Annotated in this window: 79 protein-coding genes, 1 tRNA gene and 1 pseudogene; 54 read left to right on the top strand and 27 right to left on the bottom strand. The window is 64.6% G+C overall.

Annotation, left to right across the window (positions count from 1 at the left end; translation table 11 throughout):
- From A5906_RS44985 to A5906_RS25895, 7 genes are all read left to right on the top strand, one after another.
- Positions 1-505 (top strand): FAD-linked oxidase C-terminal domain-containing protein (locus A5906_RS44985; RefSeq protein ID WP_283807729.1); only part of this gene is annotated, 505 nt, incomplete at its 5' end.
- 2 nt (positions 506-507) lie between these two features.
- A complete protein-coding gene (locus A5906_RS25920; protein WP_080138079.1) occupies positions 508-1608 on the top strand; it encodes a four-carbon acid sugar kinase family protein in 1101 nt (366 codons plus the stop codon).
- A complete protein-coding gene (pdxA, locus tag A5906_RS25915; RefSeq protein ID WP_080138078.1) occupies positions 1605-2642 on the top strand; it encodes a 4-hydroxythreonine-4-phosphate dehydrogenase PdxA in 1038 nt (345 codons plus the stop codon). Before A5906_RS25920 ends, pdxA begins: the two co-directional genes overlap by 4 nt.
- 10 nt (positions 2643-2652) lie before the next feature.
- Positions 2653-3783, top strand: a complete 1131-nt coding sequence (locus A5906_RS25910; RefSeq protein WP_245326894.1) for an iron-containing alcohol dehydrogenase — start codon at positions 2653-2655, stop codon at positions 3781-3783.
- Positions 3784-3839: 56 nt separating this feature from the next.
- Entirely contained in the window at positions 3840-4811 is a 972-nt protein-coding gene (locus tag A5906_RS25905) for a Bug family tripartite tricarboxylate transporter substrate binding protein (protein WP_080138076.1), read from the top strand.
- Between the two features lie 205 nt (positions 4812-5016).
- Positions 5017-5090 (top strand) — tRNA-Gln (locus A5906_RS25900).
- Positions 5091-5569: 479 nt separating this feature from the next.
- Positions 5570-6547, top strand: a complete 978-nt coding sequence (locus A5906_RS25895) for an RES family NAD+ phosphorylase (RefSeq protein WP_136615482.1) — start codon at positions 5570-5572, stop codon at positions 6545-6547.
- A 67-nt stretch (positions 6548-6614) separates the two neighbouring features.
- On the opposite strand, the gene A5906_RS25890 is transcribed toward A5906_RS25895, so the two are convergent.
- The 3 genes and pseudogenes from A5906_RS25890 to A5906_RS46415 form a co-directional block, all read right to left on the bottom strand.
- Positions 6615-7313 (bottom strand): hypothetical protein, encoded by a 699-nt coding sequence (locus A5906_RS25890; protein ID WP_080138074.1) that lies wholly within the window; start codon positions 7311-7313, stop codon positions 6615-6617.
- Between the two features lie 8 nt (positions 7314-7321).
- Positions 7322-7684: a hypothetical protein gene (locus tag A5906_RS25885; protein ID WP_080138073.1), complete on the bottom strand. Its 363-nt coding sequence runs from the start codon at positions 7682-7684 to the stop codon at positions 7322-7324.
- Positions 7685-7693: 9 nt separating this feature from the next.
- A pseudogene (locus A5906_RS46415) lies at positions 7694-7852 on the bottom strand (DUF6538 domain-containing protein); the annotation flags it as partial.
- 304 nt (positions 7853-8156) lie between these two features.
- Between A5906_RS46415 and A5906_RS25880 the strand changes: the two are divergent.
- The 6 genes from A5906_RS25880 to A5906_RS25855 all read left to right on the top strand — a co-directional run bounded on the left by A5906_RS25880 (position 8157) and on the right by A5906_RS25855 (position 13481).
- Positions 8157-8519, top strand: a complete 363-nt coding sequence (locus tag A5906_RS25880) for a DUF1428 domain-containing protein (protein ID WP_080138072.1) — start codon at positions 8157-8159, stop codon at positions 8517-8519.
- A gap of 334 nt (positions 8520-8853) precedes the next feature.
- Positions 8854-10107: an ABC transporter substrate-binding protein gene (locus A5906_RS25875; RefSeq protein WP_080138071.1), complete on the top strand. Its 1254-nt coding sequence runs from the start codon at positions 8854-8856 to the stop codon at positions 10105-10107.
- Positions 10108-10173: 66 nt separating this feature from the next.
- Positions 10174-11037 carry a branched-chain amino acid ABC transporter permease gene (locus tag A5906_RS25870; RefSeq protein ID WP_080138070.1) on the top strand — a complete coding sequence of 288 codons (864 nt, stop codon included), beginning with the start codon at positions 10174-10176 and terminating at the stop codon, positions 11035-11037.
- Complete coding sequence (locus A5906_RS25865; RefSeq protein WP_080138069.1) at positions 11037-12008, top strand: branched-chain amino acid ABC transporter permease; 972 nt, start codon at positions 11037-11039, stop codon at positions 12006-12008. Before A5906_RS25870 ends, A5906_RS25865 begins: the two co-directional genes overlap by 1 nt.
- A complete protein-coding gene (locus A5906_RS25860; RefSeq protein ID WP_080138068.1) occupies positions 11998-12765 on the top strand; it encodes an ABC transporter ATP-binding protein in 768 nt (255 codons plus the stop codon). The genes A5906_RS25865 and A5906_RS25860 overlap by 11 nt, the downstream gene beginning before the upstream one ends.
- A complete protein-coding gene (locus A5906_RS25855) occupies positions 12762-13481 on the top strand; it encodes an ABC transporter ATP-binding protein (RefSeq protein ID WP_080138067.1) in 720 nt (239 codons plus the stop codon). The genes A5906_RS25860 and A5906_RS25855 overlap by 4 nt, the downstream gene beginning before the upstream one ends.
- A 252-nt stretch (positions 13482-13733) precedes the next feature.
- Here A5906_RS25855 and A5906_RS25850 read toward each other — a convergent pair whose 3' ends face one another.
- The 3 genes from A5906_RS25850 to A5906_RS25840 all read right to left on the bottom strand — a co-directional run bounded on the left by A5906_RS25850 (position 13734) and on the right by A5906_RS25840 (position 18683).
- Positions 13734-14303, bottom strand: a complete 570-nt coding sequence (locus A5906_RS25850) for an invasion associated locus B family protein (protein WP_080138066.1) — start codon at positions 14301-14303, stop codon at positions 13734-13736.
- Positions 14304-14367: 64 nt separating this feature from the next.
- The gene (locus tag A5906_RS25845; protein ID WP_080138065.1) at positions 14368-17514 is read right to left on the bottom strand and encodes a multidrug efflux RND transporter permease subunit; all 3147 of its coding nucleotides are present in this window, start codon (positions 17512-17514) and stop codon (positions 14368-14370) included.
- Positions 17511-18683: an efflux RND transporter periplasmic adaptor subunit gene (locus A5906_RS25840; RefSeq protein WP_080138064.1), complete on the bottom strand. Its 1173-nt coding sequence runs from the start codon at positions 18681-18683 to the stop codon at positions 17511-17513. Before A5906_RS25840 ends, A5906_RS25845 begins: the two co-directional genes overlap by 4 nt.
- A 389-nt stretch (positions 18684-19072) precedes the next feature.
- On the opposite strand from A5906_RS25840, the gene A5906_RS25835 reads away from it, so the two are divergent.
- The 6 genes from A5906_RS25835 to A5906_RS25810 all read left to right on the top strand — a co-directional run bounded on the left by A5906_RS25835 (position 19073) and on the right by A5906_RS25810 (position 25091).
- Positions 19073-19312, top strand: coding sequence for a hypothetical protein (locus A5906_RS25835; RefSeq protein WP_080138063.1), 240 nt, complete (start codon positions 19073-19075; stop codon positions 19310-19312).
- Between the two features lie 227 nt (positions 19313-19539).
- The gene (locus A5906_RS25830) at positions 19540-22077 is read left to right on the top strand and encodes a TonB-dependent receptor (protein WP_080138062.1); all 2538 of its coding nucleotides are present in this window, start codon (positions 19540-19542) and stop codon (positions 22075-22077) included.
- A 19-nt stretch (positions 22078-22096) separates the two neighbouring features.
- Entirely contained in the window at positions 22097-22786 is a 690-nt protein-coding gene (locus tag A5906_RS25825) for a Fe2+-dependent dioxygenase (protein ID WP_080138061.1), read from the top strand.
- Positions 22783-23769 (top strand): tonB-system energizer ExbB, encoded by a 987-nt coding sequence (gene exbB / locus A5906_RS25820; RefSeq protein WP_080138060.1) that lies wholly within the window; start codon positions 22783-22785, stop codon positions 23767-23769. Before A5906_RS25825 ends, exbB begins: the two co-directional genes overlap by 4 nt.
- A 3-nt stretch (positions 23770-23772) precedes the next feature.
- A complete protein-coding gene (gene exbD, locus A5906_RS25815) occupies positions 23773-24237 on the top strand; it encodes a TonB system transport protein ExbD (RefSeq protein ID WP_080138059.1) in 465 nt (154 codons plus the stop codon).
- Positions 24238-24257: 20 nt separating this feature from the next.
- On the top strand, positions 24258-25091 hold the full coding sequence (locus A5906_RS25810; RefSeq protein ID WP_080138273.1) for an energy transducer TonB: 834 nt from the start codon (positions 24258-24260) through the stop codon (positions 25089-25091).
- Here A5906_RS25810 and A5906_RS25805 read toward each other — a convergent pair.
- The 3 genes from A5906_RS25805 to A5906_RS25795 form a co-directional block, all read right to left on the bottom strand.
- Complete coding sequence (locus tag A5906_RS25805) at positions 25079-25501, bottom strand: hypothetical protein (protein ID WP_136615505.1); 423 nt, start codon at positions 25499-25501, stop codon at positions 25079-25081. The two genes, A5906_RS25810 and A5906_RS25805, sit on opposite strands and share 13 nt — an antisense overlap.
- A 63-nt stretch (positions 25502-25564) precedes the next feature.
- Entirely contained in the window at positions 25565-26245 is a 681-nt protein-coding gene (locus A5906_RS25800) for a site-2 protease family protein (protein ID WP_080138057.1), read from the bottom strand.
- Between the two features lie 92 nt (positions 26246-26337).
- Positions 26338-27180 (bottom strand): LysR family transcriptional regulator, encoded by an 843-nt coding sequence (locus A5906_RS25795; protein ID WP_080138056.1) that lies wholly within the window; start codon positions 27178-27180, stop codon positions 26338-26340.
- A gap of 90 nt (positions 27181-27270) precedes the next feature.
- Here A5906_RS25795 and A5906_RS25790 point away from each other — a divergent pair, with 90 nt between their 5' ends.
- Entirely contained in the window at positions 27271-28203 is a 933-nt protein-coding gene (locus A5906_RS25790; protein ID WP_080138272.1) for a DMT family transporter, read from the top strand.
- On the opposite strand, the gene A5906_RS25785 is transcribed toward A5906_RS25790, so the two are convergent.
- From A5906_RS25785 to gntR, 5 genes are all read right to left on the bottom strand, one after another.
- Positions 28182-28574: a GFA family protein gene (locus A5906_RS25785; RefSeq protein ID WP_080138055.1), complete on the bottom strand. Its 393-nt coding sequence runs from the start codon at positions 28572-28574 to the stop codon at positions 28182-28184. The genes A5906_RS25790 and A5906_RS25785 overlap by 22 nt on opposite strands.
- 236 nt (positions 28575-28810) lie before the next feature.
- Positions 28811-29557: an SDR family NAD(P)-dependent oxidoreductase gene (locus A5906_RS25780; RefSeq protein WP_080138054.1), complete on the bottom strand. Its 747-nt coding sequence runs from the start codon at positions 29555-29557 to the stop codon at positions 28811-28813.
- A 17-nt stretch (positions 29558-29574) separates the two neighbouring features.
- Complete coding sequence (locus A5906_RS25775) at positions 29575-30306, bottom strand: SDR family oxidoreductase (RefSeq protein ID WP_080138271.1); 732 nt, start codon at positions 30304-30306, stop codon at positions 29575-29577.
- Between the two features lie 131 nt (positions 30307-30437).
- Positions 30438-32267 (bottom strand): IlvD/Edd family dehydratase, encoded by a 1830-nt coding sequence (locus A5906_RS25770; RefSeq protein WP_080138053.1) that lies wholly within the window; start codon positions 32265-32267, stop codon positions 30438-30440.
- A 135-nt stretch (positions 32268-32402) separates the two neighbouring features.
- Positions 32403-33503 carry an HTH-type transcriptional regulator GntR gene (gntR, locus tag A5906_RS25765; RefSeq protein WP_080138052.1) on the bottom strand — a complete coding sequence of 367 codons (1101 nt, stop codon included), beginning with the start codon at positions 33501-33503 and terminating at the stop codon, positions 32403-32405.
- 203 nt (positions 33504-33706) lie between these two features.
- On the opposite strand from gntR, the gene A5906_RS25760 reads away from it, so the two are divergent.
- The 14 genes from A5906_RS25760 to A5906_RS25695 all read left to right on the top strand — a co-directional run bounded on the left by A5906_RS25760 (position 33707) and on the right by A5906_RS25695 (position 46630).
- Entirely contained in the window at positions 33707-34774 is a 1068-nt protein-coding gene (locus A5906_RS25760) for an ABC transporter ATP-binding protein (RefSeq protein ID WP_080138051.1), read from the top strand.
- Positions 34775-34826: 52 nt separating this feature from the next.
- Positions 34827-36146 (top strand): ABC transporter substrate-binding protein, encoded by a 1320-nt coding sequence (locus tag A5906_RS25755; protein WP_080138050.1) that lies wholly within the window; start codon positions 34827-34829, stop codon positions 36144-36146.
- Between the two features lie 100 nt (positions 36147-36246).
- On the top strand, positions 36247-37164 hold the full coding sequence (locus A5906_RS25750) for a carbohydrate ABC transporter permease (RefSeq protein ID WP_181411695.1): 918 nt from the start codon (positions 36247-36249) through the stop codon (positions 37162-37164).
- Positions 37157-38083, top strand: coding sequence for a carbohydrate ABC transporter permease (locus A5906_RS25745; RefSeq protein WP_080138048.1), 927 nt, complete (start codon positions 37157-37159; stop codon positions 38081-38083). The genes A5906_RS25750 and A5906_RS25745 overlap by 8 nt, the downstream gene beginning before the upstream one ends.
- Positions 38084-38149: 66 nt before the next feature.
- Positions 38150-39136 (top strand): D-erythronate dehydrogenase, encoded by a 987-nt coding sequence (gene denD, locus A5906_RS25740; RefSeq protein WP_080138047.1) that lies wholly within the window; start codon positions 38150-38152, stop codon positions 39134-39136.
- A 29-nt stretch (positions 39137-39165) separates the two neighbouring features.
- A complete protein-coding gene (locus A5906_RS25735; protein ID WP_080138270.1) occupies positions 39166-40128 on the top strand; it encodes a sugar kinase in 963 nt (320 codons plus the stop codon).
- A 10-nt stretch (positions 40129-40138) separates the two neighbouring features.
- Complete coding sequence (gene eda / locus A5906_RS25730; protein WP_080138046.1) at positions 40139-40789, top strand: bifunctional 4-hydroxy-2-oxoglutarate aldolase/2-dehydro-3-deoxy-phosphogluconate aldolase; 651 nt, start codon at positions 40139-40141, stop codon at positions 40787-40789.
- Positions 40790-40849: 60 nt separating this feature from the next.
- Positions 40850-42019 (top strand): acetyl-CoA acetyltransferase, encoded by a 1170-nt coding sequence (locus A5906_RS25725; protein WP_080138045.1) that lies wholly within the window; start codon positions 40850-40852, stop codon positions 42017-42019.
- Between the two features lie 123 nt (positions 42020-42142).
- Entirely contained in the window at positions 42143-42349 is a 207-nt protein-coding gene (locus tag A5906_RS25720) for a hypothetical protein (protein WP_080138044.1), read from the top strand.
- 126 nt (positions 42350-42475) lie between these two features.
- Positions 42476-43675 (top strand): CaiB/BaiF CoA transferase family protein, encoded by a 1200-nt coding sequence (locus tag A5906_RS25715; RefSeq protein ID WP_080138043.1) that lies wholly within the window; start codon positions 42476-42478, stop codon positions 43673-43675.
- Between the two features lie 126 nt (positions 43676-43801).
- On the top strand, positions 43802-44938 hold the full coding sequence (locus A5906_RS25710) for a thiolase family protein (protein ID WP_080138042.1): 1137 nt from the start codon (positions 43802-43804) through the stop codon (positions 44936-44938).
- Positions 44935-45321 carry a Zn-ribbon domain-containing OB-fold protein gene (locus A5906_RS25705; protein WP_080138041.1) on the top strand — a complete coding sequence of 129 codons (387 nt, stop codon included), beginning with the start codon at positions 44935-44937 and terminating at the stop codon, positions 45319-45321. Before A5906_RS25710 ends, A5906_RS25705 begins: the two co-directional genes overlap by 4 nt.
- Positions 45322-45772: 451 nt before the next feature.
- Entirely contained in the window at positions 45773-46300 is a 528-nt protein-coding gene (locus A5906_RS25700) for a carboxymuconolactone decarboxylase family protein (protein ID WP_080138040.1), read from the top strand.
- A 27-nt stretch (positions 46301-46327) separates the two neighbouring features.
- A complete protein-coding gene (locus tag A5906_RS25695) occupies positions 46328-46630 on the top strand; it encodes a nucleoside triphosphate pyrophosphohydrolase family protein (RefSeq protein WP_080138269.1) in 303 nt (100 codons plus the stop codon).
- Positions 46631-46644: 14 nt separating this feature from the next.
- Here the strand turns inward: A5906_RS25695 and glsA are convergent, their stop codons facing one another.
- The 4 genes from glsA to A5906_RS25675 all read right to left on the bottom strand — a co-directional run bounded on the left by glsA (position 46645) and on the right by A5906_RS25675 (position 52173).
- Positions 46645-48489, bottom strand: a complete 1845-nt coding sequence (gene glsA, locus A5906_RS25690; protein WP_080138039.1) for a glutaminase A — start codon at positions 48487-48489, stop codon at positions 46645-46647.
- Positions 48490-48510: 21 nt separating this feature from the next.
- Positions 48511-50583, bottom strand: a complete 2073-nt coding sequence (locus A5906_RS25685) for a TRAP transporter permease (protein ID WP_080138038.1) — start codon at positions 50581-50583, stop codon at positions 48511-48513.
- A gap of 37 nt (positions 50584-50620) precedes the next feature.
- Positions 50621-51787: a TAXI family TRAP transporter solute-binding subunit gene (locus A5906_RS25680; RefSeq protein WP_080138037.1), complete on the bottom strand. Its 1167-nt coding sequence runs from the start codon at positions 51785-51787 to the stop codon at positions 50621-50623.
- Between the two features lie 164 nt (positions 51788-51951).
- Positions 51952-52173, bottom strand: coding sequence for an acyl-CoA carboxylase biotin carboxyl carrier protein subunit (locus A5906_RS25675; RefSeq protein ID WP_080138036.1), 222 nt, complete (start codon positions 52171-52173; stop codon positions 51952-51954).
- Between the two features lie 94 nt (positions 52174-52267).
- On the opposite strand from A5906_RS25675, the gene A5906_RS25670 reads away from it, so the two are divergent.
- The 5 genes from A5906_RS25670 (at position 52268) to A5906_RS25650 (ending at position 57848) form a co-directional block, all read left to right on the top strand.
- Positions 52268-53242 carry an IclR family transcriptional regulator gene (locus A5906_RS25670; protein WP_080138035.1) on the top strand — a complete coding sequence of 325 codons (975 nt, stop codon included), beginning with the start codon at positions 52268-52270 and terminating at the stop codon, positions 53240-53242.
- Complete coding sequence (locus tag A5906_RS25665) at positions 53172-54731, top strand: acyl-CoA carboxylase subunit beta (protein ID WP_080138034.1); 1560 nt, start codon at positions 53172-53174, stop codon at positions 54729-54731. Before A5906_RS25670 ends, A5906_RS25665 begins: the two co-directional genes overlap by 71 nt.
- Positions 54732-55199: 468 nt before the next feature.
- Complete coding sequence (locus A5906_RS25660; protein ID WP_080138033.1) at positions 55200-56609, top strand: TadE/TadG family type IV pilus assembly protein; 1410 nt, start codon at positions 55200-55202, stop codon at positions 56607-56609.
- Positions 56610-56619: 10 nt separating this feature from the next.
- Positions 56620-57180, top strand: coding sequence for a TadE/TadG family type IV pilus assembly protein (locus tag A5906_RS25655; RefSeq protein WP_080138032.1), 561 nt, complete (start codon positions 56620-56622; stop codon positions 57178-57180).
- Positions 57180-57848 (top strand): TadE/TadG family type IV pilus assembly protein, encoded by a 669-nt coding sequence (locus tag A5906_RS25650; RefSeq protein WP_080138031.1) that lies wholly within the window; start codon positions 57180-57182, stop codon positions 57846-57848. Before A5906_RS25655 ends, A5906_RS25650 begins: the two co-directional genes overlap by 1 nt.
- A gap of 217 nt (positions 57849-58065) precedes the next feature.
- Here A5906_RS25650 and A5906_RS25645 read toward each other — a convergent pair whose 3' ends face one another.
- Positions 58066-59241, bottom strand: coding sequence for a patatin-like phospholipase family protein (locus A5906_RS25645; RefSeq protein WP_080138030.1), 1176 nt, complete (start codon positions 59239-59241; stop codon positions 58066-58068).
- 228 nt (positions 59242-59469) lie between these two features.
- Between A5906_RS25645 and A5906_RS25640 the strand changes: the two genes are divergently transcribed.
- The 3 genes from A5906_RS25640 (at position 59470) to A5906_RS25630 (ending at position 62804) form a co-directional block, all read left to right on the top strand.
- Positions 59470-60252 (top strand): acetoacetate decarboxylase, encoded by a 783-nt coding sequence (locus A5906_RS25640; protein WP_080138029.1) that lies wholly within the window; start codon positions 59470-59472, stop codon positions 60250-60252.
- 109 nt (positions 60253-60361) lie between these two features.
- Positions 60362-61378 (top strand): transporter, encoded by a 1017-nt coding sequence (locus A5906_RS25635; RefSeq protein ID WP_080138028.1) that lies wholly within the window; start codon positions 60362-60364, stop codon positions 61376-61378.
- A 22-nt stretch (positions 61379-61400) separates the two neighbouring features.
- Positions 61401-62804 carry a carbohydrate porin gene (locus tag A5906_RS25630; RefSeq protein ID WP_080138027.1) on the top strand — a complete coding sequence of 468 codons (1404 nt, stop codon included), beginning with the start codon at positions 61401-61403 and terminating at the stop codon, positions 62802-62804.
- On the opposite strand, the gene A5906_RS25625 is transcribed toward A5906_RS25630, so the two are convergent.
- From A5906_RS25625 to A5906_RS25615, 3 genes are all read right to left on the bottom strand, one after another.
- Complete coding sequence (locus A5906_RS25625) at positions 62801-64096, bottom strand: MFS transporter (RefSeq protein ID WP_080138026.1); 1296 nt, start codon at positions 64094-64096, stop codon at positions 62801-62803. The two genes, A5906_RS25630 and A5906_RS25625, sit on opposite strands and share 4 nt — an antisense overlap.
- Positions 64097-64205: 109 nt before the next feature.
- Positions 64206-65402 carry an acetyl-CoA C-acyltransferase gene (locus A5906_RS25620; RefSeq protein ID WP_080138025.1) on the bottom strand — a complete coding sequence of 399 codons (1197 nt, stop codon included), beginning with the start codon at positions 65400-65402 and terminating at the stop codon, positions 64206-64208.
- A gap of 317 nt (positions 65403-65719) precedes the next feature.
- Positions 65720-66490: an enoyl-CoA hydratase gene (locus tag A5906_RS25615; protein ID WP_080138024.1), complete on the bottom strand. Its 771-nt coding sequence runs from the start codon at positions 66488-66490 to the stop codon at positions 65720-65722.
- Between the two features lie 159 nt (positions 66491-66649).
- On the opposite strand from A5906_RS25615, the gene A5906_RS25610 reads away from it, so the two are divergent.
- Positions 66650-67177 carry a PaaI family thioesterase gene (locus tag A5906_RS25610; RefSeq protein WP_080138023.1) on the top strand — a complete coding sequence of 176 codons (528 nt, stop codon included), beginning with the start codon at positions 66650-66652 and terminating at the stop codon, positions 67175-67177.
- A gap of 70 nt (positions 67178-67247) precedes the next feature.
- The gene (locus tag A5906_RS25605; protein ID WP_080138022.1) at positions 67248-67868 is read left to right on the top strand and encodes a TetR/AcrR family transcriptional regulator; all 621 of its coding nucleotides are present in this window, start codon (positions 67248-67250) and stop codon (positions 67866-67868) included.
- Between the two features lie 129 nt (positions 67869-67997).
- On the opposite strand, the gene A5906_RS25600 is transcribed toward A5906_RS25605, so the two are convergent.
- A complete protein-coding gene (locus A5906_RS25600) occupies positions 67998-68912 on the bottom strand; it encodes a LysR family transcriptional regulator (RefSeq protein ID WP_080138021.1) in 915 nt (304 codons plus the stop codon).
- A 102-nt stretch (positions 68913-69014) separates the two neighbouring features.
- Between A5906_RS25600 and A5906_RS25595 the strand changes: the two genes are divergently transcribed.
- The 8 genes from A5906_RS25595 to A5906_RS25560 all read left to right on the top strand — a co-directional run bounded on the left by A5906_RS25595 (position 69015) and on the right by A5906_RS25560 (position 78745).
- Complete coding sequence (locus A5906_RS25595) at positions 69015-70511, top strand: CoA-acylating methylmalonate-semialdehyde dehydrogenase (protein WP_080138020.1); 1497 nt, start codon at positions 69015-69017, stop codon at positions 70509-70511.
- Positions 70512-70632: 121 nt separating this feature from the next.
- Positions 70633-71778 carry an isobutyryl-CoA dehydrogenase gene (locus A5906_RS25590; RefSeq protein ID WP_080138019.1) on the top strand — a complete coding sequence of 382 codons (1146 nt, stop codon included), beginning with the start codon at positions 70633-70635 and terminating at the stop codon, positions 71776-71778.
- The gene (locus A5906_RS25585; protein WP_080138018.1) at positions 71775-72842 is read left to right on the top strand and encodes an enoyl-CoA hydratase/isomerase family protein; all 1068 of its coding nucleotides are present in this window, start codon (positions 71775-71777) and stop codon (positions 72840-72842) included. Before A5906_RS25590 ends, A5906_RS25585 begins: the two co-directional genes overlap by 4 nt.
- Positions 72752-73756, top strand: a complete 1005-nt coding sequence (mmsB, locus tag A5906_RS25580; RefSeq protein ID WP_283807732.1) for a 3-hydroxyisobutyrate dehydrogenase — start codon at positions 72752-72754, stop codon at positions 73754-73756. Before A5906_RS25585 ends, mmsB begins: the two co-directional genes overlap by 91 nt.
- A 130-nt stretch (positions 73757-73886) precedes the next feature.
- Positions 73887-75605, top strand: a complete 1719-nt coding sequence (locus tag A5906_RS25575) for an AMP-binding protein (protein ID WP_080138016.1) — start codon at positions 73887-73889, stop codon at positions 75603-75605.
- 131 nt (positions 75606-75736) lie between these two features.
- Positions 75737-76216, top strand: a complete 480-nt coding sequence (locus A5906_RS25570) for a MaoC family dehydratase (protein ID WP_080138015.1) — start codon at positions 75737-75739, stop codon at positions 76214-76216.
- 229 nt (positions 76217-76445) lie between these two features.
- Entirely contained in the window at positions 76446-77363 is a 918-nt protein-coding gene (locus tag A5906_RS25565; protein WP_080138014.1) for an SDR family NAD(P)-dependent oxidoreductase, read from the top strand.
- A 152-nt stretch (positions 77364-77515) separates the two neighbouring features.
- Positions 77516-78745 (top strand): BaiN/RdsA family NAD(P)/FAD-dependent oxidoreductase, encoded by a 1230-nt coding sequence (locus A5906_RS25560; RefSeq protein ID WP_080138013.1) that lies wholly within the window; start codon positions 77516-77518, stop codon positions 78743-78745.
- Between the two features lie 110 nt (positions 78746-78855).
- Here the strand turns inward: A5906_RS25560 and A5906_RS25555 are convergent, their stop codons facing one another.
- The 3 genes from A5906_RS25555 to A5906_RS25545 all read right to left on the bottom strand — a co-directional run bounded on the left by A5906_RS25555 (position 78856) and on the right by A5906_RS25545 (position 82317).
- On the bottom strand, positions 78856-79935 hold the full coding sequence (locus tag A5906_RS25555) for a D-TA family PLP-dependent enzyme (protein ID WP_080138012.1): 1080 nt from the start codon (positions 79933-79935) through the stop codon (positions 78856-78858).
- A gap of 64 nt (positions 79936-79999) precedes the next feature.
- Positions 80000-81811: an ABC-F family ATP-binding cassette domain-containing protein gene (locus A5906_RS25550; protein ID WP_080138011.1), complete on the bottom strand. Its 1812-nt coding sequence runs from the start codon at positions 81809-81811 to the stop codon at positions 80000-80002.
- 2 nt (positions 81812-81813) lie between these two features.
- Positions 81814-82317 (bottom strand): YaiI/YqxD family protein, encoded by a 504-nt coding sequence (locus A5906_RS25545; RefSeq protein ID WP_080138010.1) that lies wholly within the window; start codon positions 82315-82317, stop codon positions 81814-81816.
- A gap of 107 nt (positions 82318-82424) precedes the next feature.
- Between A5906_RS25545 and A5906_RS25540 the strand changes: the two genes are divergently transcribed.
- Positions 82425-83225: a hotdog family protein gene (locus tag A5906_RS25540; RefSeq protein WP_080138009.1), complete on the top strand. Its 801-nt coding sequence runs from the start codon at positions 82425-82427 to the stop codon at positions 83223-83225.
- Between the two features lie 170 nt (positions 83226-83395).
- Here the strand turns inward: A5906_RS25540 and A5906_RS25535 are convergent, their stop codons facing one another.
- A complete protein-coding gene (locus A5906_RS25535; RefSeq protein ID WP_080138268.1) occupies positions 83396-85768 on the bottom strand; it encodes a xanthine dehydrogenase family protein molybdopterin-binding subunit in 2373 nt (790 codons plus the stop codon).
- Between the two features lie 215 nt (positions 85769-85983).
- Here A5906_RS25535 and A5906_RS25530 point away from each other — a divergent pair.
- Positions 85984-86495 (top strand): Ppx/GppA phosphatase family protein (locus A5906_RS25530; RefSeq protein ID WP_430642416.1); only part of this gene is annotated, 512 nt, incomplete at its 3' end.

Here is an 86495-nt window from a genome sequence, read left to right as displayed (position 1 = left end):
GGGGCTGGCCGAGGACGCCATCTTGGCCTCCAATCTGGCGCAGGCGAAGGCGATCTGGGCCGTGAGGCACAGCGTCTCCGAAGGCAACAAGCGCAGCGGCTATGTGGTGTCGCATGACAGCGTGGTGCCGCTGGAGCGTCAGGCGGCGTTCGTCAACAATGTCCAGGCACGGATCAAGGCGGCCGTCCCGCATGCCAACGTCGTGATGCACGGTCATATCGGGGATGGTAATATCCACGTCGTGGCCCTGATCGATCGGGTGCATTGCCAGGACGGGGATGCGACGGCGAGGCTGGTGGCTGAGATCAACGAAATCGTCGATGACGAGACCGCGGCGCAGGGCGGGGCGATCAGTGCCGAGCACGGCATCGGCATCACCAACCGCGGCAGGCTTGCGCGGGTCGCCGATCCGCTCGATATCGAGCTGATGCGCGACATCCAGCGATTGCTCGATCCGAACGGGTTGATGAATCCCGGCAAGATCTTTGGCGCGGGAGCGAGATGACAATGACGAGCGTCCGGCTGCTTGCTGATGACCTGACCGGTGCGCTCGACACCGCCGCGGAGTTCGTCGGCCTGTGCGGACCGTTCGACGTCACCTGGGCCGGCACGTCTGTGCCGCAAGCCGCCCCGAGCCTCGCGATCGACAGCGGTACCCGCGAGCGCTCGAAGGAGGACAGCATCGAAATCGTCGGACGGCTGGCGCCGCAGCTCTGCGGAGCGACGATCGCCTACAAGAAGGTCGACAGCCTCCTGCGCGGGGCGTGGGCGGCCGAGCTCGGCGCCTGCCTGCGCAGCGGCCCCTGGGCATCCTGCGTGGTCGCGCCCGCTTTCGATTATCAGGGACGTCGCACCGCGGGCGGCCAGCAATTCGCGCGCACGGTGCAAGGCGAGTGGCATCGTGTCGGCGACAATCTCCTGGCGCAATTGCAGCTCGAGGGTATCGAGGCCCGACAGGGCAGCCCTGATTCGCTTTCGCGAGGCGGCGTTCTGGTCTTCGATGCCGAAAGCGACATCGATCTCGACCGTGTCGTCGAGATGGGGCGGCGCATGCCGGGTCCCGTGCTGTGGTGCGGCAGCGGCGGACTGGCTGGCGCGCTCGCGCGCAGCCATCGTGCCGACGCGCCGGGCCAGTTGAAGCTGCCGGTGCTGGGGCTGTTCGGCTCCGACCAGCCCGCCACCGCCTCTCAGCTGGCTGCATGCGGCGCGGCGACGATTGCGCTTGCGGAAGGCGAGGGCGCAGCGCGCGTCCAGCGCAAGCTGGCCGATGACCGCGTGGCCATGGTCAAATTCTCTCTCGCCGAGGGCCTCGCGCGTGCGGAAGCGGCGCGGCGGATCGCACATGAAATGACGGCGCTGATTGCGGCGCTCGATCCGCCTGGCACGTTGATCGTCGCCGGTGGCGAGACCCTGAAGGCCGCCTGTGTCGCCCTTGGCGCGCACGCGCTGCAGGCGACGGGCCGCATCGTGCCGGGATTGCCGCGTTCGATCCTGCAAGGCGGGCGCTGGGCCGGCGTCGAGGTTGTTTCGAAGTCCGGAGCGTTCGGCAACAGCGAGCTGTGGCGCGACCTGCTCCGGGACAATCACCTGCTCAGGAGTCCGATATGACCTCTCGTCATCTTGCCATCACCATGGGCGATCCGGCCGGGATCGGGCCGGAGATCATCGTCAAGGCCTGTGTCGGATTGAAGGACCGGATCGCAAAGGGCGATCTACGCCTGCTCGTCATCGGCAGCGGCGCGGCGCTGGAAGGCGCGAGACAAGCGCTCGGCGCCGATGTTACGATTCCGGAGGTCGCGGCCGACGATCGCGAATGGCCCAATCTCTGCTACCTGCAGGCCGACGCCGAGGGCGACCCGATCAAGCCGGGCGTGCTCAGCGCTGATGGCGGCCGCTTCGCCTACAAGGCGATCGAACAGGGCGTGCGCCTCACTCAAGCCGGCCGCACCGCGGCGATCGTCACCGCGCCGCTCAACAAGGAAGCGCTGAACAAGGCCGGCTATCATTTCCCCGGCCATACCGAGATGCTGGCGCATCTCACCGGCGTGCGCGGCTCGGTGATGCTGCTCGCCCATGGCAACATGCGCGTCAGCCATGTCTCGACCCATGTTGCGCTGGAGGACGTGCCGAAGCGCCTGACGCCGGAGCGCCTGCGCTTGGTGATCGACCTCACCAACGACGCGCTGCGCCGGCTCGGCATCGCCAGGCCCAAGATCGCCATCGCCGCGCTCAATCCGCATGCGGGTGAGGGCGGCCTGTTCGGTCGGCAGGATATCGACGTATCTGCGCCGACGATCGCAAAAGCGGTCGCCGACGGTCTCGACGTCGTTGGTCCGGTGCCGGGTGATACCATCTTCGTCAAGCTGCGCGCCGGCCAGTTCGATGCCGCGGTCGCGATGTATCACGACCAGGGACACATCCCCGTCAAGCTGCTCGGCTTCCAGGTCGATCCCGCGACCGGTCGCTGGCAGGAGCTCTCCGGCGTCAACATCACGCTGGGCCTGCCGATCATCCGTACCTCCGTCGATCACGGCACCGCCTTCGACATCGCCGGCAAGGGCATCGCCAACGAGCACAGCCTGATCGAGGCCATCGACTATGCCGAGCGGCTCGCCGCCGGCGCCTCCGCATCGAAGTCATGAGATCGAGCCTATGACCAACGCCTTCACGCCCATCGAAATCCAACGTCCCACCATCCTGGAGTTCGGTAACGGCACGATCACCGCCGCAGCGCGTTTCGCCGAGCGGATCGGCGCCAGGCGGCCGCTGGTGATCTCGGACGCGTTCAATGCTGCCCGCGTCGACATGCTGGCGCTGCCGGGCGCCGTCAAATTGTTCGGCGACGTCAAGCCCGAGCCGGACCTACCGAATCTCGAAAAGGCCGTGGCCATGGCGAAGGAGGCCAGGCCCGACCTCGTCGTCGGCTTCGGCGGTGGCAGCGCGATGGATCTCGCCAAGCTGGTCGCGGTGATGTGTACCTCTGACGTCTCCTTTGCCGACATCGTCGGGCCGGAGAAGGTCGCCGGCCGCAGCGTGGCGCTGATGCAGATTCCGACCACGTCGGGCACCGGCAGCGAGGCCGGAACACGCGCGCTGGTCACCGATCCCGCCAGCCAGAACAAGCAGGCGGTGCAGAGCCGCTTCATGCTCGCCGACATCGCCATCGTCGATCCTGACCTGACGATGACTGTGCCGAAGGACGTGACGGCGGCGACCGGTGTTGACGCGCTGGCGCATTGCGTCGAGGCCTACACCAGCCGCAAGGCGCACCCGACCATCGATCTCTACGCGCTCGAAGGCGCGCGGCTGGTCGGACGCTATCTCAAGCGCGCGGTGGCCGATGGCAGCGACCGTGAGGCGCGCGCCGGTCTTTCCCTGGCCTCGCTCTATGGCGGCTATTGCCTGGGACCGGTGAACACCACAGCAGGCCACGCGGTGGCCTATCCGCTCGGCACGCGCCACCATGTCGCGCATGGGCTCGCCTGTGCGGTGATCTTCCCGCACACGCTGGCATTCAACATGCCTGCGGTGGAAATGAAGACGATCGCCGTGCTGGATGCGCTGGGGCTGCCCGAGCAACGCGATCCGAAGCTCGCGTTCGAGGCGACCTGCGCATTCTGCAAGGATCTCGGCATCGAGATGCGGCTGTCCGCACTTGGCGTCCCCAAGAACGACCTCGGCGTGATGGCCGATGAGGCGCACGCCATCCGCCGCCTGCTCGACAACAATCCGCGCGATTTGAGCCGGGATGCGATCCTGAACATGTACGAGGTCGCGTTCTAGTTGCTCGCTGCCGCGCGCGGCCAATCAACAACACAGTGAAGGTAGAGGAAACTTCGATGAGATCGATTTGGCTTGGTCTTGTGTCGGCAGTGCTGCTGGCGGCGTCGCCGGTGCAGGCGCAGGACGCTTATCCGTCCAAGCAGGTGACAGTGATCGTGCCCTTCGCCGCCGGCGGCACCGCCGACATTTTCGCGCGCATGGTCTCGAACCATCTGCAGGTGAAGCTAGGCAAGCCCTTCGTGGTGGAGAATGTCGGCGGCGCCGGCTCGATCCTCGGCGTGACGCGGCTGGCGAAATCTGCGGCCGACGGCATCACGCTCGGGCTTGCCAGCACCTCCGCGCTCGCGATCAATCCCTCGCTCTACGGCCCGAAGCTGAGTTACCAGCCGGACAAGGATCTGGTGCCGGTCGCCCAGATCAGCGTCGTGCCCAACGTGCTCGTGGTGAACCCCAACAAGATCAAGGCGCGCACCGTGCCGGAGCTGATCGCATATCTGAAGGCGAACCCGGACAAGATCTCGTTCGGCTCCGCCGGCGTCGGCACCTCGCAGCATCTCGCGGGCGAGCTGTTTCAGCAGATGACCGGCACCAGGATGGTGCATGTGCCCTACAAGGGCTCGAGCCAGATGCTGACGGACCTGCTCAGCGGCCAGATCGATCTCGCCTTCGACAACGTGCCGCTGCTGCTGCCGCAGGTGAAGACCGGCCAGCTCGCGATGCTGGCGACCGCAACGCCCAAGCGCGCCGACTTCGATCCGCAGGTCCCCGCGGTTGCCGAATTCCTGCCGGGCTTCGAGGCCGTCGCCTGGCACGGTTTCTTCGTGCCGGCGGGCACACCGAAGCCGATCGTCGAAAAGCTCTCGGCCGAAATCCGAGCCTTCATGCAGCAGCCTGAGACGGTGCTGAAGATGGCCGAGCTTGGCGCGACCGCGGTGGCCGTGGATTCGGAGCCGTTCGCGGCCTACATCGCCGCCGAGACGGCGCGCTGGAAGAAGGTGATCGAGGCCGCGAACATCAAGCTGGACTAGGGGCGAGGGCGTTCTTCCCAAGGCTCGTTCCAAGGCTCGTCCTTAGGCCTTTGGCTGTCGCACTTGATCAGTGGATCGCAGCGCTTGCCAGCCTAGGTTCGAGCGGGTAGAACGCTGCCACGCCTGAGCCGTGATTTGCGCCAAACGCGCTTCCGGCCGCAGTCGGACAAATCAGTAGGCTATTGAATTTGTTCGACTATTCCGTTGGGGAATGGTGTAACGGTAGCACAACAGACTCTGACTCTGTTTGTCTTGGTTCGAATCCAGGTTCCCCAGCCACACTCGGCAACCCAATCAACCGCTTGATTCGAACAGGCTTTTCGCCGCAGACGATGGACCGTCAACTCCATCTTGGACCACGTTTGTGGATCATGCAACGTACCCTTCTGCATGCCAAAATTGCCGCTACCAAAGGAGGTTGCGGCAATAGCACGAGGGAATGAGAGTTACTCGAGGATCGAGACGCTGCTAGGCTTGGCGCTACGGTTGCGACTCACAGACCGCTAAGAGACGTGAGGTGAGTGGGGCACAGCGCGGCCAGAATGAACGTTGTCCGGATAGGCGATCTCGATCGCCGAGAGAACTAGCGGATGGCGATCCGAGCGCAAGGCACTCGCGGCAGTGGCATAGAATGCGTTCGCAGCGTCGCCAAGCGCTTAGACGATGCGAGTATAGAGAACCAAACCGTACGACGTCCAACTTGAGATCGACGCCTGCCTACGTGAAGCGGCAGCAAAACCAAAACTTAGGGACGAACTGTGCGGAGCAAATTTTTCTCAGCCAATACGATGGAAGAACGGCAAGATATTTTCGAAGAGTACTTCAACCGAGATTTGGAATCCTACTTTACTTCAGGCATTTCGTGTTGCGAGCACTGCTACGATGACTTTTGCCGCGAATGGCCCGGCACCGCGGCGCGTGACGAACGCTTTCTCAGATCTGGCATTGAAGTGAGCCTTTTTCTAAGCCAGAGCCGGATTGCGGAGGCCTTCTACCCCGAAGAAATCGAATGCTTTGCCAAAGAACTTAGATGCCCGAACTGCTATGCCGTGCTTGACGGAGTGTTTTACATTTTCGAGCACCCGTTCAAGGTGAACGAATTTCATCTCAACTCAATAGCCGATCTCGCACACACCTCGCCATTTCTTCTTCTAAGCCATCCATTCGCTGCGAAGGTCTTCGAGGTGATCACGCGCAAAGCCGTTATCGCAGAAACGCTGCCGTCCAAGTCGATTTGGTATCGTGGGCGGATGGCCCGTGATCTTCCGGCCTCGTCAACGCTAACTGATTTTGGTCCACCGCCCGCCGCGCGGGTTGCCGAAGGTCGCTACAACCATGCTGGTCATTCGATGCTCTACCTAGCAGATTCCCCCACCACTGTTCGGGGGGAAATGCGTACATCCGAGCCTATATGCGTCGCTCAGATTGAGCTCGAATTCTCATGTAAGGTACTGGACCTGATGATCTCCGACGATGTCGGAGACGGCGATGATGAGGTTATTCAGTGCCTTGCGCGCTCCGCTCTATGCGCGGCCCCGCGAAAATCGGAAGGATGGGATAGGCCCGAATACGTATTCACAAGGTTTGTTGCCGATTGCGCTCGCCACGCAGGGTTCGGAGCCATCAAATACGGGTCAGTGCAGTGCAGCGAAGGCGTAAATGTTGTCGTCTTGGAGCCGCCGATTGAATTTGCGTCGGCGGCTCGTCTCATTCAGATCGTTAGAATGTCGGGCTAGTTCTTTCGAGCGCGTCTGCGTTTCGCTTGGCCACCACTATCCCGTTTCGCTTTGAGGCAGCGGCTGGTCACCGACGCGGTTCAGGTGCATAAGCCATCTTTTCCAGGGCCTTGTTTGCCTCGCGACGGCCCAGGTAGGTGCCAAGCATCTCACCTTTGTCGCTGACGTCTTCGACGCGGTGCAGTGTCCAGCGTTTGTCCTTACCCTGCACGATGCGAAAAGCGCGACCATTGCGGCGACAATAGAGAGCTTCGGATTTCTCGATCTTCGTCCACCCACAATCGGCGCCGGATGAGAATCGCTGCTCCAACTTGGCGCGTTCGTCTGCTTTCAATCGACGCCAATTCTCCTCTCGCTCGCGCCTCAATCGATCTTCCTCGCGTTCAATGTGTTCCTGAAGCGCTCCGATGATCGCTCGCATTTCGGTGCCCTGTATTTCCTCTGATCGATACAAGGCGAGACAGCCTTCCTTGAGCTCATCATTCGGATAAGTCGTATATGGCTCCTCCCAGATCGCACGAAGTCGTTGTTCGACGTCTGTTTTCGTCAAAGATGGACCGGGCAATGTATTCAGAAGCGCTCGGAGATGCTCGATCGGGATCCAGCACGGAGCTGCGGCCTTGACAACCTCTTCCCGAGATCTGTCCCATTTCTTCCAAATTGAGCTAGCCCCATCCAGCGCCTGCACGATTTCTCGTGCCAGCTTGTGAATGCTGTTCGGGTCTCGCAGATGCCGCAGCGACGGGCTCTTTACATACTCGAACAATCTGCTGGTTAGCCCCGTAGGATGGTGCGTTCGAACAGACGTCCCGCAACGGTGGCGGGATCCACTGACACGCCAATATTGCGCGCCGCGCTTTCGACAATGGGACGATACCGGTCCATTGCCGCGTCGCCCCTCAGGGCGCGGCCGATCGCCGCCTTCTCACGGTCGGCAAACCGGTCCGACAAGCGCCGAAACAGGCCGTCGAGCTCGCGCGCGTCATCCTGTCCCATCCGTTCAATTTCAGGCTGATCGAAATATTCGATACCGGTCGTTGCCGGCCGAACTTCGTGGCGCCAGACGCAATCGTCGATCCAGCCGCGAACCAGGCCCTCCAGCTCGGCCCGGGTCGGTAACTTTTCGGAGGTGGTCATGGCCTCAATACGCAGAACTAGGTTGAGCGCCCGCCGACGCGCGACCCTAAAATCGGTGGTCTTTAGGCTGCGAATAAGCTCACCTGAGAAACCGAAACCCGCAAGGCGGCGGGGGAATTTCCACCGAAAAAACCAGGTGTGACCGCGGCGTCGGAGGTATCTCGGCATGGGGGCGCGGACTCGGAGTGGACCATAGCGGTGGACCACCGTCTGCCGGCGCCAAAGGCGCCCGAGCCAAGCCATTGATCAGATTCATCTATTTCCGAGTCTGGCTGGGACTCCAGGTTCCCCAGCCAGTTCCGGGCACTTTTCTGAAGACTGATATCGCCGGCTCCGGCTCCGGACCATGAATTGGAAGCCGGCGTGACGCATGGTTGCTCGCGACGGTTTGCCTCAGTGGAAATGGCGGCTTCGGCGCCGGCCCGCCGCACGCTCGGTCGTCCTTGGGACACACAACCCAAGGAGATCCCTGATGGCCTATGTCGATGGTTTCGTACTGGCGGTGCCGAAGGACAAGATCGAGGCCTACAAGGCCCTGGCGCGAACGGCCTGCGCGGTCTGGATGGAGCATGGCGCGCTCGACTATGTCGAGTGCATCGGCGACGACGTGCCTTACGGCGAGCTGACGTCATTTCCGCGCGCGGTGATGGCGAAGGAGGAGGAGATCGTGGTGTTCTCCTGGATCGTCTATCGCGACCGCGAGACGCGCGACGCCGTGAACAAGAAGGTGATGGCGGACCCGCGGCTCAAGCCCGACGACATGCCGTTCGACGGCAAGCGCATGATCTATGGCGGCTTCACCACACTGCTGAGCGCGAGCGGCGTCATGAGTTGAGCGAGGTGGAGCAGGCAGACCCCTAGCCCGGATCAGCGAAGCGACATGCGGGGATGCGGCCGCTGTTGTCCCGGGTGTCGCTTCGCTCACCCGGGCTACATGTTCTTGCACCGGCAATCCTCGTTGGAGTTGTTATCCTGACACCAAGCGACGTCAGATTGAGTTGGCGTATTCGCTGCTCCCTATGCAGCATCGTCGCAGGCCGTTTCACCTTGCCGGTCTCCGGTCGGCATGCCATCCTCCCGCAGCCAGGCATAATCAAACGGAGGCGGGCGTTTCGCCCAGGCTCTCCAAAAAATCTTGGTTGGGGAAACCCTTTGGGAGGTCTTATTTCATGACATTGAAGCACGTCACCGGGCTGCTTTGCGCGGCCGCGATGTCCCTTGCGCTCACGGCTGGTGCGCAGGCGCAGGACAAGGTCGTCAAGATCGGCGTGATCATGCCGATGTCCGGCGGCACCGCCTCGATCGGCGCGCATGCCAAGGCGGCGCTGGATGTCGCAACCGACATCATCAACAATGCCCATCCCGAGCTCGGCAATTTCCCGCTGGCGAAGAACGCCGGACTTGCCGGCCTTGGCGGCGCCAGGGTCGAGGTGATCATCGCCGACAACCAGGGCAACCCCGCAACGGGCCAGAACCAGGCGCTGCGCCTGATCACGGAAGAGAAGGTCGCGGCCGTGTTCGGCTCCTATCAGTCCGGCGTGACGCTGACCTCGAGCGCCATCGCCGAGAAGTACGGCGTCCCATTCCTGAACTCGGAGTCGGTCGCCGCCAACCTGACCGAGCGCGGCTTCAAATGGTTCTTCCGCACCACCCCGATCGCCACCGACTTCGCCAAGATCTATGTCGACTTCCTCGCCGACATCAAGGCGCAGGGCGCCAAGACCGACAGCATCGCGGTGGTCCACGACAACACCGAATACGGCACCTCGGTCGCGAACACGATTTCAGGCACCTTCAAGGAGAGGGGCCAGCCGATCGCGCTCGACGTCGCCTATCCCGTCAACGCGACCGACGTGCAGGGCCAGGTGCTCCAGCTCAAGGACAAGAAGCCCGACGTCGTCATCATGATCAGCTACACCTCGGACGCGATCCTGTTCGCCAAGACCATGCAGTCGCTCGACTACAAGCCGGCCGTGCTGCTGGCCGACGATGCCGGCTACTCCGATCCGTCCTTCACCAAGGCGGTCGGCAAGATCTCGCAAGGCGTCTTCAACCGCTCGTCCTGGGTCGTGGGTCCGGCCGGCTCGCCGTCCGCCATCATCGCGGACATGTACAAGAAGAAGAGCGGCGAGGAGATGGACGACACGGTCGCCCGCCAGATGCAGGGCTTCTTCGTGCTGGCCGATGCGATCGATCGTGCCGGCTCGACCGAGCCCGCCAAGATCCAGGCCGCGCTGAAGGCGACGGACCTCAAGCCCGAGCAGCTCATGATCGGCTACAAGGGCGTGAAGTTCGACGACAAGGGCCAGAACATCCTGGCCTCGGGCGCCATCATCCAGCTCCAGGATGGCGAGAATTACGTCTCGGTGTGGCCGAAGGCGAATGCCGAGAAAGCTCCCGTGCTGCCCTACAAGGGCTGGTGACATTGCCTGAAGGCGGGGCACGCGCCCCACTTTTCTCAAACTGATTTGATCAGAGCAGCGCGGCTCATGTCCTTCGTCCTCGTGCAGGTGATCGTCGGCGGGCTTCTGCTTGGCGCCGTCTACGCCCTGTTTTCCTCCGGCCTCACGCTGGTCTGGGGCATGATGAACATCGTCAATTTCGCGCATGGCGACTTCGTCATGCTCGGCATGTATGTCGCCTATGTCGTCTACACGCTGATGGGGGGAGGGCCGATCCTCGGCGCGCCGCTGGCGACGCTGGTGCTCGCCACCCTCGGCGTCGTGGTCTATTTCGCCCTGATCCGCGGCATCATGAAAGGGCCGATGCTGGCGCAGATCCTCGGCACCTTCGGCCTCGCGCTGCTGCTGCGCTATTCCGTGTTCTGGTGGTTCGGCGCCAACTTCCTGTCGATGCCGCCGAACATCGTGGGCGGCACCTATGCCTTTGCCGGCCTGCGGATCGAGGCCTCGCGGCTGCTCGCCGGTGTCGTCGCGCTCCTGGTGACGCTTGGCCTGCATCTGTTGCTGACGCGCACCTCGCTGGGCTCGAAAATGCTGGCGGTGGCGGAGGATCAGACCGCGGCCCAGCTGATGGGCATCCGGCCCGACACCATGCAGGCGATCGCCTGGGCGATTGCGGCGGGCGCCACGGGCCTCGCCGGCGCGCTGATCGCGAACTTCTTCTACATCGTGCCGACCGTCGGCGAGACCCTTGGCATCGTCGCCTTCGTCACGGTGTCGCTCGGCGGCTTCGGGAGCGTGCCTGGGGCGCTGGTTGCGGGCCTTCTGATCGGCGTCATCGAGTCGCTGTCGGGCTATCTGATCGGCGCGATCTACAAGGACATCGTCGTCTACGTCCTGTTCCTGTTCTTCCTCTGGTTCAGGCCACAGGGCCTGATGGGGAAGATGTGATGCGGCGCTGGATCTGGCTCTCGGTCGTCGTAGCCTTCGCGATCGCCTATCCGCTGCTGTTGTCCTCGCCGTTCCAGCAGCGCCTCGGCGCGCTGGTGCTGCTCTATGCGATTGCCGCCTCGGCTTGGAACATCGTCGGCGGCTATGCCGGGCAGGTGTCCGTCGGGCACGTCGTGTTCTTCGGCTGCGGCGCCTATGCGGCGATGGGCGCTTACGCCAAGTTCGGCCTGTCGCCGCTGTTCGGCATTCCCGGCGGCATCGTGCTGGCGGTCGGCCTCGCCGCGATCGTCGGCGTGCCGACGCTGCGGCTGTCCGGGCATTATTTCAGCATGGCGACGATCGCGGTCGCCGAAACGATGCGGCTGATCGTAACCAACACCGAATGGCTTGGCGCAGCCGTCGGTCTCTCAGGTCCGACCGTGCCGCGCAACATCTTCGATCTCTCGTTCCTGTCGGCGCTGCCGTATTACTATCTCTTCCTCGCCATCCTCTCGATCACGCTTGCGATCACCTGGTGGATGACCAACAGCCGGATGGGTTTCTACCTGCGCGCGATCAAGGATTCAGAGCGCGCCGCGCGCTCGCTCGGCGCGCCCGCCAGCCGCACGAAACTCTACGCCTACATGCTGAGCGCGGCGCTGACCAGCGTTGCCGGCGCGCTCTATGCAATGATGTTCGGCTTCGTCGATCCCGAGTCCGGGCTCGGCATCCTGATCTCGGTGAAGATCCTGATCATGGCGGCGCTGGGTGGGGCAGGGTTGCTGTTCGGGCCGCTTGTCGGCGCTGCGATCCTGGTGCCGCTGGAGGAAATCTCCAACAGCTGGCTCGGCGGCAAGGGCGCAGGCCTTACCTTCGTGGTCTATGGCGCGATCATCGTGCTGATTGCGCGCTTCCAGCCCGGCGGCCTGCTCAGCCTGCTCACCCGCCGCAGTCGGTCCAAGGTTGATACGGGAGCCGGCTATGCTCCTTGAGGCACGTGGAATCACAAAGGCGTTCGGCAGCTTCAAGGCGGTGGACGACGCCTCCGTGACCCTCGAGCAGGGCGATATTCTCGGCCTGATCGGCCCGAATGGCGCTGGAAAATCCACCTTCTTCAACTGCCTCACCGGCGACCTTAAGGCCACCTCCGGGCGCGTGCTGTTCGAGGCGACTGACATCACCGACTTCACGCCGGAGCAGCGTGCCGGGCTCGGGCTCGCGCGCACCTTCCAGGTGCCGCAGACCTTCGAGGGCATGACGGTGCTGGAGAACGTCATGATTGGCGCTTTCCTGCGCACCGCGCATCGCAAGGAGGCGGAGACCAGGGCGCGAGCCGTGCTGGAGCGCGTCGGCATGAGCCGCCTTGCGGAGGCGCCGGCGCGCTCGCTCGGCACCCCCGGCCGCAAGCGGCTGGAGATCGCACGCGCGCTTGCGACCGAGCCGAAGGTGCTGCTGCTCGACGAGGCCATGGCCGGCCTCAACGCACATGAGGTGAGGCTCGCAATTGATCTCGTCCGCGACATCCATCGCTCCGGCATCACGCTCGTCATCGTCGAGCACATCATGGAAGTGATCATGTCGCTGGCAAGCCGCGTGATGGTGTTCCACCAGGGCAAGGAGATTGCGCGCGGCTCGCCGCAGGAGGTGACATCCAATCCGGCGGTGATCGCGGCCTATCTCGGCACGCGTGCCGCGAAGGCGGCTGCCGGCCACACGCCGGTCGAACTGATGGGCGGGCCGGACCCATGAGCGGGGCGCTGCTCAGGATCGAGCACCTCGAGGTGCGCTATGGCGACCTCATCGGCGTCTCCGATGTCTCGCTGGAGGTGCCGGAAGGGAGCGTCGTTGCGCTGCTCGGCTCCAATGGCGGCGGCAAGACTACGACGCTGAATGCGATCGCCGGTCTCATTCCCGTGCATTCCGGATCGATCAGTTTTCGCGACGAGGAGATCGCGGGACAGAAGGCTTTTGCGATCGTGCGCAAGGGCCTCGCGCTGTCGCCGGAGGGCTGGCGGCTGTTCGTGCAGCAGAGCGTCGAGAACAACCTCATGCTCGGCGCAACGCCGCTGCACGACAAGTCGCGTCAGGCGACGCTGCTGGAGCGCGTCTACGAGATCTTCCCGCGCTTGAAAGAGCGCCGCAACCAGCGCGCCGGCACCATGTCCGGCGGCGAGCGGCAGATGCTCGCGGTCGGTCGCGCGCTGATGAGCGACCCGAAGCTGCTGATGCTCGACGAGCCCTCGCTCGGCCTCGCGCCGGCGGTGGTCGAATCCATGTACGAGACCTTCGGTCGCCTGCATCGCGAGGGCCTGACCATCCTGCTCGCCGAGCAGTCGATCGAGCTGGCACTGGAAGTCTCGGACTTCGCCACCGTGCTCCAGGTCGGCAAGAGCGTGCTGTCGGGCACAGCGGCCGCGCTCGCCGAGGACCCGCAGGTGCAGAAAGCCTATCTCGGCGTGGACTGACTGAGCTACGCCTGGAGCAGCAACAATGGGCAGCCGGCGAGCGGAATTTCCATCTCTTTCGACCGAAGCAAGGGGCGTCGCCGTATCCGCGCCGTCATTGCGAGCGTAGCGAAGCAATCCAGACTGCCTCCGCGGAAAGATTGCTGGATTGCTTCGCGAAGCCCGTCATCGGACCGCGCTTTGCGCGGACCCGTTGGCTCGCAATGACGAGATGAGAGAAGCGTGTACTCCAGCGGGAAACGGGAGCAGCCCTTACTTGATCTTGTCGTAGGCCGCCGCGAAGTCGCCGAGCGGCACCGGGATTGCGATCGTCTCCTTGGCCATGTTCTGGAAGGAGACCTTCAACTGCTTGCCTGCCTTCAAAGCGCTCAGCAGGTCCGCCGCGATCGGCGTCGAGGCGTAGCACCCGCGGCTCTCGCAGGTCTGGATCTGCAGATCGACCGTCTTGCCCTCGTCGACCTGGAGCTTGGCGCCGACGGGCAGGTTGAGGCCGAGCGGCAATTGCAGCAGCGCAATGGGCGTACGGGTGTCGGGCGCGATGCGGATGTTGATCAGGACGACGGTCTGGCCGGTCTTGGTCAGCACCGCGTTCTGCTCCATCGCGCATTCGAGCGGCGCCTCGCGGCTGGCGCTGGTGCAGCGGACGATCCAGCCGGGCTGTCCGGGAGCGCCGTCAGCCTGCGGCTGCGTCGGGGCAGGCGTCGGCTGTGCCGCGGGAGCGGGAGGAGCCCCATTCTTCTTGGCGCCCTGCTGGGCCTGCGCGGCGCCCGCCGACAACAGGAGGGCCGCGGCGAGGGCGGCAAGTCTGGATTGCATGGGCATGGCGAAACCGCGTTGGCGTGAACCAGGGGTCTCGCTGTAGCGTCGCGGGAGCCGCGACGCAAGCTTACTCGGCGGCTTGCTTGACGCTGCCGTGCTCTGGCGTCTCGTGGCCTTCGCCGTCACCCGTGCGGCCCCAGCCCGAGAACCAGTTGTTGAGCTCATCGAGATAGAGATAGACGACCGGCGTGGTGAACAGCGTCAGGGCCTGGCTGACGATCAGGCCGCCGACCATGGCGTAGCCGAGCGGCTGGCGGATCTCGGCGCCGGTGCCGTGGCCGAGCATCAGGGGCACGCCGCCGAGCAGGGCCGCCATCGTCGTCATCATGATCGGGCGGAAGCGCAGCAGCGCGGCCTGACGGATCGATTCCGCCGGCGTCTTGTGCTCGTCGCGTTCGGCGGCGATCGCGAAGTCGACCATCATGATGCCGTTCTTCTTCACGATGCCGATCAGAAGGATGATGCCGATCAGCGCGATCAGGCTGAAGTCGAACCCGGCCGCCATCAGGATCGCGAGCGCGCCGACGCCGGCCGAGGGCAGGGTCGATAGAATCGTGATCGGGTGGATGTAGCTCTCGTAGAGAATGCCGAGGATCAGATAGACCACGACGAGGGCCGCGAGGATCAGCAGCGGCACGGTGCCGAGCGACTGCTGGAACGCCTGCGCGGTGCCCTGGAAGCTTGAATTCAGCGTCGGCGGCGCGCCGAGCTCGGCCATCGCCTTCTGCACGGCCTCGGTGGCCTGGCCGAGCGCGACGCCCTGCGCGAGGTTGAAGCTGATCGTGATCGCCGGGAACTGGCCCTGGTGGCTGATCGAGAGCGGGCGGACCGGATCGGTGGACCAGGTCGCGAAGGTCGACAGCGGCACCTGGTCGCCGGTCAGCGGCGATTTCAGGTAGAGCTTGTTCAGGCTGTCGAGATTGCCCTGCAGCTCCGGCAGGATCTCGAGGATCACCTTGTAGGTGTTGAGCTGGGTGAAATACTGCGTGACCTGCCGCTGTCCGAAGGCGTCATACAGCGTGTCGTCGATCAGCTGCGGCTGGATGCCGTAGCGCGAGGCGGTGTCGCGGTTGATCTTGAGCTGGACCGTGGTGCCCTGGGTCTGCTGGTCGGTGGCGACGTCGCGCAGCTCCGGCAGCGTCTGCATCTTGGCGAGGATCTTCGGCGCCCAGTCGTTGAGCTCGGCGAGGTCGGCGTCCTGCAAGGTGAATTCGAACTGCGTGCGGGTTGGACGTCCGCCGAGCCGGACGTCCTGGGCCGCCTGCATGTAGAGGCGGGCGCCGGACACCTTCTCGAGCTTGGGACGCAGCCGCGCGATGATCTGCTGCGCGGAGGCCTCGCGGTCGTTGCGCGGCTTCAGCGTGATGAACATGTTGCCGTTGTTGCCGGCGCGGCCGCTGCCGCCGATGTTCATCGCGATCGTGGCGACGTCGGGGTCTTCCATCACGATCTTGCCGAGCTCGACCTGGCGGCGCTGCATCTCCTTGAACGAGATGTCCTGCGAGGCCTCCGAGGTCGCGGTGATCAGGCCGACGTCCTGCTGCGGGAAGAAGCCCTTCGGGATCAGGACGAACAGGTAGATCGACAGTCCGAGCGTGGCGAAAAAGATCGCGAGCGTGGTGCGCCGCCAGGCCAGGGCATGGTCGAGGCCATATTCGTAGCCGCGCAGCATCGCATCGAAGGCGCGCTCGCTCCACTGGTAGAAGCGGCCGTGGCGCACCTCGCCGTGGGCGCGCAGGAAGCGCGAGGCCATCATCGGCGTCAGGGTCAGCGACACGAACATCGAGACGAAAATGGTCATCGCCAGCACGACGGCGAATTCGCGGAACAGGCGGCCGATGATGCCGCCCATCAGCAGCAGCGGGATCAGCACCGCGACCAGCGAGATGCTGATCGACACGATCGTGAAGCCGATCTCCTTGGAGCCGCGGAAGGCCGCCGCCATCGGCGATTCGCCTTCCTCGATATAGCGCGTGATGTTCTCCAGCATCACGATGGCGTCGTCGACGACGAAGCCGACCGCGATGGTCAGCGCCATCAGCGACAGATTGTCGAGCGAATAGCCGACGACCCACATCAGGGCGCACGCGCCAAGCAGCGCCAGCGGAACCGTGATGGTGGGGATGACCGTGGCCCAGAAGCTGCGCAGGAAGATGAAGATGACCATGACCACGAGGGCGATGGTCAGGAGCAGCGTGAACTGGACGTCCTCGACCGCGGCGCGGATGGTCGTGGTGCGGTCGCTGATGAGCTCGATCTTGATCGCGGGCGGGATCGCCGCCACGAGGCGGGGCAGGGTCGCCTTGATCCTGTCGACGGTCTCGATGACGTTGGCGCCCGGCTGCTTGAAGATCACCAGGAATACGCCGCGCTTGCCGTTGGCCCAAGCCGCCTGCTTGGCGTCCTCGGCGCCGCTGACCGCCTGCCCAATGTCGCGGATCCGCAGGGGACCGCCGTTGCGATAGGCGATGATGACGTCGTTCCAGTCCTTGGACTGGGTCAGCTGGTCGTTGGCGTAGATCGTGTAGGCGCGCTTCTCGCCGTCGATATTGCCCTTGGGGCTGTCGACCGTGGTGATCGCGATCTGGCTGCGCACGTCCTCCATCGACAGACCCTTGGCGACGAGCTTCGCCGGATCGACCTGGATGCGGATGGAAGGTTTCTGCTGGCCGCCGATGAACACCTGTGCGACGCCGGAGAGCTGGCTGATCTGCTGGGCGAGCTGGGCGTCGACCGCGTCGCTGACGCTGGTCAGGGGCAGCGTCTCGGAGGTTGCCGACAGCAGCAGGATCGGCGCGTCGGCCGGGTTGACCTTGCGGTAGGTTGGCGGCGAGGGCAGGTTCTTCGGCAGCTGGCCGCTGGCCGCGTTGATGGCGCCCTGCACGTCGTTGGCGGCGCCGTCGATGCTGCGGTTGAGGTCGAACTGGATGGTGATCGAGGCGGTGCCGAGATAACTCGTCGAGGTCATCTGGGCGATGCCGGGGATCTGGGCGAACTGGCGCTCCAGCGGCTGGGCCACCGACGAGGCCATCGTCTCGGGGCTGCCGCCCGGCAAATTGGCGGTGATCTGGATAGTCGGGAAGTCAACCTGCGGCAGCGGCGCGACCGGCAGCAGCGGATAGGCGACGAGACCGACGAAGAGGATGCCGGCCATCAGCAGCGAAGTGCCGATGGGATAACGGATGAAAGGTGCCGAAATCCCGCCCTCGGTCATTCCTGTCGCACCTTGTTCTGGGCCGGGTCCGAACTCGCCACCGCCGTCGAGACGAGGCTTCCGGGCTGCACCTTGAATTGACCGCCGGTGATCACCTGCTGCCCGGGCGTGAGGCCTTCATCGACGACCGAACGTCCGTCGATGCCGTAGCTGACCTTGATCTTGCGCACTTCGGCCTTGTTGTCCTGATTGACGGTGTAGGCATACAGGCCGTTGGTCGAATGCTGGACCGCATCATCCGGAACCACGGTCGCATCCTTCAGCGTCCGCACCAGAAGGCGCGTCGAGACCGACTGTCCCGGCCACAACGTGTGGTCCTTGTTGTCGAACACCGCCTTGAGCCGAATAGTCCCGCTCGTGGTGTCGACCTGGTTGTTGATGACCGCGAGCTTGCCCTCGGCCAGCGTCTTCTTGCCGTCGGTGGTGAAGGCGATGACCTTGAGCGCGCCGGCCTTCTGGCCTTCGCTGATATAGGGAAGCTGGTCTTCCGGCGCCGTGAAGATCACCGAGATCGGCTCGACCTGCGTGATGGTGACGATGCCGGTCTGGGTCGAGGCGTTGACGATGTTGCCGACATCGACCTGGCGCAGGCCAGCGATGCCGGTGATCGGCGCCTTGACCTGGGTGTAGTCCAGCTGGGTCTGGGCATTGGCGATTGCGGCTTCGTCGGCGGCGATCTGGGCGGTGAGCTGGGCAACGGTGGAGCGCTGGGTATCGACCCGCTGTGCGGTCGCGAATTCGCCGAGCTTCATGGCACGCTGGAGCTCGAGATTGGCATTGGCCAGATTGGCCTCGTCCTGCGCCTTTTTGGCCTTGGCCTGGTCAAGCGCGGCTTGATAGGGGCGGGGATCGATCGAGGCCAGAAGCTCGCCCTCCCTGGTGATCTGGCCCTCGGCGAAGGCGATCTTGTCGATTTGGCCGTCCACTCGGCTGCGGACCTGGACGGTGTTGAAGCCCTGAACCGTGCCAAGACCGGTCAGATAGACCGGGAAGTCGACCTTCTGCACCGGCGCCACGCTCACGGGGATGGCGGGCGCGCGAGGCGGACCTTTCTGGGCTGTCTGGGATTTTCCGGGGTCCGGCGAGCCGTATTTCTGCCAACCATAGTAACCCGCGGAGGCCACGGCCGCGAGGATCAGAATCCAGAGGATCGGCCGTGTTTTTTTCATATCGGCTCGTGTCGGCTCTTGTGCCCTAAATTACGAATTTTGGGGCAATCATTGAGTTCCAGCGCGTTTGTATAATACACGCCAAGTTCCAGTGTAAACAGCACTATCGGCTGAGAAATCTAAACAATTGGAAAGCTTTGCACTGCCTGGGCAACTCGCTGGCGCGCCGGTGTGCAGTGCTGCATTTTCCCGCTTTGGGCGATCGGCGCGTAAAAATAAGGCAGTGCTCGCAGAGGCTGTGGCGGCGCGCGGCGCGACTGGCGAAACACACCGGTCAGCCCCCGGGAACGTGCGCTTTGCAAGAACGGTTCTAAATCGCTCCGGTCCCGTTTCGGTTGTCAGGAAAATCGGCATCGTCCATATCGGCGCCGCCACACATGGAGCGCAGGATGGACGAATTGAACGGCAAGCTGATCGCGTGCCAGATTTTGATCACGGGATTGATCGCGCGCGTCGCCAACGAGCAGCGCGATCCCTTGCGCTTCCTCACCGACTTCCGCGATGAGATCAAGGCCGTGGTCAATGGCGTCAACATCGCCGGCATGGAGAGCACCGATCGTGTGCGGGCCGTCGCGCAGAAAACCGTCGACGAATTGTTCTCGCTGATGAAGCCGCCGAGCAGCGAGTGATGCAGTGAGCATGATCGCCGATTTCGCGGTATTTTTCGTGCGCGTTTTAGAACGAGTCCAATCTATCTTTAGAACCGTTTCAAACTGAAATTTAGAATCGTTTTGATCTGGACTTATTCAAGGGTTCTCGCGGCTTGCGCGCATTGACCCACTATTTTGCCGCCGATACCAACAGCCCAATCGCTCGTCGACGTGAGTGAGCGAACAAGAAGATGGGGCGTGGTGTAATGGGGCAGGTGGTCGCACCGAAGTCGTTGCGTTCGGTGGCAGCATTCAATCCGGTGGACGAAAAGTTTTCGGGCATTTCCGGCAAGAAGGTCTCGGCCGTGGCGAGCCTGATTGCGGCGGCATCGGTGTCGAGCGGCGCAGAGGCGCAGCAGTCGAACCTGCCGCCGGTGACGGTCGACGCACCCGTTCAGCGTCCGCGCCCGGTCGCTTCGAGGCCTACGCCGGATCAGGTCCGCGCCCGCAACGCGCTTCGCCGCGCCGCGCAGCGGCAGCAGGCCCAGCAAGCTGTTCCGGCGGCGCCCTCCGGCCCGGCCGACGCCAATCCTTATGCCGACCCGGCCGCGCCCTACAAGGTCGACCACGTTCAGGCCGGCGGCAAGTTTCCGGAGAAGCTCGTCGATACGCCGAAGTCGATCACGGTTCTCAGCAAGGAAGTGCTCGAGGACAAGAACGCCACGACGCTGAAGCAGGCGATCCTCAGCACGGCCGGCGTGACGCTCGGCTCGGGCGAGGGCGGCAATGCCTTCGGCGACCGCTTCTTCATCCGCGGCTTCGACGCGCGCAACGACATCTTCATCGACGGCGTGCGCGATGCCGGCGTCAGTGTGCGCGAGAACTTCTTCACCGAGCAGGTCGAGATCCTGCGCGGTCCCGGCTCGACCTTCTCCGGCCGTGGTGTCGCCGGTGGTGCGATCAACATCGTCACCAAGCAGGCGACGACGGCAAAGAGCTTCTACAACATGGACACCACGTTTGGCACCGACCAGACCAAGCGTGTCACGCTCGATGTCAACCAGGTGATCGACCCGACACTCGCCGTTCGTGCCGGCGGTCTGTTCCAGGACGCCAATGTCGCTGGCCGCGACTACGTCACTGACAACCGCAACGGCGCCTTCGTCGCCACGAGCTGGAAGCCGACCGATACGGTCAAGGTCACCGGCAACTACATCCACACTGAGCTGACCGGCCGTCCGGATTTTGGCGTGCCGTACTATCGGCCGAGCACGACGTCGACCGCCGGCGGTCCGTTCCCGGACTTCGGCGTCAACCGCAACAACTGGTATGGTTTCGTCAACCGCGACTTCTTCCGGACCGGCCAGGACATCGGCACGATCAACGCGGAAGTTCAGATCACGCCCGATCTGATGGTCAGCAACAAATTCCGCGCCTCGCGTTCGACCCAGAACTACATCGGGACGCTGCCGGAATCGCCCTCGCTGAAGGACCCGCTCTCGGCGTCGACGTTGACGTCCAACCCGCAGAGCCGTTTCCAGATCACCGATGTGCTCGCCAACCAGACCGAGGCGACCTACAAGTTCCAGGACGGGGCCGGGTTCAGGCATACCGCGCTGGCGGGTATCGAGGTCGATCGTGAGCGATCGTCGATCGACAGATATCTTGGGCTCACCTCGGAGGCGACCGGCATTCCCTCGAGCCCGTCCGGCTCGCCGAACAACACCAGCGTCTTCTTCCCCCAGAACACGTATCTGCCCTTCGGTATCCCGTCGCTGTCGGGCCTGCCGACCAAGATCAGCATCGACACCGTCAGCGGCTACGTGATGGACAGCGCGAACTATCGCGATCTGGTGATCCTCAACGGCGGTTTCCGCTACGACGACTACAGCATCAAGTCGACCGGCTATGCCGCGAACGGCGCGTTCGGGCAGCAGTCGGCGGAATTCCTGATCCCCAACTTCAACCTCGGCCTGACCTTGAAGCCGGCGCCGAACGGCAGCGTCTATGTGGCTTATGCGACCTCGGCGAATCCGGTCGGCGCTGAGTTCGACGGGACCAGCACCGCCTATGGCGGCCTCAATCCGACCCTTCCTGGCGGCAATACGCAGATATTCGGCCCCGAGAAGAACAAGGCCATCGAACTCGGCACCAAGTGGGAGCTTTTCGATCGTCATCTGCTGCTGACCGCAGCGTTATTCCAGACGACGAAAGAGAATGCACGCGAGTCGCAGAACGTTGGCAGTGCGACTGCGGCCGCCCCCCTGGGATGCGTCTATCCGACCGGGACGACGGGCAACATATCCTGCATCACCGCCGGTGCCGCCTACCGCATCCGCGGCATCGATCTCGGCGTCGGCGGCAAGATCACCGACAAATGGAGCGTGTTCGGCGGGCTCGTGCTGATGGAGTCGGAGGTCACGAAGTCGCTGGCGCCATCGGCCAACACGACCCTGTATCCGACCAATGTCGGCCGTCCGCTCGCCAACATCGCCCACCAGTCGTTCAGCCTGCTGACGAAATATCAGCTCACCGATGTCTGGGAACTGGGCGGGCAGGCGGTCTACCGTTCGAAGATCTACGGCGGCACTTTGCTCGCGGCCAACCAGGGCACATCGCTTCCGAGCTATTGGCGGTTCGACGTGTTCGCGGAAGCCAAGATCAACAAGAACTGGCAGGTCAAGCTGTTCGTGAACAACATCTTCGACAAGCGCTACTACGACGCGCTGTACCAAAGCGCTGCGCCCTTCGTGCTGGAAGCACCGGGCCGTGCCGCCTATGTGGTGCTCTCGGCGCGCTACTGATGGAGCAAGAACCAGTTTCATGCTGACATGCATCGAAAACGTTCTCAGCAAAAATGATGTGGCGGATTTCCGCCGCATCATGGACGCCAGCGAATGGGAGGACGGCCGTTCCACCGCGGGCGCGCAGTCGGCGATGGTCAAGCGCAACGAGCAACTGCCGCCGGACAGCGAGGTCGCGCGCAAGCTCGGCAACCGCATCATCTCGGCGCTGACGTCAGACCCGCGCTTCATCGCGGCGGCAGTTCCGCTCCAGATTTTCCCGCCGCTGTTCAACCGCTATGCGGCAGATAGCGGCCACCATTTCGGCCTGCATGTCGACAATGCGATCCGCGGCGACCGTCTGACCGGCCTTCGCATCCGCACAGACCTGTCGGTTACGCTGTTCCTCGCCGAGCCGGAAGAGTACGACGGTGGCGAACTTGTGATCGAGGACAGCTACGGTTCGCACGAAGTCAAGTTGCCAGCCGGCGACTGCGTGCTCTATCCCTCGACCAGCCTCCATCTCGTCACGCCGGTGACAAGGGGGACACGGGTTGCGTCTTTCTTCTGGCTTCAGAGCATGATACGGGACGATCAAGCTCGGAGCATGATCTTTGACCTCGACACCGCGATACAGGCGCTGGTGGAACGGCTCGGGCGTGACGATCCCGAAACGGTCAAATTGACGGGTATCTATCACAATCTCATTCGCTACTGGGCCGAAGTATGAAGAGCACAACCTTCCAAGCCAGCCTCGCCGCAGCCGTCCTTCTGGCGGCTGCCTGGCTCGCACCGCCTGTTTCTGCCCAGACACAAACCCAGCCGGCCGCACCGGCCCAGTCGAAGGCTCAGCCGGTCGCGCCCGCTCCGGCGGCGGCACCTTCGGCAACGGCACCTTCGGCAACGGCGCCTGCGGCTGCGCCCGTGACCGCCCCGGCGCCTGTGGCTCCCTCAGGCGCCGCGGCTCCTGCGGCCGCCGCACCGGCGGCTGCGAAGTCCGAGGCCATATCGACGGCCCCCGCCATGAAGGAATTGTCGCCCTGGGTGATGTTCATGTCGGCGGACGTCATCGTGAAGGCGGTGATGATCGGGCTCGCCTTTGCCTCGCTGATGACCTGGACGGTGCTGATCGCGAAGTCGATCGAGCTGTCGGTCGCCTCGGCCAAACTTCGCTCGGCGCTGAAGAAGATCGCGGAGGCGCGCTCGCTCGCCGAAGCCCAGATGGCGCTCGGCGCGAAGGAGGGCATCCTGCCGTCGTTCCTGGCGGCGGCCCTGCGCGAGGCGCGGATGTCGGCCGGCCTGTCCAGCGACGCCGGCATCAAGGAGCGCGCAGCCTCGAGCTTCCAGGAGATCGTGCGTGCGGAGGCGCGGCGCATCCGCATCGGCATGGGCGTGCTCGCGACCATCGGCTCGACGTCGCCCTTCGTCGGCCTGTTCGGCACGGTCTGGGGCATCATGAACAGCTTCATCGGCATCTCGAAGTCGCAGACGACCAACCTCGCTGTGGTTGCGCCCGGCATCGCCGAGGCGCTGCTCGCCACCGCGATCGGCCTCGTCGCCGCCATTCCCGCCGTCATCATCTACAATCACTTCTCGCGCGTGACGAAGAGCTATCTCGAGCTGGTCAACCGTGCCTCGGGCGCGGCGGCGCGGCTGCTCTCGCGCGACCTCGACCGCAGCCACGGCAGCGTGCATTCGCGCGCGGCGGAGTGAACCATGGCCGTCTCGCTCGCAGACAATGATGATGACGACGATTTCTCGGAAACGCATGACATCAATGTCACGCCGTTCATCGACGTCATCCTGGTGCTGCTGATCATCTTCATGGTTGCAGCGCCGCTCTCGACGGTCGATCTGCCGATCGATTTGCCGACCTCGAGCGCGACGCCGCAGAAGAAGCCGGACAAGCCGACCTATCTCAGCATCAAGCGCGATCTGACGCTTGCGATCGGCGAGGACTCCGTCCACCGGGCCGATCTGATCGCCACCCTCGATTCAATGTCCGACATGAGCAAGGACAAGTACGTCTTCCTGCGCGCCGATCGCTCAGTGCCTTATGGTGAATTGATGGGCGTCATGGAGCTGTTGCGCTCCGGCGGCTACTCACGGGTCAAGCTGGTTGCGCTGGAAGGTCCGGCCGGGCAGGCGGGAGCGCCTGCCGCAGGTGCTGCGCAGCCATAGGGATCGCCATGGGGATCGCCATGTCCAGCGCCGAGCACGAACCCAGACCATCACGGAAGCTGTGGATCCTGGCCGCGATCGCTGCGGTCGCGCTCCATGTGGGTGGGGCCGCGCTCGCGCTCGCAAACCTGAAGGCTGATGACGGTGACGAAGGGCTGGGAGCTGCGGGTGCGGAGTTCGCCGTCGAGATGACGTCGCCGCCGGCCCGAGAATCCGATATGCCGCCCGGGCCGACTGATGCCGACGAGCAGGAGGAGCGCCCGGCGCTGCCCGAGCAAAAGGCTGAGGTCAAGGAAACGGATCTTCCTCAGGATCGGCCGCAACAGGTCGAGGAGGCCGACCGGATCGTCACCGAAAACAAGCCGAAGAAGGAGCAGGAGGACGATCCCAAGCAGGCTGTCGTTGAAACGCCGGCCATGGAAGCATCGCAGAAGTCGGTTGCCATGGAGCGGCAGACCTTCGAGGACGCCACGCGCGAGGCCGAGAAGGCGATGGCGCCCGTGCTCGGCATCGGCAAGGACCTCCTGAAGCTGACCGCCGACTGGAACCGGAAGATCAGCGCGCATCTTTCGGCGCATAAGGTCAATCCGGAGGGCAAGGAGCCCAATAACCAGACGGCAAAGGTGAGCTTCGCGCTGAACCGGCGAGGCAACGTGCTGTCGGTCGATGTGGTGCAGTCGTCCGGGGACTCAGCCTACGATGCGGCCGCGATCTCCATGGTGCACAAATCGGATCCGTTCCCGACGCCGCCGGCCGCCCTGACCGAGGATCGGTTCGAACGTACCGTCGACATCGTGTTCAAGCCGCCGGACGAGAAGAAAAAGAAGAAGTCGGCTCAGGCTCAGCGCCAGTAATACCGGATCCCGACATAGACCACGACGAGGCAGGCGAAGATCAGCGCCACCGGCAGCGGCCGTTTCTGGGCTCCGGCGGCTGTGCCAGCCCCGAAAAAGCTGGTGGTCTTCGTCTTCGGTGCCGGGCGTCGGAAAGCGGTAACATTGTCCGCCGCCGGCTTGGCCTGGCGCGGGCGGACATCGGGCGGGGTTCCCCCGCCACCCATCTCGGCATAGTAGGCTCTGTAGATCGCGACGATGGTGGCCTCGGTCGCCTCGCCCTCGCTCGTCTGCGCCAGCAGGTTCTGATAGCTCGCCAGGAACTCCTGGGCCTCCGGAGGCAGTGCGGACGCCCCATTGAGCTTGGCCATCATCTTCCAGGTGGCGAAATCGGCGCGGGCACGGGTGTCCGCGCGTCGCGCGATCAGCATATCGGCAGCTTTGACCAAGTCGGCCTCTGGCCCTTCGGCGTGTCTTCGGAGTGGTCTGTTCAACTACGCATTGCCGGTCAGGAAGAGAACAGCCTGAATCACATAACCGGTCAACGTTCGCAGTATTGCTGAAATAACATCAAGATTTAGACCGAACTGCGAGCCCGCCAGCGGCAGCAGGATCAACAGCCCGATCAGGATCAGCATACCGAACGGCTCGAGTCGGGCCAGTGGCAGAGCGAGGGGGCGCGGCAGCAGCCCGACCGCGACGCGCCCGCCGTCGAGGGGCGGGATCGGCATCATGTTGAAGACGGCCAGGATCGCATTGATGAGCAGCGCATTCTTGAGGTTGTCGAAGATCCACTGCGCCGACCCCGCTGGCGCCAAGGGCAGGGCGTGCAGGGCAAGAGCCGCCGCCAGCGCCAGCAGGATGTTGGTTGCGGGCCCGGCCAGCGCCACCCAGACCATGTCGAGCCTGGGGTTATTGAGCTTGCGGAAATTCACCGGCACCGGCTTGGCATAGCCGAACAGGAACGGCGAATGCGCAAACAGCAGCATCGCTGGCAGGATCAGGGTGCCGAAGGGATCGATGTGCTTGATAGGATTGAAGCTGACGCGGCCAAGCTGCCAGGCCGTGTTGTCGCCGAGCCGGTGGGCCACGAAAGCGTGCGCAGCCTCGTGGAAGGTGATGGCGAGTACCAGCGGCAGCACCCACACCGAAAGGTCATAAAGGGAAATGTTCACGGCTCGTCCGTCCCGGTTTGCTCGCGGCCTTGCAGCCGTCCCAGCCAAACCGGTCGTGCAGCAACGCGTCAGGCCAGGATATGGGGCGCCGGTTACGTAATCCCAAGCTGTAAATGATCCGCCAGCAGGCTGCCTGCACGCGACAGGTTGCGTGCGCGGTGGAGGCGGATGTCCGCCCCCGGCAGCGGCGGCAGGCCGTCCGACAGGATATGCAGGCGAGGCGGCAGGGTGCGGGCCTTCACGACCGTCATCGCAAGCCCCTGCGCCGCGATGGCTTCTACCGCCGCAAGCGTGCAGCTGACGAAGGCGAGCCGCCATGGCAGGCCGGCGGCATCGAGGGCGTCCGCGGCCCATTGTCGGAACAGGCAGCCGGGCGGATAGAGCGCAACGGGCAACGGGTCGTGCGGCCGGACCGAATATGACGTTGCGGCGGCCCAGACCGCCTGCTCGCGCCGCAACAACTCGCCATCGCGGTGTCCTTCCGGGTGCATGGCGATGACCAGATCATAGGCCTCGCCGAGCCGTGCCGGCATCGTTGCCGTCAGCCCCGTCTCCATTTCAACCCGGATCTCCGGATGGCTTTTGGCGAATTGCGCCAGCAATGGCGGAATGACGATGGTGCCGTAGTCGTCCATCACGCCGAGGCGGACCACCGCTGCGCGCTTGCGCGTGCGGAGTGCATCGACGGCCTCTGCATTGAGGTCGAGCAGCCGCTTCGCATAGACGAGGAGTTCATCGCCTGCTGCGGTCAGCGCGATGCCGGCCCTGGCGCGCTGAAACAGTTTTGTGCCGAGCCGCTCTTCCAGGCGTCTGATCTGGACGCTGACCGCCGATTGGGTCCGGTTGAGCGTCGTGGCGGCGCGCGTGAAGGAGCGATGCTCGGCGACGGCGGCAAACGCCTTCAGGAGATCAGGATCGAGAACAGGTGGGCTCATGACGAAAGCTTATCCTGGCATGACGGAAATTCCATTCCCTGTTTCGGCGCGCCTCCTATGCTGCTTGCAAAGGCATCAACGGGGGAAAGCGTGGGCGAGATTCTTGGCGTTCTGGCTGCTATGCTGTCGAGCGCGCTGGGTGGGACTTCGATCGGCGCCACGCGCTATCTCGTCGGCAGCATCGATCCGCTGGCGATTGGCTCGTTCCGGTTCGGCATCGGCTTCGTCTTACTGCTGCCGCTGACGCTGCTGCGCGGCGATCGCTGGCCGGAGCGAGGCGACTGGGCCACCGCCGCCGCACTCGGCATTCTGTTCTTCGCGTTGTTCCCGATCCTGTTCAACGCGTCGCTGATCTTCACGACGGCCGCGCGCGGTGCGCTTGCCCTGTCAACGCTTCCTTTGTTGTCGCTCGTGATCGGTGCCGCGCTCGGCGCCGAAGCCCTGACCTGGCGCAAGTCGATCGGTGTCGTGATTGCGACGTGCGGCGTTGCGCTCGCGCTGCTCTCCGACCTCACCACGGCACCGTCAGGCGCCTGGCGCGGCGATCTCCTGATGATGGCGGCTGCGCTGTGCATGGCGCTCTACGGCATCTGGTCGAGGCCACTGATCCGGCGCTCCGGCCCGATCGCCTTCACCACGATGAGCATGGCGGCGGGGGCGGTCTGCCTGATCCTGCTCTCCTATGTCCACGGCAGCTTTTCACCGGTCGCAGGCTTCGGCACCCCGCAATGGCTGGCGGCCCTCTATCTCGGTGCCTTCGGCGCGGCGCTGACTTTCTATCTCTGGGCCTTCGCACTGGAGCGTACGACGCCCACGCGGGTCGCGATCTCGGTGACCGTTAATCCGATCACCGCGTCGCTGGTTGGCGCCTGGCTTTTGAACGAGCCGCTGCGCTGGAATCTGGCGGCCGGCATCGTCGCGGTATTTGCCGGGATCTGGATCGCGATGACGAGCGGACGCACTGAGCCGGCAAGTGCGCCTGCATCAGGTCAGGCCCGAGGTCAGGCCGGGATCGTCCCCTGATATTGCACCAGATCGTCATCGATCTTCACCCAGGCGAGCTTCTCGCTGACCCAGATGTGCTCGGTCGGCGCGAAGGCGTTGCGATCATCGAAGGTCGCGAGCGCCACGCCGGCCAGCGTGCCGTTGCGGCGCCAGGCGAACAGCCGTGTGCCGCACTGCTTGCAGAACACGCGGTCGATGTTCTCCGATGACGCGTAACGCCCGGTCTCGCCCTCGACGGTGAGCGCGCGCTGGTCGAACTGCGCGCGCGCGAAGTAGGGCGATCCCATCGCCTTCTGGCAGGTGCGGCAATGGCAGACGCGAACATTGAGCGGCTCGCCCTCGGCCTTGAACCGCACCGCGCCGCACAGGCATCCTCCTTCCCGGATCATGGTTCAAGCCACCCGCAATTCGCCGACCTGGCGCGCCATGGTCCAGTTGAGATTGTCGAGATCGCCATCCATGTCGGAATTCCCGCGTCTGGTGTTGCCCGCAATCCTCATGTCGGTCACCCGCGCAGCGCGCCAGCACCTCGCTGCGGACATGCTCGGCATAGGGCCGCCCGCTGCAACCTTCACGAAATCCCGACGACCGAATTGCATGATCCGGCCCCCCGGCGGCGAGTGCTTCAGTAGGTCGCCCGTCCACCGGAAATATCAAACACCGCGCCGGTGGAGAAGGCACAATCTTCGGATGCAAGCCAGCTCACCATCGCGGCGAGCTCTTCCACCAGCACGAAGCGCGCTTTCGGGATTTTTGACAGCATGAAGTCGATATGCTGCTGCGTCATCTGGTCGAAGATCGCGGTTTTGGCAGCCGCCGGCGTCACCGCGTTGACGAGAATGTCGTGTGCGGCGAGCTCCTTGCCGAGCGACTTCGTCAGCGCGATCAGGCCGGCCTTGGACGCCGAATAATGCGCAGCGTTCGGGTTGCCTTCCTTGCCGGCGATCGAGGCGATGTTCACGATGCGTCCGTATTTCTGCTTGAGCATTTCGGGCACGATCGCCTTGCAGACGATGAAGGGGCCGTCGAGGTTGATGCGCAGGACCTTGCGCCATTCCTCGAGGTCGGTCTCCCAGACCGGCTTGTTGATGCCGGCAATGCCGGCATTGTTGACCAGGATGTCGATCTTGCCGAAGGCTTTGAGCGTCGCATCGCGCGCCTGCTCGACGGCTGCGGTGTCGGTGACGTCGACCTTGAAGACTTTCGTCTCGCCGCCGATCTCTTTTGCGGATTTCTCGGCCAGCGCGGCGTCAAAATCCCAGATCGCGACCTTGGCGCCGGAGGCGACGAATCGTTCGGTGATGGCGCGGCCAAAGCCCTGCGCGCCGCCGGTGACGACAGCGACGCGGCCGTCAAGGTCGATCTTGTTCATGCCGGGGCCCTCTGGCGTCAGAGCATGTAGCCGCCGTCGACGACGAGGTCGACGCCGGTGGTGAAGGCGCTCTCGTCGCTGCCGAGATAGACCGCCATGGATGCGATCTCCTCGGCGGTGCCGAGCCGGCCCATCTTCTGGCGGGAGATGAACATCTCCTTGCCCTGCGGTCCCTGCGCCGCGGCGCGGTCGAGCATCGAAGGCGTCTCGACGGTGCCGGGGCAGATCGAGTTGCAGCGGATGCCCTTGGTGATGAAGTCGAGCGCGACCGCGCGCGACAGCAGCGACACCGCTGCCTTCGACGAGCTGTAGACGTAGCGGTTCGCCGGCGGCCTCAGGGCCGCGCAGGACGAGATGTTCACGATGCTGCCGCCGCCGCCCGCGATCATGTCGGGCAGGAAGGCCTTGATGGTCCGGTGCATCGACTTGACATTGAGGTCGAACGAGAAATCAAAATCCTCTTCGGAGCATTCCAGGATGGTGCCGTGGTGCACGAAGCCGGCCGCGTTGAGCAGGATGTCGATCTTGCCAATGCGCTTGGCAAAGGCATTGACGTCGGCGGTATTGCGGACGTCGAGCTTTGCGACCTCGGCGATGCCTTCCTTGATCAGGCCGGCGATGCCGGCCTCGTTGATGTCGGTGGCAATGACGGTTGCGCCTTCACGCGCGAATGCGATGGCGCAAGCGCGCCCAATGCCTGCTGCCGCAGCCGTGACGACGGCGCGCTTGCCCTTGAGGCGGTCTGCCATTTTCTTCTCCCTCGTGTTCATTCGAATGCCAAGCCCACGTCATTGCGAGGAGCCTTGCGACGAGGCAATCCAGGGTCTCTCCGCGGAGGCAGACTGGATTGTTCGCTTCGCTCGCGATGACGGTGCGGCCGCTAGTGATTATCCCGCGCCACACCAAAGGTGCCGGCGACGTTCTGGTAGCGCGTGGCGAGCTCCATGCAGGCGCCGGTCGATTGCTGGCCGACGGTGTTGCGGTAGATCTCCTGCCACGGCGTCTGGTTCGGCGGATGCTTGAAGCCGCCGCTGGCCTTGAGCTCGGCGTGGCGCTTCTTCAGCTCCTCGTCCGAGATCAGGATGTTGGCGCTGCCCTTGTTGAGGTCGATGCGGACCTTGTCGCCGGTCTTGAGGATCGCGAGGCCGCCATTGGCGGCGGCTTCCGGCGAGGCGTTCAGGATCGAGGGCGAGCCCGAGGTGCCGGACTGGCGGCCGTCGCCGATGCAGGGCAGGGACAGGATGCCGCGTTTGATCAGCGCCGCCGGCGGCTGCATGTTCACGACCTCGGCGCCGCCGGGGTAGCCGATCGGCCCGGTGCCGCGGATGAACAGCACGCAGCGCTCGTCGATGTCGAGCGCGGGATCGTCGATCCGCTCGTGGTAGTCCTCCGGCCCCTCGAACACGATGGCGCGGCCCTCGAAGGCGTTCAGATCCTTGGGGTTGCTGAGATAGCGATCGCGGAATTCCTTGGAGATCACGCTGGTCTTCATGATCGCGGAATCGAACAGGTTGCCTTTCAGCACCAGGAAGCCGGCATCCTTCACCAGCGGCTTGTCATAGGCCCGGATCACGTCGTTGTCGGGCTTGGGCGCGTCCTTGCAGTTCTCGCCGATGCCGCGGCCGTTGACCGTGATCGCATCCTCATGGATGCGCTTGTGCTTCATCAATTCGCGCACCACGGCCGGCACGCCGCCGGCGCGGTGGAATTCCTCGCCGAGATAGAAGCCGGCCGGCTGCATGTTGACCAGCAGCGGCACGTCGTGGCCGACCTTCTGCCAGTCGTCGATCGACAGCTCGACGCCGATGTGGCGGGCCAGCGCATTGATGTGGATGGGCGCATTGGTCGAGCCGCCGATCGCCGAGTTGATCACGATGCAGTTCTCGAACGCCTTGCGGGTCAGGATATCCGAGGGCTTCAGATCTTCCCAGACCATCTCGACGATGCGCTTGCCGGTCTCGTAGGCGATCTGGCCGCGCTCGCGATAGGGGGCGGGGATCGCCGCGCAGCCCGGCAGCGAGAAGCCGAGCGCTTCGGCAAGGCCATTCATGGTCGAGGCGGTGCCCATGGTGTTGCAATGGCCGACCGAGGGCGCCGAGGAGGCCACGATCTCCATGAACTCTTCGTAGTCGATCTCGCCGGCGGCCAGCCTCTCGCGCGACTTCCAGACGATGGTGCCGGAGCCGGTGCGCTCGCCGTCGTGCCAGCCGTTCAGCATCGGGCCGCCCGACAGCACGATCGCCGGCAGGTTCACGGTCGCCGCCGCCATCATGCAGGCGGGCGTCGTCTTGTCGCAGCCGGTGGTCAGCACCACGCCGTCGAGCGGATAGCCGTAGAGGATCTCGACCAGGCCGAGATAAGCGAGGTTGCGGTCGAGCGCGGCGGTCGGGCGCTTGCCGGTCTCCTGGATGGGGTGGGTCGGGAATTCCATCGCGATGCCGCCGGCCTCGCGAATGCCTTCGCGGACGCGGTGGGCGAGCTCGATATGGTGGCGGTTGCAGGGGGAGAGGTCGTTGCCGGTCTGGGCGATGCCGATGATCGGCTTGCCGGACTGCAGCTCGGCGCGGGTGAGTCCGTAGTTCAGATAGCGCTCCATATAGAGCGCGGTCATGCCCGGATTATGCGGGTTGTTGAACCATTCCTGCGAGCGGAGATGGCGGCGGGTGCCGTTGCCGGCGGGTGCATGCCCATTGGTTGGCTTTTTTGTCATTGGTTTCTCCTGCAATGCAAACGCACTGGCGTTGGTCACCGGCGTGGATACTGGGCTGTCGGCTTGTGCGATGCCCAACGGCGTGAGCAATGGTCTGCCTGCCCGCTGGCGGGTCGTTTCCTCACGAGCGCGATACTAGTCATGGCTACTTGGTAACGCTACCATTTTGTTCGCCGTGCCCCCGCCCGACACGGCTGGCCTGTTATCCGACGGCCGCGACGACGAGCTTTGCCGTTCGATCACCTTGAAGCCGAGATCGAGCACCGGCAGCTCCGGGCGCCGTCCCTCGATCGCCTCGATCAGCATGGCGGCGGCCGTCTTGCCCATCTCATAGCGGTTGGTGCGGACGCTGGTGAGGGTGGGGACGGCGGAGGCCATGAATTCGAGATCGTTGAAGCCGACGATCGCGATCTGCTCGGGCACGCCGATCTCGCGGCGGCGACACTCGAACAGCACGCCGAGCGCGAGGTCGTCATTGGCGCAGAACACCGCGTCGAGGTCGGGCTCGCGCGCCAGCAGATCGGTGAACAGGGCGCCGCCGAGCGTCACCGAGGTCGGCGTCGCCGTCGTCACGACGAGGCGCTGCTCGAACAGGCCGGCGTCCTTCATGGCCGAGACATATCCGTCCAGCCGCCGCTGCACCCTCGGATCCATGCGCGCGCCGACGAAGCCGATCTTGCGGCGGCCTTGCGCGAACAGATGTGCGACTGCCGCGCGCGCTGCATCATAGTGGGAAAAGCCGATCATCATGTCGACCGGATTGGGGCCGATCTCCATGATCTGCACGATCGGGCAGTCGGCCGCCTCCAGCATCGCGCGCGATTCCGCGGTCTGGTCGATGCCGGTGACGATCAGCCCGGCCGGCTTCTGCGCCAGGAACAGGCGCAGCAGCTTCTCCTCCTGAAGGATACTGTAACGTGTGTTGGACAATTGGATCGAGTAACGGCTGCCTTCGGAGGCGTCATAGATGCCGCGCAGCACGTCGGAGAACACGTTGTTGGTGAGCGACGGAATCAAGACACCGATCACCTCGGTGCGCTGCGAGGCGAGGGCGCGTGCCGCAAGGTTCGGCACATAGCCGAGCTCCTTGGCCGCGCTTTCGACCCGCGTCCGCTTGGCCACCGACAGCGCCTCCGGATTGCGGAAGAAACGGGACGCAGTAATCGGGCTCACGCCGGCAAGCTCGGCGACTTCCGCCAGCCGGATCTTGCCTGACTTGGTGCGTTTTCGACCCATTTGCTGCTCATAGCATAGCCATTGTCGCAAACAAAGGATCGTTGACAGCGCTACCAGCAACGACTAACCAAAGACAAATTGCCAAAGCCGCGCAAACTGCCGACAATGTCGCCTGTTAGGGTGGACTTCGTTCGGCGAAGTTCAGAAAAACAAGACGGTGGCGGCGCGAGGGTTGCGCTGCCCGAGTCGGAGGAGGGAGCTAGATGTCGTCTGTGCAAATCCGCGACGTGCGGAAATCGTTCGGCAATTTTGAAGTCCTGCACGGCGTCACGATTCCGATCGAGGACGGCCAGTTCGTCGTCCTGGTTGGCCCCTCCGGCTGCGGCAAGTCGACGCTTCTGCGCATGCTCGCCGGTCTCGAGAACATCACCTCCGGCACGATCTCGATCGGCGACCGCGTCGTCAACAATGTCCAGCCCAAGGAGCGGGACATTGCGATGGTGTTCCAGAACTACGCGCTCTATCCGCACATGACGGTCGCCGACAACATGGGCTTCTCGCTGAAGCTGCGGAACGCGAGCTCCGACGAGATCAACAAGCGCGTCAAGCGCGCCGCCGAGATCCTCGCACTGTCGCCGCTGCTCGATCGCTATCCGCGCCAGCTCTCCGGCGGTCAGCGCCAGCGCGTCGCCATGGGCCGCGCCATCGTGCGCGATCCGCAGGTGTTCCTGTTCGACGAGCCCTTGTCGAACCTCGACGCCAAGCTGCGCGTCGCCATGCGCACCGAGATCAAGGAGCTGCACCAGCGGCTGAAGACCACCACCGTCTACGTCACCCACGACCAGATCGAGGCCATGACAATGGCCGACAAGATCGTCGTCATGCATGACGGCATCGTCGAGCAGATGGGCACGCCGCTCGAGCTCTACGACAAGCCCGACAACCAGTTCGTCGCCGGCTTCATCGGCTCGCCCGCGATGAACTTCCTCAAGGGCCATGTGCGCCTCAACGGCGTTGCGACCTTCGAGGGACCGAACGGCGTCAAGCTGCCGCTCAAGAGCGCGCCGGCGGGCTCCGACGGCCGGCCTGCGGTTTACGGCGTGCGGCCCGAGCATTTCACCATCGCCGATGACGGCGCCGAGGCGGAGATCATCGTGGTCGAGCCGACCGGCTCGGAGACGCAGGTGTTCGCCAAGGTCGGCGGCGAGCAGGTTGTTGCGGTCTTCCGCGAGCGCCACCAGTTCAACCCGGGCGACAAGGTCCGGCTGAAGCCCGATCCGTCGCTGGTGCATCTGTTCGACGATGCGACGGGCAAGCGCATGAACGCCTAGCGCATAAGACGACAAAGCATAAGACAACAAAAAGCATCACAGGGAGGACGACATGCAAGACTTTACCCGCCGGGCTCTGCTTCAAGGCGGAACGGCTCTGGCTGCGACCGGCATGCTGACGGGGCCGGCTCTGTTCGACTTCGCCAGGGCCTGGGCGCAGAGCGCGCCGTGGAAGGCCGAGCCGGGCGCCAAGCTGACCGTGATGCGGTGGAAGCGCTTCGTGCCGGCGGAAGACGATGCGTTCAACGCGATGGTGGCGGCGTTCAAGGCCGCGACCGGCACCGAGATGAACGTGTTCAGCGAGTCCTTCGAGGACGTGCAGCCGAAGGCCTCGGTTGCGGCCAACACCGGCTCCGGTCTCGATCTCGCCTGGGGTCTGCACACGCTGCCGCAGCTCTTCCCCACCAAAGTGCTGAAGATGAACGACGTCGCCGACTATCTCGGCAAGAAATACGGCGGCTGGACCGACGCGGCCGCCAAGACCTGCAAGCTCGGCGACGACTGGCTCGGCATTCCCGTTGCGACCAACGGCGGCTACATGACCTACCGCAAGTCGGCGCTCGACAAGGCCGGCTTCAAGGAATTCCCGAAGGACTTCCCGGGCTTCCTCGAAATGTGCAAGGCCCTCAAGGCGAACAACACGCCGGCCGGCTTCGCGCTCGGCCACGCCTCGGGCGACGGCAATTCCTGGCTGCACTGGGTGCTGTGGGGCCACGGCGCCTACACGGTCGACCAGAACGACAAGATCATCCTCAATTCGCCGGAGACGGCGAAGGCGCTGGAATATTGCAAGGCGCTGTACGAGAGCTTCATTCCGGGCACCCCGTCCTGGAACGACTCCTCCAACAACAAGGCGTACCTCGCCGGCGAGCTCTATTGCACGGCGAACGGCATCTCGATCTACGTCGCCGCCAAGACCGATGCGACCAAGAAGGAGCTCGCCGAGGACACCTATCATGCGCTCTGGCCGGTCGGCCCGGTCGGCAAGCCGACCGAGCTGCAGCTTGCGCTGCCGATCCTCGCCTTCAACTTCACCAAATATCCGAACGCGGCAAAGGCCTTCGTCGCCTTCATGCTGGAGAAGGAGAACTACGAGAAGTGGCTGGACGGCGCCCAGGGCTATCTGACGCAGACCCTGAACGCCTACGAATCGGCGCCGATCTGGACCGCCGATCCCAAGAACTACGTGTTCTCGCAGGCCTCCAAGCGTACGCTGCCGGCGTCCGGCATCGGCACGGTCGGTGAGAAGGCGGCGACCGCGATCGCCGACTTCATCGTCGTCGACATGTTCGCCAACTACTGCACCGGCGCCAAGGATGCGAAGGGCGCGATGGCGGAAGCCGAGCGCCAGCTGAAGCGAATCTATCGCTGACGGTCACGGAGCGGGCGGCCATCCGGCCGCCCGCTCGTCAACATTTCGATCAGGGATATCGGGCATGGCTGATGTCGCAATTCCCCGGGCCAAGCCTCAGATGAGCGAGGACAGCGCCTGGACCCAGCTCAAACACAACCGCAACTGGCTCGGCTTCTGGTTCATGGTGCCGGCCATGGCGTTCCTGATCTTCTTTCTGGCCTATCCGCTGGGGCTCGGCATCTGGCTGTCCTTCACGGACACCCGCATCGGCAGGGTGGGGCACTTCATCGCGACCGAGAACTATGAGTGGCTGTGGGACGATTCCATCTTCTGGCTGTCGGTGTTCAACACGCTGCTCTACACCTTCGTCGCCAGCGCCCTCAAATTCGCGATCGGCCTTTATCTCGCGCTGCTGCTGAACGAGAACATGCCGTTCAAGGCGATGTTGCGCGCGATGGTGCTGATCCCCTTCATCGTGCCGACCGTGCTCTCGGCGCTGGCATTCTGGTGGATCTTCGACTCGCAATTCTCCATCATCTCCTGGTCGCTGAAGCACCTCGGCTTGATCAACCAGAACATCAACTTCCTTGGCGACACGACGTGGGCACGCATCTGCGTGATCTTCGCCAATATCTGGCGTGGCGTGCCGTTCGTGGCGATCACGCTGCTCGCAGGCCTGCAGACGGTGTCGCCGTCGCTTTATGAAGCGGCAACCCTCGACGGTGCGACGCGCTGGCAGAATTTCCGGTACATCACCTATCCGCTGCTGACGCCGATCATCGCGGTCGTGATGACCTTCTCGGTGCTGTTCACCTTCACTGACTTCCAGCTGATCTGGGCCATGACTCGCGGCGGCCCGGTCAATGCCACCCATCTGATGGCGACCCTGTCGTACCAGCGCGCGATCATCGCCGGGCAGCTGGGCGAGGGGGCCGCGATCTCCAGCGCGATGATCCCGTTCCTGCTTGCCGCGATCATGGTCTCATGGTTCGGATTGCAGCGTCGGAAATGGCAGCAGGGAGAGAGCAATGACTGACCTGCCCACCAGATCCATCGATCTAAAGAACGTGCTGTCGGGCTCGGCGCCTACGGCCGATCACACCGAGGGCATGAGCTACCTGCAGTCGGTGCCGCGCAGGATCGTGACGCTCTATCTGCCGCTCGCGATCATCGTCATCGTTCTGCTGTTCCCGTTCTATTGGATGGCGTTGACGTCGGTGAAACCCGATGAGCAACTGCTCGATCTCGACAGGTACAATCCGTTCTGGACCTGGAATCCGACGTTCAAGCACTTCCACAAGCTGCTGTTCGAGAGCTACTACCCGCACTGGCTCTGGAACACGATGTACGTGGCCGTCTGTGCGACGGTGCTTTCGATCATCGCATCTGTACTTGCGGCCTACGCCATTGTGCGCTTGCGCTACAAGGGCGCCAATCTCGTCGGCGGCCTGATCTTCCTCGCCTATCTGGTGCCGCCGTCGATCCTGTTCATTCCGCTCGCCACCGTCGTGTTCCAGTACGGCCTGTTCGATTCGCCGCTGGCGCTGATCCTGACCTATCCGACCATCCTGATCCCGTTCTCGACCTGGCTGCTGATGGGCTATTTCAAGACCATCCCGTTCGAGCTGGAGGAATGCGCGCTGATCGACGGGGCGAGCCGGTGGCAGATCCTGATCAAGATCGTGCTGCCGCTGGCAATTCCAGGCCTCATCTCGGCCTTCATCTTCTGCTTCACCCTGTGCTGGAACGAGTTCATCTACGCCCTGACATTCCTGCAATCGACCAGCAACAAGACGGTGCCGGTCGCGATCGTCAACGAGTTCGTGGACGGCGACATCTACCGCTGGGGCTCGCTGATGGCGGGGGCGCTGGCCGGCTCGCTGCCGCTCGTCATCCTTTACGCCTTCTTCGTGGAGCATTATGTGTCGGCGATGACCGGCGCCGTGAAGGAATGATCGCGGGGCTTGCCTGAGGGCGCGTCTGGAGCGGCGCGTTCCGGCCAATAAGAAGGAGTTGAGCTCTTGCACATTCTGGTTCTCGGCGCCGCCGGCATGGTCGGCCGTAAATTCTGTGAACGGCTGCTGCGCGACGGCCGGCTCGGCAAGAGCGACATCACCAAGCTCACCATGCACGACGTGGTCGAGCCCAAGAAGCCGGAAAAGGCCGGCTTCCCCGTCGAGATCGTCTCGGGCGATTTCGCCGTCCCGGGCGCAGCCGAGAAGCTGATCGCCGGCCGCCCGGATGCGATCTTCCATCTCGCCGCGATCGTGTCGGGGGAGGCCGAGCTCGATTTCGACAAGGGCTATCGCATCAACCTCGACGGCACGCGGATGCTGCTCGACGCCATCCGCCTCGTCGGCGGTGGCTACAAGCCGCGCGTGGTGTTCACGTCCTCGATCGCGGTGTTCGGCGCGCCGTTCCCGGATGCGATTGGCGACGAGTTCTTCCACACCCCGCTGCTCAGCTACGGCACCCAGAAGGCGATTGGCGAACTCCTGCTCGCCGACTATTCGCGCCGCGGCTTTCTCGACGGCATCGGCATCCGCCTGCCGACCATCTGCATCCGGCCAGGCCTGCCCAACAAGGCGGCATCGGGCTTCTTCTCCAACATCCTGCGCGAGCCGCTGGCCGGCAAGGAAGCCGTGCTCCCGGTCTCCGAGGACGTCCGCCACTGGCACGCCACGCCGCGCTCCGCGGTCGGTTTCCTGCTGCACGCCGGCACCATGGATCTCGCGGCCGTCGGCCCACGCCGCAACCTGACCATGCCCGGCCTGTCCGCCACCGTCGGCGAGCAGATCGCAGCCTTGAAGCGGGTTGCCGGCGACAAGGTCGCCGCCCGCATCAAGCGCGAGCCCGATCCCTTCATCGTCGGCATTGTCGGCGGCTGGCCGCGCAATTTCGACGCAAAGCGGTCGCGCGAGCTCGGCTTCACCACCGCCGAGAAGACTTTCGACGATATCATCCGCATTCACATCGAAGACGAGCTCGGCGGCAACTTCGTCGCCTGACCTAACCGATGAACAGCGTGGATATGACGATGGCGAGCGTTGCTTGCATCGGCGAATGCATGGTCGAGCTCCGGCAGGCGCAGGGGGCACAGTCTGCCGGGCAGGGCGGCGGCCTGTATTCGCGCGGCTTCGGCGGTGACACCCTCAACACGGCCGTGTATCTCGCGCGGCTCGAGATCAAGGTCGATTATCTCACCGCGCTCGGCGACGATGCCTTGAGCGATGAGATGATTGCCGCCTGGAATGCGGAGAGCGTCGGCACACGGCGCGTGGTGCGGCTGCCGGGCAAGCTGCCCGGGCTCTACATGATCCAGACAGATGCCAAGGGCGAGCGCCAGTTCTTCCACTGGCGCGACAGCGCGGCGGCGCGCGAGTTGATGAGCCTGCCGGAGACCGACGAGCTGCTCAACTCGCTGATGAGCTACGACATCGTCTATCTCTCCGCGATCACGCTCTCGATCTACGATCAGGCCGGGCGTGATCGCCTGTTCGCGGCGATCAAGCGCGCGCGCCTGCTCGGGACCCGTTTCGTGTTCGATACCAACTTTCGCGCACGCGGCTGGCCCGATCGCGATGTTGCGCGCGACGTGTTTGCCGCGGCGTTCGCGGCTGCCGACATCGTGCTGACCTCGACCGAGGACCTGCTCGCGCTCTGGCCGGGCGAAAGCCACGAGCAGCTGATGGCGCGCATTCCGACGCCCGAGCTGGTGTTCCGCCTCGCCGAGCCGGTCAGCCTCTTGCGCTTCCCCGGCGGGACCCACGAGGTCCGCGCCGAGCCCATGACCAAGCCCGTGGTCGATACCACGGCGGCCGGCGACAGCTTTGCGGCGGCCTATATCGCGGCCCGGCTTACCGGCGCCGAGCCGGTCGAGGCGGCCCAGGCCGGCCATCGTCTCGCCAGCCTCGTGATCTGCTATCCCGGCGCCATCATTCCGGGCTATGCCATGCCGCCGAAGAAGCGGCACCGGCCCTCTCGTCAAGCGACCAAGTGAATCGAGACCTATGACCACGACTGCCCAACAGAACCACCTCGTCGCGCTATTCAAGGCCGCGACCGTCATTCCCGTCCTCACCATCGAGCGGATCCAGGACGCCGTGCCGCTGGCGCGTGCGCTGGTCGCCGGCGGCGTCCGCACGTTGGAGGTGACCCTGCGCACCCCCGTCGCGATCGAGGCGGCGAGGGCTATGATGGCCGAAGTCCCCGAAGCGATCGTCGGCATCGGCACGATCCTCAATCCGGCCGACTTTACCCGTGTCGAAAAGCTCGGCGTCGCGTTCGGCATCAGTCCGGGCCTGACCCCCGATCTCCTCAAGGCCGCAGCCCACAGCTCCCTGCCGTTCGCGCCGGGCATTGCCACGGCCTCCGAGCTGATGATGGCGCTGGCGGAAGGGTTCGACGTTGCAAAGTTCTTCCCGGCCGAGCAGGCCGGCGGCATCAAGGGCTTGCGGGCGCTCGGCGGCCCTTTCCCGAACGTGCGGTTCTGCCCGACCGGTGGGGTGGGCGAGGCCAATGCGGCGACCTGGCTGGCCGAACCCAACGTGGTCGCGGTCGGTGGCTCCTGGCTATGCCCGACGGCGGAAATCAGGGCCGGGAACTGGGCCGGCATAACTGCCATCTGCCAGCGCACCCTCCAGGCCCTTAAACCTGCGTGAAGTCTTGCCATCCCTGGGCTAAGACTTAGCTCAGGTGAAAGACTTGAGGGAGAAGAGACCATGACCGCCAGCATCGTCGGATGGGCGCATACGCCATTCGGCAAGTTCGACACCGAAACCGTCGAAAGCCTCGTCACCCGCGTTGCCAATGAGGCGCTGGCAGATGCCGGCATCTCGGCGTCCGATGTCGACGAGATCGTGCTCGGCCATTTCAACGCCGGCTTCTCGCCGCAGGATTTTACCGCCTCGCTGGTGCTCCAGGCCGACCCGAAGCTGCGCTTCAAGCCGGCGACTCGCGTCGAGAACGCCTGCGCCACCGGCTCTGCCGCGGTGCACCAGGGCCTGCGCGCGATTGCCGCGGGCGCCGCCAAGATCGTGCTCGTCGTCGGCGTCGAGCAGATGACCCGCACGCCGGGTCCGGAGATCGGCAAGAACCTGCTCAAGGCGTCCTACCTGCCTGAGGACGGCGACACCGTTGGCGGCTTTGCCGGCGTGTTCGGCAAGATCGCCAGCTCCTACTTCCAGAAATACGGCGACCAGTCCGATGCATTGGCGCTGATCGCGGCCAAGAACCACAAGAACGGCGTCGCCAATCCCTTCGCCCAGATGCGCAAGGATTTCGGCTTCGACTTCTGCCGCGCCGAGAGCGAGAAGAACCCTTACGTCGCTGGTCCCCTGAAGCGCACCGATTGCTCGCTGGTCTCCGACGGCGCCGCGGCGCTGGTTCTGGCCGATGCCGAGACCGCCAAGGCCATGAGCAAGTCGATCGGCTTCCGCGCCACCGCGCATGCCCAGGACTTCCTGCCGATGTCCAAGCGCGACATCCTGCAGTTCGAGGGCTGCACGGTCGCCTGGCAGCGCGCGTTGGAGAAGGCGGGCGTCAGCCTGTCCGATCTCTCCTTCGTGGAGACCCACGACTGCTTCACCGTCGCCGAGCTGATCGAGTACGAAGCGATGGGCCTGACGCCGAGGGGGCAGGGCGCCCGCGCCATCAAGGAGGGCTGGACCCTCAAGGACGGCAAGCTGCCGGTCAATCCATCCGGCGGCCTGAAAGCCAAGGGCCACCCGATCGGCGCCACCGGCGTCTCCATGCATGTGATGACCGCGATGCAGCTCGCCGGCCAGGCGCCCGAGGGCATGCAGCTCAAGAACGCCAAGCTCGGCGGCATCTTCAACATGGGCGGCGCGGCGGTTGCCAACTATGTTTCGGTGCTCGAGCCTCTCAAGTAAGCTCTCGCAGGGTGGGCAAAGGCGCGAAAGCGCCGTGCCCACCTTTTCCTTGCGCTAGATCATGGTTGGCACGCTTCGCTTTGCCCAACCTACGGCTCCTGATTGATTTGCGGAAAAAGCATCATGAGTAATGAATACGAAGATTCACTTTCCCTCGAAGCACTGAACGACCGGATCGCAATCCTGGAGGACAATATCCGCCAGCTCATCGAGCAGGCTGCGGCCGCTTCCGGCGAGCAGAACGAGTCGCGGATCGCCGACCGCATCAACCAGCAGAATGACGAGCTCGACCGGCTCCTGAAGATCCGGGAATCCCGCCAGAAGAAATAGCAGCCGATATCGCCGCGCGGCGCATGCGGCCATACCCCGGTCGCCCTTGCGCGCGCGGCGTCCCTGTCTTTAGCTGGACTGAAATCGCCGGGCCGCTTCCAGAGCCCGCGCAATCGGGAGCGAACGATGGGGCCGCTAAAGGGCATCAAGGTCATCGATATGACCACCGTGCTGATGGGGCCCTACGCGACCCAGATGCTCGGCGACTACGGTGCTGACGTCATCAAGGTGGAATCGCTCGACGGCGACGTCACCCGCCTGATCGGCCCGATGCGCCATGCCGGCATGGGCCCGGTGTTCCTCAACACCAACCGCAGCAAGCGTTCGATCTGCCTCGACCTGAAGAAGCCCGCGGGACGTGAGGCCGTGCTGCGCTTGCTGAAGGACGCCGACGTGCTGGTCTACAACGTCCGTCCGCAGGCGATGGCGCGGCTGCAGCTTGGCTATGACGTCGTCTCCGAGATCAACCCGCGCGTCGTCTATGCCGGCGTGTTCGGCTTCGGCCAGGACGGGCCCTATGCCGCAAAGCCCGCTTATGACGATCTGATCCAGGGCGCGACCGCCTTGCCGGCGCTGATGGCGCAGACCGGCGACGGCGTGCCGCGCTATGTGCCGAACGCGCTGGTCGACCGCATCGTCGGCCTCACCGCGGTCGGCGCGATCTGTGCCAGCCTCGTGCATCGCGACCGCACCGGCCGCGGCCAGCGCGTCGACATCCCGATGTTCGAGACCATGGCCGGCTTCGTCATGGGCGACCACATGGGCGGGCTCACTTACGAGCCGCCGCTCGACAAGGGCGGCTACGCCCGCCACCTCTCGCGTGACCGCCGGCCCTACAAGACCTCGGACGGCTATCTCAGCGTCATCGTCTACAACGACAAGCAGTGGGAGAATTTCTTCAAGGCGACGGGCCGCGCCGATCTCCGCGCCGATGCGAAGTTCGCAACTTTCGCCGGCCGCGCCGCCAATATCGACGTCGTTTATGCCGAGCTCGCACGCATTTTCGAGACGCGCACGACGGCAGAGTGGATCGACTTGCTCACGAAGGCCGATGTGCCTGTCATGCCGATGCATGACCTCTCGTCGATCCTGCACGATGAGCATCTTGAGGCGACCGGTTTCTTCCCGATCGTCGAGCATCCGACCGAAGGCCCGATCCGCAGCATGAAGGTGACGGCGACGTGGTCGGAGACTGAAGCGGAACCAATGCGCCTGGCGCCGCGGCTCAACGAGCACGGCGCGGAGATTCTGCGCGAGATCGGTTATTCCGCCGACGAAATCGCCGCCATGGTCCGCGATGGCGTCACGCGGGCGGCGCCGGAGTAAGGGGGAATAGATGACGCCAACTCTGTCATCCGTCATTCCGGGGCGGTCCGCAGGACCGAACCCGGAATCTCGAGATTCCGGATTCGATGACGACGCATCGCTCCGGAATGACAGTGGGAGCGCCTCATGAGCTTCATCACCGGCGTCGGCCTCACGCCTTTCGGCAAGCACGAGGGTTCGTCCTCGCTCGACCTGATGAGCACGGCCGCGCAAGCCGCGCTCGACGATGCCGGGCTCAAGCGCACTGAGATCGACGGCATTCTCTGCGGCTACTCCACCGTCTCGCCGCACATCATGCTCGCCACCGTCTTCGCCGAGCATTTTGGCATTCGCCCGTCCTACGCCCATGCTGTGCAGGTCGGCGGCGCCACGGGCCTTGCGATGACCATGCTCGCGCATCATCTGGTCGAGGCCGGAGTCGCAAGGCACGTGATGGTCGTCGCCGGCGAGAACCGCCTCACCGGGCAGAGCCGCGACGCCTCGATCCAGGCGCTGGCGCAGGTCGGTCATCCCGATTACGAGGTGCCGCTGGGGCCGACCATTCCTGCCTATTACGGCCTCGTTGCGAACAGGTACATGCACGAATACGGCGTGAGCGAAGAAGATCTCGCCGAATTCGCGGTGCTGATGCGCAGCCACGCCTGCACCCATCCCGGCGCGCAATTCCACGACCCCATCACTGTCGCTGAGGTCATGGCCTCGAAGCCGGTGGCGATGCCGCTCAAGCTGCTCGACTGCTGCCCGGTGTCCGACGGCGGCGCGGCCTTCGTCATCAGCCGCGAGCGGACGGGTGAGGCTGGCGTTCGCATCCGCGGCTGCGCCCAGGCGCATACCCATCAGCATGTCACGGCGGCACCGGCGCTCGGCGAGCTCGGCGCAGAGATCTCCATCGCGCGTGCGAAGGAAGCCGCGGGCCTCGCGATCTCCGACGTACGCTACGCCGCGATCTACGACAGTTTTACGATCACGCTCGCGATGTTGCTGGAAGACCTCGGCCTTGCCGGCCGCGGCGAAGCGGCCGCCCGCGTGCGCTCCGGCCATTTCGGCCGCGACGGCGCGATGCCGCTGAACACCCATGGCGGGCTGCTCAGCTACGGCCATTGCGGTGTCGGCGGCGCCATGGCGCATCTGGTCGAGGCGCATTTGCAGATGACGGGGCGGGCGGCCAGCCGCCAAGTGCGCGATGCCTCGATCGCACTGCTGCACGGCGACGGCGGCGTGCTGTCGTCCCATGTCAGCATGTTCCTGGAGCGGGTGCGATGAGCGAGCGAATCGCGGATTGGACCAAGGGCGAAGAGGCCATCACCTACCAGGCCTGCACCTCATGCGGTCATGTCCAGTATTTCCACCGCGCCTTCTGCACGGCCTGCGGGGCGCCCGACCCGCGCGAGCAACGCGCCAGCGGCAAGGGCAGGGTCTACGCGACCTCGCTGGTCTGCCGCGCCGCCACGCCCGAAACGCGCGCCCGCGTGCCCTACAACATTGTGCTGGTCGATTGCGCCGAAGGTTTTCGCATGATGGCGCATGGTGACAACGGACTCGCCATCGGCGATTCGGTTGTCGCAAGCTTCAGGCCGTTCGCCGGAAAGCTCGTGCCGTTCTTCATAAGAGAACGTAGCGGGATCCGTCATTCGGGGGCGGTCTGAGCGACCGAACCTGGAACGGGAATTCTGGGTCTGGCTTGTGCGAGGGCCACCCCGGAATGACGAAAACTCTACGACTCCAACTAACGCCCGTAGAACAAGATGCTGGCGATGACGAGCATCGCCGTCACCGCCAGCATATGCGCGAGCGCTCCCGAGGCCGCCCCCTTGGTGGCTTCCTTCATGCCTTTTCTCCCTAGACTTGGGCGTGACTCATCGTTGCGCGGCAAGCGCGCCCGACGGCCAATTGTTTTACTCGGAACACCCCTTGCGAGTATCCGCCGCGATTTGTCCCCACGCGGCGAATATCGACTGTGTCAGGGTCGATCAGCAATGCGGCGGCAATTTGACTCGATGATGTTGCTCCTGCGTCCACGCACGAATAGAGTCGTCGGGAACTTTCGCCGGTGGCGACAAAAAGCATCAAAAGATCAGGGAAAACTTCAGGAAAATCATGGCCCGCATTCAGTACAGCGATCCGTCCAAGGCATCCGACCGCACCCGCGAAATCCTCGATAAGAACCGCCATGCCAACATCTTCCGGATGATGGCACACTCGCCGAGCTACTTTGAGCAGTACTGCCGTCTGGGCGGCGCCATCCGGCACAAGGGCGAGCTAGATCCGGTCGTGCGCGAGCTTGCGATCACGCGCACCGGTATCCTGTGCCAGGCGCCGTACGAGATCGTCGCGCACAAGCGCATCGGCAAGAATGTCGGCGTCACCGACGAACAGAACGAGGCGCTCGAGAACTGGCAGGCCGCGAGCTGCTTCAACGAGGTCCAGCGCGCCGCGCTCGCCTTCACCGACGAGATCATCAAGTTGAACAAGCCGACCGATGCGACCTTCAAGGCGATCGCATCGAAACTGACGCCGGCCGCGCTGGTCGAATTGCAGCTCTCGGTCGGCTTCTACATCATGACGTCAAAGTTCTTGGAGACGTTCGAGATCGATCTCCAGCCCGTCACCGAAGTGGTGGGCTGATCGGAAAATCCGCGGCGAGGGATGCTCATGACGATCGATGAATATGCGGCCTGGGCCGCGAGTATCGCGAAAGTCGACGAGCGTCCGTCCAACGAGCGGCTGTCCTATCTCGGCCTCGGCCTTGCCGGTGAATCCGGCGAGGTCGCCGACCACATCAAGAAGCTGCTGCGCGACAACTGGCTCGACCAGGCCGGTCTCGTCGATGAGCTCGGCGACGTCATCTACTACTGGGCCTGCCTGTGCGCGGCGACCGGCCAGAAGCCGTCCGAACTGCTCGAAGCCAGCGCTGCAAAGATCAAGCGGCGGTTGGGCGAAGCCGCGAGCCGCTGAGCCGCGGCCGCAGCTCACGTCGACGTCAGAATATCCACCTTGGCGTTGGCGACGATCAGGCGCTCGGCCAGAAGCTGCGCGAGGTTGCGCATGATACGCTCGCTGGCGCGCGGGTGCTGCTCGCGGAAGCGCTCGAAATCCTTCAGCGGCGCTTCGAACGCCGTCGCCGCCATGTCGGCGAAGACGTCGGCCGAGCGCGTCTGCTCCAGCAGCGCCATCTCGCCGAACGCCATGCCGGCGGTGAGCGTCGCCAGCCTCACGCCGTCGGGCAGCGTGACGTGCACCGCGCCGCTGCGCAGGAAGAACAGCGCGTCGGCGGGATCGCCAGTGGTGAGGATCTTTGCGCCGGACTGATAGGTTCTGACGGTGCAGATCGCGCCGAGCTCGGCCAGCTCGTCCGTGCTGAGGCCCTCGAGCAGCGGCTGTTCGGCAAGCTCGGTGGTCTCGTGGAAGTCGATCGAGCCGCCATAGCGGTAGACGATCTGGTCTTCGGCCCATTCGATCGCGGTGTCGAGCAGGTAGAAGTCACGCACGTTCTTCAGCTCAGCGGTCCACTCCCGCAGGCTGTTCCACTCCTTGGAGGCACGCCGGACGCCGGACAGGACAACGGTGACATTGAGTGCGGCGAGCTCCTCGAACGCCTCGGCCACGAGCCGCGCCCCGGCGCGCGTCGTCGAGGTGACGCGATGAAGGTCGAAGATCACGAATTGCGGCCGCGGCCGCCCTGCAAGCCGCCGCGAAACATAGTCCACCGCCGACAGCGACAGCGTGCCGACCAGCTCGATGATCCGCACCTCCTGTTCGTGCGCGGCGAGGATCTCGCGTTCCTGCGGCCGGCGCACGCGGCGAGACGGGCTCTTGCCGATGTCGTAGTCGGCGATGACGGCGTTGCGCGCGTCGTCGCTGCGATTGAGCATGTGCAGGTCGTAATGCGAGGACAGCGCCTCGCAGACCTTGATGCCGCGCACGCTGTTGCCGTGCTTGTCGAGCTTTGGCGAATAGCTGCCGAGGCCGAGGCGCGCCGGCAGGGCCGCCAGGATGCCGCCGCCGACGCCGCTCTTGGCGGGAATGCCGATCCGGTAGATCCATTCGCCGGCATAGTCGTACATCCCCGACGAGGTCATCACCGACAGCGTGCGCGAGATCGCGTAAGCGCTCAGCACCTGCTCGCCGGTCACCGGATTGACGCCGCGATTGGCAAGCGTTGCCGCCATCACCGCGATGTCGCGCGCGGTGACCAGCACGGCGCATTGCCGGAAATAGACGTCGAGCACAGCGGCGACGTTGTCGGAGATCACGGCGTTGGTCTTGAGCAGATAGCCGATGGCGCGGTTGCGGTCGCCAGTCTGGCTCTCGGACGTGTAGACGGCCTCGTCGACAGCGAGATCGCGCCCGGCAAAGCGGCTGAGCGCGAGGCGGATCTGCTCAAAAGCTTCGGCGCCCTTGCTGTCGTAGATCAGCCCGGTGCAGGCGATCGCGCCGGCATTGACCATCGGGTTGAACGGATGGTTCTCGGAGTTGAGCCGGATCGAGTTGAAGGGATCGCCCGAGGGCTCGACGCCGATCGCGCTCTCGACCTTGCCTGCGCCGAGCAGGTCCAGCGCCAGCGCAAAGACAAACGGCTTCGACATCGACTGGATGGTGAATGGCACCCTGGAGTCGCCGACCTCATAGACATGGCCGTCCAGCGTCGCCAGGCTGATGCCAAAATAGGCAGGATCGGCCTTGCTCAGCTCGGGAATGTAATCCGCGACATTGCCCGAAGTTTCGGCGGAGAATTCGCTGAGGCAATTGTCCAGAAACCGCAGCAAAGGCGGCTTCGAACGGGTCCAGGCGTTGGCGAGATAGAGCGGTTTCATCGCCCTTGTTGTGCAACGCAATCAGGGCGCGCGCAACCCGTCAGGAACCATGGCTTGCCGCCTGACCAGCAGCAGGGCAATCAAAACTGTGGGCACAAGGATGGCGAGGCCGAGCAGCGTCACCTGCATCTGTGACAACGGCATGATCCCGCCGCCTGGCGTGGCCACCACGAAGCCGCCGATCACCAGCAGCACGCGCAGCGGCCACTCCAGCAGGCCGGCACCGCGCAAGTCGCCGACGAACGCCTGATAGCCCTGGATGCCGCCGCAGATGAACATCGTGCCAAACGCGGCGAGTGCCATCAGGCCGAGGCCGGCGAGATAGGGGCTCGACCCCTGCAGCACCAGCGCTGGATTGAGCACGAAGAAGAACGGAATGAAATAGATGATGCTGCCGACCCACATCGATTCCCATCCTGTCTTCATCGCCGGCGAGCCGGCGATGCCCGCCGCCGCGAAGGAGGCGATTGCGACCGGCGGCGTGATCGACGACAGCATGCCCCAGTAGAAGATGAACATGTGCACCGCCATGCGGTTGAGCCCGAGCTTCTCCAGCGCGGGCGCGACCAGGATGACGAGGAAGATGTAGCAGGCCGTCGTCGTCAGCCCGAGGCCGAGAATGAGGCTGGTGAGCGCGCACATGCCGAGCAGCAGGAACGGATTGTCGCCGGCAATGTGCAGCAAGTCGTTGGCAAGGCTCGAGACCACGCCGGTCATCGAGAACGCGCCGATCAGCAGGCCGCAGCCGGCGAGGATGCCGACCAGCTCGACGAAGGTGCGTCCGTTGACCTCCAGGAACTTGCCGATGGTCGCCAGCGTCCAGCGCGTGTCCTTGGAGAAGAGCTGGTTGAGCACCAGCAGCAGCGCGGTGGCGTAGAACGGCGCGTGGCTCTCGCGCTTGAAGTAGAGCAGCATTACGATCAGGAGCGCGATGACGAAGACGTAGTACCAGCCGTCCTTGATCGTATCCATGACCCGCGGCAGCTCGGCGCGGGGAATGCCCTTCAGCTTGTGGCGGGCAGCGTAGGCGTCGACCTGCATGAACAGTCCGACATAATAGAGCGCGGCCGGAATGATCGCGGCGACGGCGACGTCGGCGTAGCTGACGTTGAGGAATTGCGCGATGACGAAGGCGGTCGCGCCCATCACCGGCGGCGCCAGCACCGCGCCGGTCGAGGCGCAGGCCTCGATTGCGCCGGCATAGGAGGCGCGGAAGCCGCTTTTCTTCATGACCGGGATGGTCATGGTGCCGGCGGTGAGCACGTTGGAGATGATCGAGCCCGACATCATGCCGAGCAGGCCGCTGGCAAAGATGCAGACCTTCGCCGCGCCGCCGCGAAACGTGCCGCACAGCGCGAAGGCGAGGTTGATGAAGAATTTTCCGGCGCCCGTCATCATCAGCGCGGTGCCGAACACCAGGAAGCCGATCACGGTGTCGGCGAAGGCCTGGATGGGAATGCCGAGCAGGCTCTCGCCTGACAGCACGTGATAGGCCGTTGCCTGCTCGATCGTCGATTGCGTGCCGCGGAACGGGCCGAGCCAGCCGGCTTCCGCGAACAGCGGGTATACGGTGAACGGGAGCACGCTCAGCAGCAGGCTCCAGCCGCCGGTGCGTCGCAGTGCCTCCATCAGCATCGCCCACATCACGAGGCCCGCCGCGATCACGATGTTCGGCGCGCCGCCGAATTCCCAGCCGGCCTCTGCCGCCTTGCGCACGCTCGACATCAAGAGCAGCGCTGCGGCGAAGGTCACCGCGAAGAACAACAGGTCATACCAGGGAATGCGGTCGAGCGGCGCTCGTTCGGTGCCGGGAAAGATCAGGAACGTGAACGGCAGCATCAGGGCGATCAGGAGGTAGAAATACTCCGTGTTGAGCTGGGTGTAGCCGATGAAGAAGCGCAGCGAGAATTGCTGGTTGATGCAGAGCAGGATGGTCGCTGCGGTTGCGACGATCAGCGTCCAGCGCCATGCACCGCGCAACGTGCGCACGCGCGTCACCTCGGCCTCCTGCATGTTGCCGGCCGCGCCGTGCGGATCGTCGAACACGATCCGCCTGGTCTCGTCCTTTGGGCCGGTGGAGGTGGAAGCAGACATGAGCGACCCCGCGCGTGGGCTGGTAACAGCCGGTGGACTAATCCTCGAACCCGTTTGGCATGTCGGCCTTCGCAAGTGCCGCGGCGCGGACCTTCATCCAGCCGTCGAGGAACGCCTTGTCATCCGACGGCGGACTGGATTTGCCGTACTCGGTCCATGCTGCCGCCAGCACCTCCTGCCGCTTGAACAGCTTGTTGTTGTGCGCGTCCTGCGCGTCAGACCATTGCCCCGCCTCTTTAAGCGCCTTCACGGCGCCGGGATGCACCGGCACCACCCAGTTCTTGGTCTGGCGGTCGGCGGCAAGGCCGCCAGCGCCCGGCGCGGAATCCTTGTAGGCGTCGTAGTTCACGATCATCGCCTTGGTGATGGCGTAGACCTGGTCGGGTGCTTGCGAGGCGTAGGCGACGAAGATCGGGTAGGGGTAGTTGCCGAGCTCGACCGGTTTCTCCGGCGAGATGCCGGCGCCGCAGGTCGCGACCTGCGGGAAGAAGAACGAGCCGACCTTCTGCATCCGCGCCCAGCCCTCCTTGTCCCTGGCCGGCAGCGGCGGCCAGATCAGGCCGCGCGGCGAGGTCTCGGCTTCCTTGGCCGGGCCGGTGATGGTGGTGCCGAAGGCGGCATCCACGTCGTTGTTGATCAGGCCCTTCCACATCGCGCCGTAGCTTGCGAACTCGACCGCCTTGACGTCCTTCTGCGTCAAACCTGCGAAGGCGAGCACGGCGAGCGAGTTCTGGTTCAGCGCGGGCGAGCCGACCACGAAGCCGACGCGCTTGCCTTTCAGGTCTTTCAGTTCTTTCACACCGGTGTCGGCTGCGACGCCAAGCGAACCGCAATTGCAATCGACCGTCGAGAGCATGATCTGGAGTGGCTGCGGGCCCCATTCCTTCGAGCCGAACTCGAACACGCCTTCTTGCGCGAAATAGGTGCCCGATCCCATCGCGGCGGAGGCCGCGCGCTTGGCGCGCAGCGGCGCGAGGCGGGCGACATCGTTGCCGGCCGGGAGCACGCGCACGTCGGTGCCGTATTTGTCCTTCATCATCTTGCCGACGCCGACGGCGATGTTGAAGCCGGCGGTGCCGGTGTCATAGGCCGTGAACGTCAATGTCGCCGGCAGCTTGATGTCCTCGGCGATTGCATAGCGTGTAGACGCAAAAGAAATGCCCGCCACCAAGGCAGGCGCGAGCACGAGCAGCCCACGAAGCATGTTTCCCTCCGATGATCTCCGCTTTGCCGCGAAGATTTTCATTCTTTGTTTGAAACAGATTTTGCTTGAGACGGATCATGTCATCGCGATCAAGCGATGGCAACGTCGTCCCGAACGTGCAGAGATGCAGCTGACAGATTGTCGCGGAAACCAGGGAAACGCAGTCAGTTCGCCACGATCGCAATCGCCTGTCCCTCGGCAACGAGATCGTCGAGCTTCACCAGCAGCGATGTGATCGTGCCGCTGGCGGGCGAGAGCACGGGAATCTCCATCTTCATCGCCTCGACCACCACAACGTCGTCACCATCGGCGACGGTTCCTCCAACTTGCACGGGAGTTGCGCAGATGCGCCCCGCGACTTCGGTGACGATCTTTATTTCTGGCATGCCATCGCCTTTTTGTTGTCGTCGCAAAATGCCTGAGGTAGCGTCGTCTGCAAGTGGAATTTAATTCCGCAGAGCGGAACAAACGGTAGGGAACATGGGACGACGTTCGGAGCGGTTGAGTAGGCAAGGTGCGCTCGCTGGCGATGCCGGTGAGGGTGATGTCATCCAGGTGGTGTCGCGCGCGTTCGATGTGCTGCGATGCTTCGAGGGCCACGATAGCAGGCTCGGCAATCTCGAGATTTCAAACCGCTGCGGCCTGCCGCGCTCGACGGTGTCGCGGCTCACGCACACGCTGACGCGCATGGGGCAGCTCGTCTATCTGCCGCGCGACCAGAAATATCGCATCGGCCCGAGCGCGGTGGCGATGAGCGCCTCGATGATGAAGGGTGCGCAGCTGCGCAGCATGATCCGCCAGCGGCTCCAGGAAGTCGCCGAGCAACTGCCGGGCACGGTCGGCTTCGTCGTGCCGGACCGCTTCCATCTCGTCTATCTCCAGTTCGCGCGTTCGGCTTCTGCGCTCGGCCTGCACGAGGGCACCGGCAGCCGCATCTCGATGGCATCCACGGCCGCGGGCGCGGCCTATACCGCGGCGCTGGCGCCTGAGATCGGCGATGCCTTCATCGCGGAGATGGAGCGCGAGGCGCCCGAGGCTGCCAAGATCCTCAAGCCCCGCATCGAGGCGAACCGGCAATCGCTGCGCGAGCGCGGCTATGTCGTGGCCTGCGGGCTGTGGAGCCCGCACATCAACGGCCTCGCGGTGCCGATCTGGTCGCCGCAATATCAGACCTTCGTCGTCATCACGATCGGTCTTCTGTCCGCGATGTATGACGAGCAGCGTCTGCATGACGAGGTCGCGCCGCTGATGCTCGCGCTCGGTCGCTCGCTCGGCAGCCTGATGGAGGGCGCGGAAGGCGACGTGTTCAACAACCGCATCTCGCGCAAACCGGTCGCGATTGCTGTGCACAACAATAACAAGCCGATCCATTCGGAGGGAGTGAATGAACTGGAAGCCGGAACTCGACGAGCTCGCCCGGCGCGAAGCCTTCGCGCGGGAGATGGGCGGCGTTGACAAGGTCAAGCGACAGCATGACCAGGGCCGGCTGACTGTTCGGGAGCGTATCGACAAGCTGATCGACAGAGGCAGCTTTCACGAGATCGGTGCCGTCTCCGGCATCGGCGAGTACGATCCCAACGGCGATCTGACAAAATTGACGCCGGCCAATTGCGTGTTCGGCCGCGCGCGTGTCGACGGCCGCACTGTCGTCGTGGTCGGCGACGATTTCACCGTGCGCGGTGGCTCGGCGGATGCGTCGATCTCCGCCAAGCCGCTGATGGCGGAGGAGATGGCGCACGACTTCCGCCTGCCCATCGTCCGCATCATCGAAGGCTCCGGCGGTGGCGGTTCGGTCAAGACCATCGAGACCAAGGGTGCGGCGAACTTGCCGGGAGGCATTGGCAGCACGCGCTGGTACCGCTTCACCACGGAGAACTTGGCGCGCGTGCCCGTTGTCGCGCTGGGCCTCGGCTCGGTCGCAGGGCTCGGTGCTGCGCGTCTTGCCGCCAGCCACTATTCCATCATGACCCGGAAGTCCGCGATGTTCGTCGCGGGGCCGCCGGTGGTGAAGGCGCTCGGACAGGACCTCTCGAAGGAGGAGCTCGGCGGCGCCGAGATCCAGACCCGCGCCGGTGCGGTCGATCATGCCGTCGATACCGAAGAGGAAGCGTTCGCCTGCGCGCGCCGTTTCCTCTCCTACCTGCCGTCGTCCGTCTACGAGCTGCCGCCGACCTTGCCCTGCAGCGACAGTCCCGAGCGCAGCGACGAAGCGCTGATGAATGCGGTGCCGCGCAACCGCAAGCAGGTCTACAAGATGCGGCCGATCATCGAGTCCGTCGTCGATAAGGGCTCGTTTTTCGAAGTGGCGAAGAACTTCGGCAAGCCGATCATTGTCGGTCTCGCGCGGCTCGAGGGCCGGGCGGTGCTGGTGCTGGCCAGCGACAGCTTTCACTATGGCGGCTCCTGGACCGCGGATGCCTGCCAGAAGGTGGTGCGCTGGGTCGACTTCGCCGAGACCTTCCATCTGCCGGTCGTCTATCTCATGGACTGCCCCGGCTTCATGATCGGCCTCGATGCCGAGAAGGCGGCGACCATCCGCCACGGCGTCCGCGCCATGGCCGCGGTCAACCAGACCACCGTGCCCTGGTGCACCGTGATCCTGCGCAACGCCTTCGGCGTTGCCGGCGTCGTTCATCAGCCCGCCGACCGCTTCTCGATCCGCTACGCCTGGCCGTCAGCCTATTGGGGCTCGCTGCCGCTCGAGGGCGGCATTGAAGCCGCCTACCGCGCCGACATCGATGCGGCGGAGGACAAGGCGGCAAAGCTGAAGGAGATCGAGGAGCGGCTGAACAAGCTGCGCTCGCCGTTCCGCTCCGCCGAAAAATTCTGGGTCGAGGAGATCATCGATCCCCGCAAGACGCGCTCGCTGCTGTGCGAGTTCGCACGTCTCGCCGAGCCGCTGCGAAAAGCCGGCCCGCCGGAGAACATGACGATCAGGCCGTAAAGCCCGGTTGTCGCGGCGAACACCACCGTCATTGCGAGCGCAGCGAAGCAATCCAGGGTCCCTCCGCGGAAAGATTCTGGATTGCTTCGCTGCGCTCGCAATGACGGGTTCGTAAAGCCGAGCTTAATCCTCGGCGCGGCATCGTTCGGGCACGAAGTAACCTCGACCTCCGCCGACGCGCCCCGAAGCCGCCCGGCGATCGGGGGGCTCGTATTACGCGTCCCTCCACTCCATGGCTGCAATCTCCGAGAACCTGTTTATTTGGCGTTAATGATGCCCCCTCAATAAGACACATCTCAATTTGTTGCGGTCCATGTTTATGGACCGCCCGTAAGCGTTGATTAAGAAGCCCCTCCTCATATTCCGCCCGTGATAGGGCGCTGAATGGGGCCGAAAAACCCGTCGATCCGCCCCCGATCACGCCAGGAAAGTGTCGCTGCCGCAAACACGGCAATCAGGGTCAAGGGCATGCTCCGCCGCGCAGTGTTTCGTTTCGCGAGAGACCGAAAGGCCAATGTCGCCATCATCTTCGCGCTGATGATGGTGCCGATCATCTTTTTGCTGGGCATGACGCTGGACTACACGCTGGCCCTGCGCAAGCGCGAGCAATTAAATGCGGCCGCCGACGCGGCTGCGATCGCCGCCGTCCGTCCGGCGATGCTCACCCAAAGCGACCCCGCGGTGGTCAAGGCGACCGCAGCGGCCGTGTTCGCGTCGAAGGCGAATCTTTCCGGCTTGGCGGCGGTGCCGACGCCGACGATCACGGTCACCGATTCCGGGCTCTCGCGCAGCATCACGGTGTCCTACACGGCAGCCTCGGTCAACAATTTCCCCGGCGTGCTCGGCAAGCAGACCTGGCAGATCGGCGGTTCGGCGACGGCAAAGGCGTCCAGCGCGCCCAACATGAATTTCTATCTGCTGATGGACGACTCGCCGTCCATGGGCATCGGCGCGTCCGCGAAGGACATCAGCAATCTCATCAAGTTCACCGCGCCCGCGTACCAGACAGCGGGCGCCTCGCAGAACTGCGGCTTCGCCTGTCATCAGACCAACATCGCTCACGACGGGGGGACCAAGGATAACCTCGCGATCGCACGAGCCAACAATATCACGTTGCGGATCGATCTCGTGACGAGTGCCGTCAACCAGTTGCTCAATACGTGGTCGAACTGCCCGCAGTCGGGCATTTCGGGAGGCGTCATGCAGTGCATGGCGGCCTTGAACAACACCACCTACAAAGCGGCGCTCTATACGTTCGACCTGACCTTGAACGAACTGGCCAAGCTGACCACCCCGAGCCTCGCCGGAGCCCAGGTCAACAACATCTCGCTGATGCCGGTCGCCTACCAGAACTGCGTCGTTCCGACGACCAACTGCAAGACCGACAACGGTACGGATATCGCCGGCGCGCTCAAAAGCATCTACGACATCATGCCCACTCCCGGCCTTGGCAGTAACGCGCCGGGAGATACGCCGCAGGAAGTGGTGTTCCTTGTCACCGACGGCGTCGAAGACAAGATCTCCGCGACTTGCCCCAACGCGAGCTTCGCCTCCAACAGTCGATGCCAGCAGCCGCTCGACACGACGATGTGCACGACCATCAAGAGCAAAAACATCAAGATCGCCGTCCTCTATACCGAGTATCTGCAGCTCATTGCCGATCCCCTCACCGGTATCCAGAAAACGGACGGCTGGTACATGAGCTGGATCGACAAGTACGATCAGCCAACATCAAAAACAGGCCAGATCGCACAGAATCTGCAATCCTGCGCGTCGCCCGGTTTCTACGCGAGTGTTCAAAGTGGCGGCGACATCTCCAAGGCCCTGACGGACCTCTTCATCAAGGTCGCGTCGAGCACGGCCAGCCTTGTGCAGTAGAGAAAGCGCCATGACTGGTCCAAAGGGTACAACGAAAAAGGGGCGCCGCCGTCGCTGCGCTGCTTTCGCGCGCGACAGCAGGGGTGCCACGGCCGTTGAATTCGCGCTCGTCGCGGCGCCATTCCTCGCCCTCATCATCGCACTCCTTCAGACGTTCCTCGTCTTCTTTGCCCAACAGCTGCTCGAAAACATCGCGCGTCAGTCCGCGCGTCTCGTCATGACCGGGCAGGTGCAGTCTGCGCAGATGAGCCAGGCCGCCTTCAAGCAGAAGGTCTGCGACCAGATCTCGATCCTGTTCACTTGCAGTGGTCTGATGGTTGACCTGCAGGTGGCCAATTCGTGGTCCGCCGCCAACACGGGCATGCCGACCTTGACCTTCAACGCTTCGGGAGCCGTCACGAACACCTGGCAATACAATCCGGGAGATGCGGGCGACATCGTCGTTCTCCGGGTGATGTACATATGGCCCGTCCAGCTCGGGCCGCTCGGTTTCAACCTCTCGAACCTTTCGACCGGCAACCGGCTGCTCACCTCGTCGGCCGCGTTCCAGAACGAGCCAGGAGCCTCCTGATGATCGCCGCCTTGTCGTCTCGCGCTCGGCGCCTGCTAGCCGACGACCGCGCTGTTGCAGCGACGGAGTTCGCCATCGTGGCGCCGTTCATGCTGGTGCTCTACATCGGTGGCGTCGAGCTCGGGAACGGGCTGGCGATGAACGTCAAGGTCAGCGCCACCGCGCACAGTGTCGCCGACATGGTCACGCAGAACACGTCGATCAGCACGACCCGCATGCAGGCCATTCTCGGCTCGGCGCAGGCAATCATGGCGCCTTATGCCGTCAAGGATTCCAGCGGGGCTTCGCTCATTACGATCACGGTGTCCCAGGTCTCCACCGACGGCAATGGAAACGCGACCGTGCAATGGAGCGAGTCGACCGCCGGTGCGACGGCGGCGAGGAAGAAGGGCGATCCGATGACCTTGTCATCGTTCACCGCGCCTGACCCGAACAATCCCAGTAATAAGAACATCTCGCTCATTCTGAGCGAGGTGACCTATAATTACACGACGAACCTCGGCTACACCATTGCCGGCACGGTTAAGCTGAGCGACAGCTATTACCTGTTCCCGCGCTGCTCGACGAACAGCCCGGCCTCGTCGAGCTTTCCGTACTACGACGTGAAATATACGTCGACGTCGACGACCTGCACCTGCATCCAGCATCTGCAGCAGAAGAGCTGCTGAGGCATCATCCGGAACAGCGCACGGTGGCGTCAGCCCCATCACGCGCCTCCGCGGAGCGGCGGAGAAGGAAATTCGGAATAGTCGCATTATGCCCCTGTTTTGCCCGACAAGTCAAATCGCCGGGCCGGCGCGCTAAGTCATTGATACAGCACGCCCCGGCTACTGTGCATGGGGTTGTTTTCGCACTTTTTGTTTGGACGCTTCCAGAAACCGAGTCTCATGCGCTCTCGGTCTCCCGGTGCACGTCGTGCACGACCAGCCCCATGCCTTCGTCCGGCATCTTGATCCAGTCGCGGCGCTTCAGGGTGCGCTTGGTGTCCTCGTAGCCGGACGCCCAATGCTCGCGCATCGAGGTGCCCGAGAACTCGTGGTCCTTGGCGTCGCCCTCATAGGCCTTCTGCTGGTAGATCAGGTGCAGGATCGCGATCTCCGGCATGTTGCGCAGGCTCGCTTTCAGCTTTCGCTCCTCCTCGGAGAGCTGCTCCTCCGGCAGCTTCGCCAGCGCCTTGTAGAGCAGGACCTTGAGATTGTGCGTGCGGCGGTAGACGTCGGTGTTGTGGCGCGTGCGCGAGGAATACATGATGTCCTTGTGGCGGGCCATCACGTCCTGGATCGAGCGCGGCAGCACGCCGCGCGCGCTGAACAGGTCGACCTGGAACACCAGCGAGTTCAGGTCATCCTCCTGGTCGAGCAGATGCTGCAGCGGTGTGTTGGAGACGATGCCGCCGTCCCAGAAATGATCGGTGCCGATCCGCACCATCGGCAGCGCCGGGGGCAGGGCGCCCGAGGCCATGATGTGCTCCGGCCCGATCTCGTCATGGGCGTTGTCGAAATAGATGAAGTTGCCCGAGAGCACGTTGACCGCGCCGACGGCGAAGCGGACCTTCTTCTCGTTGATGAGATCGAAGTCGACGAGTTCCTTCAGGCTGTCGCGCAAGGGCGCCGTGTCGTAGTAGCTCGTCGCGGTCCTGGCGCCGACCGGACTGAACCAGGGATTGACCTGATGCGGGGTGAAGAAGCCGGGTTGGCCCATCGCCGAGGTCATCCACGCGCTGGTGAGGTTGCGCCACTGGCGGAAGACGTCGCCGTCGGGCGTGTAGTGCCAGATCTTGCGGTTGGTGATGCGCTCCCAGAAGATGCGCAGCGCCTCCAGCCGTTTCTCCGGCCGGTTGCCGGCGATGATCGCTGAGTTGATGGCGCCGATCGAGACGCCGCAGACCCAGTCGGGCTCGATGCCGGCCTCGTGAAGCGCCTGGTAGACGCCGGCTTGGTAGGCGCCGAGCGCACCGCCTCCCTGCAGCACCAGCGCGACGCGGTCGCAGCGCTCGGGGCGCCAGCCCCGCGAAGGCGGCTGACGGGTCTGATATGCCGGTTGCGACGTGTGGGCGTCCATGGTGATGCCTCCCTGCCTTCTCCAAACGATTGCGTCCGGCGGTGACGGCGTGATGACAAATTCGGAGCCGATGCATCGGCTGCATGCAGGATAGCCAAAGCGGGAATGGCAGCAGGTCGTGCGGCTGACGGAAATCCTTCACATCGCAGTCAATGACGGCGGCTAGCAATTTGCATCAAGCCTTCGAGCTGCCGGGCCGACATCTTTAGACATCACAGGAGAGGCGCGATGCGCAGGGAAGATTTGCTGAGACTTCCGTCCATGCCGGCGGCAGGGCCGAGCTATCCGGCCGGGCCTTACCGTTTCGTCAACCGCGAATTCCTGGTCATCACCTACGAGACCGACCCGGAGCTGATCCGCGCCGGCCTGCCTGAGCCGCTGGAGCCGATCGAGCAGCCGATCGTGCACTACGAGTGGATCAAGATGCCAGACTCCTCCGGCTTCGGCAGCTACACCGAATCCGGCCTCGTCATCCCCGCGCGCCTCAACGGCGAGGAGGTCAACTTCGTCTCGCAGATGTATCTGGACGACGATCCGCCGATCGCGGCGGGCCGCGAGATCTGGGGCTTCCCCAAGAAGTACGCCCATCCCAAGCTCGAGATCGTCAAGGACACGCTGACGGGTACGCTGGAATATGCCGGCCAGCTCGTCGCCATGGGCACGATGGGCTACAAGCACGAAAGCATGGCCGGCAACGGCGATCTCACCCGCGCCACGCTGTCGAAGACGCAAATCAATCTGAAGATGATCCCCGGCGTCGACGGCCGCCTCGAGGTCTGCCAGCTCGTCGCGATCAATCTCGTCGACATCGTGCCGAAAGGCTCCTGGATCGGACCCGGCCGGCTGCACCTGGTGCCGCATGTGAATGCACCGGTTGCGGATTTCCCGGTCCGCCGCTGCATCGGCGCGCATCATTATATCGCCGACCTGACGCTGCCGTTCGGCCGTGTCGTGCACGACTATGTCAAGGAAGCCGAAGCCATGGCCGCGACGGCGCTTGCCGCAGAGTAGGGCGCCATCATCAAACTGTAACATTGGCGTAATTGAGTATCCGCGAGAGCCGGACGATGCCGTCAGCCATCGGCCGGAGGCGGGGCATTGTTGACGGTTGGGGCTATCCATGGCTGAGCCGGCAAAGCTAGTCAGCGCGATATTGGAGACTGTGCCTGCCATTCCCGGCTTGGTCTGGGCGTTCCGTCTGCACAGCGACGGCAGCGCCGAGGCGCTGGCGATCGACCAGCCGATCGAGTTCAGCCATGACGGCCGGCTCTGGCTGCATTTCAACCTGACGGACGCGCGCGTGCGTCCATGGATCGCGGCGTCAAGCCTGCCGCCGCTCGCGCGCGAACTGCTGCTCTGCAACGACACCTTCCAGCAGCTCCACGTCATCGATCATTGCGTCTACGGTGTGTTCTCCGATCTCGTCCGCGAGATCGACAGCCCGACGGAGGAGACTGCGTTCCTGCGTTTCGCCATGACCGAGCGCCTGCTGGTCAGTGGCCGTCATCAGGCGCTGTGCTCGGCCGATGCGACGCGCCGGGTGCTCGAAGGCGGCTACCGCGTCGACAATGTCGCCCATCTCCTGGAAAAGATCGTCGACGAGGTCGCCGACACGCTCGACCGGATGGCCGACAAGCTCGGACAGGAGATCGACGACATCGAGGAGCGCATTCTCGCCGATGACGCCAAGCCCGAGATGCGCCGCAACCTGGGACGCCTGCGCCGGACTTGCGTGAGGCTGCACCGCCAGCTCACCGGCCTGCGCGTGCTGTTCCACCGTCTCGACCAGAAGAACACCGATCACCTCTCGCCCGCGCTTCGCATCCACGCCGGCAAGTTGGCGCAGCGGCTCGACGGTCTCGATCACGACATCGTCGAGCTGCGCGAGCGCAGCCGCCTGCTCGAAGAGGAGTTGCGCTTCAAGAACGAGGAGGAGAGCAACCGCCACCTCCACACGCTCTCGATCGTGACCTCGCTCTTGCTGCCGCCGACGCTGATCACCGGCATCTTTGGCATGAACACCAAAGGCCTGCCGCTCACCGACGTCGAGACCGGCTTCCTCTGGGCGGCAGTGCTGATGGCCTCGTCCGTCGGCGCGGCCTATCTCTTCATGCGGCGGACGGGCATATTCAAGTAGAGTATGCCACCGGATATCGGCCGTGATCGGGACTGCCCATAGCTTTCTGTTGTGCCGCGCGGCTGCCATGGCGCTGGCCTGCACGGCAGCCAGCACCAGCGCATTCGCCGGTGCCAAGGACGAGAGCGCGGCCGAATGGCTGGCGCCGAAATGGTTCAACGAGTGGCATGACGGGCTCGCCAACAAGGGCCTCAACTTCGGTGCCACCTACATCGCGGACAACATCGCCAACGTCTCCGGCGGCGTGAAGCGCGGCGCCATCCATTTCGGCCGGCTCGATCTGTCGGTCGATGCCGATCTCGACAAGCTGGTCGGCTGGACTGGCGGGCGCTTCTACGCCAATGCCTTTGTGATCTACGGGCAGGGGCTCTCCCGCAACTACGTAATGAATCTTGCCACCATCAGCGAGATCGAGGCGCTGCCCGACCAGCGGCTCTACAGCGCCTATTTCGAGCAGAATTTTTTCAACGGCGCCCTGAATATCAGGGCCGGCCAGCAGGCGGCGGATGTCGAGTTCTTCGACAGCGAGACCGATGACCTCTTTATCAACGGCACCTTCGGCTGGCCGGCGATCAAGGCGAGCAACCTCCCAGCCGGCGGCCCGGCGCCGCCGATCGCGGTGCCCGGCATTCGCGTCAAGGCCGCGCTGTCGGACCAGGTCACATTGTTCGGCGCGGTGTTCAACGGCGATCCATCAGGACCGGGCGATCAGGACCCCCAACTCCGCGACCATCACGGCCTCGCATTCCGCGTCAACGATCCGCCCTGGGTGATCGGGCAGGTCCGCTTTAATTACGACATCGATATTGGCGGCCATCCTCTCGCCGGCAACTTCACGCCCGGCGCCTGGAGGCACTATGGCGCGTTCGACAGCCAGCGTTTAACGGCGGAAGGCCAGTCGATTGCGGATCCCGGCGGCAGCGGCATTCCGGCCAAGCTGCGCGGCAACTACGGCGTCTTCGCCGTGATCGAGCAGGTGCTCTATCGCCCGCCGGAAGTGAAGGAGAACAGCACCTCGGCCTCGCTCCCGGGCATCACGGCGTTCGCCCGCATCGCCTACAGCCCACCGGACCGCAATTTGATCGATCTTTATCTGGACGGCGGTATTGGCTTCGTCGGCTTCACGCCCGGCCGTCCGCTCGACCGCTTCGGCATGGCGATGGCCTATATGCGGATCTCGAAGCCCGCGCGCGATCTGGATATCGATACGAATTTCTATACCGGCGTCCAGGGGCCGGTGCGCAGCAACGAGACCCTGCTCGAGATGATCTACGAAGCGCACATCAAGCCGGGCTGGCTGATCGCGCCTTACTTCCAGTACGTCTTCCGCCCCTCGGGCGGCATCCCGAACCCGAATGATCCGACCGGGGTCTTGCGGATCGGTGACGCCGCAGTGTTCGGCGTCACCACCACGATCAGATATTAGGCCATCGCCGGCTTCGGCTCGGTCTTCGGCTGCCGCGACAGCGCCAGCACGATCAGCGCGGCGAACACGCAGAGCGCGCCGGCGATGAAGAAGGCCGGCAGATAGCTCTGATACACCGTCCGCGAGAAGCCGGCGCCGAACGCCGCAGTGCCTGCGCCGAGCTGATGGCCGGCAAAAATCCAGCCGAACACCAGATTGGCGCGCTCGGGCCCGAACTTCTGCGCGGTGAGGCGCACGGTGGGTGGCACCGTGGCGATCCAGTCGAGCCCGTAGAACATCGCGAAGATCGAGAGCCCATAGAACGAGAAATCGCTGAAGGGCAGGAAGATCAGCGAGAGCCCGCGCAGGCCGTAGTACCAGAACAGCAGATAGCGGTTGTCGTAGCGATCCGACAGCCAGCCCGACATGATGGTGCCGAAGAAATCGAAGATGCCCATCGCGGCGAGCAGGCTTGCGGCCTGCACCTGCGGAATGCCGAAATCGAGGCACATCGGGATCAGGTGGACCTGGACGAGGCCGTTGGTCGAGGCGCCGCAGACGAAGAAGGTCGCAAACAGGATCCAGAACGCGGTCGACTTCGAGGCGTCGCGCAGCGTGCCGAGCGCCACCGCCGTGATCGAGCCGTGGCTGACGGGCGGTGCGGGCAGGGGCTCGGTGCCCTCGTCACCGAAGGGGCGCAAGCCCACATCGCTCGGCCGGTCGCGCATCGCGAGCAGCACGGCCAGCGCGGAGACGCCGAGCATGATGCAGACGAAGCCGAGCGCCAGCCGCCAGCCGAAGCGTTCGGTCAGGCTGGCCAGCAGCGGCAGGAATACGAGCTGGCCGGTGGCGACGCTCGCGGTCATGATGCCGACGACGAGGCCGCGTCTTGCCGCGAACCAGCGCGTCGCGATGGTCGCACCGAGCACCAGCGCGGTCATGCCGGTGCCGATGCCGATCACGACGCCCCACAGCGCGATGAGCTGCCAGATCTCGGTCATGCCGAGCGAAAGCACCAGCGCCGTGACGACGATGAGCTGCGCGGCCAGCGTGACGTTGCGCAGGCCGTAGCGGTTGAGCAGGGCGGCGGCGAACGGCGCCATCAGCCCGAACAGGATGAAGCGGATCGACAGCGCGGAGGAGATCTGCGCCGTGCTCCAACCGAACTCCTTCTGCAGGGGAACGATGAACACGCCGGGTGCGCCGACCGTGCCGGCGCTGATCAGCGCGGCAAGGAAGGTCACGCCGACCATTACCCAGCCATAGTGGATATTGCGGCGGGACAGTGCTGCCGCGAGCCAGTTCGAGATCATTGGGCCTCAGTCTTGTTGGCGAGCCCCAAGGACCCGCGCCATCGTTGCAATCTGACACAGTTGAGGCAAGTCTGAAATGCCAGACTTCCCTCAATTTCGGACATTGACGCTAATGCGTTTGGCGCTCCACCGCGATCGCGGTGGCCTCGCCGCCGCCGATGCAGAGCGCCGCGATGCCGCGCTTGAGGTTCTGCGCCTCCAATGCGTGCAGCAGCGTCACGATCAGCCGCGCGCCGGTGGCGCCGATCGGATGGCCGAGCGCGCAGGCGCCGCCGTTGACGTTCAGCCTCTCTCTGGCGATGCCGAGATCGCGCTGCGCCGCCATCGCCACCACGGCAAAAGCCTCGTTGATCTCGAACAGGTCGACATCGCCAGCACTCCAGCCGACCTTGTCCAGCAGCTTGCGGATCGCCGGGATCGGTGCCGTGGTGAACCATTGCGGCTCCTGGCTGTGGGTGGCGTGGCCCTTGATCTCAGCGAGTACAGGCAGGCCGCTGCGGTCGGCGAGCGAGCGCTTCGTCAGCACCAGCGCGGCAGCTCCGTCGGCATTGGCGGAGGAGGCGGCCGGCGTTATCGTGCCGTTGGCGCGGAACGCCGGCTTCAGCCCGGGGATCTTTGCGGGATCAACTTTCAGCGGATGCTCGTCGTTGGCGATGACGCGCGGGCCGGCCTTCTCCGTCAGCGTGATCGGCGCAATCTCCGTCGTGAACGCGCCGCCTTCGACCGCCCTGCGGGCGCGGCTGAGCGTCTCCATCGCGTAGGCATCCTGGTCCTTGCGGGTGAACTGATAGGCCTCCGCGGTCGCCTCGCCGAAATCGCCCATCGAGCGGCCGGTCTCGTAGGCGTCCTCGAGGCCGTCCATCATCATGTGGTCGATGATGCGATCATGGCCGGCGCGGTAGCCGCCGCGCGCTTTTGCCAGCAGGTAGGGCGCGTTGCTCATGCTCTCCATGCCGCCGGAGACGACGATCTCGGCCGAGCCGGCGCGGATGATGTCGTGCGCCAGCATGGTCGCCTTCATGCCGGAGCCGCAGACCTTGTTCACCGTGGTGGCGCCGGTGGCGTCGGGAAGTCCGGCGTTACGTGCCGCCTGGCGCGCCGGCGCCTGGCCTTGTCCGGCCGGCAGCACGCACCCCATGAAGACCTCATCGACCTTTTCAGGCGCAAGCTTCGCGCGCTCCAGCGCCGCGCCGATCACGTGCGATCCGAGCTTGTGCGCGGGAAGCGGCGACAGCTCGCCCATAAAGCGGCCGAGCGGGGTGCGGGCGGCGGAAACGATGACGACGGGATCGGCGGCTTCGGCCATGACGGGACTCCCTGGCGATGATGGGTAAGATTATGAGCATCATATGATGCGGCGCAAAAAAAGCAACCGCGGCGAGGATGAGAAAATCTTGCGCTTCGCATGAGATTTGATCGTGCGAGCGGGGGAGGGGCCAGGTGGCGTTGAGAGCGCCGTGCTCGTTCCACAGACACTGCTGTCATCGCCTCTAGACCGGGCGATCCAGTATTCCAGAGACGAATGTGGTTGAGCCGAGAAGCCACGGCGTACTGGATGCCCCGATCAAGCCGGGGCATGACACCTTTAGAGTGGAGAGAGCTTAACTGAGCGCGGTAGCGCGTCTAACCCTTCCGGTTCACAAAAGCGCCCATCAGCCGGGTCGGCTCGTCCGTCAGGAACGACTCGCCGAACACCTTGATGCTCAAATTCACCGACTCCGTCAGCGGCAGCTCCTCCCATTGCCGCAGCAGCGCCTTCTGCGACCGCAGCGCCTCGGGGCCGCATTCGAGCAATGCCTTCACCAAGTGCTCGATCTCGGCATCCAGTCCGCCCTCCGGCGCGACCTTGTCGATCAGTCCCCAGGCCAGTGCGGTGGCTGCGTCGATGTTCTCCGCCGTCATCACCAGCCAGCGTGCGCGGGCCCAGCCGATCAGGCGCGGCAGCAGGGCGGCATGGATCACCGAGGGGATGCCGACGCGGACCTCCGGCATCCCGAAATGGGCGTCGTGCGCGGCGACGCGGAAATCGCAGGCGGCGGCGACCTCGAGTCCGCCGCCGAGGCACCAGCCGGGCATGCGTGCGATCACCGGGGCAGGGAATTGGCGCACGGCCTCGCAGAGATCGCGCAGGCGGCTGATGAAGGCTTCTGCCGATGTCTGGTCGAGCCTGATCATCTCCTTGATGTCGGCGCCGCCGATCATGCTCTTCTCGCTTTGGCCGCGCAGCACGACGACGCGGATGCTGCGGTCGGAAGAGAGCTGCTGCAGGCCTTCGCGCACCGCGTCGGTCACGGGCGAGCTCAGAATATTCAGCGGGCCGGCGTTGCAGATCGCGACATGGACGACGCCGCGCGCTTCGCGTGTGATGCCGCAGTGGTTGTTGAGCATTTCCATTTTGGATCTCGGAGGTTTCGTGGACATGCGCGAGGCGCGCCGATCGAACCACTTCCGGGCCGAAACGTCCTGCTTGTCAAGCGGGCGGGGGCGCAGAAGCGGAGTTGCCAGCGTGAAGTCCGTGGCATAGTATGACGTATATCATTCAATGAGGCTGCCATGACCGGTAACGATCAACTTGACCTGTTTTCGCCCACGCAACGGCGTGAACGGGTGGTGGACTGGCAGATGCCTGCACCGGTCGCCAAGGTGGCCATGGGCCTTTCAGGCATGGACGCGATGCTCGGCATCCGCGACGGCCGGCTGCCACCGCCGCCCTTCGCAAAGCTGATCGGCTTCACCATGGCCGTGGTCGAGCCGGGCCGGATCGTCATGGAACTGGAGCCGCGCGAGGATCTCGAAAATACCATCGGCCTCCTGCATGGCGCGACCGCTGCCGCGCTGATCGATACCGCCATGGGCTGCGCGATCTCGACCCGGCTGGAGGCTGGGCAGTCGTCCGTGACCCTCGACCTGAAAATGACCTTTCTGCGCCCGCTGTCGGTCCGTTCCGGGCTGATCTCGGCCGAAGGCAAGATCATCAAGCTGGGACGCCAGACCAGCTACACTGAGGGATTTGCCCGCGACGGCAAGGGTGCGCTGGCGGTGCATGCAACTGCAACCTTTTCCATGATCGGCAATGTCTGAACGCGAATTAATTCATCGCCTAGTCCATTTCTGTGTTATGAGATGATCTCCGACATGCAATGAGACGTCCATGCGCTATTCCCGGGAACACAAGCAGGAAACCCACGACCGGATCGTCAAGAAGGCCTCGGTGCGGCTGCGCGAGAAGGGCGCCCATGGCATCGGCGTCGCCGACCTCATGAAGGAGGCGGGCCTGACCCATGGCGGCTTCTACGCGCATTTCGATTCCCGCGAGGCGCTGGTGATCGAGGCCTTTGGCTACGCCATGGACCGCTCGATGGAGCACTGGCGCAAGATCACCGGCGAGGCCGCGCCGGACAAGCGGCTGGCGCTGATCGCGGAGGCCTACCTGTCGGGGCTGCACCGCGACAATCCCGGCCATGGTTGCTCGATCCCTGCACTCGGCGCCGAGATCGCCCGCGAGAGCCCGAAAACGCGCAAAGCCTTCGCGGGCAAGCTCGACGAGATGATCGAGATGATGACCGACTTCATTCCGAACGTGCCGCGCAAGGCCGCCCGCAAGCAGGCGATCGCGACGCTGGCGACGATGGCCGGCACCATGCTGCTCGCGCGCATCGCCGGCTCCAGCGAATTGTCGGACGAGGTGCTGAAGGCGGGCAGGGACAGCGCGCTCGAGGGCGCCAAGCGCGAGCCGAAGGTGGCAGCGGCGAAGAAGGCGAAGCAGAATTAGGAGATATGCCGTTGAATGCGTAGGGTGGGTGAGCCCTGTCGGCCAGGCGACGCGCAGTCGCCGGGCGTAACCCACCGCTGTGTTTATCCGCAGAGGCAAGAGGTGGGTTACGCCTTCAGCTAACTCACCCTACGAAGGCCTTCCCGCAAACAGCGCCCGCTCGCGCTCCACGATCTCACTGACGTAATCCGCTACCGCCCTGATCCGCGCCAGGTCCTTGCTGTCGGCATGCATCAGCATCCAGAATGTCCGCGTGATCGAGATCTCGTCCGGCAGCACCGCGACCAGCTGTGGATAGTCGCTTGCCATGAAATGCGGCAGCACGGCGATTCCGAAGCCGGAGAGGGTGGCGTTGAGCTGCGCGATCAGATTGGCGCTGCGGAAGCGCGCGGAGATCCGCGGCGACACCTGCGGCAGATAGTCGAGCTCCGGCGTGAACAGCAGCTCCTCGATATAGCCGACGAAGCGGTGCTGCACCAAATCCTGCCGGGAGGTGATCTCAGGGAAGCGGTCGAGATAGCCCGGCGCGGCATAAAGCCCGAGCCGATAGTCGAGCAGCTTGCGGCCGACGATGCGGCCTTCCTTCGGCATGGTCAGGCTGATCGCGATGTCCGCCTCGCGCTTGGAGAGACTGAACAGCCGCGCGGTAGCCACAAGTTGCAGGTCTAAATCGGGATAACGGTCCGCGAACGGCGCCAGCCGTGGCGCCAGGAAGGCGGTGCCGAAGCCATCAGGGGCGCCGATCCTTACCGTCCCGGTCAGCCGCGCCACCGAACCGCCGACCTGCTCCTGGTTGGCGACGATGGTCGATTCCATCGCTTCGGCGCTGTCGGCGACGCGCTGGCCGGCCTCGGTGAGGAGATAGCCGGTCTTGCGCCGGTCAAACAGCTTGGCCGAGAGGTGCTTTTCCAGCCGGTCGACGCGGCGGATCACGGTCGCATGGTCGACGCCGAGCTGTTTTGCCGCAGCCGACACCGAGCCGCCCCGCACGATGGCGAGCACGAAGCGAAAGTCGTCCCAGTCGATAGCGCCTTGATCCAGCATTTTCGCACATCTATGGTGCATTATCTCAGACTTGAATCCTATAAAATGCAGGTCAATAGGATTTGTCAAAGCGTTCCAGCTCGGCCTGAAGGAGACCATTCCATGCGTTCAATCGGACATTTCATCGGTGGCAAGGAGGTCAAGGGCACCTCTGGCCGCACCGCCGACGTTTTCGAGCCGATGACCGGTGACGTGCAGGCCAAGGTGGCGCTGGCGTCCAAGGCCGAAGTCCGTGCCGCCGTCGAGAATGCCCGCGCCGCGCAGCCCGAATGGGCCGCGACCAACCCGCAGCGCCGTGCCCGCGTCATGATGAAGTTCGTCGAGCTGGTGCAGCGCGACTATGACAAGCTCGCCGAACTCCTCGCCCGCGAGCACGGCAAGACCGTGCCCGACGCCAAGGGTGACATCCAGCGCGGCCTCGAAGTCGCCGAGTTCGCGTGTGGCATCCCGCATCTGATGAAGGGCGAGTACACCGAAGGCGCCGGCCCCGGCATCGACATCTACTCCATGCGTCAGCCGCTGGGCGTCGTCGCCGGGATCACGCCGTTCAATTTCCCGGCGATGATCCCGATGTGGAAGTTCGCTCCCGCGATCGCCTGCGGCAACGCCTTCATTCTCAAGCCGTCCGAGCGCGACCCCGGCGTGCCGATGCTGCTTGCTGAACTCATGATGGAGGCGGGCCTGCCGGCCGGCATCCTCAACGTCGTCAATGGCGACAAGGAAGCGGTCGACGCCATCCTCGACGATCCCGACATCAAGGCCGTCGGCTTCGTCGGCTCGACGCCGATCGCACAATACATCTATGAGCGCGCCGCCCAGACCGGCAAGCGCTGCCAGTGCTTTGGTGGCGCCAAGAACCACGCCATCATCATGCCCGACGCCGACATGGACCAGGCCGTGGACGCGCTGATCGGCGCCGGCTACGGCTCGGCCGGCGAGCGCTGCATGGCGGTTTCCGTCGCCGTGCCCGTCGGCAAGTCCACCGCCGACCGGCTGATGGAAAAGCTGATCCCGCGCGTCGAGTCGCTCAAGATCGGCACCTCGATCGATCCGTCAGCCGATTACGGTCCGCTGGTGACGCGCGAGGCGGTCGAGAAGGTCAAGGGCTACATCGACATCGGCATCAAGGAAGGCGCAACGCTGGCCGTCGATGGCCGTGGCTTCAAGATGCAGGGCTACGAGAAGGGCTTCTATCTCGGCGGTTCGCTGTTCGACAACGTCACCAAGGACATGCGGATCTACAAGGAAGAGATCTTCGGCCCGGTGCTCTCGGTCGTGCGCGCGCATGACTACAAGGAAGCGCTGGCGCTGCCGTCCGACCATGACTACGGCAACGGCGTTGCCATCTTCACCCGCGACGGCGACGCCGCGCGCGATTTCGCGGCCAAGGTCAATGTCGGCATGGTCGGCATCAACGTGCCGATCCCGGTGCCGATCGCCTATTACACCTTCGGCGGCTGGAAGAAGTCGGGCTTCGGCGATCTCAACCAGCACGGTCCGGATTCGGTCCGCTTCTACACCAAGACCAAGACGGTGACCTCGCGCTGGCCGTCCGGCGTCAAGGAAGGTGCGGAGTTCTCGATCCCGCTGATGAAGTAAGGCTGTAGCCCAGCCTGTCATTGCGAGCGCAGCGAAGCAGTCCAGGATCTTTCCGCAGAGACAGTCCGGATTGCTTCGTCGCTTCGCTCCTCGCAATGACGAGAATAGTGAGCAGCCCAGCATGCAGTTCGCTCTGAACGAGGATCAGGTCGCGGTTCGCGACATGGCGTTGGCGTTTGCGGCGGAGAAGATCGCGCCGCATGCGTTGCGCTGGGACGAGGAGAAGCATTTCCCTGTCGATGTGATGCGCGAAGCGGCGACGCTCGGCATGGGCGGCATCTACATCCGCGATGATGTCGGCGGCTCCGCCATGACGCGGTTCGACGCGGCGCTGATCTTCGAGGCGCTGGCGACGGGCTGCCCGACCACCTCCGCCTTCATCTCCATCCACAATATGGCGAGCTGGATGATCGATGCCTTCGGCAGCGACACCCAGCGCCATCAATGGTTGCCGAAGCTCTGCACCATGGAGCTGATCGCGAGCTACTGCCTGACCGAGCCTGGTGCCGGCTCGGACGCCGCGGCGCTGCGCACCCGCGCAATACGTGACGGCGACCATTACGTCCTCAACGGCCAGAAGCAGTTCATCTCCGGCGCCGGCGGCACCGACCTTCTGGTCGCGATGGTCCGGACCGGCGGCGATGGCCCGGGCGGCATCTCGACCCTTGTCATCGAGGGCAAGACGCCCGGCGTTTCCTTCGGCGCCAACGAGCGCAAGATGGGCTGGAACGCGCAGCCGACCCGTGCGGTGATGTTCGAGAACGCCCGCGTGCCTGTTACCAACCGCCTGAGCGAAGAGGGCGTCGGCTTCAAGATCGCGATGGCCGGTCTCGACGGCGGCCGCCTCAACATCACGGCGTGCTCGCTCGGCGGTGCGCAGACCGCGCTCGACAAGGCGCGCGCCTACATGAAGGAGCGCAAGGCGTTCGGAAAGCGCCTCGACGAATTCCAAGCCCTGCAGTTCCGTCTCGCCGACATGGCGATCGAGCTGGAGGCCGCGCGTACCTTCCTGTGGCGCGCAGCGGCAGCGCTGGACCGCAAGGACCCCGACGCCACCATGCTGTGTGCGATGGCCAAGCGTTTCGGCACCGATGTCGGCTTCGAGGTCGCCAACCACGCCCTGCAGCTCCACGGCGGCTACGGCTACCTCAGCGAATACGGCATCGAAAAGATCGTGCGCGATCTGCGCGTGCACCAGATCCTCGAGGGCACCAATGAAATCATGCGGCTCATCGTGGCGCGCAAACTGATCGAGGGCGCACGATGAGTGGTGCGGAAGAGGGCGATCTGGTCGCCCGCGTCGAGGGCGCCGCGGGCATCATCAGGCTCAACCGTCCCAAGGCGATCAATGCCGTGACCCTGGAGATGTTTCGCGACATCGAGAAGGCGCTCGATCGCTTCGAGGCAGATCCTGCCGTTGCATTGATCCTGCTGGAAGGCGCCGGCGAACGTGGCCTCTGTGCCGGCGGCGACATCCGTACGCTCTGGGAAAGCTCGAAGGCTGGTGGCGACCTCGGCAAGATCCTGTGGCGCGAGGAATACATCCTCAATGCCCGGATCAAGAAATTCCCGAAACCGTATATCGCCTTCATGGACGGCATCGTGATGGGCGGCGGCGTCGGGCTCTCCGCCCATGCCAGCCATCGCATCGTCACGGATCGCACGAAGCTGGCGATGCCCGAGGTCGGGCTCGGTTTCTTTCCCGACGTTGGCGGCACCTATCTGTTGTCACATTCGCCGGGCGAGATCGGCACCTATTTCGGTCTCACCGGCCAGACCATGAATGGACCGGACGCGATCCACGCGAAGTTCGCGGACTGGGTGGTGCCGGCTTCGAGGCTGCCCGAGCTGCGCGAGGCGCTGACGAAGGTGCGCCCGGGCGCGACCGCCGCCGAAGTCGGGAAGCTCATCGATGGTTTTGCAACCGGCGAGACCGCAGGGCCGGTCGCCGCGAAGGAGCCGGCGATCGACGCGCTGTTCGGCTTCGACCGGATGGAGGATATCGTCGCGGCGCTGAGGCGTGACGGTTCCGACTTCGCTTTAGCCACGTTGAAGACGCTCAGCGAAAAATCGCCGCGCGGCATGGTGGTGACGCTGAAGCTGCTGCGTCTTGCGCGCAAATCGTCGAGCCTGGAAGAATGCCTGGTGCGCGAATATCGCGCCGCGCTGGAGGTTTTCCGCAGCGACGATTTCCGCGAAGGCGTGCGCGCCGCCGTGATCGACAAGGACCGCAACCCGACCTGGTCGCCGCGAGGAATCGAGGATGTGACGCCGGACATGCTTGCGCCGTATCTCGCCGAGATCGGGGCCGACGAGCTGAAGTTCAACTAATCAACGCTACAGCGGAGGAAACGACAATGGCCACGATCGCATTCATCGGTCTCGGCAACATGGGCGGCCCGATGGCCGCCAACCTCGTCAAGGCCGGCCACAAGGTGGTGGCGTTCGACCTCGTCGAGGCCTCGCGCAACCAGGCCAAGGCCGACGGTGCCGGCATCGCCGACAGCGCCGCGGGTGCGGTGAAGGGCGCCGATGTCGTCGTCACCATGCTGCCGGCCGGCAAGCATGTGCTCGGCGTCTGGAACGAGGTTGTGCCCGCCATGGCCAAGGGTGCGCTGATCATCGATAGCTCCACCATCGACGTCGAGAGCGCGCGCCAGGCGCACGCACTCGCCGCCAAGAATGGCGTGCTGTCGGTCGATGCGCCGGTCTCAGGCGGCACCGGCGGCGCCAAGGGCGGGACGCTCACCTTCATGTGCGGCGGCGACGACAAGGCATTTGCCGCGGCAAAGCCCGTGCTCGAGAACATGGGCAAGAAGATCGTGCATTGCGGCGGCGCCGGCGCGGGGCAGGCCGCCAAGATTTGCAACAACATGATCCTAGGCATTTCCATGATCGCGGTGAGCGAGGCGTTTGCGCTCGGCGAAAAGCTCGGGCTCTCGCACCAGGCGCTGTTCGACGTCGCCTCGACCTCGTCGGGCCAGTGCTGGTCGCTGACGACCTATTGCCCGGTTCCCGGCCCGGTGCCGACCTCGCCGGCGAACAACGATTACAAGCCGGGCTTTGCCTCGGCGCTGATGGTGAAGGACCTGACCCTGGCGCAGGATGCCGCGAAGGCCGCGGGCGCGGCCACGCCACTCGGCAAGCATGCGCAGGAGATCTATCAGTCTTTCGACGCAGCCGGGCAGGGTGGGGTGGATTTTTCCGGAATTATCAAGCACGTTCGGAGCCTCGCTGGAAAATAGCGAGGCTTTGCCCGTAGCCGGATGGAGCGAAGCGAAATCCGGGACGGTCCCTTCGAGTTGCAGGCCGCCCCGGATTGCGCTTCGCTTCATCCGGGCTACGCGCGAATGTCAATCGACGGGCCCGGACACCATGACGACATTTCAGGACGCGCGCGCGTTTCTGCTTCAGAACCGCACCGACTACGAGACAGCGGTCAAGGACTTCCGCTGGCCCGATCCAGTCCCCTTCAACTGGGCGCTCGACTGGTTCGACGCCGAACTCGCGACCAATGCGGACAGCAAGGACCGGCCCGCGCTCTGGATCGTCGACGCCGCGCAGGACAAGCAGACAAAACTGTCCTTCGCGGCGCTCTCGCAGCGCTCCAACCAGGTTGCCAACTTCCTGCGCGCGCAGGGGCTGAGACGCGGCGATCATCTTCTGCTGCTCCTCGGCAATGTGGTTCCGCTGTGGGAGACGATGCTCGCCGCGATGAAGCTCGGTGTCGTCGTGATTCCCGCAACCACGCTGCTCACCGCCGACGAATTGCGCGACCGCCTCGAGCGCGGCAAGGCGAAGGTCGTCGTCGCGGCGCAGGATCAGGTCGCGAAATTCGCGAGCCTGGGCGCTGAGAACATCGTCCGTATCGTGGTCGGCTTGGCCTCCGACGGCTGGATTGCGTATGACGAAGCGGCAAAGGCTTCCGAAAGCTTCACGCCGGACGGTTCGACCAATGCCGACGACCCGATGCTGCTCTATTTCACCTCGGGCACAACGGCAAAGCCGAAGCTCGTCCGGCACAGCCAGCGCAGCTACCCCGTCGGCCATCTCTCCACGATGTACTGGATCGGCTTGATGCCCGGCGACGTCCATCTCAATATTTCCTCGCCCGGCTGGGCCAAGCATGCCTGGAGCTGTTTCTTCGCGCCGTGGAATGCGGGCGCGACAGTGTTCGTGGTCAACCAGCCGCGATTCGACGCCAAGGCGCTGCTCGCCACCATCGGCCGCTGCGGCGTCACCACGCTATGCGCGCCGCCGACGGTGTGGCGGTTGTTCATTCAGGAGAACCTCGCCTCGTTCAAGATGTCCCTTCGCGAAGTCTGCGGCGCCGGCGAGCCGCTCAATCCTGAGGTGATCGACCAGGTGCAGGCCGCTTGGGGCCTTACCATTCGTGACGGCTACGGCCAGACCGAGACCACGGCGCTGGCTGGCAACTCGCCGGGCCAGCCTATCAAGATCGGCTCGATGGGCCGTCCGTTGCCGGGCTACCGCGTGCAGATCAGCGATGCCGACGGTAATCCCGCAAAGGAGGGCGAGGTCACGCTGGTGCTGGGCGATGACCGACCCGCCGGCCTGATGCAGGGCTATCAGAGTGACGACGGTAACTTGTCCGGCGCGGAAGGTGCGCTCTATCGCAGCGGCGATGTCGTGTTTGCGGATGAGGACGGCTATCTCACCTTCGTCGGTCGATCCGACGACGTGTTCAAATCCTCCGACTATCGCATCAGCCCGTTCGAGCTGGAGAGCGTGCTGCTCGAGCACGAGCTGGTCGCGGAAGCCGCGGTGGTGCCGAGTCCCGATCCGATCCGGCTCGCGATTCCCAAGGCCTTCGTGCTGCTGATTTCGGGCGCGGAGCGGACGCCAGAAACGGCGCTGTCGATCTTCAAGCACCTGCACACGCGCCTGGCGCCGTTCAAGCGCATCCGCCGCCTTGAAATCGTCACCGAGCTGCCGAAGACGATCTCTGGCAAAATCCGCCGCGTGCAGCTACGACGGCTGGAGCGCGACGATGATCGGGGCGATCCTTTGCGCGGCCGGGAATTCCGTGAGGAGGAGTTTCCGGAACTGCCGAAGACACGGAGTGAAACCTAAGTGAGATTTCGTCGTTCCGGGGCGCGCGAAGCGCGAGCCCGAAATCCATTTCGCAGCAGGCTCTGCTGTGTGATGGATTCCGGGTTCGATGCTCCGCATCGCCCCGGAATGACGGCGCCGGGAGTGACTAAATGAACGAAGTCTGGAAGAAGCCGCCGATTGCGCTCGAAGCCTATCAGGCCATGGTCGGCAAGGAGATCGGCGTGTCCTCGTGGCACCTGATTGATCAGCCCCGCATCGACACCTATGCCGACGTGATCGAGGATCACCAGTTCATCCACGTCGATCCGGAGCGAGCGAAGAAGGAAACCGCCTTTGGCGGCACCATCGCGCACGGCTTCCTCACCATGTCGCTGCTGTCGATCATGTCCTATGAGGTGATGCCAGTGATCGCCGGCACCACGATGGGCGTGAACTATGGCTTCGACAAGCTGCGCTTCATCTCGCCTGTGCGCTCGGGTAAGCGCGTCCGTGGCCGCTTCGTGCTGGCGGAAGCAAAGCTCCGCAAGCCCAATGAGTTGCAGTCCCGCACCAACGTGACGGTCGAGATCGAGGGCGAGGACAAGCCCGCGCTGGTCGCCGACTGGCTGGGCCTGATCTATTTCGCCTGAACCACGCCGTCACGGCCGGGCTTGACCCGGCCATCCATCGCTGCTCAAAAAGGCAACCCAGAGCGGGGTTTACCCCTCTCCCCTTGCGGGAGAGGGTGCCTCGCGGAACGCGAGGCGGGTGAGGGGTCTCTCTCCGCGAGCGAATCTGCCGAGAGAGACCCCTCATCCGGCGCTTCGCGCCACCTTCTCCCGCACGGGGAGAAGGGAAAGAGAACAGAGACTCATACTCATGGCAATCAGGTTCGACGGACGCGTCGCCATCGTCACCGGCGCAGGCAATGGTCTCGGACGCGCGCATGCGCTGGGGCTGGCGAGCCGCGGCGCGAAAGTCGTGGTCAACGATTTCGGCGGCGCGCGCGACGGCACCGGCGGCTCGCTGTCGCCGGCCGAAGCCGTGGTCGAGGAGATCCGGAAAGCGGGCGGCATCGCGATGGCTGACGGCGCCGACGTCTCCAATTTTGAGCAGGTCACCGCCATGGTCGAGCGCGCCACCAAAGAATGGGGCAGCGTCGACCTTATGTGCGCCAACGCCGGCATCCTGCGCGACAAGTCGTTCGGCAAGATGGAAGCCGCCGATTTCCAGAAGGTGCTGGACGTGCATCTCGTCGGCACCTTCTATTGCTGCAAGGCGGCCTGGGCGGGCATGCGCGATCGCAACTACGGCCGCATCGTGCTGACGACCTCGTCCTCCGGCCTCTACGGCAATTTCGGCCAGGCCAATTACGGTGCGGCGAAATCCGGCATGGTCGGGCTGATGAACGTGCTCGCCGAGGAGTGCCGCAAGACCAACATCCGCGTCAACATCATCTCGCCGACGGCGGCGACCCGCATGACCGAAGAGCTGCTGCCGCCGCAGGCGCTGCAACTGATGAAGCCCAATGCGATCACGCCCGCAGTCGAGTACATGCTGAGCGAGGACGCCCCGACCCGCACCATCATGGGTGCAGGTGCCGGCTCCTTCGCGGTGATCAAGATCGTGGAGAGCGAGGGCATCAATCTGCCGGAATCCGAATGGACGCCGGACGCGGTCGCCGCCCACTTCGCCGAGATCAGCGACATGTCGAAAGCCAAGGCGCTGCAGGGCGCGTTCGAGCAGACGCAGAAATACGTGGCGCAGGCCGCAGCGCGGGCGGGGATCAAACTCTAGCTCCAACCTCCGCCGTCATTCCGGGGCGATGCGAAGCATCGAGCCCGGAATCCATCGTGCTTCAGAACCTGCCGCCCAATGGATTCCGGCCTCGCGCTACGCGCGCCCCGGAATGACGAGCTTGGCGCGAGAATCTGGCTTAAACTCCCGCCATGACCACAACCGACAACCACATCGCCGTCATCGGTGCCGGTCCCGCCGGGCTGATGGCGGCGGAGGTGCTGGCGCAGGGCGGTGCAAGTGTCACCGTCTACGACGGCATGCCGTCGGCTGGTCGCAAATTCCTGATGGCCGGTCGCGGCGGCCTCAACCTCACCCACACCGAGCCGCTGCCGGATTTCCTCACGCGCTACCGTGAGGCGACGCCGCATTTGCGCACCGCAATCGAAGCATTTCCGCCCGATGCGCTGCGCGACTGGAGCGCGGCGCTCGGACAGGTCACCTTCGTCGGCAGCAGCGGGCGGGTGTTCCCAAAAACCTTCAAGGCCTCCCCCTTGCTGCGCGCCTGGTTGCGGCGGCTCGATGCCGCCGGCGTCCGGTTTGCCTTTCGCCATCGCTGGACGGGCTGGGACGGCGAAGGGCGGCTGCTGTTTCAAACACCTGCTGGCACGTCAGCCGTCGCCGCGCGCGCCACCGTGCTCGCGCTCGGCGGTGCAAGCTGGCCGCGCCTGGGCTCGGATGGCGGCTGGGTCAACATCCTCACTGCCAAAGGCATTGCGATCTCAAGATTGCGCCCAGCCAATTCCGGCTTCACGGTTACATGGTCCGATGTTTTCCGTGACCGCTTCGAGGGGCAGCCGCTCAAGGGTGTGGCGCTGACGGTCGGCGCGCACACGGTGCGCGGCGAAGCGATGATCACCCGCAGCGGCATCGAAGGCGGCGCGATCTATGCGCTCTCGGCCGAGCTGCGCGAGGCGGTGCTGGATCTCGGAGAGGCGCGGCTGACGATCGCATTGCGGCCTGACCTCGACGCCGGGGCGCTGAACACGCGCCTGTCGGGCACACGCGGCAAGCAATCGCTGGCAAACTTCCTGCGCAAGGCGGCGCAATTGTCGCCGGTCGGTATCGGCCTGATGCAGGAAGCCGCCATCGCCTCCGGCCGGCCGCTGGCCTCGTTCTCGCCGGCGCAGCTTGCGCAGCTCATCAACGCCATTCCGCTTCAGCTCACCGGTACGGCCCCGATCGAGCGGGCCATCTCGACGGCGGGCGGGATCGCCTTCCCCGAGCTCGACGACCACTTCATGCTGCGCAAATTGCCCGGCGTGTTCGCCGCCGGCGAGATGCTGGACTGGGAGGCGCCGACAGGCGGTTATCTGCTGCAGGCTTCGTTCGCGACCGGGGCGGCCGCGGGCAGGGGTGTGCTGGAGTGGTGCAGTCGCTAACCAACGTCATGCGAGCGCGGCGAAGCAATCCAGAATCTCTCCTCGGCGGTAGTCTGGATTGCTTCGTCGCAAGAACTCCTCGCAGTGACGGCCGCGGGAACGGCGCGCGCCTACCGCAGCTTCCCGCGCGCCGCCACCGGCAGCGTGCCGATGATTTCCTCGCCTCGGACCATAACCACCTCGTCCATCATGTTGACGACGACGCAGACGTGGTTCGGCACGATGCGGACGACGTCGCCGACATTCGGGCGCGTGTTGCTGCGGGAGAGGTCGAGGAAGCCGTGCTCCTCGGCAAATTTTGCGATCTTGGCCTCGGGGTGCTCCAGGATCAGGCCGTGGCCATCGAGGCCGCCGGTGTCCGTGGTCAGCGTCTTGGAGCCGGCATCGAGAATGCCGCGCTCGGGCGCGGCGCGGCTCACCACGGTCGAATAGATGTGCAGCGCGCAGTCGTCCCAGGTGGCGGATCCGGCCGCGACCTGCATGCGGTCGTTGTAGATATAGGTGCCGAAGCGGTGCTCGGTGCCGCCCTTGAGCTTGCCGATATTGACGAGGTTCGGCGTGCCGCCGGTCGAGACGATCTTTGCGTCCAGCCCGTGCGCGCGCACGCCCGCCAGCGCTTCGTCGTAGAATTTCTGTGCGTCAGCCCAGCCGGTTTCGGTGGGGTAGAGCATGAAGCCGGCGAACTGGAGTCCCTTTGACGCGGCGATCTCGCGCGCCAGCGCGATCGCCTCCGCCGGTGTCTCGACGCCCGCGCGCTTGCGGCCCGTGTCGCACTCGACCACGACCGAGAGCGGGCGGCCGGATGCCGCGGCGGCCTTCGGCAGTCCGGCGACGACGGTGGAGTTGTCCGCGGCGACCGTCATGCTGGTCTTGGCATTCAGCGCGCCAAGCCGCGCCATCTTTTCCTCGCCCAGCAGATTGTAGCTGATCAGGATGTCGTCGATGCCGGCATTGGCCATGATCTCGGCTTCGCCGATTTTCTGGCAGGTGATGCCCTTGGCGCCGGCCGCGACCTGCATCTTGGCAATCGTCGGATTCTTGTGCGTCTTGATGTGGGGGCGGTTGGCGATGCCGGCGTCGTCGCAGGCTTTCTGGATCCGCGCGATGTTGCGCTCGACCCTGTCCATGTCGATGACGGCGCAGGGAGTGCCGTATTCGCGGGCGATCTTGGCGGCGAGGGAAGTGGTCATGGGAGTCTCTTAGTTGGCGCGCATTCTGATCGCAAAACCGGTACCCACTTTTGCGGAATGCGCGCTAGGCCTGTTCTATCTCTTCGCGGAGCATTTCAAGTTCGAGCCAGCGCTCTTCGGCGGCAGACAGTTCTTCGTGCGCCTTGGCGATCGCGGCCGACGTATCGTCAAATTTCTTGCGATCTTTCGCATAGAGATTGGGATCGTCGAGCACCCGCTGCAATTTTGCAATATCGGCCTGCAACGTCTCCATCTTCTTCGGCAGCGTTTCCAGCGCGTGCTTCTCGTTGAAGCTCAGCTTCCGCTTCGGCGCCGATGACGGAGCAGCGGCGCGTTCCTCTTTCTTTTCCGCGGCCGGCTGCGCCTTCGCGGTCTCGCGTTTCAGGTCGGCGCCGCGCTGCGCCAGCATGTCGCTGTAGCCGCCTGCATATTCGATCCATTTGCCGTTGCCTTCCGGCGCAATCACGGAGGTGACGACGCGGTCGAGGAAGTCGCGGTCATGGCTGATCAGGATGACGGTGCCTTCGTAGTCGCCGAGCATCTCCTCGAGCACGTCGAGCGTTTCGAGATCGAGGTCGTTGGTCGGCTCGTCCAGCACGAGGAGGTTCGACGGCTTCGCAAGCGCGCGGGCCAGCATCAGCCGGCCGCGCTCGCCGCCGGAGAGCACCTCCACAGGCGTGCCACGCTGCTCCTGGCTGAACAGGAAGTCCTTCATGTAGCCGACCACATGCTTCGGCCTGCCGCCGACCATGATCTGGTCGCCGCGGCCGCCGGTCAGGGCTTCGGCCAGCGTCGACTTCGGGTCGAGGCTTTCGCGGTGCTGGTCGAGCGTGGCTATCTCCAGATTGGCGCCAAGCCGCACGATGCCGGCGTCAGGCTGCGCGCCGCCGGTGAGCAGATTGACCAGCGTGGTCTTGCCGGCGCCGTTCGGGCCGATGATGCCGAGCCGGTCGCCGCGCTGGATGCGCGTCGAGAAGCTCTCGACGATCTTTCTCTCGCCATAGGCCTTGGTGATGGCCTTCGCCTCGATCACCAGCTTGCCGGATTGCTCCGCCTCGGCCGCGGCGAGACTGGCGGTGCCGGCGGTGCCGCGATAGTTGCGGCGCTGGTCGCGCAGTGCGTGAAGATTGGCGAGGCGCTTGACGTTGCGCTTGCGCCGGCCCGAGACGCCGTGGCGCAGCCAGTGCTCCTCGTCGACGATCTTGCGGTCGAGCTTGTGCTGGTCGCGCTCTTCCTCGGCCAGCACCTCATCGCGCCAGGTTTCGAACGAAGCAAAGCCGCGGTCGATCTGCTTGATCCTGCCGCGGTCGAGCCATGCCGTCGAGCGCGACAGATTGGTCAGGAAGCGGCGGTCGTGGCTGATGATCACCAGCGCGCTGCGGCGGCCGTCGAGCTCCTGCTCCAGCCACTCGATGGTGGAGAGGTCGAGATGGTTGGTGGGTTCGTCCAGCAGCAGGATGTCGGGCGAGGGCGCCAGCACGCATGCCAGCGCGGCACGACGCGCCTCGCCGCCGGAGAGATTGTGCGGGTCCTCGTCGCCGGTGAGGCCAAGCTGCTCGAGCAGGTAGCGCGCCTGGTGATGGTCGTCACCCGGCGCGAGCCCCGACTCGACATAGGCGAGCGTGGTCTTGTGGTCGCCGAAGTCAGGCTCCTGCGGCAAATAGCGGACGGTCGCGCCGGGCTGCACGAAGCGGGTGCCGCCGTCGGGCTCGACGAGGCCCGCCGCTATCCTGAGCAGCGTCGACTTGCCCGAGCCGTTGCGGCCGATCAGGCAGACGCGCTCGCCTGGCGCGACATTGAGTTCGACGCCCGACAGCAGCGGCGTGCCGCCAAAAGTCAGCCTGATGTCTTTCAGTTGGATCAGCGGCGGCGCCATGACTAACCTTGGCCCAAATTCTGGCTCGTGGCGGCCTGGTCGGCGCGGCGGCGCTGAATCCGGCGCAGCGTCTGGTCGAGCGCGGAGAGGAAAGCGGAGCGGTCGCGCTGCGCGAACGAGCGCGGGCCGCCGGTGACTTCGCCGGCCGAGCGCAGATCCGTCATCAGGTTGCGCACCGCCAGCGTCATGCCGATCGACTCCTCGGTGAACGGTTTTCCGTTCGGTGCGATCACATCGGCACCTGCCTTGACGCAGCGGCTGGCCAGCGGAATGTCGGAGGTGATCACGACGTCGCCGGGCCTGGCGCGCTCGGCGATCCAGTCGTCGGCCGCGTCCATGCCGCTACCTGCGGCGATCCGCTCGACGAGGGGATCGTGGGGCACGCGGATGAAGTTGCCGGCGACAACGCTCACAGGCACGCCGTGCCGGATCGCGACGCGATAAATCTCGTCCTTCACCGGGCAGGCGTCGGCGTCGACATAGATGCGGGTGGGAGTCTCGGTCATTCCGCCGCGTGGTACCGCATTCGGGCCGCAAAGGCGAGGGGATTGACCGCTGTTCCCTGGGCCCTACGATCGGCCCCGAAACAACAAGAATACAGGGACAATGCCCCATGCCGAACCGGCTTCAAACTTGGCGCGTCGAGGCCTACAACACCGCCAAACAGTCCGAAAACAAGATGCATGACGACAATGTGGCGCGCCGCTTCGGCTTCGAGGGTGGGCTGGTCCCCGGCGTCGACGTCTTCGCCTACATGATGCACGTGCCGATCGCGCGCTGGGGCTGCGATTTCCTCACCCGCAGCTTGGTCGAAGCGCGCTTCATCAAGCCGGTTTATGACGGCGAGGCCGCCGACGTCGATGCCACCGAGCACAACGGCCTGCTCACGATCGAGGTCTTCAGCCGCACCACGCTCTGCGCCACGGGGACGGCATCGCTGCCGGCGGCCGTGCCCGCGGTATCGCTGAGTGACTACGTCGAGGTCCCCGCGATCGCCGAGCGCAAGCCTGTCAGCCCGGGCACCTTCGAGACCGGCAAATGGCTCGGAACGGTGCCGCGCCACTGGGCCGGGCAGGCGGCGAGCGAGTATCTCGCCGACATCAGGGAGACCGACCCGATCTTCGCGCGCGAGGGCCTCGGCCATCCCGGTCTGATCCAGCGTGTCATGAACCGCGTGCTGGTGGACAACACCATCCTCGGGCCGTGGATCCACGTCGGCAGCCGCATGCAGCTGCTATCCGCCGCGCGCGCCGGCGACGAGATCACCGCGCGCGCAAAAGTCACCGCCAACTACGAGAAGAAGGGCCACCGCTTCGTCGAGCTCGACGCACTCGTCGTCGCCAACGGCACGACGCCACTGGCGCACTGCCTGCACACCGCAATCTACCAGCCGCGCGAGCAGGCGGTGGCGTAGGCCCTTCGCCTCGCCCCGCTTGCGGGGAGAGGTCGGCGCGAAGCGCCGGGTGAGGGGGAGTCTCCGCAAAGACGGTGAGAGTTGGACTCGCGGAGAGTCCCCCTCACCCGAAGCCTCGCTACGCTCCGGCTTCGACCTCTCCCCGCAAGCGGGGAGAGGTGAACAACGAGTTACGCCGCTTTCCCCTTCGCGTCCTGAATCGCGCGCCACACCCGCTCCGGGGTCAGCGGCATGTCGATGTGCTTGATGCCGTAGTCTGATAGTGCATCGAGCACCGCGTTCACCACGGTCGACAGGCTGCCGGCACAGCCCGCTTCGCCGCAGCCCTTGCTGCCGAGCGGGTTGGTCGTGGCCGGCACCGGGTGGTCGCCGACGGTCATGAACGGCACGTCCTCGGCGCGGGGCAGGGCGTAGTCCATCAGCGAGCCCGTGATCGGCTGGCCGCTCTCGTCGTAGCGGACATGCTCCATCAGCGCCTGGCCGATGCCCTGGACCACGCCGCCATGGAGCTGGCCTGCGACCAGCATCGGATTGATCACCGTGCCGAAATCGTTGACGGCGCTGTAGCGCACGATCTGCACCACGCCGGTCTCCGGGTCGATCTCGACCTCGGCGACGTGGCAGCCGTTCGGGAATGCGGACGCGACCGGTTCGCTGGTGTGGTCGACGTCGAGCGAGTCGGGCACGCCGTCCGGCACCTTGCTGTCATGCAGCTTCCTGGCGAGCTCCATGATGTCGATGCTGCGGTCGGTGCCGGCGATCGTAAAACTGCCGTCGGCGAACTCGATGTCGGCCTCGGACGCTTCGAGCATGTGGGCGGCGGCGCGCTTGCCTTTCTCGATGACGAGTTTTGCGGCCCCCACGATGGCCTGCCCGCTCGCCATGATCGAGCGCGAGCCGCCGGTGCCGTTGCCGGTGTGAACGATGTCGCTGTCGCCCTGCACCAACTTCACGCTCTCGAAGGGTACCCCTAACTGCTCGCACAGCACCTGCGCGAAGGGCGTCGCATGGCCCTGGCCGTAATCGAGCGTGCCGGTGATGAGCTGCACGGTGCCGTCAGCGTCGAACACGATCTTGCCGAGCTCGGGGCTCGGCGGCGCGGTCACCTCGAGATAGGAGCCGACGGCGATGCCGCGCAGCTTGCCGGCCTTCTTGCTCTCCTTCTTGCGCTTGGCGAAGTTCTCGTGGTCGGAGATTTCGAGCGCCTTGTTGAAGACGGCCTGGAAGTCGCCGCTGTCATAGGTGACGCCGGAGGATGCCGCGAACGGGATCTGGTTCGGCTTGATGAAGTTGCGCTTGCGCAAGGTCAGGCGGTTGATGCCCATCTCGTCGGCGGCGCGGTCGATCAGCCGCTCCATGTAGTAGTTCGCCTCGGGGCGGCCGGCGCCGCGATAGGCACCCATCAGCGTGGTGTTGGTCAGCACCGTCTTGATGTCGACGGCCATCAACGGCGTGCGGTAGACGCTGGAAAAATTCTTGCCGGTGTTGAGCGAGAGCGGTCCCGGCGCAACGCCGGTGATATAGGCGCCGAGATTGCCGTAGCCAGACAGTTTTGCCGCGAGGAAATGCCCCTCGGCATCGAGCGCCAGCTCGGCATGGATCTTCTGCGCGCGGCCGTGGCTGTCGGAGAGGAAGCTGGTGGAGCGTTCGTCGAGCCACTTCACCGGCTTGCCCAGTTCCTTCGCCGCGTACAGGATGCACATGTATTCGGGGTAGTTGATGTTTTTCATGCCGAAGGAGCCGCCGACATTGGCGGTGAGGATGCGCACCTTCTCGTTCGGCACCTTCAGATTCTTGGCGAGGTTGGCGCGGTTGCCCGCAACGCCCTGCGTCGGCACCTGGAGTGTGTAGCGCTCGGTCTTCTTGTCGTAGGAGGCGAGCCCTACGCGCGGCTCCATCGAGACCACCGCGACGCGGGTGTTCTCGATGTCGATCCTGGTGACGTGGGCGGCGCTGGCAAAGGCCGCATTGACCTTGTCCATGTCGCCATAGTGGTAGTCGAGCGCGACGTTGTTCGGGATGTGGTCGTAAAGCTGCGGCGCGCCGGGCTTGGCGGCTTCCTCAGGGTCCGTCACCGCCGGCAGTGGCTCGATATCGAGCTCGACCGCCTCGGCAGCGTCGCGCGCCTGGGCCAGCGTCTCCGCCACCACGAAGGCGACGGGATCGCCGACGAAGCGGACCTTGTCGGTCGCCAGCGGCTGGCGGTTGGTCTGGAGCAGGGGCGAGCCGTCACGGCTCTTCAGCGGCAGGCCGCAGGTGAAGGGGCCATAGCCGGCGGCGTCGAGGTCCTTGCCGGTCCACACCCCCAACACGCCCGGCATCGCCTTGGCGGCATCCAGGCCGATGCCGCGGATGACGCCGTGGGCGTGGGTGGAGCGGACCACCACGGCATAGGCCTGGCCGGGCAGGTTGAAATCATCGGTGTAGCGGCCCTTGCCGCGCACCAGGGTGTCGTCCTCCTTGCGGCGGACGGGCTGCCCGAGGCCATATTTTTGCAGTGCAATAGCGTTTTCGAGCGTGGACGATTTGGTGTGTTCTTGCATGGAATCGACCTGAAAAGCCGGCATTTGCGCGATTTCGCGGGCGCCTGGAGGGGGGCCGGACCCCTATTCAGATAACCCACGGACCCGTTCACGACAACGCACGAATGGGCATGGTCCTATGTGATGCGTTGTTGCGCAGGCCCGCCGCGCTGCTAATGTTTCAGGCGAAAAAGCAATTCCTGACCGGCCCAAGCGGCCTCGGAAAGACAGTTTGTATGAATGACCACACGCGGCTCCGCGACGGCCATGGGCCGCACGGTGAGCTGGAGGGGTCGATGGCGGCGGTGGCGTTGGCCACCGAACCGGCCGTCCCCGCGCAAGTGGCGGGAACCGGCGTCTACGCGGCGCTGGACCTCGGCACCAACAATTGCAGGCTGCTGATCGCCTGTCCGACCCACGACGGCTTCCGCGTGGTCGATTCCTTCTCGCGCATTATCCGGCTCGGCGAGGGGGTCTCGGCGACCGGCTCGATCAGCGAGGCCGCGATCGAGCGCGCCATCGCGGCGCTCAGCATCTGCCGCGACAAGATCAATCTGCGCAAGGCGCGGCGGTTGCGGCTGATCGCCACCGAAGCCTGCCGCGCGGCCTCGAATGCCGAGGGGTTCCGCAGCCGCGTCGCGGCCGAGACCGGGATCGAGCTCGAAGTGATCGACCGCGAGACCGAGGCTTCGCTCGCCGTGCTCGGCTGCTCGCCGCTGGTCGATCCCAGGGGCAGGGGCGCGATCCT

The sequence above is a fragment of the Bradyrhizobium sacchari genome, assembly GCF_002068095.1.
Taxonomy (GTDB): domain Bacteria; phylum Pseudomonadota; class Alphaproteobacteria; order Rhizobiales; family Xanthobacteraceae; genus Bradyrhizobium; species Bradyrhizobium sacchari.
This window is presented reverse-complemented; position numbering and strand designations above follow the sequence as displayed.

Coding starts and splice junctions, on each gene's coding strand:
- A5906_RS25615 (WP_080138024.1), bottom strand. CDS start 66,490: ATGGAAATGCTCAACAACCACTGCGGCATCACACGCGAAGCGCGCGGC.
- pdxA (WP_080138078.1), top strand. CDS start 1,605: ATGACCTCTCGTCATCTTGCCATCACCATGGGCGATCCGGCCGGGATC.
- A5906_RS25745 (WP_080138048.1), top strand. CDS start 37,157: ATGACTGACCTGCCCACCAGATCCATCGATCTAAAGAACGTGCTGTCG.
- A5906_RS25855 (WP_080138067.1), top strand. CDS start 12,762: ATGAGCGGGGCGCTGCTCAGGATCGAGCACCTCGAGGTGCGCTATGGC.
- A5906_RS25575 (WP_080138016.1), top strand. CDS start 73,887: ATGACGACATTTCAGGACGCGCGCGCGTTTCTGCTTCAGAACCGCACC.
- A5906_RS25695 (WP_080138269.1), top strand. CDS start 46,328: ATGACGATCGATGAATATGCGGCCTGGGCCGCGAGTATCGCGAAAGTC.
- A5906_RS25720 (WP_080138044.1), top strand. CDS start 42,143: ATGAGTAATGAATACGAAGATTCACTTTCCCTCGAAGCACTGAACGAC.
- A5906_RS25735 (WP_080138270.1), top strand. CDS start 39,166: ATGGCGAGCGTTGCTTGCATCGGCGAATGCATGGTCGAGCTCCGGCAG.
- A5906_RS25910 (WP_245326894.1), top strand. CDS start 2,653: ATGACCAACGCCTTCACGCCCATCGAAATCCAACGTCCCACCATCCTG.
- A5906_RS25770 (WP_080138053.1), bottom strand. CDS start 32,267: ATGACAAAAAAGCCAACCAATGGGCATGCACCCGCCGGCAACGGCACC.
- A5906_RS25565 (WP_080138014.1), top strand. CDS start 76,446: ATGGCAATCAGGTTCGACGGACGCGTCGCCATCGTCACCGGCGCAGGC.
- A5906_RS25835 (WP_080138063.1), top strand. CDS start 19,073: ATGGACGAATTGAACGGCAAGCTGATCGCGTGCCAGATTTTGATCACG.
- A5906_RS25805 (WP_136615505.1), bottom strand. CDS start 25,501: ATGCTGATCGCGCGACGCGCGGACACCCGTGCCCGCGCCGATTTCGCC.
- A5906_RS25600 (WP_080138021.1), bottom strand. CDS start 68,912: ATGCTGGATCAAGGCGCTATCGACTGGGACGACTTTCGCTTCGTGCTC.
- A5906_RS25635 (WP_080138028.1), top strand. CDS start 60,362: ATGGCTGAGCCGGCAAAGCTAGTCAGCGCGATATTGGAGACTGTGCCT.
- A5906_RS25610 (WP_080138023.1), top strand. CDS start 66,650: ATGACCGGTAACGATCAACTTGACCTGTTTTCGCCCACGCAACGGCGT.
- A5906_RS25920 (WP_080138079.1), top strand. CDS start 508: ATGACGAGCGTCCGGCTGCTTGCTGATGACCTGACCGGTGCGCTCGAC.
- A5906_RS25685 (WP_080138038.1), bottom strand. CDS start 50,583: ATGTCTGCTTCCACCTCCACCGGCCCAAAGGACGAGACCAGGCGGATC.
- A5906_RS25680 (WP_080138037.1), bottom strand. CDS start 51,787: ATGCTTCGTGGGCTGCTCGTGCTCGCGCCTGCCTTGGTGGCGGGCATT.
- A5906_RS25860 (WP_080138068.1), top strand. CDS start 11,998: ATGCTCCTTGAGGCACGTGGAATCACAAAGGCGTTCGGCAGCTTCAAG.
- A5906_RS25905 (WP_080138076.1), top strand. CDS start 3,840: ATGAGATCGATTTGGCTTGGTCTTGTGTCGGCAGTGCTGCTGGCGGCG.
- A5906_RS25625 (WP_080138026.1), bottom strand. CDS start 64,096: ATGATCTCGAACTGGCTCGCGGCAGCACTGTCCCGCCGCAATATCCAC.
- exbB (WP_080138060.1), top strand. CDS start 22,783: ATGAAGAGCACAACCTTCCAAGCCAGCCTCGCCGCAGCCGTCCTTCTG.
- A5906_RS25755 (WP_080138050.1), top strand. CDS start 34,827: ATGCAAGACTTTACCCGCCGGGCTCTGCTTCAAGGCGGAACGGCTCTG.
- gntR (WP_080138052.1), bottom strand. CDS start 33,503: ATGGGTCGAAAACGCACCAAGTCAGGCAAGATCCGGCTGGCGGAAGTC.
- A5906_RS25640 (WP_080138029.1), top strand. CDS start 59,470: ATGCGCAGGGAAGATTTGCTGAGACTTCCGTCCATGCCGGCGGCAGGG.
- A5906_RS25590 (WP_080138019.1), top strand. CDS start 70,633: ATGCAGTTCGCTCTGAACGAGGATCAGGTCGCGGTTCGCGACATGGCG.
- A5906_RS25585 (WP_080138018.1), top strand. CDS start 71,775: ATGAGTGGTGCGGAAGAGGGCGATCTGGTCGCCCGCGTCGAGGGCGCC.
- A5906_RS25725 (WP_080138045.1), top strand. CDS start 40,850: ATGACCGCCAGCATCGTCGGATGGGCGCATACGCCATTCGGCAAGTTC.
- A5906_RS25545 (WP_080138010.1), bottom strand. CDS start 82,317: ATGACCGAGACTCCCACCCGCATCTATGTCGACGCCGACGCCTGCCCG.
- A5906_RS25850 (WP_080138066.1), bottom strand. CDS start 14,303: ATGCCCATGCAATCCAGACTTGCCGCCCTCGCCGCGGCCCTCCTGTTG.
- A5906_RS25715 (WP_080138043.1), top strand. CDS start 42,476: ATGGGGCCGCTAAAGGGCATCAAGGTCATCGATATGACCACCGTGCTG.
- A5906_RS25780 (WP_080138054.1), bottom strand. CDS start 29,557: ATGAACAAGATCGACCTTGACGGCCGCGTCGCTGTCGTCACCGGCGGC.
- eda (WP_080138046.1), top strand. CDS start 40,139: ATGACCACGACTGCCCAACAGAACCACCTCGTCGCGCTATTCAAGGCC.
- A5906_RS25825 (WP_080138061.1), top strand. CDS start 22,097: ATGCTGACATGCATCGAAAACGTTCTCAGCAAAAATGATGTGGCGGAT.
- A5906_RS25620 (WP_080138025.1), bottom strand. CDS start 65,402: ATGGCCGAAGCCGCCGATCCCGTCGTCATCGTTTCCGCCGCCCGCACC.
- A5906_RS25540 (WP_080138009.1), top strand. CDS start 82,425: ATGCCGAACCGGCTTCAAACTTGGCGCGTCGAGGCCTACAACACCGCC.
- A5906_RS25885 (WP_080138073.1), bottom strand. CDS start 7,684: ATGACCACCTCCGAAAAGTTACCGACCCGGGCCGAGCTGGAGGGCCTG.
- A5906_RS25570 (WP_080138015.1), top strand. CDS start 75,737: ATGAACGAAGTCTGGAAGAAGCCGCCGATTGCGCTCGAAGCCTATCAG.
- A5906_RS25760 (WP_080138051.1), top strand. CDS start 33,707: ATGTCGTCTGTGCAAATCCGCGACGTGCGGAAATCGTTCGGCAATTTT.
- A5906_RS25785 (WP_080138055.1), bottom strand. CDS start 28,574: ATGATCCGGGAAGGAGGATGCCTGTGCGGCGCGGTGCGGTTCAAGGCC.
- A5906_RS25650 (WP_080138031.1), top strand. CDS start 57,180: ATGATCGCCGCCTTGTCGTCTCGCGCTCGGCGCCTGCTAGCCGACGAC.
- A5906_RS25535 (WP_080138268.1), bottom strand. CDS start 85,768: ATGCAAGAACACACCAAATCGTCCACGCTCGAAAACGCTATTGCACTG.
- A5906_RS25645 (WP_080138030.1), bottom strand. CDS start 59,241: ATGGACGCCCACACGTCGCAACCGGCATATCAGACCCGTCAGCCGCCT.
- A5906_RS25875 (WP_080138071.1), top strand. CDS start 8,854: ATGACATTGAAGCACGTCACCGGGCTGCTTTGCGCGGCCGCGATGTCC.
- A5906_RS25840 (WP_080138064.1), bottom strand. CDS start 18,683: ATGAAAAAAACACGGCCGATCCTCTGGATTCTGATCCTCGCGGCCGTG.
- A5906_RS25660 (WP_080138033.1), top strand. CDS start 55,200: ATGCTCCGCCGCGCAGTGTTTCGTTTCGCGAGAGACCGAAAGGCCAAT.
- A5906_RS25700 (WP_080138040.1), top strand. CDS start 45,773: ATGGCCCGCATTCAGTACAGCGATCCGTCCAAGGCATCCGACCGCACC.
- A5906_RS25555 (WP_080138012.1), bottom strand. CDS start 79,935: ATGACCACTTCCCTCGCCGCCAAGATCGCCCGCGAATACGGCACTCCC.
- A5906_RS25665 (WP_080138034.1), top strand. CDS start 53,172: ATGAACTGGAAGCCGGAACTCGACGAGCTCGCCCGGCGCGAAGCCTTC.
- A5906_RS25675 (WP_080138036.1), bottom strand. CDS start 52,173: ATGCCAGAAATAAAGATCGTCACCGAAGTCGCGGGGCGCATCTGCGCA.
- exbD (WP_080138059.1), top strand. CDS start 23,773: ATGGCCGTCTCGCTCGCAGACAATGATGATGACGACGATTTCTCGGAA.
- A5906_RS25795 (WP_080138056.1), bottom strand. CDS start 27,180: ATGAGCCCACCTGTTCTCGATCCTGATCTCCTGAAGGCGTTTGCCGCC.
- A5906_RS25830 (WP_080138062.1), top strand. CDS start 19,540: ATGGGGCAGGTGGTCGCACCGAAGTCGTTGCGTTCGGTGGCAGCATTC.
- A5906_RS25775 (WP_080138271.1), bottom strand. CDS start 30,306: ATGGCAGACCGCCTCAAGGGCAAGCGCGCCGTCGTCACGGCTGCGGCA.
- A5906_RS25865 (WP_080138069.1), top strand. CDS start 11,037: ATGCGGCGCTGGATCTGGCTCTCGGTCGTCGTAGCCTTCGCGATCGCC.
- A5906_RS25670 (WP_080138035.1), top strand. CDS start 52,268: ATGGGACGACGTTCGGAGCGGTTGAGTAGGCAAGGTGCGCTCGCTGGC.
- A5906_RS25550 (WP_080138011.1), bottom strand. CDS start 81,811: ATGGCGCCGCCGCTGATCCAACTGAAAGACATCAGGCTGACTTTTGGC.
- A5906_RS25605 (WP_080138022.1), top strand. CDS start 67,248: ATGCGCTATTCCCGGGAACACAAGCAGGAAACCCACGACCGGATCGTC.
- A5906_RS25705 (WP_080138041.1), top strand. CDS start 44,935: ATGAGCGAGCGAATCGCGGATTGGACCAAGGGCGAAGAGGCCATCACC.
- A5906_RS25710 (WP_080138042.1), top strand. CDS start 43,802: ATGAGCTTCATCACCGGCGTCGGCCTCACGCCTTTCGGCAAGCACGAG.
- A5906_RS25870 (WP_080138070.1), top strand. CDS start 10,174: ATGTCCTTCGTCCTCGTGCAGGTGATCGTCGGCGGGCTTCTGCTTGGC.
- A5906_RS25880 (WP_080138072.1), top strand. CDS start 8,157: ATGGCCTATGTCGATGGTTTCGTACTGGCGGTGCCGAAGGACAAGATC.
- A5906_RS25655 (WP_080138032.1), top strand. CDS start 56,620: ATGACTGGTCCAAAGGGTACAACGAAAAAGGGGCGCCGCCGTCGCTGC.
- A5906_RS25845 (WP_080138065.1), bottom strand. CDS start 17,514: ATGACCGAGGGCGGGATTTCGGCACCTTTCATCCGTTATCCCATCGGC.
- A5906_RS25595 (WP_080138020.1), top strand. CDS start 69,015: ATGCGTTCAATCGGACATTTCATCGGTGGCAAGGAGGTCAAGGGCACC.
- glsA (WP_080138039.1), bottom strand. CDS start 48,489: ATGAAACCGCTCTATCTCGCCAACGCCTGGACCCGTTCGAAGCCGCCT.
- A5906_RS25560 (WP_080138013.1), top strand. CDS start 77,516: ATGACCACAACCGACAACCACATCGCCGTCATCGGTGCCGGTCCCGCC.
- A5906_RS25810 (WP_080138273.1), top strand. CDS start 24,258: ATGTCCAGCGCCGAGCACGAACCCAGACCATCACGGAAGCTGTGGATC.
- A5906_RS25750 (WP_181411695.1), top strand. CDS start 36,247: ATGAGCGAGGACAGCGCCTGGACCCAGCTCAAACACAACCGCAACTGG.